This is a genomic window from Roseibium sp., assembly GCF_965216085.1.
GTDB lineage: Bacteria > Pseudomonadota > Alphaproteobacteria > Rhizobiales > Stappiaceae > Roseibium.
Map to the genome: position 1 here is coordinate 5,384,887 of NZ_OZ244138.1, position 107,614 is coordinate 5,492,500.

General features: G+C 55.4%; 85 protein-coding genes, 1 tRNA gene and 2 rRNA genes (2 of these 88 running past the window's edge). 36 read left to right on the forward strand and 52 right to left on the reverse strand.

Annotation, left to right across the window (positions count from 1 at the left end; translation table 11 throughout):
• The 5 genes from ACOOFE_RS25210 to ACOOFE_RS25230 form a co-directional block, all read right to left on the reverse strand.
• Positions 1-721: the 5' portion of a polysaccharide deacetylase family protein gene (locus tag ACOOFE_RS25210; protein ID WP_420412571.1), read on the reverse strand. 68 nt of this gene lie to the left of the window's left edge; the window shows 721 of its 789 coding nt (coding positions 1-721); the start codon lies at positions 719-721; its stop codon lies beyond the left edge, outside the window.
• Between the two features lie 36 nt (positions 722-757).
• A complete protein-coding gene (locus tag ACOOFE_RS25215; protein ID WP_420412572.1) occupies positions 758-2,068 on the reverse strand; it encodes an O-antigen ligase family protein in 1,311 nt (436 codons plus the stop codon).
• A 52-nt stretch (positions 2,069-2,120) separates the two neighbouring features.
• A complete protein-coding gene (locus ACOOFE_RS25220; RefSeq protein ID WP_420412573.1) occupies positions 2,121-3,983 on the reverse strand; it encodes a GumC family protein in 1,863 nt (620 codons plus the stop codon).
• Positions 3,984-4,448: 465 nt separating this feature from the next.
• Entirely contained in the window at positions 4,449-5,675 is a 1,227-nt protein-coding gene (locus tag ACOOFE_RS25225; protein ID WP_420412574.1) for a hypothetical protein, read from the reverse strand.
• Complete coding sequence (locus ACOOFE_RS25230) at positions 5,672-6,967, reverse strand: lipopolysaccharide biosynthesis protein (protein ID WP_420412575.1); 1,296 nt, start codon at positions 6,965-6,967, stop codon at positions 5,672-5,674. The genes ACOOFE_RS25225 and ACOOFE_RS25230 overlap by 4 nt, the downstream gene beginning before the upstream one ends.
• A gap of 256 nt (positions 6,968-7,223) precedes the next feature.
• Here ACOOFE_RS25230 and ACOOFE_RS25235 point away from each other — a divergent pair, with 256 nt between their 5' ends.
• The 3 genes from ACOOFE_RS25235 (at position 7,224) to ACOOFE_RS25245 (ending at position 10,535) form a co-directional block, all read left to right on the forward strand.
• Entirely contained in the window at positions 7,224-7,898 is a 675-nt protein-coding gene (locus ACOOFE_RS25235) for a N5-glutamine methyltransferase family protein (protein ID WP_420412576.1), read from the forward strand.
• Positions 7,895-9,010: a hypothetical protein gene (locus ACOOFE_RS25240; protein ID WP_420412577.1), complete on the forward strand. Its 1,116-nt coding sequence runs from the start codon at positions 7,895-7,897 to the stop codon at positions 9,008-9,010. Before ACOOFE_RS25235 ends, ACOOFE_RS25240 begins: the two co-directional genes overlap by 4 nt.
• A gap of 508 nt (positions 9,011-9,518) precedes the next feature.
• On the forward strand, positions 9,519-10,535 hold the full coding sequence (locus tag ACOOFE_RS25245; RefSeq protein ID WP_420412578.1) for a hypothetical protein: 1,017 nt from the start codon (positions 9,519-9,521) through the stop codon (positions 10,533-10,535).
• 145 nt (positions 10,536-10,680) lie between these two features.
• Here ACOOFE_RS25245 and ACOOFE_RS25250 read toward each other — a convergent pair whose 3' ends face one another.
• From ACOOFE_RS25250 to ACOOFE_RS25280, 7 genes are all read right to left on the reverse strand, one after another.
• Positions 10,681-11,523, reverse strand: a complete 843-nt coding sequence (locus ACOOFE_RS25250) for a fumarylacetoacetate hydrolase family protein (protein WP_420412579.1) — start codon at positions 11,521-11,523, stop codon at positions 10,681-10,683.
• Between the two features lie 172 nt (positions 11,524-11,695).
• On the reverse strand, positions 11,696-12,328 hold the full coding sequence (locus ACOOFE_RS25255) for a glutathione S-transferase family protein (protein ID WP_420412580.1): 633 nt from the start codon (positions 12,326-12,328) through the stop codon (positions 11,696-11,698).
• A gap of 169 nt (positions 12,329-12,497) precedes the next feature.
• Complete coding sequence (locus ACOOFE_RS25260; protein WP_420412581.1) at positions 12,498-13,727, reverse strand: M24 family metallopeptidase; 1,230 nt, start codon at positions 13,725-13,727, stop codon at positions 12,498-12,500.
• Between the two features lie 259 nt (positions 13,728-13,986).
• Positions 13,987-14,841, reverse strand: a complete 855-nt coding sequence (locus ACOOFE_RS25265; protein ID WP_420412582.1) for an ABC transporter permease — start codon at positions 14,839-14,841, stop codon at positions 13,987-13,989.
• A gap of 6 nt (positions 14,842-14,847) precedes the next feature.
• Positions 14,848-16,113: an ABC transporter permease subunit gene (locus ACOOFE_RS25270; RefSeq protein ID WP_420412583.1), complete on the reverse strand. Its 1,266-nt coding sequence runs from the start codon at positions 16,111-16,113 to the stop codon at positions 14,848-14,850.
• Between the two features lie 70 nt (positions 16,114-16,183).
• Complete coding sequence (locus tag ACOOFE_RS25275) at positions 16,184-17,284, reverse strand: extracellular solute-binding protein (protein WP_420412584.1); 1,101 nt, start codon at positions 17,282-17,284, stop codon at positions 16,184-16,186.
• Positions 17,285-17,367: 83 nt separating this feature from the next.
• Entirely contained in the window at positions 17,368-18,462 is a 1,095-nt protein-coding gene (locus ACOOFE_RS25280) for an ABC transporter ATP-binding protein (protein ID WP_141183976.1), read from the reverse strand.
• A 691-nt stretch (positions 18,463-19,153) separates the two neighbouring features.
• On the opposite strand from ACOOFE_RS25280, the gene ACOOFE_RS25285 reads away from it, so the two are divergent.
• From ACOOFE_RS25285 to ACOOFE_RS25295, 3 genes are all read left to right on the forward strand, one after another.
• On the forward strand, positions 19,154-20,032 hold the full coding sequence (locus ACOOFE_RS25285; RefSeq protein ID WP_420412585.1) for a substrate-binding domain-containing protein: 879 nt from the start codon (positions 19,154-19,156) through the stop codon (positions 20,030-20,032).
• Positions 20,033-20,051: 19 nt separating this feature from the next.
• Positions 20,052-20,519, forward strand: a complete 468-nt coding sequence (tsaA, locus tag ACOOFE_RS25290) for a tRNA (N6-threonylcarbamoyladenosine(37)-N6)-methyltransferase TrmO (protein WP_420412586.1) — start codon at positions 20,052-20,054, stop codon at positions 20,517-20,519.
• An 86-nt stretch (positions 20,520-20,605) separates the two neighbouring features.
• Positions 20,606-22,717: a 3-hydroxyacyl-CoA dehydrogenase NAD-binding domain-containing protein gene (locus ACOOFE_RS25295; RefSeq protein ID WP_420412587.1), complete on the forward strand. Its 2,112-nt coding sequence runs from the start codon at positions 20,606-20,608 to the stop codon at positions 22,715-22,717.
• A 196-nt stretch (positions 22,718-22,913) separates the two neighbouring features.
• Here the strand turns inward: ACOOFE_RS25295 and ACOOFE_RS25300 are convergent, their stop codons facing one another.
• The 9 genes from ACOOFE_RS25300 to gcvA form a co-directional block, all read right to left on the reverse strand.
• Positions 22,914-23,702, reverse strand: a complete 789-nt coding sequence (locus ACOOFE_RS25300) for an SDR family NAD(P)-dependent oxidoreductase (protein ID WP_420412588.1) — start codon at positions 23,700-23,702, stop codon at positions 22,914-22,916.
• Positions 23,695-24,720: a phosphotransferase family protein gene (locus tag ACOOFE_RS25305; RefSeq protein ID WP_420412589.1), complete on the reverse strand. Its 1,026-nt coding sequence runs from the start codon at positions 24,718-24,720 to the stop codon at positions 23,695-23,697. The genes ACOOFE_RS25300 and ACOOFE_RS25305 overlap by 8 nt, the downstream gene beginning before the upstream one ends.
• A gap of 10 nt (positions 24,721-24,730) precedes the next feature.
• The gene (locus ACOOFE_RS25310; protein WP_420412590.1) at positions 24,731-25,963 is read right to left on the reverse strand and encodes an acyl-CoA dehydrogenase family protein; all 1,233 of its coding nucleotides are present in this window, start codon (positions 25,961-25,963) and stop codon (positions 24,731-24,733) included.
• A 10-nt stretch (positions 25,964-25,973) separates the two neighbouring features.
• The gene (locus ACOOFE_RS25315; RefSeq protein ID WP_420412591.1) at positions 25,974-26,960 is read right to left on the reverse strand and encodes an NAD(P)H-dependent flavin oxidoreductase; all 987 of its coding nucleotides are present in this window, start codon (positions 26,958-26,960) and stop codon (positions 25,974-25,976) included.
• A gap of 35 nt (positions 26,961-26,995) precedes the next feature.
• Complete coding sequence (locus ACOOFE_RS25320) at positions 26,996-27,484, reverse strand: MaoC family dehydratase (protein ID WP_420412592.1); 489 nt, start codon at positions 27,482-27,484, stop codon at positions 26,996-26,998.
• Positions 27,481-28,302 (reverse strand): SDR family NAD(P)-dependent oxidoreductase, encoded by an 822-nt coding sequence (locus ACOOFE_RS25325; RefSeq protein WP_420412593.1) that lies wholly within the window; start codon positions 28,300-28,302, stop codon positions 27,481-27,483. Before ACOOFE_RS25325 ends, ACOOFE_RS25320 begins: the two co-directional genes overlap by 4 nt.
• Positions 28,299-29,921, reverse strand: coding sequence for a long-chain fatty acid--CoA ligase (locus ACOOFE_RS25330; protein ID WP_420412594.1), 1,623 nt, complete (start codon positions 29,919-29,921; stop codon positions 28,299-28,301). Before ACOOFE_RS25330 ends, ACOOFE_RS25325 begins: the two co-directional genes overlap by 4 nt.
• A gap of 329 nt (positions 29,922-30,250) precedes the next feature.
• On the reverse strand, positions 30,251-31,159 hold the full coding sequence (gene yegS, locus ACOOFE_RS25335) for a lipid kinase YegS (protein WP_420412595.1): 909 nt from the start codon (positions 31,157-31,159) through the stop codon (positions 30,251-30,253).
• A 25-nt stretch (positions 31,160-31,184) separates the two neighbouring features.
• A complete protein-coding gene (gcvA, locus tag ACOOFE_RS25340; protein WP_420412596.1) occupies positions 31,185-32,108 on the reverse strand; it encodes a transcriptional regulator GcvA in 924 nt (307 codons plus the stop codon).
• A 165-nt stretch (positions 32,109-32,273) separates the two neighbouring features.
• Between gcvA and ACOOFE_RS25345 the strand changes: the two genes are divergently transcribed.
• The 3 genes from ACOOFE_RS25345 to ACOOFE_RS25355 all read left to right on the forward strand — a co-directional run bounded on the left by ACOOFE_RS25345 (position 32,274) and on the right by ACOOFE_RS25355 (position 35,913).
• A complete protein-coding gene (locus ACOOFE_RS25345) occupies positions 32,274-33,491 on the forward strand; it encodes an acyl-CoA dehydrogenase (protein ID WP_141183990.1) in 1,218 nt (405 codons plus the stop codon).
• A 58-nt stretch (positions 33,492-33,549) separates the two neighbouring features.
• The gene (locus ACOOFE_RS25350; protein ID WP_420412597.1) at positions 33,550-34,731 is read left to right on the forward strand and encodes an NAD(P)/FAD-dependent oxidoreductase; all 1,182 of its coding nucleotides are present in this window, start codon (positions 33,550-33,552) and stop codon (positions 34,729-34,731) included.
• 336 nt (positions 34,732-35,067) lie between these two features.
• Positions 35,068-35,913: a hypothetical protein gene (locus ACOOFE_RS25355; protein WP_420412598.1), complete on the forward strand. Its 846-nt coding sequence runs from the start codon at positions 35,068-35,070 to the stop codon at positions 35,911-35,913.
• Positions 35,914-35,943: 30 nt separating this feature from the next.
• On the opposite strand, the gene ACOOFE_RS25360 is transcribed toward ACOOFE_RS25355, so the two are convergent.
• Positions 35,944-36,924, reverse strand: a complete 981-nt coding sequence (locus ACOOFE_RS25360; RefSeq protein ID WP_420412599.1) for an N-formylglutamate amidohydrolase — start codon at positions 36,922-36,924, stop codon at positions 35,944-35,946.
• A gap of 370 nt (positions 36,925-37,294) precedes the next feature.
• On the opposite strand from ACOOFE_RS25360, the gene ACOOFE_RS25365 reads away from it, so the two are divergent.
• Positions 37,295-38,473 (forward strand): pyridoxal-phosphate-dependent aminotransferase family protein, encoded by a 1,179-nt coding sequence (locus ACOOFE_RS25365; RefSeq protein WP_420412600.1) that lies wholly within the window; start codon positions 37,295-37,297, stop codon positions 38,471-38,473.
• A gap of 19 nt (positions 38,474-38,492) precedes the next feature.
• Here the strand turns inward: ACOOFE_RS25365 and pap are convergent, their stop codons facing one another.
• On the reverse strand, positions 38,493-39,959 hold the full coding sequence (gene pap, locus ACOOFE_RS25370) for a polyphosphate:AMP phosphotransferase (RefSeq protein ID WP_168206240.1): 1,467 nt from the start codon (positions 39,957-39,959) through the stop codon (positions 38,493-38,495).
• A 221-nt stretch (positions 39,960-40,180) separates the two neighbouring features.
• Here pap and ACOOFE_RS25375 point away from each other — a divergent pair, with 221 nt between their 5' ends.
• The 6 genes from ACOOFE_RS25375 (at position 40,181) to ACOOFE_RS25400 (ending at position 47,883) form a co-directional block, all read left to right on the forward strand.
• Positions 40,181-42,214: a VTT domain-containing protein gene (locus tag ACOOFE_RS25375; RefSeq protein WP_420412601.1), complete on the forward strand. Its 2,034-nt coding sequence runs from the start codon at positions 40,181-40,183 to the stop codon at positions 42,212-42,214.
• 229 nt (positions 42,215-42,443) lie between these two features.
• Positions 42,444-42,872 (forward strand): YeeE/YedE family protein, encoded by a 429-nt coding sequence (locus ACOOFE_RS25380; RefSeq protein WP_420412602.1) that lies wholly within the window; start codon positions 42,444-42,446, stop codon positions 42,870-42,872.
• Positions 42,873-42,874: 2 nt separating this feature from the next.
• Positions 42,875-43,315 carry a DUF6691 family protein gene (locus ACOOFE_RS25385; protein ID WP_420412603.1) on the forward strand — a complete coding sequence of 147 codons (441 nt, stop codon included), beginning with the start codon at positions 42,875-42,877 and terminating at the stop codon, positions 43,313-43,315.
• A gap of 37 nt (positions 43,316-43,352) precedes the next feature.
• Entirely contained in the window at positions 43,353-44,246 is an 894-nt protein-coding gene (locus ACOOFE_RS25390; RefSeq protein WP_420412604.1) for an MBL fold metallo-hydrolase, read from the forward strand.
• 27 nt (positions 44,247-44,273) lie between these two features.
• Positions 44,274-45,950 carry a TIGR01244 family sulfur transferase gene (locus ACOOFE_RS25395; protein ID WP_420412605.1) on the forward strand — a complete coding sequence of 559 codons (1,677 nt, stop codon included), beginning with the start codon at positions 44,274-44,276 and terminating at the stop codon, positions 45,948-45,950.
• Positions 45,951-46,098: 148 nt separating this feature from the next.
• Positions 46,099-47,883: a SulP family inorganic anion transporter gene (locus ACOOFE_RS25400; protein WP_420412606.1), complete on the forward strand. Its 1,785-nt coding sequence runs from the start codon at positions 46,099-46,101 to the stop codon at positions 47,881-47,883.
• Between the two features lie 18 nt (positions 47,884-47,901).
• On the opposite strand, the gene ACOOFE_RS25405 is transcribed toward ACOOFE_RS25400, so the two are convergent.
• Positions 47,902-48,390, reverse strand: coding sequence for a hypothetical protein (locus ACOOFE_RS25405; RefSeq protein WP_420412607.1), 489 nt, complete (start codon positions 48,388-48,390; stop codon positions 47,902-47,904).
• A gap of 136 nt (positions 48,391-48,526) precedes the next feature.
• Between ACOOFE_RS25405 and ACOOFE_RS25410 the strand changes: the two genes are divergently transcribed.
• Positions 48,527-49,036, forward strand: coding sequence for an MmcB family DNA repair protein (locus tag ACOOFE_RS25410; protein ID WP_420412608.1), 510 nt, complete (start codon positions 48,527-48,529; stop codon positions 49,034-49,036).
• A 176-nt stretch (positions 49,037-49,212) separates the two neighbouring features.
• On the opposite strand, the gene xylA is transcribed toward ACOOFE_RS25410, so the two are convergent.
• The 5 genes from xylA to xylF all read right to left on the reverse strand — a co-directional run bounded on the left by xylA (position 49,213) and on the right by xylF (position 55,344).
• Positions 49,213-50,532: a xylose isomerase gene (xylA, locus tag ACOOFE_RS25415; protein WP_420412609.1), complete on the reverse strand. Its 1,320-nt coding sequence runs from the start codon at positions 50,530-50,532 to the stop codon at positions 49,213-49,215.
• An 11-nt stretch (positions 50,533-50,543) separates the two neighbouring features.
• Positions 50,544-51,995, reverse strand: a complete 1,452-nt coding sequence (gene xylB / locus ACOOFE_RS25420; RefSeq protein ID WP_420412610.1) for a xylulokinase — start codon at positions 51,993-51,995, stop codon at positions 50,544-50,546.
• 107 nt (positions 51,996-52,102) lie between these two features.
• Positions 52,103-52,891, reverse strand: a complete 789-nt coding sequence (locus ACOOFE_RS25425) for an ATP-binding cassette domain-containing protein (RefSeq protein WP_141184005.1) — start codon at positions 52,889-52,891, stop codon at positions 52,103-52,105.
• Between the two features lie 2 nt (positions 52,892-52,893).
• Positions 52,894-54,183: a sugar ABC transporter permease gene (locus tag ACOOFE_RS25430; RefSeq protein WP_420412611.1), complete on the reverse strand. Its 1,290-nt coding sequence runs from the start codon at positions 54,181-54,183 to the stop codon at positions 52,894-52,896.
• A gap of 129 nt (positions 54,184-54,312) precedes the next feature.
• Positions 54,313-55,344 (reverse strand): D-xylose ABC transporter substrate-binding protein, encoded by a 1,032-nt coding sequence (xylF, locus tag ACOOFE_RS25435; protein WP_141184007.1) that lies wholly within the window; start codon positions 55,342-55,344, stop codon positions 54,313-54,315.
• 270 nt (positions 55,345-55,614) lie between these two features.
• On the opposite strand from xylF, the gene ACOOFE_RS25440 reads away from it, so the two are divergent.
• Genes ACOOFE_RS25440 through ACOOFE_RS25450 form a run of 3 tightly spaced genes read left to right on the forward strand, consistent with a single transcriptional unit; the run spans position 55,615 to position 59,932 of the window.
• On the forward strand, positions 55,615-56,856 hold the full coding sequence (locus ACOOFE_RS25440) for an ROK family protein (protein ID WP_420412612.1): 1,242 nt from the start codon (positions 55,615-55,617) through the stop codon (positions 56,854-56,856).
• Entirely contained in the window at positions 56,853-58,280 is a 1,428-nt protein-coding gene (locus ACOOFE_RS25445) for a di-heme oxidoredictase family protein (RefSeq protein WP_420412613.1), read from the forward strand. Before ACOOFE_RS25440 ends, ACOOFE_RS25445 begins: the two co-directional genes overlap by 4 nt.
• Positions 58,277-59,932, forward strand: a complete 1,656-nt coding sequence (locus ACOOFE_RS25450) for a CRTAC1 family protein (RefSeq protein ID WP_420412614.1) — start codon at positions 58,277-58,279, stop codon at positions 59,930-59,932. The genes ACOOFE_RS25445 and ACOOFE_RS25450 overlap by 4 nt, the downstream gene beginning before the upstream one ends.
• Positions 59,933-59,943: 11 nt before the next feature.
• Here the strand turns inward: ACOOFE_RS25450 and ACOOFE_RS25455 are convergent, their stop codons facing one another.
• Complete coding sequence (locus ACOOFE_RS25455; RefSeq protein WP_420415637.1) at positions 59,944-60,447, reverse strand: GNAT family N-acetyltransferase; 504 nt, start codon at positions 60,445-60,447, stop codon at positions 59,944-59,946.
• A 350-nt stretch (positions 60,448-60,797) separates the two neighbouring features.
• On the opposite strand from ACOOFE_RS25455, the gene ACOOFE_RS25460 reads away from it, so the two are divergent.
• Together ACOOFE_RS25460 and preA are read left to right on the forward strand one after the other, a co-directional pair.
• Complete coding sequence (locus ACOOFE_RS25460) at positions 60,798-62,144, forward strand: NAD(P)-dependent oxidoreductase (RefSeq protein WP_420412615.1); 1,347 nt, start codon at positions 60,798-60,800, stop codon at positions 62,142-62,144.
• Positions 62,145-62,166: 22 nt separating this feature from the next.
• The gene (gene preA, locus ACOOFE_RS25465; protein WP_420412616.1) at positions 62,167-63,480 is read left to right on the forward strand and encodes an NAD-dependent dihydropyrimidine dehydrogenase subunit PreA; all 1,314 of its coding nucleotides are present in this window, start codon (positions 62,167-62,169) and stop codon (positions 63,478-63,480) included.
• A 61-nt stretch (positions 63,481-63,541) separates the two neighbouring features.
• Here the strand turns inward: preA and ACOOFE_RS25470 are convergent, their stop codons facing one another.
• The 3 genes from ACOOFE_RS25470 to ACOOFE_RS25480 are packed head-to-tail and all read right to left on the reverse strand — an operon-like array spanning position 63,542 to position 67,964.
• Complete coding sequence (locus ACOOFE_RS25470; protein ID WP_420412617.1) at positions 63,542-64,417, reverse strand: dimethyl sulfoxide reductase anchor subunit family protein; 876 nt, start codon at positions 64,415-64,417, stop codon at positions 63,542-63,544.
• Positions 64,417-65,163 (reverse strand): 4Fe-4S dicluster domain-containing protein, encoded by a 747-nt coding sequence (locus ACOOFE_RS25475; RefSeq protein ID WP_420412618.1) that lies wholly within the window; start codon positions 65,161-65,163, stop codon positions 64,417-64,419. The genes ACOOFE_RS25470 and ACOOFE_RS25475 overlap by 1 nt, the downstream gene beginning before the upstream one ends.
• Complete coding sequence (locus tag ACOOFE_RS25480; protein WP_420415638.1) at positions 65,160-67,964, reverse strand: molybdopterin oxidoreductase family protein; 2,805 nt, start codon at positions 67,962-67,964, stop codon at positions 65,160-65,162. Before ACOOFE_RS25480 ends, ACOOFE_RS25475 begins: the two co-directional genes overlap by 4 nt.
• 286 nt (positions 67,965-68,250) lie before the next feature.
• Here ACOOFE_RS25480 and ACOOFE_RS25485 point away from each other — a divergent pair, with 286 nt between their 5' ends.
• Positions 68,251-69,762 carry a BCCT family transporter gene (locus ACOOFE_RS25485; RefSeq protein ID WP_420412619.1) on the forward strand — a complete coding sequence of 504 codons (1,512 nt, stop codon included), beginning with the start codon at positions 68,251-68,253 and terminating at the stop codon, positions 69,760-69,762.
• 106 nt (positions 69,763-69,868) lie between these two features.
• On the opposite strand, the gene ACOOFE_RS25490 is transcribed toward ACOOFE_RS25485, so the two are convergent.
• Positions 69,869-72,127 carry a putative bifunctional diguanylate cyclase/phosphodiesterase gene (locus ACOOFE_RS25490; protein ID WP_420412620.1) on the reverse strand — a complete coding sequence of 753 codons (2,259 nt, stop codon included), beginning with the start codon at positions 72,125-72,127 and terminating at the stop codon, positions 69,869-69,871.
• 142 nt (positions 72,128-72,269) lie between these two features.
• A complete protein-coding gene (locus ACOOFE_RS25495) occupies positions 72,270-73,259 on the reverse strand; it encodes an ABC transporter substrate-binding protein (protein ID WP_420412621.1) in 990 nt (329 codons plus the stop codon).
• Positions 73,260-73,695: 436 nt separating this feature from the next.
• On the opposite strand from ACOOFE_RS25495, the gene ACOOFE_RS25500 reads away from it, so the two are divergent.
• The gene (locus ACOOFE_RS25500) at positions 73,696-74,397 is read left to right on the forward strand and encodes a nitroreductase family protein (RefSeq protein ID WP_420412622.1); all 702 of its coding nucleotides are present in this window, start codon (positions 73,696-73,698) and stop codon (positions 74,395-74,397) included.
• Between the two features lie 32 nt (positions 74,398-74,429).
• Here ACOOFE_RS25500 and ACOOFE_RS25505 read toward each other — a convergent pair whose 3' ends face one another.
• Genes ACOOFE_RS25505 through ACOOFE_RS25535 form a run of 7 tightly spaced genes read right to left on the reverse strand, consistent with a single transcriptional unit; the run spans position 74,430 to position 81,960 of the window.
• A complete protein-coding gene (locus ACOOFE_RS25505) occupies positions 74,430-76,265 on the reverse strand; it encodes a V-type ATP synthase subunit A (RefSeq protein WP_420412623.1) in 1,836 nt (611 codons plus the stop codon).
• The gene (locus tag ACOOFE_RS25510) at positions 76,262-77,008 is read right to left on the reverse strand and encodes a hypothetical protein (RefSeq protein WP_420412624.1); all 747 of its coding nucleotides are present in this window, start codon (positions 77,006-77,008) and stop codon (positions 76,262-76,264) included. The genes ACOOFE_RS25505 and ACOOFE_RS25510 overlap by 4 nt, the downstream gene beginning before the upstream one ends.
• 2 nt (positions 77,009-77,010) lie before the next feature.
• Positions 77,011-77,712, reverse strand: a complete 702-nt coding sequence (locus tag ACOOFE_RS25515; RefSeq protein ID WP_420412625.1) for a hypothetical protein — start codon at positions 77,710-77,712, stop codon at positions 77,011-77,013.
• A 9-nt stretch (positions 77,713-77,721) separates the two neighbouring features.
• Positions 77,722-78,171, reverse strand: coding sequence for an ATP synthase subunit C (locus ACOOFE_RS25520; protein WP_141184022.1), 450 nt, complete (start codon positions 78,169-78,171; stop codon positions 77,722-77,724).
• Positions 78,168-79,961 carry a V-type ATP synthase subunit I gene (locus ACOOFE_RS25525; RefSeq protein ID WP_420412626.1) on the reverse strand — a complete coding sequence of 598 codons (1,794 nt, stop codon included), beginning with the start codon at positions 79,959-79,961 and terminating at the stop codon, positions 78,168-78,170. The genes ACOOFE_RS25520 and ACOOFE_RS25525 overlap by 4 nt, the downstream gene beginning before the upstream one ends.
• Positions 79,958-80,581, reverse strand: a complete 624-nt coding sequence (locus ACOOFE_RS25530; RefSeq protein ID WP_420412627.1) for a V-type ATP synthase subunit D — start codon at positions 80,579-80,581, stop codon at positions 79,958-79,960. Before ACOOFE_RS25530 ends, ACOOFE_RS25525 begins: the two co-directional genes overlap by 4 nt.
• Positions 80,581-81,960: a V-type ATP synthase subunit B gene (locus ACOOFE_RS25535; RefSeq protein WP_420412628.1), complete on the reverse strand. Its 1,380-nt coding sequence runs from the start codon at positions 81,958-81,960 to the stop codon at positions 80,581-80,583. The genes ACOOFE_RS25530 and ACOOFE_RS25535 overlap by 1 nt, the downstream gene beginning before the upstream one ends.
• 391 nt (positions 81,961-82,351) lie before the next feature.
• On the opposite strand from ACOOFE_RS25535, the gene ACOOFE_RS25540 reads away from it, so the two are divergent.
• Positions 82,352-83,179, forward strand: coding sequence for an ABC transporter ATP-binding protein (locus tag ACOOFE_RS25540; protein WP_420412629.1), 828 nt, complete (start codon positions 82,352-82,354; stop codon positions 83,177-83,179).
• Positions 83,180-83,188: 9 nt separating this feature from the next.
• Here ACOOFE_RS25540 and ACOOFE_RS25545 read toward each other — a convergent pair whose 3' ends face one another.
• The 6 genes from ACOOFE_RS25545 to ACOOFE_RS25570 all read right to left on the reverse strand — a co-directional run bounded on the left by ACOOFE_RS25545 (position 83,189) and on the right by ACOOFE_RS25570 (position 89,393).
• The gene (locus tag ACOOFE_RS25545; RefSeq protein ID WP_420412630.1) at positions 83,189-83,686 is read right to left on the reverse strand and encodes a MaoC family dehydratase; all 498 of its coding nucleotides are present in this window, start codon (positions 83,684-83,686) and stop codon (positions 83,189-83,191) included.
• 33 nt (positions 83,687-83,719) lie between these two features.
• Positions 83,720-84,979 (reverse strand): MFS transporter, encoded by a 1,260-nt coding sequence (locus ACOOFE_RS25550; protein ID WP_420412631.1) that lies wholly within the window; start codon positions 84,977-84,979, stop codon positions 83,720-83,722.
• A gap of 20 nt (positions 84,980-84,999) precedes the next feature.
• Entirely contained in the window at positions 85,000-86,409 is a 1,410-nt protein-coding gene (locus ACOOFE_RS25555; RefSeq protein ID WP_420412632.1) for a TRAP transporter large permease, read from the reverse strand.
• Positions 86,406-87,005, reverse strand: a complete 600-nt coding sequence (locus ACOOFE_RS25560) for a TRAP transporter small permease (RefSeq protein ID WP_420412633.1) — start codon at positions 87,003-87,005, stop codon at positions 86,406-86,408. Before ACOOFE_RS25560 ends, ACOOFE_RS25555 begins: the two co-directional genes overlap by 4 nt.
• Before the next feature lie 133 nt (positions 87,006-87,138).
• The gene (gene dctP / locus ACOOFE_RS25565; RefSeq protein ID WP_420412634.1) at positions 87,139-88,176 is read right to left on the reverse strand and encodes a TRAP transporter substrate-binding protein DctP; all 1,038 of its coding nucleotides are present in this window, start codon (positions 88,174-88,176) and stop codon (positions 87,139-87,141) included.
• Between the two features lie 446 nt (positions 88,177-88,622).
• On the reverse strand, positions 88,623-89,393 hold the full coding sequence (locus ACOOFE_RS25570) for an IclR family transcriptional regulator (RefSeq protein WP_420412635.1): 771 nt from the start codon (positions 89,391-89,393) through the stop codon (positions 88,623-88,625).
• Positions 89,394-89,594: 201 nt separating this feature from the next.
• Here ACOOFE_RS25570 and ACOOFE_RS25575 point away from each other — a divergent pair, with 201 nt between their 5' ends.
• The 7 genes from ACOOFE_RS25575 (at position 89,595) to ACOOFE_RS25605 (ending at position 99,912) form a co-directional block, all read left to right on the forward strand.
• The gene (locus tag ACOOFE_RS25575) at positions 89,595-90,812 is read left to right on the forward strand and encodes a CaiB/BaiF CoA transferase family protein (protein WP_420412636.1); all 1,218 of its coding nucleotides are present in this window, start codon (positions 89,595-89,597) and stop codon (positions 90,810-90,812) included.
• A gap of 8 nt (positions 90,813-90,820) precedes the next feature.
• Complete coding sequence (locus ACOOFE_RS25580; RefSeq protein WP_420412637.1) at positions 90,821-91,987, forward strand: acyl-CoA dehydrogenase family protein; 1,167 nt, start codon at positions 90,821-90,823, stop codon at positions 91,985-91,987.
• Between the two features lie 40 nt (positions 91,988-92,027).
• Positions 92,028-93,818: an acyl-CoA dehydrogenase family protein gene (locus ACOOFE_RS25585; RefSeq protein ID WP_420412638.1), complete on the forward strand. Its 1,791-nt coding sequence runs from the start codon at positions 92,028-92,030 to the stop codon at positions 93,816-93,818.
• 62 nt (positions 93,819-93,880) lie between these two features.
• Positions 93,881-95,668 carry an acyl-CoA dehydrogenase family protein gene (locus tag ACOOFE_RS25590; protein WP_420412639.1) on the forward strand — a complete coding sequence of 596 codons (1,788 nt, stop codon included), beginning with the start codon at positions 93,881-93,883 and terminating at the stop codon, positions 95,666-95,668.
• A gap of 273 nt (positions 95,669-95,941) precedes the next feature.
• Positions 95,942-97,135 (forward strand): CaiB/BaiF CoA transferase family protein, encoded by a 1,194-nt coding sequence (locus tag ACOOFE_RS25595; protein ID WP_420412640.1) that lies wholly within the window; start codon positions 95,942-95,944, stop codon positions 97,133-97,135.
• Positions 97,128-98,675 carry an acyl-CoA synthetase gene (locus ACOOFE_RS25600; RefSeq protein WP_420412641.1) on the forward strand — a complete coding sequence of 516 codons (1,548 nt, stop codon included), beginning with the start codon at positions 97,128-97,130 and terminating at the stop codon, positions 98,673-98,675. Before ACOOFE_RS25595 ends, ACOOFE_RS25600 begins: the two co-directional genes overlap by 8 nt.
• A 73-nt stretch (positions 98,676-98,748) precedes the next feature.
• Positions 98,749-99,912: an acyl-CoA dehydrogenase family protein gene (locus ACOOFE_RS25605; protein ID WP_420412642.1), complete on the forward strand. Its 1,164-nt coding sequence runs from the start codon at positions 98,749-98,751 to the stop codon at positions 99,910-99,912.
• A gap of 171 nt (positions 99,913-100,083) precedes the next feature.
• Here ACOOFE_RS25605 and ACOOFE_RS25610 read toward each other — a convergent pair whose 3' ends face one another.
• The gene (locus ACOOFE_RS25610; protein ID WP_420412643.1) at positions 100,084-101,025 is read right to left on the reverse strand and encodes a LysR family transcriptional regulator; all 942 of its coding nucleotides are present in this window, start codon (positions 101,023-101,025) and stop codon (positions 100,084-100,086) included.
• Positions 101,026-101,094: 69 nt separating this feature from the next.
• On the opposite strand from ACOOFE_RS25610, the gene ACOOFE_RS25615 reads away from it, so the two are divergent.
• The 4 genes from ACOOFE_RS25615 to ACOOFE_RS25630 are packed head-to-tail and all read left to right on the forward strand — an operon-like array spanning position 101,095 to position 105,634.
• Positions 101,095-102,039, forward strand: coding sequence for a tripartite tricarboxylate transporter substrate binding protein (locus ACOOFE_RS25615; protein ID WP_420412644.1), 945 nt, complete (start codon positions 101,095-101,097; stop codon positions 102,037-102,039).
• Positions 102,036-102,554 (forward strand): tripartite tricarboxylate transporter TctB family protein, encoded by a 519-nt coding sequence (locus ACOOFE_RS25620; RefSeq protein WP_420412645.1) that lies wholly within the window; start codon positions 102,036-102,038, stop codon positions 102,552-102,554. The genes ACOOFE_RS25615 and ACOOFE_RS25620 overlap by 4 nt, the downstream gene beginning before the upstream one ends.
• Positions 102,547-104,061: a tripartite tricarboxylate transporter permease gene (locus ACOOFE_RS25625; RefSeq protein WP_420412646.1), complete on the forward strand. Its 1,515-nt coding sequence runs from the start codon at positions 102,547-102,549 to the stop codon at positions 104,059-104,061. Before ACOOFE_RS25620 ends, ACOOFE_RS25625 begins: the two co-directional genes overlap by 8 nt.
• Positions 104,033-105,634, forward strand: a complete 1,602-nt coding sequence (locus tag ACOOFE_RS25630) for a gamma-glutamyltransferase family protein (RefSeq protein WP_420412647.1) — start codon at positions 104,033-104,035, stop codon at positions 105,632-105,634. Before ACOOFE_RS25625 ends, ACOOFE_RS25630 begins: the two co-directional genes overlap by 29 nt.
• Positions 105,635-106,016: 382 nt before the next feature.
• On the opposite strand, the gene ACOOFE_RS25635 is transcribed toward ACOOFE_RS25630, so the two are convergent.
• From ACOOFE_RS25635 to ACOOFE_RS25645, 3 genes are all read right to left on the reverse strand, one after another.
• Positions 106,017-106,093, reverse strand: a tRNA-Met gene (locus ACOOFE_RS25635).
• Between the two features lie 54 nt (positions 106,094-106,147).
• Positions 106,148-106,262 (reverse strand): 5S ribosomal RNA (gene rrf, locus ACOOFE_RS25640).
• A 179-nt stretch (positions 106,263-106,441) separates the two neighbouring features.
• Positions 106,442-107,614: ribosomal RNA gene (locus ACOOFE_RS25645) — 23S ribosomal RNA — on the reverse strand; it runs 1,553 nt beyond the window's last position.

The window sequence follows — 107,614 nt, forward strand, 5'->3', positions numbered from 1 at the left end:
AAACCAATTCACGAAGAACTGCTGTACTACACCCATATGGTGACGGATTATCCTGGACGTCGTGAGAAAAGAAAATCAGCCACCCTTTTGAGCTGACAACACGATCTATCCAGGGATTCAGATGGATTTTGATATCGCGATTCGCATGGATTTCGACGGCCTTCAGCATCATCGGATCGATCAAATCTGTATTCACATTTTCACCCGCCGCCCTGCATGTCGCAAAGTGTCGGCGAAGAAGAGACCGGGAGCCGGGCCATGCAGCATTGTAGGGATAAGCGAAATTCACCTCCTTTGAGGTTACTCCAACGTCCTTTAAAAATTTCCGATTTGCGTTCAACTCACCTTCAAGCTCACGTTTACCGAGCCGCCTGAGTTTTTGATGAGAAAAGGTATGACAGCCAAGTTCATGCCCCCGTTTGACCAGTTCTTTGCAGTTTTCTGCGGAGGCCATCTTTAGACCGTCGTGCATTCCACCCGCTTTGCTTCCAGATACATAAAAGGTTCCGCGTACACCGGCCTCCTCTAGAACACCTGCACCATTTGTGGCGGCGGTTTCGGGAAAATCGTCGAAAGTAAAACTCACGACAGGGAACGGAAGTCGCATGCGGAGATTGGGTTTGGCAAACTTCCAGATTAATCGATTGCCGATCGCATCTGTTTTGGCTGAAAGCCAGTCGCGGTATTTAGAATGTATTGGTATTGCAGTGCTTTGTTGCATGAATGAAATCTCTACTAAAACACGCGCAACCGTCAGTCAGCATTCGCTTGTTGAATTTACGCTTTCTGAACTACTCACCATATGGGCGTTGGCTTGGAAATACAGGCCGAACATGGCGACCATACACATGAACCATGATGGGTTTCCACCTTCAAAGAAAAATGTTTCGAGGCCCGCTGTAAACATAGTAAATAGCCAAATCCGCAAATATAGGCGGGTTAGCGGTGTACTTTTTTGGCTATCTGGTATTTTGGAGTAACTGTGAAGCGGCCAGATTAAGATCCATAATACAGCAAAAACCAATCCGACCAGGCCAGTAGCCAATGTAATGTCAATGAAGGAGTTGTGTCCATTTGCGGCTGCGACTGCCCATGTCTCCAGGTCCCCGCCACCAAAAACTAAGTCGTCTTTTTGCCAAAAAGCGCGCAGTCCTTGCCCAGTGATTGGGCTCTCAACAATCTTATCGATAGCAAAACGCCAAATGTCTGCCCGATTGGTAAAAGTCGCATCGATCCCCATGCTCACAACTAATTCTCTAACGGGCCTAATGACCGCTGCCCCGATAACTAAAAAGTTAAATGCTGCTACACCGAACAAAATAATTGGCGTTCGGCTGAAGCGGATTTTTTCAAAAATACAAGCAATAAGCAGAGAAAATGGCAGCAACATGCTTGCTGTTTTCCCTCCAGTATTAAAAAGAAATACTGCTGACATCAGAAATAGTAATAGTCCAAAAGTTTTCGACCACACTCTTGATACAAACAACGCAAAAAAGCATGCAAATGTCATAGCTGTCGCGGCAGTGTTTTTATGAGGGAAATGTCCCCGCCAAAACCCTGCGTTCATGGGTTCGAGAAGTTCAGAAGCCTGATGAATTGAAAGTGTCGGGATGAAAATGATCCCAAAATACGACACGAATAATACAATAAAAATTCCAACGCCTAACCATTTCGCAAATTGTAACTCCGACTGAGGAAGTAACAAAAAAACTGCTGCATTCATCATCATTAGCGTCGATAGAATAACTCCTTTTATCCCATCTATAGGGTACTCTGATATTAATGATGTAAAGAAAAACCATCCCGTAAAAATTGTGATCAACACTCGAGGCTGAACCAACAAACTACGAAGCGGATGTGTCACGCCAAACAGGATCATTAATCCCGACAGAGTAAGCGCTATTAATTGATTGAGCTTATTTGAATTATTCTCTGCAATCTCCGTCGGAAGGTCACCCGTCAGATCGACGAATGGGTTTATCGAAATCCACATGAACAAAAATAGGGCCCAGAACAAAAGCGTTCTGAACACCGTGTTTTCCAAAAACACAGGATTTGCGGAGTTCACGTCTGCATTCCCGGAAACCATGGATTAAGGGTTCCTAATTAGGGCACCACAGTCAAATTGACGGTCTCTGGCGTAAAAACCGCCACCCTCCATACATGGCTGCGACAGTCACACCCACAGCGGTTCCGACCATAGCTCCGAAAATCAATAGCAGTACGGTCCTTGGCGGCCAACTCCTAGACTTTGGAGGATACGCAGACGAGATCACTCGAATGTTTGTAGTGTCAACCTGCTGCTGTTCAGTGATTTGCTGAACACGTGCCAAATAAGCTTCGTAGACACTGGCTTTAGCCTCGGCATCTCGCTCCAATTCACGCAAACCAACACTGGCGTCTTTCTGGGAATAGACACGTGTCCGCTCTGAGGACAACTCCTTGCGTAATTCTTCTACTGTGGCCTGAGATTGGCTCATCTCAGAACGTGCAGCGTCGACAAGGCGCCTGGCTTCGCTATCGATCGCCCGTTGAATTGTCCGTCGTTGAGCGTTCAAAATAGTCAACTGTGGATGCTTAGGACCAAGTTCTTGGGAACTCGAGCTGAGCTCCAGGTCGATCGTGTTGGCTTCCGCCCTGAGATTTATCAGTTCCTCAGACTGGAAAACGGAGGACTGGATTACGGATCCGTTGTTTTGTGCCGCAACCATTGCTTCATATAAAGACTTCGCCCTAAGGAACACGGCTTGAGCTTCAACAAGTTGATTGTTCAGTTCTGCAACTCGCTGCGCTTCGACACCTTCTTCTCGGCTCGAAGCCAAGCCATTTTGACGTAGATAGGAAGATACGCGCTCCTCTGCATCCGAAACGTTTTTGCGAAGTTCATCAAGCCGATCTGCAATCGCTGTAGCAACTTTCCCTGCGCTAGCGGACGCTGTGTTGAATTGCTCGACTTGAAACATCTCCACTGTTGCGTTGGCAATCTCGACCGCTTTGTTTGGATCTTCGCTCCAAACAGCAAGGGTAACGACAAAGGAACGCGCAGCGCGATCCACTTCAACGCGCTCGCTCAGCGCTCTCAGCGCAACCAGTTCCTTATCACCTTCTCCCCGACCTGAACTCGACAAAAAGGAAAGCCAAGAGGGTTTCCCAACAAACTCGACGTCACTCGTCAGATTAAGTTTGCGAATGACCGCAAGTAATACATTCCGCGAGACAAGGACCCGCATTTTGCTTTCAACTTCAAGAAGCTGTGCATCCCCTATCGGATTCGCGGGTATAAGATCATCCCGAATGACCTGCAAATTTATCGGAGCGATCAAAATATCCGTATAGACGGTATATCGCGGCGGGGTAGCCAATGCGAATGTGAGAGCCGCAAGAATTCCAAGAACGGCGAATAGGATAACGATCCATTTGCCGGACCATACCCACCAAAAAACATCGCTGGCTCGAATTTCTCCCATACGTTGAATACTGCGGGAAAAAAAATCAGAGCTTATGCTTTGAGTGCGAACAGCAGTGGCGCCGGGTTGCTGCTGACTCCGATCACGCAATCCGTTGGCAGACTTATTGCTGCGCGAACCGCTGCGGTCTTCTCTATACCTGCCTACAATGTAAGACCGTTTTGACTGATTTCCTCTTGAGTGCCGACTAGAGCCTCTATCAGCTTTCTCATCCGCGACCTTATCAGCCAGCGAATACAGCCGCTCAACGCCGCTTACGTTTTCGTTCTCCCGGAATGAACCTTCCGAGTGCGTGCTTGCCCGTGTGTATTTTCTTTTGACAGAGGTCCGTTCCTGCCGGTTGATCATCCACGGGTCATCGAAAGACTCGTACTCAACATCGGCTGCGAAATCGTCCTCTACTTCGTCATGGAATTCGTGTTTTCGGCTTGAGAACCAGCGACGCTTATTGGCGGACTCGGTCTTGGCCTTTTTCCCGGCGGTTGACGAACGCCTGTCATCTTTCGGCCTATACATTTATGATTTTTACCTCAACCACTGTCCCGAGAGCTAATGACGGCGCTTGGCTCAGACTTTTTCATAATAAGGTTAATTGCAGGCAAAGACCGATCTCTATAAGCCAAAGTCACCTTACCTCAAGCGATGCGCTGAGCCCTGAAAAGCTTCCAGCAATACTAAGATTTTTGGCGCTTCCGCTCGTTTGATTCATATATAGTAATCAATTCATGAAGCAGAAGCAGATCAACAGGGTTGGAGGGTCAACAGTTTAGCCGCAATCAAATCATTGCACGAATTGGTCTGGCTGTGTCTCGGCGCCTTTTAAAGTCCGAGATATTGCGGATTTGCCCCCGGATACACTGGCAACTCTAGTGCTAAAGGGCCCGCAATTTGGTGTTTATTCTATAGTTTTCTTGCGTTTTTCTCGACATTTCGATCTTATTTCAAAAGGGAGACTCAAATACAACACCTATGGATACCGCTTCAATAGTCGGTGGTGAGCTGACTCCAGGTCTCAGATGCTAAACCACCAAAAACCACGTCACCTTTTTGAATAGCGTCTAAAACAGCCTCATTTTGAGTTGAAACACAAAAATAGCTGTTGGCCTTGAAAAACAAACGTGTCTGCTCGGTTAGAGCCATAAATGCGCGCTGCTCCATAACACCAATTGCTGTGCAAAAGCCTTTCTGATCGTATAAGTCGAAAAACGCACGATATACCCTTTGCAGTTCCGCATCAGGCGCGAAAAGATGCATGAGCCGAACGGTCCTCTGAGCTTTCTCATAGACCATGAAAGCTCCGATAGTCGTCCCGTTTTCAGACGACACCAAATACGTTTTCAATTTCCCGAGAGTGTGGTTCCGGCTGGCCATCAAATAGAGCCATTCAAATTCCTGTTTCGACCATTCAGGCCGCAATCGAACACTTTTTATCAGTGCCAATGCAGTTGCTCTAAATTGATCGCTCGAGCAAATCTCTATTTTCGTTGTCGACTTCGGCCTGAAAGACTCTGCGACACTGAAGCTTGGGAACCAACGGCGAATCAGAACATCCAATGGGCGGGATAAGAAGCAGAGCGTTGAAACAAGTGAAGCCGGAAGCCGCTTCTGCCAGCGCAGAATAAATGCTGATATTGGTCGATATGGCCGCTCCCAGACAAGGCTCTGCTGTGGCAAGACTTTTGCACCGCCCGCTCGCCCGTGACCAGCGCTACGAGGCGACGCATTGTCAGAAAAACAGAATTCTGCGGGATCTTGAGGACGAGCGGATGTCGAAACGCTGGCTGCAGCGCGAATACTGCCCTTGCCGGACGCCATAAAGGCACAGAGCATCCGCCCTCTAATTTGCTCGCCATCGATCAGATAGCCGACCGGAATTCCCAGAACCGCGCTGGTAATGTTTCCACTTTCATCAGAGAACACAACCCCGCCTTGAGACGTTGATGAAATCGGATTGCCAAATGAAAGGTCTTTAAAATATTCGATCAAGTCCTGGTCAACTTTCTGCCCTGGGGCGCCGAAAACCTTTACGAACAGCTCCGCGACTTGCGGGATGTCTTCGATGACAAGTTGGCGCGTTCCAATGCTCTTGTTTACACCTTGCTTGAGGCCTCCTTCAGCGAGTTCGTTGGTAGTCATTTGCAACGCTTCGACCGATTGCTTTCCATAGGCAGCAGATCTGGCACCCTCAAGGTTCTGTTTGGCTTTCATGTTACCTCAGGGCTCCTCGCACGCGACAACTTCATCACATAAAAATAGAGCCCCCACGCAACCAGCGCCGTCAGGATTTCAACATTATAGTAGGCAACAATGGTTCCTGTTGGGGGGTAAAACCAAGTCCCCAAGGCAATGAATATAGCACCAAAAATACTTCCGCCGCCCAAGATCCAGGCTCGGTACTTCTGATTACCAGAAGCCCCTAATGCTTCAATTGCAACAACCCAAACAGCCATTGGGATGATTACCCAACACAAAACTCGCGTGAAATCGACGAGAGAAGTATACCCTTTTCCGAAAATGACTGGGAGAAGCGGCGCAAGCAGAAACACCACTAGAGCGGCGGAAAAAGCGATTGCTATCGTTATCCAGAAAACTTTCTGCACTCTTCCCCAAGCGTAGTGAAGGCCATTAACCGCGACCTTGGCAGTACCCGGATAGACAAGCCGGTTTAATGCATCGATTGACAGATAGCTGCTTTCGACAATCCGGCGCGCAACACTGTAGCTGGCGACAATTTCAGCTGTAGAAACAATGTTAAGCACCATAACATCAACGTTTTGACGCGTAGCCCGTAAGATGAAAGGAATGCTGAAGTAAAGACCTTGTCTGACTTCCTCAGGCACGATGCTGAACTCCGGCCGGCCATAGGGCCTAATGGCATATATTGCGCCGAGGGCAACAAAGACATGCGCGGCAAACTGCCAGAAGATGAAACTGGCAACGGTCGTAACACCAAAAACGATACAAGCCATCACTGCAGCGATTGTACGAGCGATGGCAAACGACAGAACGGTTGCATTCGCTCCTGCGAATTTCTCATGTGCAATGAATATTTGCTCAACGAGTACAATGACACGAACCAAAAAAATGTTTGTTGTCATCATCAAGGTGATGAGAAAGAAATTTGCGATTGGGTCATCGGACACCTTGAAGTAATGCGGCAAAACCAGACTTCCAATGACGATAATCGCGAAGGCACTTGGAAGGGTTAGCAGAATGTTGTGACCCAACAGCTTTGGGTACATCGATGGATCTTGGGCGGTTCGCCGCAAAAGACTTTCCATAGCCCCCAGACCACAGAGGTGTACCGCGATGTTGGCAACCGCCATCAAGGTGACGAAGAGACTAAACTGGTCAACGCCAAACCACCTGGCCAGGATTGCGAACGTGAGTAGCTGTGCGCCAGCGCTCAACACGAGGCTTCCACCGGAGGCGACATAGGTTCTCGCCATCTTGAAGGACGCCAGTTGCTGAAAGCGCATTTTCATAGGTGCAATACTCATCAAAAAAGATTCACTAAGGTGATATTCAATGATTGATCAACCGGTATTGGCTGATGAATATCCCAATAGCGTTGACGATCAATTTACAGAAAACTGCCTAGGGGCCTGACCACATAACGAACACAAACCAACGGAGCGTTTACTCTGTAAAGGTGCGTGGTTTAGAACATCGATAGCTGGACATCTAAAGCGGCCGAAATAAAACCATCACTGCGGCAATAGCCGCTCCAATTTCATTCCTAAGGCGACTTCTCACATGTCAGGATCTGACGCTTCACCCATCACACAACCGTTTCTGGGGATCGAAATTCAGCTTGCAGGTAGCGTACTGGTCCCGCGCGCAGAAACTGAATTGCTTGGCGAAACCGCTATCCGCCTTGTTAAAGAATTGGATGGCCCCTTAGAGGTCATCGACATGTGCTGCGGTTCCGGCAATCTGGCACTTGCCATTGCGCACCATCTGCCAAATGCAAAGGTGCAGGCCTGTGATTTGACCGAAGACTGTATCGCAACCACTGAGGAAAACGCACGTCTGCTTGGGCTACATGATCGCGTCTCAACGCTCAGGGGTGATCTGTTTTCTGCTTTGCCTCACGCTGGTTCCGGCGAAGAGGCGGATTTGATTGTTTGCAATCCGCCATATATCTCTTCGGGTCGTCTGGAAAATGAGAGCGCTCATCTTCTGGAAAACGAACCGCGGGCAGCATTTGACGGTGGGCCATACGGCATATCCATACTCCAGCGCCTAGTTCGCGACGCCGCGGCCCATCTCAAAGAAGGAGGATGGCTCGCCTTTGAATTTGGAGAAGGTCAGCACAAGCAAGCACTGCATCTTCTCAAAAGAGCCAAATGCTATGCCGATATTCAGCTCATTGACAACAATGATGGTGTTCCAAGAGTTGCTATTGCCCGCAAAGGGCACGGTCAATGAGTAACATCAGAACCGCAGTCACAAGTGACGCGGATGCTGTTACCCGGCTGTTTTGTGATGTCTTTCGAAACGGTTCCTCAGCCGATGGGGATCAACTGCGTGCCTATCTGGAAAGGTTATATCTTCATCCGGAAAACAATGGCGGTGTTGGGTCTCTCGTGCATGAAACAACTTCGGGCGACATTTCGGGTTTTTTAGGCGGATATGCCGCGCCGATGATATACGAAAACAACCCTTTACTTGCGGCTATCTGCGGATCCTTCATGGTTAAAGATCCAAAGGCCGAACCGTTGACCGCGCCCCGGTTGATGAAGGCCTTTCTAAACGGGCCACAAGACCTTTCGCTGAGTGAAACAGCGAGCGAAGTGTCGCATACAATGTGGACCAAACTGGGCGGAATTACCCTTCCAGATTATAGCTGGACCTGGCACCGCTCATTACGTCCTGCAGATTTTTTGCTAACGACATTGGCCGCGAGATCTCCAATGCTCAGGCACGCTCAATCGATCTTCAAGCCAATCACCAGACTAGTTGACCGGTCCGTCTTAAAACGCAAGAAAGACGACGGGAAAAGCTGGCTGGCTTTCGGGAAAGGCGAAAACCGGTCTTTCACAAGTGTTGAGTCGATCAGCCAGGAAGAGTTCGTTGAACTCTTCGAAAAATGTACTCACGTTTTCTCGCCGCGGCCCGCATTCGAAAAATCTCAGCTGTTGGATATTTTGGAAGACGCTGGCCAAAAGGCCGAACTTGGCCCAATGACCCTTGGCAAAGTTTGTGGCAAAGGAGATCGGTCATTAGGCGCAATCGTCTGCCACAGCGGCCAGGATGGCATATTGAGAATTCTGCAAATGCTTGCCATTCCAAAGGCGGAAGCACAGGTTCTAGATGCGGTTTTAACCTACGCCAATGAGCTTGGCGCAGTTTCTGTTTCTGGCAGGGTTCAACCAAACTTCCTACCGGAGATGTTGGGCCGCCGGATTTTCCTTTCTAACCACAACGCAACAGTCGTTCACTCACGCAATTCTGATATTGTTAATGCTTTCAAACAGGGCAACGGCTTTGCAAATGGACTGGTTGGCGAGTACTGGAATAGGCTCAATGGAGATATCTAAAGAGTAATGGTCTAGTTAAGCTAGCTGCTACATACATTATCTTGAATAGACTAACAGATGCCTTCTTCTCCGAATTTTAAGAATGGACGGTACCCTGCTTCCCTGATTGTCCTCGTTTATTATGGGCTCTGTTTGCAGTGAGACGCGTTGCGGACTGAGGTGGGCATTTGTGTAGCGAAAGCCACCTGCCCCTGGCCGAATCGAAACCTGCGTGACACTAGCTTTTATTTTGACGGCCCTCACAGCTTTCTGATCAAATGAACAAACTTGCGGTAACAAAATCCTGAAGCCTTAATATACCTTACATGATTCACATCACTTGAAATTTTCCCAGAATTAACAAAGGCTATTACTCCAAGTAACACAGTCGTGAAATTCTATTCATCATCCCGAAAGATGAATGTGATGTAAAATACATTTTCCAATTAAATATTCGAACATCTTCTCTTCAAACAAATATTGATCGACGAGTTTAATCACTCGGCTTTTTGCTATAGGAGATGTTGTTATGCCTATTGACTGGTCGGATAAATGGCTTGGGCTTCTTGGCGGTGGCGGAAGCCTGTTTGCCGGAATCCATGGCAGGGGCTGCTATCAAATCAATCTTTGGAACCAGTCTCACGGTGATGTACCGATCCGCGCTTTGATCATCAGTTCTAGATGGGGCCTTGGCGCAAATATCGATTACGGTCACGTTGTTTGCCTGCTCACCGGTGTACGAAGCCGGGATGATTTTCAAACCCTGACATCGTCCGGCGTCGATTGGGGCGTCAGCCTGCCGGTCGGCAAAGTAGATACGATATCGACAACCGGCAACGTTCTTTTGCGCTGCGCCCGTTCGGCAACATCTGTCGGCGCGCGAAGTATGGCCCGCTGGGCCAAGAGCGAGACTTCAAAACGCGCATCCCAGTACATCATGAACGATCTGGAGTTGGACGCCGGCCTGCGAGCGTTCTACTTGTTGCCAACGCCGCTTGCGACTGGTCTCGGCATCTGGGGCGGCTATGACACCCAGACAATGTACAGCGTCGGGACTAATCTTGCTTGGCAGTACTGCCAGCCAGAATGGTTTATCGACAGCGACACCCGCGGCGCCGTGCTGCGGTTCCGGGGGATTCCAGAAGATGACGGCTCAGTGATTTTCGCCTTTATTCGAGAAGAAGGCTGGACAGATTGGGCTAATTGGGTATTCCAAAACGTAAACGGTTCCTTGACTCGCCGGTGCGGCATTGAGGGCCGGGTTTACAACGGTCAGCTCTATGAGCCGGGCGCCGGGCCGGATGGACAGGACGGTATTCCGTTAAGAAACCTTGTGCCTGTGCGTCGGCAATGGCGGGGACTAGTGATGTCCGGCGACATCGACAGTGATATAACCACAAATGGGACCGTAACAATTTCGCCAAGCTTGTACCGCTCACGGAACGGCTCGCCGGACACGCATTGGACTGCCGATGGAACAACTCGTGTCAACACGGGACCAAATGGTCAAATCATGTCCGGGATGGCGACAGACTGGCAGGAATGAGCGCTATGACGCATCTTGAGAGCACTGACTGGCTCCCCCGACGCTATTCCGGTTCTCTCAAGAGCAAGACCATATCGGCAAAAGCAGGCTCCGCTGTCCGAGAGGCGCCCGAATAGAATAGTCCAGAATCTGCGGCTCAATCCCGTTAATCCGCGATCACTTCCTGGCGTTGGGATCCAAGGCCATCGATGCCGAGTTCAACGACATCTCCGGCTTTCAGATAACGGGGCGGTTTCATGCCCATGCCGACACCCGGAGGCGTCCCGGTGGAGATAACATCTCCGGGATGGAGCGTCATAAACTGGCTCAGATAGGAGATGAGGTGCTTGACGGAATAGACCATGGTCCGCGTTGAGCCGTCCTGAACCATTTCGCCGTTCACCGACAGCCAGAGTTTCAAATCCTGAGGATCGGCAACTTCATCGCGTGTGACCAGCCATGGGCCGAGCGGGCCAAAACTGTCACAGGATTTCCCCTTGGTCCATTGACCGGCACGCTCGGCTTGATAGGCGCGCTCGGACACATCATTGGCGACAGCATACCCAGCAATGTGAGCCAACGCGTCGTCTTCAGTGACGTATTTAGCCGTTTTACCGATGACTACTGCCAGCTCAACTTCCCAATCGGTTTTCTCGCTGCCACGCGGCAGCAAGGTCGGATCGTTGGGGCCGCAGATGGCGCTGGTGGCCTTCATGAAGATGATCGGCTCCCGTGGCACATCCATGCCCGCTTCTTCTGCGTGATCCGCATAGTTGAGGCCAATGCAAATGAACTTGCCAGTCCCGGCAACAGCCGGTCCAAGGCGGGTGCCTGGAGTGACCTCCGGCAGGTTTTGCGTGTCGATGCCGCGCAATGCGGACAGGCCAACATCCGACAGAACCGCGCCGCTGATATCCGGCACGATGCCAGTCAGATCCCGGATCTTGCCATCACCGTCCAGAAGACCTGGTTTTTCAGCGCCTGGCGCTCCATGCCGCAGCAGTTTCATGTCTTGGTCCCCCAGTCGGCCAGCATCACTTGCACTGGCAATGTGATCGCATGTTCGAAGCCGAACGGAAACCACAGTTATTGAAAAAATTACGGAGAAATCGCCAAGACTACTCAGAATAAAAAAGGCTCCGGTAAATCCCGGAGCCTCCAGCCGATAGTTTCAGGATCTGTTATGCGCCCGGGACTTTCATCGCTGAGAAATCAATCATGATGTTTTCACGATAGGCCGGGCGCAGGCACAGATTGTCGTAATAGGCCTTCAGTCCAGGCAGATCCGCCCGGTCGAAATCGAGTTCAAAATAGCGGTAGAGCAGGCCACCGATTTGGAAATCGACCAGATTCAACTCCTCACCACCAAAATATGGGCCTTTGACATTCGCTTCAAAGATCGCCATAGCCTGCTTCAAGGCGGCTTCCGCCTGGGCAACGGCAGCATTGTTGCGGTCTTCGACCGTCACCCGGATTTTCTGCAGGAAAATTGTCGGGATCAAGGGAACATATATGTGCTGGCGGGACATGTCCGCCCATCGCTCGATTTGGGCCGCTGCCATCGGATCGGCAGGATGATTGCCGAACTTACGCATCAAATAACGAAGAATCGTGGCAGCTTCCGCAATCGACTGGCCATCCTCTTCAAGAACGGGAACCAGTCCCAGCGGGTTCATCGCGCGGAACTCCGGTGTATCGGTCCCGCCAAAAGGCCCGCCAACATCCAGGCGCTCATAGTCAACACCCAGTTCTTCCAGACACCAGATGACTGGCTGCACATTGGCGGAGGTGATGCGTCCATGAATTTTGATCATTGAGAAAGGCTCCCGAATTCTGGCAAGGAAAAATCAGTCGCCGGGATAATGGCGTTTCAAGTCCGATCCGCCAATATCCCAGAATTCGGATTGCTGCACAATTCGTCCGATCAACCTGTTGGCGGAGGATAAAAGCTTCTCCTCCGCCAACAGGACGGCGGCTAAAGCCTTACCGCTTTGGAATAATGTTGTGCTCTGGACCGAAAGGAAAGCCGGTGATGTTCTCCGCTCCTTCGTCCCCAACGATCAGGATGTCATGTTCGCGATAGCCACCTGCACCCGGTGTGCCTTCCGGGATCATGATCATCGGCTCCATGGAGACGACCATGCCTGGCTCCAGAACCGTTTCAACGTCTTCACGCAGTTCTACCGAGGCTTCCCGTCCATAATAGTGGCTGAGCACGCCAAAGGAGTGGCCATAACCGAAGCTCCGGTATTGTAGCAGGTCGTGACTGCGGTAGATGTCGTTGAGCTCTGCTGCGATCTCTGAGCATTTAGCGCCGGGCTTGATCAGCTTCAAGCCTTCTCTGTGGACATGACAGTTGACCTCCCAAAGGCGCAAATGTTCATCCGACGCATGTTCACAAAACAGGGTGCGTTCAAGGGCAGTGTAATAACCGAAGATCATCGGGAAACAGTTGAGGCTGAGGATTTCACCGGCTTCGACCACCTTGTTGGTGACCGGATTGTGCGCCCCATCGGTGTTGATGCCGGACTGGAACCAGGTCCAAGTGTCCATCAGTTCAACAAATGGGAAGGACTTGGCGATTTCCCGGATCATTGCATTGGTGGAGGCGATCGCCACTTCATGTTCTGTTACGCCTGCCTGCACCGCATCCACCAAGGCTGCGCCGCCCAAATCACCAATACGCGTGCTTTCTCGGATGAGTTTGTGTTCTTCCGCGCTTTTGATTGTTCGCTGCGCCATAGAATCGGCCGCAACATCAACGAGCTCAACGCCCGGCAATGCGGCTTCGAGAAGTTTGAGGAGATCCAGGGAGACGTGGTCGAACTCGATGCCAATGCGCCGGACATTGGCGTTCGGCAGGCCGAGCAACTGCTGGATGGCGTAGAAATAGTTGTCCCGGCGCCAGTCGGTGTAGATCAGCGTATCGCCATGGGTGCGGCGCCAAGGCTGTCCGCCGTCGATCCCGGCAGCAATGGTGGTTGCCTTGTCCTGGGTGACGAGAAAACCGTATTTCCGGCCGAAATAGCAATACAGGAAGCCGGAGTAGTAACAAATGTTGTGATAGGAGGTGAACAGGCAAGCGTCGATATCACGATCGGCCATCAGCTTTCTAAGCTTTGCCTGGCGGCTGTCCATCTCCGCAGGCGAGAACGGCGAAAAAGCTTTTTCGCCATTGTTCATTTCATAAATGCGGATCATGTCGTCGCTCATGGCGGTCTCCTTTTGTGCGCCAGTTTCTCAATTGAGCCTGGAAACAAAAAAAGCGGGCCGGCTTCTTGTCAGAAGCCGGCCCGCCAGGCCCAATATTCAATTGTCGTGCTGCCGGAACGGTGATCCGTCCACCCGGTGACTGGCGTTCCGCCACCGGTCTTTAAGAAACAGCTGAACTGATCCATACCTTATGTTTCTTACAAAGGCACGCTCAATTCCGTCATTCTTTGAGCAATTCCGGACGAATTGCTCCATAAGATTAGCCCGGTGACAGACCTCTCAAACGTTCCGACCGTCGCCGCAGCAGTTCAAGAACTGTCAATAGCGCGATCGAGATGGCCACCATAAGGGAGGCAACGGCCAAAATGGTTGGCGAGATCTGTTCGCGCAAGCCGGTGAACATCTGCCATGGCAAGGTCTTTTGACCAGCTGAGCCGAGGAAGAGCACCACGACGACCTCATCGAACGAGGTGATGAAAGCAAATAGAGCGCCGGACACAACACCTGGAACGATCAGCGGCATCTGCACCTTGAAGAAGGTGGTCACCGGATTTGCGCCCATGGAAGCCGCTGCCCGGACGAGGCTGCGGTCAAAGCCGACCAGCGTTGCCGTCACCGTAATGATGACAAACGGTGTACCAAGAGCCGCATGGGCCAGAACCACACCCCAGTACGTGCCCTGAAGGCCGATGCGGGAGTAGAAGAAGTACATGCCGGCCGCAGAAATGATCAGCGGAACGATCATCGGCGAGATAAGAACCGCCATGATCGCCGGCTTGTAGGGCACATGGCTTTGTGACAGGCCGATCGCTGCCAGTGTGCCGAAGCCTGTCGCCAGGATGGTCGCCACCGGTGCAATCAGCACCGAGTTTGTCAGCGCCTGCTGCCAGTCCGGATTGGTGAAGAAGTCATTGTAGTGTTTGAAGGAATACCCGTCAGGGCTGAGCGCCAGCATTTCCTTTGTAAATGTGAAGAAATCCTGGGCGTTGAAGCTCAAGGGCAAGATCACCAGGATCGGAAAGATCAGAAAAAAGAAGATCAGTCCGCAGATGATCCGGAAGGTATAGAACCACGTCCGTTGCAGGGGGGACGCATAGGGAGGAAGTGCACTCATATCGTCCTATCCCAGTTTAACGTTGTCGATGCCGACGATGCGATCGTAGACGACGAAGAGAACAAGAACCGCAACGAGCAGCAAGGTTCCAAGCGCGGCCGCCAATCCCCAGTTCAACGACGAGGAGATGTGGTACGCGATCCGGTTGGAAATAAAGATGCCCGAGGTACCGCCCACCAATTCCGGCGTGATGTAGTAGCCAATCGACAGGATGAAGACGAGAACAGCCCCCGCGCCGATACCTGGCACAGACTGCGGGAAGTAAACCCGCCAGAAGGCGATCCAGTCATTGGCACCAAGGCTCTTAGCCGCCCGCACATAGGTCGGTGAGATGGTTTTCATCACCGAGAACAGCGGCAGGATCATAAACGGCAGCAGTATGTGCGTCATCGCGATGATCGTACCGGTCTGGTTGTTGATCATCACCAGCCGGTTAGCATCGCCGACGATCCCGATCCAGACAAGGAAATCATTAATCACCCCCTGTTGCTGGAGCAGCACCTTCCAGGCAGAGGTCCGCACAAGCAGTGATGTCCAGAAGGGTAGAAGCACCAGGATCATCAAGAGGTTGGATGTTCTTAGCGGCAAAGATGCCAACAGGAAGGCAATCGGATATCCGAGCAGAAGACACGATATCGTAATCATGATGGACAGAAACAGCGTCCGCCCAAACAGGAACATGTAAATGCGTTCATCCGCCGGTTTAAGCTCTATGCCCTCAGCGGTGCGGTGCGCATCAACGGAATTCAGAAAATAGCCATCGGTGTACCGTGGCGAAAACTGCTTCAAGACCTGCCAGGTTTCCACCTGACCCCATTTTTTGTCTGCCTTGACGAACTGCTCCATGAACGGACCAGCTTCATCCATCCGTTTGATCCGGCGGCCGGTTTTACGGAACAAGCTGGAGATACCGCTCTGTTCATAGTTCAGACGGGATCCTAAACGGGTATGGGTCTTTTCTTCAACGGCAACAACCATGTCGCCATAAAGCGCGGCAAAGACAGCTTCATCGGGCACGTTGCCGCTTTCAGGATCCCAATCCTGCAAGGCAATCACGGTCCGCGGCAGCGTGTCCGCCATGATGCCGTTTTCCACTGAGCGGAACAGCATGTCGGCGATTGGCGCGACGAAGGTGATAAGAACAAAAATCAGCAAAGGCGCAATCAGTGCAAGGGACCGCATCTTTTCGCGGCGCAACGCAGTCGCGAGCGCGGCCTTTAGCGGTTTGCCGTCTTGCGTTGTGAGAACTTCACCGGCAGTGGTATCGCTCATGAAACATGTCTTCCGAACTCGAAGGTAAGTTCCAGGCAGAAGACCCGCCTGGAACAAGGGCTAACCAATATTACTGGGCAAGCCACGCCTGGAATTTCGCGTCGATGTCGTCGCGATAATCCGCCCACCACTCATAGTTATAGAGGAAGGTGTTTTTGGCGTTGTTCGGGTCTGTCGGCATGTGCGGAGCCATGTCGATGCCGAGGGATGCGTGCTTACCGACGAGCGGAGCAGAGGACTTACGTGCCGGGCCGTAGGAGATGTACTTGGCCTGGTCAGCAAGACGCTGCGTGTCGGTTGCGAACTTCACATAGTCCTTAACAGCGGCAAGGCGCTCATCGGACAGACCGGCCGGGATGATCCAACCATCAAGGTCGAACACCTGAGCGTCCCAGAGCATTTTAACCGGCTGCTTCTGCTCTTCGATCAGAGCAAACAAACGGCCGTTGTAGGTAGAACCGATCACGACTTCTTTGTCAGCCAAAAGCTGCGGAGTTTCCGCACCAGCAGACCACCAGATGACGTCGTCTTTGATGGTGCCGAGTTTGGCAAGCGCGCGGTCCAGACCTTCTTCAGTTTCCAGAACGCTGTAGACGTCTTCTTTCGGCACGCCGTCACACAAGAGTGCCCACTCAACGTTGTTGATCGGACGCTTTTCCAGGGACCGCTTGCCCGGGAAAGTGGCTGTGTCGAAGATCGCACAAATATCGCTAGGCTCTTTACCGCCCCACTCTGCTACGTCAGACCGGTAGCCGAAGGTGGTGGAGTAAACGATCTGCGGAATGAAGCACTCGGAGACAAGCAGGTCGCCGAAGTCGTCAGCAGCAGATGTTCCATCCGGTGCAGCGGCCAGATCAGTTGCCGGGTCGATTTCCAGAGCCAGGCCTTCGTCACAAAGACGGATAGCATCAGACGCTACAACGTCAACCAGGTCCCAGGTGATGTTGCCGGCTTCGTTCATGGCGCGCAGCTTGGCGACAGCTTCAGCGGACGATTCATCATTGATGATGTTCACGTCCGGATTCTTTTCCATGTACGGCTTGTGATACGCATTATTCTGCGATGCAGAATATGCGCCACCCCAAGATACGATCGTCATATCTGCCGCAAGTGCCGCAGTGCCGGCAAAGGCCATAGCGGTACCGGCAAGAACCAAAGTCTTGAGCTTCATTTTGAATAGCTCCCTCTTTTAGGAATTAACGGATTTATCTCCGTTGATTTCGCTGACGGCCGAAGTCCGGCCGCCTTGCGACTTTAGACAACAGCGTCGAGCGCTTTACAGTCATTCAACGCCCAGCCCACAGGGACTGTGTCGCCGACATGCAGCTTGCGCTTCTCTCCGCGGTTGCGAACTTTTACGATGAACTCATCATTTCCAGCGACGTTCATGCGAACGCGAATATGATCGCCGAGGTAGATCAGTTCTTCGATCCGGCCATTGACCAGGTTGTCCATTTCGTCGTGGGTATCGAACTCCACGCGTTCTGGACGCAAAGACAAGGTGGTTTTGTCACCGACAGCTGAAACGTTGACCTTGTCGGCCTTCAGCTGTGTCCCATCATCCAGCTCGACCAGGCACTCCTCGCCCTGGATTTCTTTTACCTTGCCGTTTAGCTTGTTGTTTTCACCGATAAACTGGGCGACGAAAGAATTCTGCGGATCTTCGTAAAGATCATCTGGCGTCGACAATTGTTGAATAACGCCATCGTTAAAGACCGCGACCCGGTCCGACATAGTCAGGGCTTCAGTCTGATCGTGGGTCACATAAACGACAGTCACGCCCAGATTTTCGTGGATGTGTTTGATCTCATACTGCATCTGCTCGCGCAGCTGCTTGTCGAGTGCGCCGAGCGGCTCATCCATCAGAACCAGCTCCGGATCGAACACCAGCGCACGGGCCACTGCGACACGTTGCTGCTGACCACCAGACAACTGGGCTGGACGGCGGTTGCCGAATGTGCCGAGCTCGACCATGTCCAAAGCCCGCTGCACTTTTTCCTGCTGCTCAGCCTTGCCTACATTCCGCACTTGAAGCGGGAACGCCAGGTTTTCAGCCACCGTCATATGCGGAAACAGCGCATAGTTCTGGAACACCATGCCAATGCCCCGCTTGTGCGGCGGAACATTGTTGATCGGGCGATCATTCAGGTAAATCTCACCATGTGTGGCAGGCTCAAAGCCCGCCAGCATCATCAAGCAGGTGGTTTTGCCGGAACCGGACGGACCGAGCATGGTCAAAAATTCGCCCGGTGGAATATCCAGATTGAGATTCTTTACGACAAGGCTTTCGCCGTCATAGCTTTTTTGAACGCTGTCATACTTAACAGCAGCGCCCCGAGTATCCGCCATTGTGTCCCCAAATCTGGTTTGTTCGTTTTTATATCCACTTTGACAATATCCATCCCACAAGCCCCCTCACCGGATGTTATCGTTTCAGCAGTTCGCGTAGAAAAACAAAATTCCTATCCCTTTGAAAGGGGTCGAGGAAAAAAAATGGATATTTTTTAATCACATGCCGATTTAATATTTTGCAGTGCGGCATACTGAGGGAAAGAATACTGGTCAATTTGTTCCTGATCGAAAAATATATTCGCCCCTGCATTAGGCCCTTTTAATCCCTGAACTGGCCTCACTTAGCGGCAAGATGTGATGTTTTTCTCGGATAAGTTGCTGCGCGTGATTTCAGCCCCCAGCCATCCCGCAACGCAAAACACTCTTCGGCGCCGCAAACAGAGCTTGTACCGTATTAGCGAACTGCAAATCCACAAAACGCGCCGACCGGCGATAAAACACTCGTTCCGGATACCCCAGCCGATCCTTTTTTACGTGCCCGGCCCCAAAAGATGATCCGAGCCTAGAATACATGACGGCATCTTGATTGGGGTTAGCGGCGTGGCAGGTGGTTTGTGCAAACGCCTTGAGTACCTCTTCCTCAAAGACCGAGCCAATGCCTCTAAGACAATCAGGTAGAGCGGCGCTCTGTCCCCTGTGCAAGTCTTTGATGATCCGGTAAGTTCCGCTTCGATCTATGGGGACACATGTGGCACACACTGACGGACAGCAGCCGGATTATCTAACGACACGCGAGGTCGCCGACCTCCTGCGAGTCAAAGAGCGCAAAGTTTATGATCTTGCGGCTGCAGATGAAATCCCGCATCGGCGGATCACTGGAAAACTGTTGTTCCCCGCATCAGAAATCCGTGCCTGGATTGAAGGGTCCGGTTCACTGGTACCAGAGGATCGCCCGGCAGTTGTCACAGGATCCCACGACCCCCTGCTTGACTGGGCCATTCGGGATTCGGCCTGCGGCCTGGCCACCCTGTTCAACGGCAGCCGCGATGGCCTGGATTGTTTTGCCGAAAACGGCGCCGCCCTTTCCGGGCTACACATCCCGGAAGACGATGGCTGGAACAAAAAATCGGTTGCCGGGCTTGGCATAAGCAATTGTGTTCTAATCGGCTGGGCCGTGCGCAAACGCGGCCTGTTGTTGTCTGACGCAGCACAGGAATCTGTAAGCTCCATTGCGGATTTGAAGGGAAAACGTGTGGTCCGCCGCCAACCCGGTGCGGGTGCCGCCGCGCTCTTTGTAAAGCTTCTTCAAGATGCCGGGCTGGACGAAACCGATCCTCTACCATCCGGCGGTTATGCACATACAGAGGGCGAAGCGGCTGCGTCGGTTGCGAGCGGGGATGCGGACGCCGCCTTGGGCGTCGAGGCCATGGCGCGGCAATATAAACTCGGATTTGTGCCACTGATGGACGAAACGTTCGATCTGCTGATCGATAGAAAATCTTACTTCACCGATCCCGTGCAGCGCCTCTTGAGTTTTGCCCAGACAGAGCAGTTCCAAAGCAAGGCCGAGACTATGGGCGGTTATGATCTCAGCCCTCTCGGCCGCGTCCGCTGGCTCTCTCCGTAACGACTGAAACCCGGTACCCATGACAGATATCCGTCCACACGAAGTTTTTGTCCCCACAACACCACCAGACGATGCCCAATTGCGGTTTATCGGTAAGATCCACACACCGTGGAACGACCGCAAGGAGTGCCCGCGCCGCGGCGATCCGGATGAGGGACCTCTTTGCAAAATCGAGGTGTTTGAGCCTTGGGTGCCCGCACTCAAAGGCGTGGAAACCTTCGACAGCATGGAAGTGTTATACTGGCTGGATCAGGCACGGCGGGATCTGGTGATCCAAAATCCGGCGCATTCCGGCGACGTGCGCGGCACTTTTGCCCTGCGCTCGCCGAACCGGCCAAACCCGATCGCAACGTCAATGGTCAAACTGATTTCGGTTGAGGGTCCGATACTCACAGTCCGCGGCTTGGATTGCCTGAACGGGACATCCTTGGTCGATTTGAAACCCGACCGCTGCGCCTTTACCGACAAACCACGGTCCAACGGCTGATCTACGGACAAACACCTTTTTGGTGGCTTGACAGACGCTCCGTAAGATTGCCAATCCTTGGGCCACAATCAATTGGGAGGGTTCTTATGGGAACGGCACCGCAGGCTCCGGTCAGCACAGTGAATGACGTGGTTTCCGTCGAAAACCGGGGCGCTATTGCGCTGATTGCACTTAATAATCCGCCGGTGAATGCGGCATCTCATGCCCTGCGCCAGGGCATTCAGCAGGCCGTCGAAGCTCTCCAAAAAGATCCAGATGTCGAAGCTATCGGCCTCTATGGCGAGGGTCGAACTTTCATTGCCGGCGCAGATATTCGTGAGTTCGGCAAACCACCCCAGGACCCTTGGCTGCCGGACCTCTGCAACTTCCTGGAAAACTCGGAAACACCAATCGTCTGCGTCATCCACGGCACCGCGCTTGGCGGTGGGCTGGAAGTCGCGATGAGCTGCCATGCCCGCATTGCGCTGCCGGGAACCAAAGTTGGCCTTCCGGAAGTTACGCTTGGCATTTTGCCGGGCGCCGGCGGCACCCAGCGCGCACCGCGCCTTGCCGGTGTTGCGGCATCGCTTGACATGATCACCAGCGGCAAACCGATTTCAGCCGACAAAGCGCTTGAGATCGGGCTAATCGACAGAATTGAAGATGGATCGCCGCGCGACATTGCGCTCCAAGCCACTCAAGAGCTGGCGGCAGCCACCTTGATCCATTGCCGGACGGGAAATCTGGAAACAAACCCGGATCCGGAAGCCATTGCAGCCATTCGGCAAAAACTTCAGAAAACCCAGCCGCTGCTGTTTTCGCCGCACAAATGTGTCGATGCAGTCGAAGCCAGCACGCTGCCGCTTGCTGAAGGTTTGAAGAAGGAACGGAGTTTCTTCCAGGAATGTATGGAAAGCCCACAGCGGGCTGGCCTTATCCATGCATTTTTCGCCGAACGCGCCGTTGCGAAAATCCCCGAAGCCAAAGAGACACCGCGCGAGATTGGCAGTATCGGCGTAATTGGTGGCGGCACCATGGGCTCCGGAATTGCAACGGCCTGTTTGCTGGCCGGTTATGACGTCACTTTGACGGAACGCGATCAGGCCGGACTCGACCGCGGCCTGGCAACGATCACCAAGAACCTTGAGGGGGCGGTTAAACGTGGCAAGCTGGCCGCCGACAAAAAAGACCTGATCCTGTCTGGAAAACTGTCGTCGGCCGTAGACCTCAGCGCCCTATCCCAAGCAGACCTGATTATCGAGGCCGTCTTTGAAGAAATGGACGTGAAGCGCAGCATCTTCACCGAACTCGACAAAGTGGCGAAAGACGGTGCGGTGCTGGCGTCCAACACCTCCTATCTCGACATTGACGAGATCGCCTCCGTCACCAACCGGCCGCAAGATGTGATCGGGTTGCACTTCTTCTCACCGGCCCATGTCATGCGTCTCTTGGAGGTCGTCGCCGCCAACAAAACCGCTCCTGATGTGGTCGCGACCGGCTTTGCCTTGGCAAAGAAATTGAAGAAAGTTGCCGTCCGCGCAGGTGTTTGTGACGGTTTCATCGGCAACCGCATTCTGTCTTTCTACAAGAAGGCCGCGGATTACATGATGATGGACGGCGCTTCGCCGGAAGAAATCGACACGGCCATAACCGACTTCGGTTTCGCGATGGGGCCTTATCAGGTCTATGACCTTGCCGGGCTCGACATCAGCTGGGCGACCAACAAACGCCGCGCGGCGACCCGCCCCGCAATTGAACGCTACATTCCGATCCTCGACCGGATTTGCGAAGAGGGCTGGTTCGGCCGCAAAACCGGACGCGGTTTCTACATCTATGATGACGACGGCATCCGCCCGAATCCGGACGCGCTCAAGATCATCGATGAAGAACGGGCAAAAGCCGGTATCACGCCGAAGAAATTCACACCGGAGGAAATCGTCAGCCGGTTCATGACGGCAATGATTTCTGAAGCGATCCGGGTGCTGGAAGACGGCATCGCGCTGAGGCCAATCGACATCGATGCGGTCTATCTCTTTGGCTATGGCTTCCCGCGCTTCCGCGGCGGCCCGATGCACACAGCCGACCAGATTGGTGCGGCGGAACTGGTCAAACGGATCGAAAAATTCGCCCGCGAAGACGGGTATTATTGGCAGGTTCCAGGTCTTCTCCGTCACATGGCGGAAACCGGCGGAAGCTTTGCTGAAAAGAACGACGTCTGACGATTATTAGTCTGACAACTGCTTGAAGTGGCTGTCACCAATGAGGTTTGTCATCCCGGGCGCAGCGATAGCGGAGACCCGGGATCTACTCGCTCGCAGAGCCGCCGAAAGATACTCAAAAACTTCGGCCAGCAGAAACGAGAATGGATCCCGGATCAAGTCCGGGATGACAGTTTTGGACAGGCTGGTCGCAAAATCAAACCGCAGTCAGGCCGCCATCGACCGAGATGGCCTGACCGTGGACCGCTGTGTTGTCGGGGTCCGCAAGCCAGAGCACTGCCGAGATAACCTCTTCTGACCGAATGACCCGGCCCATGGGGCTGCGTTTTGTGAAAGCCGCATCAATCTCGCCGACCGGTCTGTTCTGGCTTTCCGCCATGGCTTCTGAAAAATTCTGATACATCGCGGTTTGTGCAAAAGACGGACACACCGCATTGATACGCACACCGGTTCGCCCGGTCTCATCTGCAGCAGATCGGGTCAGGCCGATGACCGCGTGTTTTGAGGCCGCATAGGCTGACAACATGCCAGCACCGACCAGGCCGCCCGCAGAGGCCATGTTGATGATGGCGCCCCGGCCTGCTTTCTGCATCACCGGGATCTGATACTTCATACCCAGAAACACGCCGCGCACATTGACCGCAAACATCCGGTCGAGATCTTCGACAGGCAGGCTGGTCAACGGTTTGAGATCATGACAAATCCCGGCGTTGTTGAAGGCAACATCGAGCGATCCGAACCGGTCCATGATCTGCCCGATGTGCGCTTTGATCTGCGTCTCATCACCGACGTCATAGGCTTCAATCCAGACATCCGCTCCGGTCTCCTGAAGCTCCGCCTTGATCCGCTCAAGACCCGCTTCGTCCCGGTCCGACAAAGCCAGCCGGGCGCCGGATTCAGCGAATTTCCGCGCAGCTTCTGCCCCGAACCCACCAGCGGCACCGGTGATCATCACTGTTTGACCGGAAAATCTCTGTTCAGCCATGTTGGATTGCCTCCAGGCCGCCCGCTGCAAACATTGGAACGGCCTTCCCCAATCTCAAGCCTTGTTCTGGATTGGAAGCATTGCCGTCGAGCGCGCGTTTTTTGACGCCCTGCAGAATGGCGCCCATACGGAAGAAACAGAATGCCAGATAGAAGCCAAAATCTGGAATGCCGGACAGCCTCATCCGGGCGCAGTAGGCTTCGACAAACTCTTGATCTTCCGGGATGCCCAGCGCTTTCCGGTCAACCCCGGCAAGACCGCGCCCCTCTTTGCCGGTCGGGCACTGCCACTGCATGATCAAAGCCGCCAAATCGGCAAAGGGATGGCCGATGGTCGAGAGTTCCCAATCCAGCACCGCAACACATTTGGAGCTGTTTTCGGCAAACAGCATGTTGTCGATCCGATAGTCGCCATGAACCAGGGTTCTGCGGCCGTCGTCCTCAGGAATGTTCTTATCCAGCCAGGCGATCAGCTCATCCATTTCCGGAATGGTCCCGGTTTCGCTCGCCCGGTACTGTTTGGTCCAGCGGTCGATCTGGCGGCGATAGTAGTTCCCCGCCGGGCCATAATCGGCCAAGCCAGCCGCCTCCAGATCCACCGAGTGAATTGCAGCAAGCACCCGGTTCATTTCGTCGTAGATTGCCGACCGGGTAGTAGTATCAACGTCCTGGATCCGGGGATCATCAAAGTTCCGCCCTTCGACCAGATCCATGATGTAAAAGGCCGAGCCAATCACATCATCGTCCTCACATAGAACATGCATCCGGGCGACCGGAACATCCGTTGCTGCGAGGGCCTTTTGAACCCGGAACTCCCGGTCAACGGCGTGGGCGGATTTCAAAAGCACACCCGGCGGCTTACGCCGCAAAACATAGGCACCTGAGGGCGCGGAGAGCCGGAACGTCGGGTTTGACTGCCCCCGGTTGAATTTTTCTGCCGTCAACGGCCCTTTGAACCCCGGCAGGTTTTGCTCCAGCCAGGATGCCAGTCCCTCAATATCCAGTGCCGCAGTGGTCATCAAACGAACCTCACCCGGCGTTGGAGTATTTGCGCAGTTCGACACGGGCAACCTGCCGGCGGTGCACCGCATCCGGGCCATCGGCAAACCGCAGGGTCCTCAGGTTCGTCCACATGGAAGCCAGCGGGAAGTCCTGGCTGATTCCGGCAGCGCCATGCACCTGCATCGCTTCATCGACAACCTTGAGCGCCATCAGAGGCGCTACAACCTTGATCTTGCTGATCCAGGGCTGTGCTGCCCGAGTACCTTGGGTGTCCATCATCCAGGCGGCTTTCAGACAGAGCAGCCGGGCCATTTCGATTTCCATACGCGCATTGGCGATGATGTCGTGGTTGGCTCCAAGATCTGCCAGTTTCTTGCCAAAGGCTTCGCGACTGAGCGCCCGTTTGCACAAAAGCTCCAACGCCCGTTCCGCCTGGCCGATGGCGCGCATGCAGTGATGAATGCGGCCCGGACCAAGGCGCCCCTGCGCCACCTCAAAGCCGCGTCCCCTGCCCAGCACCAGATCAGCCTCCGGCACACGGACGTTGGTGAAGCGGATGTGCATATGACCGTGTGGGGCATCATCGGTGTTGAAGACATGCATCGGCCGCAGGACTTCCAGCCCCTCCGTTTCCGCTGACAGCAGGAACATGGAGTGGCGGCTGTGCTTGTGCGCGTCTGGATCTGTGCAGGCCATGACGATATAGAGCTGGCAGCGGCTGTCGCCGGCGCCACTCGCCCACCATTTGTCGCCATTCAGAATCCAATTATCACCATCTTTGACTGCCGAAAGCGCGATGTTGGTGGCGTCGGAAGACGCTTCATCCGGCTCTGTCATCAGGTAGGCCGAGCGGATGTCACCGTTCAAGAGCGGTTTCAGCCAACGCTCCTTGTGGGCCTCGGTGCCGTACCGCTCCAGCACCTCCATGTTGCCGGTGTCCGGTGCGTTGCAGTTAAAGACCTCTGCCGCAATCCCGACTTTACCCATCTCCTCGGCGAGATAGGCGTATTCCACAGTTGTTAAGCCATAGCCGCGCTCGCTGTCGGTCAGCCAGAAATTCCAAAGCCCGCGTTCCTTGGCCTTGGCTTTCAAGCTTTCTAGGATTTCGATCTGCCGGTCTGTGTGCAAGAATCGGTCCCCAGAGGGATGACGGCCGATTTCTTCATGATATTCGGTATCGAGTGGGGCAATTTCGGTTTCCACCATCCGGCGGACTTGCTCAATCAGCGGACGCACCCGGTCCGTTACTCCAAGATCCATGTTCTTTCCCTCAACAGATTTCGGCGCGCATCCGGGCGATGGCGGCCTCGTATTCTTGTTCCAACCGGTCGACCAGTTTTCCGGCTGGTTCCACAGCCTTGATGGCAGCGATGCCCTGACCTGAACCCCAAATGTCCCGCCAGGCTTTGGGTTGGCTCCCCCCGTCCGGCATCACAGACGGCTGCCACTCGGCTGGTAGGTTGTTTGGGTCCAGGCCGTGCTGACTGATGGACGCTTTCAGATAGCTCGCAGGGTGGCCGGTAAAGAGCGAAGTAAGGAAAACATCTTCCGACGTCCCCTCCACCATCATCTGCTTGTAATTATCGCTGGCATCGGCTTCTTCCGTAGCCACAAATGGCGATCCGATATAGCCGAGGTCCGCCCCGAGAACCCGAGCTGCCAACAAGGCTTCGCCCGTTGAAATCGACCCCGCAAGCAACAACGGTCCGTCAAACCATTCCCGAATTTCCCGAACGAAAGCAAAGGGTGACAGAGGTCCGGCATGCCCGCCAGCTCCCGAACAGACGGCAATCAGACCGTCCGCCCCTTTGTCGATGGCCTTTCGGGCATAGGTGTTGTTGACCACATCGTGCAGAGCGATGCCGCCGCAGGAATGGGCCGCCTCATTGACGTCGACACGAGCCCCCATGGAAGTGATCCAGATCGGCACTTTCCAGCGCGCACAGATCTCAACATCACGTTCCAGCCGCTCATTGGATCGATGTACAATCTGGTTCACTGCAAAAGGTGCGGCCGGCTTGTCTGGATTGGCCTGATTGTAGCGGTCCAACTCCTCGGTGATTTCCTTCAACCACGCCTCGAGTACCACGGGCCCGCCTGGTTCGTCCCGTGCATTTAGCGCAGGAAAACTACCGATCACACCAGCCTTGCACTGAGCAATCACCAGCTTGGGGCAGGAGACGATGAAGAGCGGCGCAGCGACGGCCGGCAGCCTCAAGTTTTGCAGAGCTTTGGGCAGCTCCCGTTTTTGCAGCATTGGTCCTCCCACCAACGAAATCCGTTTTCTTGGCCTTAAGTCGAGCCGTCTTTCAGATAAAAGCGGTTGAGCCAGTCCGCGGACAGGGCCGGCCGGTTTTCGCCTTCAATCTCAACAGTCACAGCCCAGGTAAGATCGAGTTCCCCCGGCTTCAGAGATTTGAGGTTTTGCAAGATGAAGCGGCCGCGGATGCGCACGCCCGCCTTGACCGGACTTAAGAACCGCACACGGTCAAAACCGTAGTTGATGCCCATGACAGCACCGGCAATCTTTGGCTGTGCTTCCAGCCCCATTGCAGACAACAGCGAAAGCGTTAAAAACCCATGCGCGATTGTGCCGCCAAACGATGTTTTGGCGGCTGCATCAGGATCGACATGAATAAACTGATGATCCTTCGTCACATCTGCAAATCCATCGATCATAGGCTGATCAATAAGATGCCAGGACGAGACGCCCACTTCCTGGCCGACGAGGCTCTCGAGAGCCTCAACCGGCAAGGCGTTTTCTTGCACGTCCGGGATCACCCATAGGCCTCCTGGAAGAGATCGGGGCCGGTCTCGACATTGATACCGCCGCTGACCGGGATGATCGCGCCTGTGACATAGCCGCCGCCAGCCCCGCACAGGTACTGCAGTGCGGCCGCAATATCTTCCGGGCAGCCGACACGGCCGAGTGGAACCTGGGCACCAACTTTGCCACGGACATTTTCATCCGCAGTCGCAAAGGCAGTCATCTTGCTGACGAAAGGTCCGGGAGCCAGGGCATTGACCGTAACCCGCCGCCCGGCAAGCTCCTTTGCCAGAATTTTCGTGAGGTGATGGACCGCCGCTTTGGAGGCTGCATAGCTGTAGGCCCGGTCACCATGGGGTGTTTCGCCCATCACAGAGCCGACATTGACCACCCGCGCTGGATTGTCATCTGACGCGGCTGCATCGAGCATCGGCAGAAGACTTTGGGTCAGATGGAAAAGCCCGGTGACATTGAGACGCATCACCCGGTCCCAAGCTTCATAGGGGAATTGGCCAAGCGGCATGCCCCAGCTGGTGCCGGCGTTGTTCATCAAGATGTCCAACCGATCAGCGCGCTTGCCAATTTCTGCAGTGAGTGCAGCTATCCCTTCTTCGGTTGCCACATCGCCACTGAATCCTTCCGCCTTGCCCGAATAGCCGAGCGCGTTCAGGTCCTCTGCCGCCCGCAAACAGGCCTCTACTTTGCGGCTGGCGATGAAGACCCGGGCACCAGCGGCAACCAGACCTTCGGCCGCCATACGGCCAATACCGGTTGCTCCGCCGGTGACCAGGGCAGTCTTGCCGGCAAGGCCAAACAGTTTTTCAGGTGTCATGCAGTCCCCTCAGCGAATTCTTTGCGAAGGGTCAGTTTCGACACCTTGCCGGTTGCGGTCAGTGGCAAGGCATCGACGTAAACAACGTTATCGGGCAGCTGCCATTTGGCAAAATGTTCTGCCAGCATATCGATGAGCTCGTCCTTATTGGGTTGTGCCCCATCCCGGCCTTGCACAATGAGAAGCGGGCGCTCGTCCCATTTTGGATGCGGAACCGCAATTACTGCGCAACTCGCCACTTCCGGATGGGACATGACGATGTTTTCCAAATCCAGCGAACTGATCCATTCACCACCCGACTTGATCAGATCTTTCGAGCGGTCAGTGATCACCAAAAAGCCGTCATCGGTGATGGCAGCGATGTCGCCGGTGCAGAACCAGCCCTCAGCATCAAACACCTGCTCAGAAGCTTCTGCGTTCTCAAAATAACCGGAGGTGATCGTGTTGCCGCGCACATAAAGATGACCCGGCGTCTTGCCGTCATGCGGCAAGCGGTTGCCGGCATCATCAACAATCTTCAAGTCCACACCGAAGACCCGCCGGCCCTGGGACTGTTTGCGGTCAATACGGTCGCTCAAGCTCCAGTCATCCATGCTCGGCGGTAGGTTGCCCTGAGTTCCCAACGGGCTCATCTCCGTCATGCCCCAAGCATGGCAGACATTCACATCTCGGCTTTCAAAACCTTCGATCAGCGAGCGTGGTGCGGCGGATCCGCCAACGACAATGTCTCCCAGACCTTCCGGCAAGCGGCCCCGCTGATTGATCTCATTCATGAGCCCCAACCAAACTGTCGGTACACCCCAAGCTGAGAAAACTTTTTCGCGGTCCAAAAGATCAAACAAGCTCTTACCGTCCAGTGCACCACCCGGGAAAATCATGCTGGCACCAGACAAAGGTGCGGAATAGGGCAAGCCCCAGGCATTCACATGGAAGAGCGGCACGACCGGCAGTATTTTGCTGCCTTCTTGAAGCACTTTTGGAAGGGTTACACAAAGACTGTAAGCATGCAGAACTGTGGAGCGGTGCGTATAGAGCGTGCCCTTGGGGTTTCCGGTGGTGCCGGAGGTGTAACACAGGCCCGCCGCCGTATCTTCAGGGAAGTCCGGCCAGTCCATCGATTGGGGCTGGCCATCCAGGATTTCCTCATAACAAAGAACACCATCCAGAGAGGTCTCCGGCATATGTGCCCGGTCTGTCATAATGACGACCCTGAGGTCCGCTGGCAGATGCTCACGCAGCTTTTCGATGATCGGCACAAACGTCAGATCGGTGAACAGCAGCCGGTCCTTTGCATGATTGATGATGTAAATAATCTGCTCGGCCGACAGACGCGGGTTGATCGTGTGGCAGACGCCACCGATCCCGGAGATGCCATAATAGAGTTCAAAATGCCGGTAGCCGTTCCAGGCCAGGGTTGCGACCCGGTCGCCAAGCCCGATCCCCAAGCCCTGAAGCCCATGCGCCAGTTGCGCGATCCGTCCGGCCGTTTCCTTGTAGGTTGTCCGGTGGATGTCGCCTTCGGTCCGGACAGAAACAATTTCGCTGTCTGGAAACGTGTCGGCTGCAAATGTGATGAGGTCCGCAATCTTCAGCGGACGATGCATCATCTGTCCCTTCATGTGTTTCCTCCCAAAAACACCAAAGTAATTATCACGCGATCATAGGCAGGTTTTTCAAGGTGAGACAAACGTCTCCTTGAGAAAAATGCCCTTCCGCAACTGCACCTTGCTCCCTGCCCCAACGTCGGCCTGACTTGCCGGGCCATCGCTGGGCACACATTCTAAGGTTACGAACCCGTTCGCAAGCGAATCAATCGCTGAGTTGGCCACACTTGGAAAGGTGAGGTGCCACCAGCAGACACATTACGGCCAATCTCAAGTGCCTGATAATTCTACTAAGGATCGAGTTGAAATGCAGTTCAACTGCACTAGCGGCGGTTGAAGCCGGCTTAGCGAATGAGATTGATGCGGGCCGGATGAGTTTCGATTGCAAGACGGGTTTCATGGAACGGCTCACCGTCAAGGTTCATCTGGATCTCGTCGCGCGTTTCAATCGTCACCGACCGCACCCGGCGCATGATCGCGATGTCTTGAAGGCGTGCTGGATCGCCCTCGAACAAGACCGCCAGCAATTCCGAGACTTTTCCCCGGTCGGGCATCGGCAAGATGGTCAGGTCCAGCAACCCATCGTCCAATTTGGCTTTGGGGCACAAGCGGATCGCGCCTCCCGCGCGGCGGCCATTGCCGATCGCAAGCGCCAGAAACGCGCCTTCCCATTGAAACCCTTCGGCTTCAATGCGCCCAGCGGAGGCGGCGAGCTCAGAAAACCGGTGCAGCCCTGTGAAGAGATAAGCTGCTCCGCCGAACATTTTTTTTAGTTTGGGATCGGTTTGTGAGGTCACCTTAGTGCCAAAGCCGCCGGTTGCCATATTTACAAACACCCGGCCATTCACAGTGCCGATATCGGTCGGCTTTGGCGTCGCCCGGGCGGCGAACCGCAAACACGATATGATGTCGGCCGGGTCTAACCGGATGTGGCGGGCAAAGTCGTTGGCCGTTCCGAGCGGCAAAACTGCAAAAGCAAAAGGTGGAACCTCATTGCCAGGCAGCTTCCCAAGAACGCCATCGACCACTTCATGGATCGTGCCGTCTCCGCCCGCGCTCACCAGGACATCGATTTTTGCCTCTTGATGCTCCCGCAATGCCTCTGCTGCAAACCTTTCTGTGTCTCCGGCCTCATACGTCACCCTGACAGACACTTCATGGCCCATGGCCCGAACCGCTTGGACCGCAGAGCGGACATCAACCCGGCCTGCGGATTTGCCGTTGAGGATGAGGCGCAGGTGACGTTTGTTCAAACTGATCTCCTAAGGTTCAAGGATGTTATCCGGGCAACATGGATTCGCGGTCCGTTCGGGCCGATCTCGCCTCTTCCGCCAGCCATTTGCGGAAGGCGGCCACAACCGGTCGCATGGTCCGGCCTTCCGGATAGACAAAGAAATAGGCTGTCTCATGGCCGGGTGCGATATCGAACAGGCGCACCAATCGGCCGGACGCCATCTCCTGTTCAATGAAAAACCGCGGGATCAGGGCAGCACCGGCATGGTGGATCGCCGCTTCCGTGATCATGACGAATTGTTCGAACCGGGCACCTTGAAAGGCTGTGTCCGTTTCCACGCCAGCGCTGTCGAACCATTGCCGCCAGGCCAAAGGCCGGGTTGCCAGCTGCAGGCGCGGCACACGCGTTAAGTCTTTTGGTGTACGGATATTGTGCCGGTCTCGGAACGCCCGGGAAGCCACAGGAATGACTTCCTCATCAAACAGCTTTTCTGCGATTGCGCCGGCCCAGACCGGATCACCATGGTGAATAGCCCCATCGAAGGGTTCTTCGTCAAAATCAAATGGCTGCAAGCGCACACTGAGATTTAATCCAGCATCCGGATATCGCCGGGCAAAATCCGCAATCCTTGGCGCCAGCCAACGCGTACCGAAGGTCGGCAAAACCGCAAGATTGAGCACATCTGCGCTGCCGGCATAAGACATGACTTGGCGCGTCGCCGCGGTCATTTGCTCCAAAGCACCCCGAATATCATGAAGATAAAGACGTCCCGCATCGGTCAAGACAATGCGCTGACGCACCCTGCGAAACAACTCGACCCCAAGACGGTCTTCCAGATGGCGCACCTGTTTTGAGACTGCGCCTTGCGTCAGATGCAGTTCTTCTGCCGCACGGGTAAAACTCAAGTGCCTGGCCGCACATTCAAATGCGATCAGCGTATCGGCCGGCGGCACAAAAGCCCGCTTCATCTCTCTTTCCTTCACTTCATTCCATTTCGTCATGAATGATGGAGAAGGTTTCGCTTTTCTGCAAATGAATTTTGGGTATTTTTGCCGGAAATAGAATGACCTGCCCAACTAAGGGTGCCCTTCGAACGATAGCGGCCGGTATATTCGCGGCCCGGGAGATCCATTATGAATGCACCGGCAAATGTAAAATCGTCCCCCGCTGGCGGCGGCACCTTCAATTGGCAGGACCCGTTCCGCCTGCGCGATCAGCTGAAGGAAGACGAGCAGCTGATCATGGACACTGCGCACGCCTATGCGCAGGACAAGCTTCTGCCACGTGTCATTGAAGCTTACCGCGAAGAAAAGACCGACCGGGAAATCTTCAACGAAATGGGCGAACTGGGCTTGCTCGGCGTTACCCTTCCCGAAGAATACGGCGGTGCAGGCGCGTCCTATGTTGCCTATGGCCTGGTGGCACGCGAGGTCGAGCGTGTCGACAGCGGCTACCGCTCCATGATGAGTGTCCAGTCCTCGCTGGTTATGTATCCCATCTATGCCTATGGCTCAGAAGAACAGCGCAAAAAGTACCTGCCAAAATTGGCCAGCGGCGAATTTGTCGGCTGCTTCGGCCTGACCGAACCGGACGCAGGATCTGACCCGGCTGGCATGCGGACTCGCGCAGAAAAAATCGACGGCGGCTACAAGCTGACCGGCTCGAAAATGTGGATCTCCAATTCCCCGATTGCAGATGTCTTTGTGGTCTGGGCGAAATCCGAAGCCCATGATGGCGCCATCCGCGGTTTTGTCCTTGAAAAAGGCATGAAGGGCCTCAGCGCACCAAAGGTTGGCGGCAAACTATCTTTGCGTGCCTCGATCACCGGCGAAATCGTCATGGACAACGTCGAAGTCGGCGAGGATGCTCTGCTGCCAAATGTCTCCGGCCTGAAAGGTCCATTCGGCTGCCTCAACCGCGCCCGCTACGGCATCGCCTGGGGCTCCATGGGCGCTGCAGAAGACTGCTGGACCCGGGCCCGCCAATACGGCCTCGACCGCGAGCAGTTCGGCCGCCCGCTGGCACAGACCCAGCTGTTCCAGAAAAAACTCGCCGACATGCAGACCGAAATTTCCCTTGGCCTTCAAGCAGCGCTGCGAGTTGGTCAGCTGTTCGACGCCGGCCAGATGGCCCCGGAAATGATCTCCATCATCAAACGCAACAACTGCGGCAAGGCCCTGGACATTGCCCGTCAGGCCCGAGACATGCACGGCGGCAACGGAATTTCCGAGGAATACCACGTCATGCGCCATGCTCAGAACCTGGAAACGGTCAACACATATGAGGGCACGCATGATGTTCATGCCCTGATCCTCGGTCGTGCTCAGACCGGCTTGCAGGCATTTTTCTAAGAGTTTTCTTCCTTGAGAAGCAGGTCATTTGGCCCGCTTCCACTTTCTCGGGGGCCAAATGGCAAACCAAACTGCGGATGCCGTGATTGTTGGCGGAGCCGTAATGGGTTCGTCTGTGGCGTGCCATCTCGCTCAGCGCGATGATTATTCCAGACGGATTGTCGTCGTCGAAGCTGACCCAACCTACGAGATCTGTGCTTCCGCCCGGTCTGCGGCCTCCATCCGCCAGCAGTTTTCCAGCGCGATCAACATCGAGATTTCGCTCTATGGTATCCGATTTCTGCGCGAGATCGGCGCTGCCCTGGCCGTTGATGGCGATCAGCCTGCCATCGATCTTCATGAAGGCGGTTATCTGTTTCTGGCAACACCGGACAAACTGTCTATCCTTGAGGAAAATCATAAGCTTCAGCAGGAGCTTGGCGCGGATATCGGATTTTTTGATGCGGCCGGACTATCTGAGAAATTCCCCTGGCTAAACACAAACGATCTGGCCGCCGGCTGCCACGGGATCACGGGCGAGGGCTGGTTCGATGGCTATGGCCTGATGCAGGCCTTCCGCAAAAAAGCCCGTTCTCTTGGTGTTGACTATGCGTCAGGAAAGGCAAGGGTCGAACGCGAAGTGAACGGCGGTTGGACGGTTCATTTGCCCGATGGGTCCGCCATCAGCACTCCTGTTGTGGTCAATTGTGCGGGTGCGTCTGGGGGCGCAGAAATTTGCCGTCAGGCTGGGATCGACGTGCCCATCGTGGCCAAAAAACGCTGTGTCTTCACCTTCGAATGCCGCGACCAGCTTGAGCGGGTCCCGCTCTTGATCGACCCGACTGGCACCTACGTGCGTCCCGAAGGCACGGGCTACATTTGCGGATCGGCACCACCGGAAGATCAGGATCCGGACTGTACCGACTTTGATGTCGACTACGGCCTGTTCGAAGAACACATCTGGCCGGTGCTTGCCAACAGGGTCCCGGCCTTCGAGGCGATCAAGCCCGGTGCGGCCTGGGCCGGCACCTATGACATGAACCTTTTCGACCACAACGCCTTCCTGGGTGCTGTTCCAGGTGTTGACGGGTTTTATCTGGCACTCGGATTTTCAGGGCACGGATTACAACAATCGCCCGCCGTCGGCCGCGGCCTTGCCGAACTGATCGCAACCGGCAGCTATCAGACCCTTGATCTGACGCCGTTGTCTATCGAGCGATTGGCCGCTGACCAGCCGATCATCGAGAAGAACGTGGTCTAGGCACAATTTACAATAAGGTCATTTTTGCTTCGCGCAATAGCGAAATAGATCGGCAACTGAAATCCAGGATTGTTTTGGTCTTTTTTGAAGCCAGGCTGGCCTTAAAGGTCTATTCAGATGGACGATGCTTAGCTGCTCCAGCCATATTCGCACTCTAGCCCGGTGCAGAAGGCAGAAGTAGATCTGGCGAGAGTCTTGCTCAGCGGATTTTGGGCAGCAAGCCAGTTTCCGTGATAGTATTCAGTTGAAACTGTCTCGACAGACTGGTTATCGAACCGAAATCACCTAAGAGTATTTTTGTGTTCATTGAGATTTCTCGCAATGAGGAGAGCTTGGGTGTCTTTTTGGCTAAGTACTAATTCAACATTGCGATCGCACTATTTGACTGACGCAATTTTGGGCGTCGTTGTGTTTGGAATCGCGACATCTGTACTTTTACCATCAAATGCATATTCCCAAGAAAAGAGTAAATTCACAATTGTTTATGCTGCCGATTGGCCACCCATATCATACGGAATTGGCGGAGCGGTCGATGGGATTCTGCCACGGTTAATGGGCAAAATATTTACCGGAAACAATGTCGTTGAAGTTGTTCACCATGGACTTCCGTGGGAACGGGCGCAGCATTTGTTTCACCAGGGGAAAGTCGACGGGATGGTGGCCACTCCCACCACAAAGCGTTTGTCACATTCTGCGCGAAGCGACGAAATTGCGATCCAAATTCCTTTTCAGCCAATTGTTCGTCAGGACAGCGAACTGGCAGACGTAAGCCTATTTGATGAGAATCTGAGCGCCCTGAAACACTACCGCTTTTGCGATGTCCTCGGAAATGGATGGGCCAAAGAGTTTTACGGGAAACGAGATATCGAGTATTCAGTCGCACCAACAATAGACCATTGCATTCAACAACTTAACTTGAATCGTGTCGACATTGTAATTCATGCACTTCCAGTACTAGAAGTCATCAGGGCTAAACTTGACTTGGAGATAGAATTGGAGATTCTTGATCTAATAGTAGATGGTGGCCATAGGTTTCCATTGATGGTTTCGAATAAGTTCGAAGATCAAAAACGTGTCCTAGACAGTTTTGACACCAAGGTCACAGATTGGCGGCGGACAAACCGGCTAAATGAAATTATGGAAGAATTGGTGAATATGGAGAAGCAAAAAGTAGGATCGTGAATATTCTTACTTATCTGTTTGAAATCGAATTCATTCCGCTACTTGCAGAGTCGACTTCGAGCCTTGTCCATCATCACTCTCCGCCTCTTCAGAAGCACCATCTGATACTTCATCAAAACCGTCACTTTCCGGCTCGGCGACAGTCATTTCATCGGCTGGGGACGTTTCCGTTTCTAAATCCTCACCTACCGGCGACCCATCAGCCGATCGAAGAGCCTCACCTTTCATCTCTGCCCAGTCGACAGCCCTGGAAAAACAGTCCTCAAGAAATGTGCTCAGCCGCTGGATGCGGGTTTTGTCCGGTTCAAACGGCGGAGATTCGTGCCGCAGATAGGCCCGCTGGGCAAACAGCAATGTCATTGCATGAAGACCAAGGTCCGGTCGCCCAAAGGACTGTGTCAGAAAACCGCCCTTCACCATCTCGTCGACGCCAACCGTATAGCCTTTTTGGCTTTTGAAGGAGCCGACCAGCAAATTGCGCAGGTCCGGATCGCACGAGGCACCGTCCATGCTGCCAACGCTGATCACCGGCAAACCTTTGTCAGTCACCCCTTTGATCGTTGAGCGCATCGACTGACAATCCAGCACAATGACCTTGTTGTGACGTTTGAGAAGCCTGTCGACCTGTTGGCGCAAGGCCGTCAGGTAGGGTGTTGAAAACAGCAACACACGTTGTTCGACTTCTGTTTCTCCCGGCTCCTCACCCTCTAGATAGAGCCGCTTACCGTCCAGCGTCGTGACAGGACATAATGCGGAGGCCGGATCTTCAGATACACTCAGTGGTGTTTCCGGATCGCGATCGAGATCGATGACATACCGGGACACGGTTGATCTGACGACGGTTGCATCAAGGTCCGCACTGAAACGCATCACATCTTCAAGGCGCCAGGAGACGTCCGTCTGCAGCCGCCCGGTCGCGTTTAACCGGCGTCCAACAACAGCAGGAATCTCCGTCCCGCTGTGTGGCAGGCATAAAATAAGTGGGCTCTGCCCCTTATCTACCAAAATCATGCTGCACCGCCCAATTGACGATCCCGACGTGTCATCACCTTGGATAATTTCCTTAGCGGAAACAAGACAATTTCTACTCGCTGCGCCCTTGAGACTTTCTCATGAGAAGCGTCATCGGGGATCTTCTATTAAATACAACAAATTATTCATTATCGACAAAATACGCACATATCGTCGCAACTGACAATCAGGCCAATCGATCACAAAGGCGGCAATTCTCGACGATCGGGGCAAACATCCATCGGCCTGACAAAGTTTCCTTGACCGGTGCCGATCTGCGCGCAATGTTGCACGAAACCCACCCGGCCCGTGTGGCCGCATTACTTTCAGCTTCGCAAGGGCTCGGCCCTAATCACATGAGGACACCGCCATGCCGCTTCGTTATGGCAAGGAATTTTTGATGATTCCGGGACCTACCAATGTTCCGGACGAAGTTTTGCGGGCCATGCACCGGCCAGCAATCGATATCTATGAAGGCCCCTTGCTGGAGACGACGGACTATTGTTTGTCTGGCCTCAAGAAGCTGTTTCGCACAGACGGCAAGACTTACATTTATGCAGCAAACGGCCACGGTGCCTGGGATGCGGCACTGACCAACACACTAAACAGGGGTGACAAGATCCTTGTTCTCCACTCTGGTCTGTTTGCTGCAGGGTGGGGCGAAGCATCCAAACTGTTAAATCTGAATGTCGAAGTGATGCCGGGAAGCTGGCAGGCCGCGGTCGATCCGGTAAAACTGGAAGAGCGTCTTCGGCAGGACGCCGCCCACGAAATCAAAGCTGTTCTGGTGGTCCAGGTGGACACGGCCTCCGGCGTTTGGAATGACATCGCCGCATTGCGCAAGGCGATCGACGCTGCCGGTCACCCCGCCCTTTTCATGGTCGACACCATCGCGTCTCTGGGCTGTATGCCTTTTGAGATGGATGAATGGGGCGTTGATGTCGCCCTGACAGGGTCGCAGAAGGGATTAATGTCCCCGCCAGGGCTCTCTTTTGTCGCCGCTGGCCCGAAAGCCGACAAAGCCCATGAAACGGCCGATCTTCGCACAAATTATTTCGACTGGACTTTCCGCCAAGGACCCGTGCACTACCAGAAATATTGCGGCACACCTCCAGAACATATGCTTTTTGCATTCCGGAAGGCATTGGAGATCGTATTCGAAGAAGGGCTCGAACAGGTTTGGCAGCGCCATGCTCTGCTGGCAGATGCGACCAGAGCTGCAGTCACCGAGTGGGCTAAAGGCGGAGGCCTGGAGTTCAACATCGAAGATCCACGCAACCGGTCGAACAGCGTGACCGTGGTCCGATTAACAGATAGCAAGCCGGAGCCGCTCAGAACCTTCACGCAAGAGGTTTGCGGCGTCACCATTGGTGGCACGATTGGCGAACTGGAAGATCAAGGCATCCGCATCGCCCATATGGGGCATGTCAACGCGGTGATGCTACTAGGCACACTGTCTGCCATCGAACTAGGGATGGCAAAGCTTGGCATTGCGCATGGCAAAGGCGGCGTTCAAGCCGCAATCGACTATCTCGGCGGCGCGTTGTAAAGCGTCCGCCCGCCGGATGTCAGAGCCGCTCTTCCAGCCGGTCGCAAATCGTCCTTAGCACCTTGATCCGCGCATGTTTTTTGTTTTCTGACGAAACAAGCGTCCAAGGCGCATAATGGGTTGATGTCCGGTCAACCATATCCCCGGCTGCAATGGCATATTGGTCCCATTTCAGCCGGTTGCGCCAATCTTCGTCGGTGATCTTGTGTTGCTTGTATGCAGTCTCCTCACGCGCTTTGAAACGCTTGAGCTGCTCTTCTTCGGAAATCGCCAGCCAGAATTTGCAGACGAGGTAACCGAAGTCGGTAAGTTCCTGTTCGAACTCATTGATTTCGTTGTAGGCGCGCAGCCAGTCGTCGTGTCCGGCAAAACCCTCGACCCGCTCAACCAGCACCCGCTCATACCAGGACCGGTCGAAAATCGCGAAATGGCCCTTTCGCGGTAAGCGCCGCCAAAACCGCCACAGATAAGGCCGTGCCTTTTCTTCGTCCGTGGGGGCGGAAATTGGATGAACCTTGTAGATGCGCGGATCAAGCGGCCGGATCACCCGCCGGATCGCTCCACCCTTGCCGGCGGCATCGTTTCCCTGAAACACCAAAACAACGCCCGTTTTGGACATGGATTTGCGGTCAGACAGCTCCGAGAGTTTTGCCTGATACCGATCCCGAAGCTCTTCGTATTCCTTTTTTTCCAGCGTCTCGGTCAGATCGATCGCATCAACCGCTGTTTCCCGCTTAAGCCCCCCAACGACCGGCGGGGCGGCGACAGAAGTTGGCTCCCCATCTTCGAGCTTAAGTGTCATCGACCGGGCGACCGTTTGCCCCAGCGCCGCATCCCGGTATTCCGGATCTTGCGATGGGATCACAAACCAGGGCGCAAACCCCATGCTGGTTTCCAGGATGATTTTTTCACCTGTCTCACTGGCTTTCTTGTGGTGCTTAACCGCCGCCCAATCGGCAAGCACATGCCGGGCAGCATTTTTCTTTTCAATTTTCTTCAAGCGGTCTTTTTGAACGTCTTTGGGTAGAACAAACCAAAATTTCAGGATCAACACATCTTCATTTGCCAGCATCTCTTCAAATCGACGTATCCGGACAAGTGCCTTTTCAAACGCATCCTCATCGATCTTCTTGTAGATTCTGTCGCGCAAAACCGACTGATACCAGCTGCCGAAGACAATCGCTGTATCCCCTTTTGCCGGCAGATCCCGCCAATAACGCCAGAGCGGCGGGCGCAACCGCGCTTCGTCCATGGGGTCACCGTAGGCGTTACAGACCAGATGGCGCGCATCCATCCAGCCATAAAGCCGGGCCACCGCTTCACCCTTTCCCGCACCATCGAGACCGTCGACCAAGATGAGCGTGGAAAATTGTTTCTTTTCAATGACTGGGAGTTGAGCCGCCAGCAGAGCTTCGCGAATTTCCGGTTCCAATTTCTTAAAGGACTTTTTGGTCATCTTTTGCGGCATGCGCGCTGATTCAAACATCCAGCCCTCCAATTCCGGGTAATCTGAGGACATCTTGAAACAGCATTCACGAAAAAACCACACTTCGACGCGTCCAAGAGCGTCTTATGTGGCCGGAAAAAGAAAAATCCCTGTTGGAGGATCCAAACAGCACATATATGAAATCATGCCGAAGCCAAATTCGCGGCCTCGCCCTATTCGAGCATCTATGCCATTGAGCATTTTCAGACCGATGGACTTTCGTGACAGACTTTCTTGATCCCGTCCTGACTTTCATCGCCGACAATCCGTCTTTGGCCGGACTGATTTGTTTCCTGGCGGCAATGGGCGAGGCTTTGTTCCTCATAGGCTTGTTTGTGCCGACTACCGTCGTCCTCGTCGGAGCAGGTACGCTTGTCGGCCTCGGCAAACTCGAGCTGATGCCACTGCTCATTTGGACAACGCTGGGCGCAACCGCGGGCGACGCGGTCTCTTATTGGATCGGCTGGAAGTTCAAGGACACGATAAAAAATATCTGGCCGCTCTATAAATACCGAAGCATGATCGAAAGCGGCGAAGAATTCTTCAAACGGCACGGTGGTAAGAGCGTGTTCATCGGCCGTTTCGTTCCCGGTGTAAAATCCGTGGTTCCAGGTATCGCCGGCATGGTCGGCATGAATTTCACCCGCTTTTCAGTGGTGAATGTGACGTCTGCCGTCGCCTGGAGCATCGCTCACATAGCGCCCGGAGTTATTGCCGGATCGGCACTTCATGCCATTAGCCAAATCAGCGTCAGGCTTGCGTTGGTACTGGGTGCGCTGCTGTTCATCGTCTTTCTCAGCGTCATGCTGGGCCGGTGGCTGATCCTGATCATCCTTCCCTTGTTTCCGAATGCGCATGCGGCAATCGCCCGCTGGTTCTCACGGCGGTCGGATCGGATCTCACAATGGATCGGGCATAATTTTGACCCAGCCCATCCGCGCTCAACTGGTATGCTGGCCTCCACGATCATTTTGCTGATCTCGATGCCAGCCTTTTTCTGGCTGATCGGCGAAGTGGCACCAAACGAGCCGATGGTGCGGGCCGATCTTGCGATCCTCAATCTATTCGACAGTTTGCGAACACCGCTTGGCGACAAGATCATGGTTTTCATGACAACGCTCGGGGACGGCGTCGTCGTCACCGCGGTCGCAGTTGCTGTTGCACTTTATCTGTTTGCCAAAAAAGCCTGGCGCCGGGGCATCGGATTTGTCATTGCAATTGCAGGCACCGCTATCTTCGTTCCGCTTCTCAAGCTCATGCTGCACCGCTCGCGGCCAATGGAACTCTATACTGGCGCCGATGCCTATAGCTTTCCGAGTGGGCACGCGACATTGAACGCGGTGCTTTTTGGCATCTGTGCGGTTCTAATCGCCCATGAACGGAGCCGCTGGGCTAAAGCGGCCATATTCTCGGTCACCGTCACCTATGTCATCGCGATCGGCTTTTCCCGCATCTATCTTGGCGCCCACTGGATGTCGGACGTTCTGGCCGGCCTCTTGTTCGGAACCGCAATTGTTTCCGCTTTCGCCTTTGTGTTCGGCCCCATCCACAACGAAAAGATCGGCCGGCTGACTGTTGCAGGGATCGTTTGCGCCGTGCTTGCCGGGTTCGGTGGCTGGCACGTCCATCGTTCATTTGATGCGGCCCTGGTGACCTACGCGCCCCAAGTTCATAAAGAAATCCTGCAAGCAGCAGATTGGCGTCAAACCACTTGGCAAAGCCTGCCTGCACAGCGGATAGGGTTGAACGGCGATGCTGAAGAACCGCTGGTAATCCAATATGCCGGGCCGCTTACGGACTTTGCCAGCTTTGTCGAGAAAGACGGCTGGGTGCGTCCGCCGAAATGGTCACTTTCCACCGCCGGCGGATTTGTCGAAGGCGAAACGCCACCAGACTCGTTGCCGATCCTTCCGCGCAGCCAGAACGGGCGTCAGCCGGAACTCGTACTGATCCGCAATGATCCGGAAACTGCGAAAGGCGGGCGATGGGTCTTGCGCCTCTGGCCGAGCCGGTTCGAAATCATGGAAGGTGGCACACTTGAGCCGTTGTATGTTGGAAGTGTGGTCCATGAAGACATTCTGCGGCCTATGGGCGAGTTTTCCGGGCCCAAGACAGATCGCGACCTTCCGGACGCTGACAACAATCCTGCGCGGCTTGTACCTGGCGCTGTTACCCGGCAACGGCCCGGCGGGCCCCCTGTGGTTCTGGCACGTAGGCCTGAACAACCTGGTTTGGCGTCACAGACTGGCAACTAAAACCTTTGCACATTAACAACCCGAATTTGGATGAGTGCCAAATCAGGACTGTACTTCTTTCTACTCAAGTGTCTGATTAAATTTGTCTTTGGCACTCTTCTGCGTACTGCTTAACGGTATGGCTACCTACTTTTAATACAAATTAGTTTTCTCACAGATGGGGCGCAAATCCCCCTTGCGCTTCAAGCCTTATATTCATATATTCGAAAATAACATTGTGAGGATTTCAATGACTGAATTTACGCCTGTTCTCAGTTTTGGTGGCGGCCTTCTGATCGGCCTTGCAGCTGTGGCCCTGATGATGATGCATGGCCGCATCGCTGGTATCAACGGCATCGTCGGCGGGCTGCTCAGCCTGCAGTTCAACTCCGATTGGGCCTGGCGTGCGGCATTCCTCGCCGGCATGGTGGCCAGCCCGCTGGTTCTGCTCGGGATTACCGGCCAAATGCCGCAAATCAGCATACCCTCCTCACCGGCTCTCTTGCTGGCCGGCGGTTTCCTGACCGGTGTCGGCACAACACTCGGGTCCGGCTGCACCAGTGGTCACGGCGTTTGCGGCATGTCCCGCCTGTCCACCCGGTCTATCGTCGCAACCATGACATTCATGGCGACCGGTGGGATTACCGTTTTCCTCATCCGTCACGTGTTTGGAGGCTAATTATGTTGCGATTGATATCTGCCTTCGGCATTGGCCTCGTATTTGGTGTCGGTATTTTAGTGTCCGGCATGGGCAATCCCGCCAAAGTTCTCAACTTCTTTGATATTGCAGGAACCTGGGATCCAAGCCTTGCCTTCGTTATGGGCGGCGCCCTGTCTGTTGCTGCAATTGGTTACCGGCTTGTTTTCCGGATGGGTGCCCCGGTATTCGCTGCCAAATTCTCGCTTCCTACCCGGACAGAACTGGACATGAAACTGATCGGTGGATCGGCTATCTTTGGCATTGGATGGGGCATGAGCGGATTTTGCCCGGGCGGGCTGGTTCCTGTCCTTGGCATTGGACTGAGTGAACCATTGATGACTGCAGGTGCAATCGTTGTTGGAATATTGACCGCGCGCTGGATCATCAGCATTGGTCAACGCCACACATCAGCCCCTGCCTAACTGTACATTTGGTCCTGCCAGACACAGGGAGACCCTTATGAGCTCTTCGAATTACCCGGTCGATATGGCCATTGTTCCAGTCGTCAAACCCTTTTTTGATCCAGCTACCAACACCATCAGCTATGTGGTCAAGGATCCCTCATCGGATGCCTGTGCCGTGGTCGACAGCGTCATGGACATCGACTATGCAGCCGGCCGGATCACGTACGATTCCGCCGATGAAATCATTTCCTACATCCAGGAAAACGGTTTGGAACTGGAGTGGTTGATTGAAACCCACGTTCACGCCGACCATCTATCCGCCGCGCCTTATATTCAGGAAAAACTCGGCGGCAAACTTGGCATCGGCGAAAAAATCACCGTCATTCAAGAAACCTTCGGCAAGGTCTTCAACGAAGGCACAGAGTTTCAACGCGACGGCAGCCAGTTCGACAAGCTGTTCAAGGACGGCGATACCTATCAGATCGGCGAGATGACGGCCTTTGCCATGTATACGCCGGGCCACACGCCGGCTTGTATGGTCCATGTCATGGGGGATGCCGCCTTTGCCGGAGACACCTTGTTTATGCCCGATGGCGGATCGGCACGGGCGGATTTCCCGGGCGGCGATGCCGGAACGCTTTACGATTCCATCCAAAAGGTTCTGTCTCTGCCGGACGACATGCGCCTCTTCATGTGCCACGACTATGGCCCCAACGGCCGCGACATTGCCTGGGAAACCAGTGTCGGTGACGAGAAGGCCCACAATATTCATGTGGGCGGCGGCAAGACGCGGGACGAATTTGTCCGCTTCCGCACCGAACGCGATGCGCAGCTCGACATGCCTAAACTGATCATCCCATCTTTGCAGGTCAACATGCGCGCCGGAAAGCTGCCGCCCGCCGATGAAAGCGGCAAAACCTTCTTGAAAGTGCCGGTCAACGGCCTCTGACTTGAAACGACAAGGATGGTGGCAGCGATGAAACTTGCGGCAATCGACAAGCATATCTCGGTCAGCGCCCAGATTAAGCCGGAAGACCTGCCCGACATTGCGCAACAGGGCTATCGGTCGGTGATCTGCAACCGGCCCGATGGTGAAGCCGCCGACCAGCCGACCTTTGAAGAAATCGAGACTGCAGCCAAAAAACTGGGCCTCGAAATCCGTTACCAGCCCATCACGGCCGGCAAGGTGCGCGACAAAGATGCAGACGCGTTCGGCACGCTTCTCAATGCCTTGCCAAAACCAGTTTTAGCCTATTGCCGGACCGGAACCCGGTCCGCAACGCTTTGGTCGCTGTCGCAAGCAGAAACCCTTCCGCTTGCCGGGATCCTGTCGAAAACCAAATCAGCAGGCTACGACATGGCCGGTGTTGTCCGCCGTATCGCCAACGGCGGCCGGACGCCGACTGAAAGCGCTGAAGACGCGCGATTTGATGTTGTGATTGTCGGTGGAGGGGCAGCTGGAATTTCAGTTGCCTCGAGCCTTTTGTCCCGCAAGTCAGATCTCAATATCGCGATCATTGACCCTGCGGACGTCCATTATTACCAGCCGGGCTGGACCATGGTCGGCGGCGGTATCTTCGATGCGTCTGACACGGCCAAGACCATGGGATCTCTGATCCCCTCCGGAGTCCATTGGCTGAAATCGGCGGTCGCGGCTTTTGAGCCGAAGGACAATGCGGTGGTTCTGGATGGCTGCCGGGTGGTGAAATATGACCGTTTGGTGGTTTGCCCGGGGTTGAAACTCGATTGGCACGGGGTTGAAGGTCTGGTCGACACGCTCGGCAAGAACGGTGTCACCTCCAATTACCGCTACGATCTTGCCCCCTATACCTGGAAGCTCGTACGCGAGATGACGTCCGGCAGAGCGCTCTTCACCCAGCCGCCTATGCCGATCAAATGCGCCGGGGCGCCGCAAAAGGCGATGTATTTGTCTGCAGATCATTGGACCAGGACCGGGCGGATCGGTGAGATCGATATTCAGTTCATGAATGCGGGCGGGGTTCTTTTCGGCGTCAAAGATTATGTCCCCGCGCTGATGGATTACGTGGACCGGTATGGTGCAAACCTCAACTACTTCCACAATCTCATCGCGATTGATGGACCTGCCAAGAAGGCCCGGTTCGAGATCCGGGAACCGGATAAAGATCCGCTGCATGTCGATGTCGAGTTCGACATGATCCACATAACACCGCCGCAAACGGCACCGGACTTCATTCGCGTCTCGCCGCTGGCCGATGTGGCTGGCTGGGTCGACGTAGATCAAGCAACATTGCGGCACAAGACATATGACAACATCTGGTCGCTCGGAGATGTGATGAACGCGCCCAATGCCAAAACGGCGGCGGCCGCGCGCAAACAAGCTCCAGTGGTGGCAGAAAATATTGTGTCCGATATCAAGGGGCACAGTGCGACTGCGCAGTACGACGGTTACGGCTCCTGCCCGTTGACTGTGGAGCGCGGAAAAATCGTCCTTGCAGAATTCGGCTATGGCGGAACGCTGTTGCCGAGCTTTCCACGTTGGTTGGTGGACGGGACCAAACCAACGCGGACCGCATGGCTTTTAAAAGAACGGATCCTGCCCCCCATTTATTGGCGCGCCATGTTGCGCGGCAAAGAATGGATGGCGAAACCGGAGAAAGTCACTGCAGCCTAGGGGGACTCCTTGCCCCCATAGGACCACAGATCGGCGTTCTGTGGCCCCATCACCCTTCCGAGCCGGGCAACCGGCTCGGATTCTTTTATAACTGCGCCCTTGTAACAACGCTGCAAAGCGCAGCCCCCACGACCATCAGGCAAACCTTATGAGCGGACTGAAACGTTATTTCCCCATTCTTGAATGGGGAAAAACCTATGACAAAGAAACCGCAACCAGCGATCTCGTTGCGGCTGTCATTGTAACGATCATGCTCATTCCGCAGTCGCTTGCTTATGCCTTGCTGGCGGGACTGCCCCCGGAAGTCGGCCTTTATGCGTCGATTGCACCGCTTGTGGCCTATGCGATTTTTGGCACCAGCCGGGCGTTGGCGGTTGGACCCGTTGCCGTGGTCTCTCTAATGACGGCCTCCGCCGTCGGTCAGTTCGCAGAGCAAGGAACACCAGAATATTTGGGCGCGGCCATTGCGCTCGCCTTCATCTCCGGTCTCATGCTGGTGGTGATGGGCTTTTTCCGGCTCGGGTTTCTGGCCAATCTCTTAAGCCATCCGGTGATCTCCGGCTTCATCTCAGCATCCGGCTTGCTGATTGCCTCCAGCCAGCTGAAACATATTCTCGGCGTTCCGGCGAACGGTCATACGCTTTACGAGATATTGTTATCCATCGTTTCGAATTTGAATTCGGTGAACTGGATCACTTTGGTGATTGGCGCTGGCGCGACCGGCTTTTTGTTCTGGGTGCGCAAAGGGCTGAAAAAACTGCTGCTCGGTCTGGGTTTAAAACCGTTTCTGGCCGACATCCTGACCAAGGCCGGCCCCGTGGCCGCTGTTGCCGTTACGACGCTGGCTTCGGCGGTGTTTTCACTCGGTGAGAAAGGCGTGAGGATTGTCGGCGCTATCCCCTCCGGCTTGCCCGTCCCGCAACTGCCGAGTTTCGACAGCGAGCTCTGGCTGGCCCTTGCCGGACCGGCACTGCTGATCTCCGTGATCGGTTTTGTCGAATCTGTATCCGTTGCCCAAACATTGGCGGCAAAAAAGCGCCAGCGGATTGAACCGGATCAGGAACTGATCGGCCTTGGCACCTCCAACATCGCCTCTGCGCTGTCCGGCGGCTATCCGGTCACCGGCGGGTTCGCCCGCTCCGTGGTGAATTTCGATGCTGGCGCGGCAACCCCTGCGGCCGGAGCCTATACGGCGGCCGGCATTGCGCTCGCCACCTTGTTTTTAACGCCGCTGCTGACTCACTTACCTCAGGCGACGCTCGCCGCCACGATCATCGTTGCAGTGTTGTCGCTGGTTGATTTTGGCGCTGTTAAACGGACTTTTGCCTACTCAAAAAGTGACTTTTCGGCGATGGCGGCGACCATCCTGATCACGCTCTTCTTCGGTGTTGAACAAGGAGTTGTTGCCGGTGTTGGCCTCTCCATAGCGCTATACCTCTATCGCAACAGCCGGCCGCATATGGCAATCGTTGGCGTGGTTCCGGGCACCGAACACTTCCGCAACATCGACCGGCACAAGGTGGTGACCGGTGACCGTGTCCTGACCCTGCGGGTCGATGAAAGCCTGTTTTTCGCCAACACGAGGTTCCTGGAAGATAAAATCTATGCGTTGGTTGCCGACCGGCCGGACATTGAGCATGTCGTTTTGATGTGCCCGGCGGTCAACGAGATCGACGCCAGTGCACTGGAGAGCCTGGAAGAAATCAACCACCGGCTATCGGATTCCGGCGTCTCTTTTCACTTGTCAGAAGTTAAAGGCCCAGTGATGGACCGGCTCAAGAGAACGGACTTCCTGGACCATCTGACCGGCCAGGTCTTCCTGAGCCAATATGAGGCGCTGGTGACGCTGGATCCGCTGACAGCCCATATATCGGAATCGCACACGCCGAAGAAACCGGCCCGGTCCGATATCTGGGCAGGCCCTGAAATTTAGAGGGAAACCTTTTTCGTCTTAGTTCTGGGTATTTTGCGCGGATTGCAGAACCGGCTGGATCGCTTCACAAAAACGGAAATGCACAGGCGGACGTTCGCCTTCCTGCACCATCAGACCGTTCGTCCCGCGCGGCTGCACTGTGACCAATTCAATTGCCTCACCACCATCGTTCAACAGGCAATTGATCGCCGCACGCTGGGTTCTCAGCTTATCTTTCTCTGCACCATAGACCTGGCAAATCCGGCCTGGCGTTTCCAAAAGGCCGCGATAGATCGCAATCGCTGATCCGGGTGCATTGCGGTCAATGCGGGGAGCCGGACAGTTGCTTAAATCCCTGACCCAAATGCCTTGGGCAAACTCTGCGAACCGCAAATCCAGCGTCTTGCCCTTTAGCAGCGGCGCCGATCGGGGAACCGACAGTTTCCGGTCACCCTTTCCCGCGACCGCTGGTGCTGAGAACGCCGCCGTGAGCGCAAGAATAACCACACCCAAGATGCACCGGTTCATAGAAATTCCCCTCCAGTGGGACCGCCCATGTTCCTCACGCGTCCCGCAAACCCAAATGGAGACAATTTCTCGGCGGACGTCAACTTCTGCGATATGCCAGCTTGCATTTTTCGAACAAAAATGGAACAAAAAAGGAATGAAAACCGATAATCATTCGGCAGGCGGGCGAATTGAGCTGAATGACCCGCTTGCAGATGGACGCCAATCGGAGACCGCGATCAAGGTCTGGCGCGGGGCGGCCCGGCTCATGCGCCAGCGCCAATTCGCCTGTGCGGCCGAAGTTACACTCGCATCAGCCCGGCGCGCCGACCTTCTGGCGCTTGGTCCAAAACACGAGCTTTGGATCATCGAGGTCAAATCCTCGGTGGCTGATTTTCGGGCCGACCATAAATGGCCAGACTACCGGCAGCATTGTGACCGGTTTTATTTTGCCACCCATCCAGATGTGCCTTTGGACATTTTTCCAGAGGAGGCAGGCCTGATCGTCTCAGACGGGTTTGGCGCTGAAATTCTGCGGGAAGCACCCGAGCACAAAGTCGCGGCCGCCACACGAAAGGCTGTCACCCTTCGCTTTGCTCAAGCCACAGCCAACCGGCTGCATGATCTTCTCGACCCTGACGGGCGCCGGTTGTTTGATGGCCTTTAAGCACCGCGATCCTATTCAAGAACGGATCAAGGAAGGTTGCAGTGAAACGGCCACACAGGGTCAACGTCGATGTTGGCCTATTTCCATAAACCCCAGAACGCCGCCCCGACCTTGAGCCGAGGCAGGGTCTATCGAGTCCCGGCTCGAGGCCGGGACTGAGAGGGTTGGTCGAAACGTCAAACAAACAGGTTTGTCAGGCTCTCCAGATATTCCTGTTTGCCTGAGACCGGCTGCGGTTCCAGATCTTTCGAGTGAACGCGTTCGGCCAAGGCTTCCAAAGAACCGCCACCGTTCAGGATTTCCTGGTTCTCCGGTTTTTGCCAACCGGCATAGCGATCATCGACAAAACCTTTCAGGCGGCCATCTTCGATCATCTCCGCCGCTGCCTTCAGGCCGCGGGCAATAGCATCTGCCGAGCCGACATGGGCTTGGATCAAATCGACCGGATCGAGCGATTGCCGGCGCAGTTTGGCATCGAAATTGGTCCCGCCCGAGGTAAAGCCGCCGGCCATCAGGATCTCGTAATAAGCCAGTGCCAGTTCCGGGACATTCATACCAAAATGATCGGTATCCCAACCGCATTGATAATCGTTGCGGTTCATGTCGACGGAGCCGAAAATGCCGAGCGAGCGGGCCATATGCAGTTCATGCTCGAACGAGTGACCGGCGAGGATCGCATGGCCCTGTTCGATGTTCATCTTGACTTCGTTCTCCAGACCATAAGCCTTTAGGAAACCGTAGACGGTCGCAACATCATAGTCATATTGGTGTTTGGATGGTTCTTGCGGCTTCGGCTCGATCAAGATGGCGCCTTTAAAGCCTATTTTATGTTTATATTCGACCACCATGTTGAGGAAGCGGCCCAGCTGATCCAGCTCCTGTTTGATGCTGGTGTTGAGCAGGGTTTCATAACCCTCGCGACCGCCCCACAGCACATAGTTGGCACCGCCCAGGCGGTAAGTGACGTCCATGGCGTTTTTCACCTGGGCCGCCGCATAGGCGAAGACATCTGGGTTCGGATTGGTGGCAGCTCCCGACATGTAACGGCGGTTTGAAAACATGTTGGCCGTGCCCCAGAGAAGCTTCACGCCGGTGTCTGCCATCTTCTTTTCAAAGATGTCGGCAATTGCATTCACATTCGCATTGCTTTCGGCCAGCGTCTTGCCTTCCGGCGCAATATCGCGGTCGTGGAACGTGAAGAACGGCATCCCGAGGATCTGGAACATTTCGAAAGCAACATCGGCTTTGAGTTTTGCTTGTTCCATCGGATCGCCGCCGGCCGCCATCCAAATGCGGTTGAAGGTCTCACCGCCAAAGGGGTCAGATCCCGGCCAGCAGAAGTTATGCCAGTAACAAACGGCAAACCGCAGATGGTCTTCCATGCGCTTGCCGAAGACCACTTCATCCTTGTTGTAGTGGCGGTAGGTCAGCGGGTCGCGGCTGTCGGGTCCGGCAAATTGGATCGGCTGCAAATCGCCGAAAAAACCAGTGCTCATGAATTTTCTCCTTAGAAACCGGCTTGCTTGAGCGCCGGATAAAGCTTGCGCCACCGCTGATAAGCATCGGCGTAGGCGGGAATGAGGCTAGGGTTCGGATCAATGGTCGTTTGGAGGGCGGGTTTGGAAAAAATCCCGTCCGTTGACCCAAGCGCCGCCGCCTGCCCCAGCCGGGCGGCACCAAGCGAGGCGCCAAAGTCACCGTCAACCGGCACCTCGATAGATACTTCCAAAAGACTGGCGATGATTTCCAGCCAGATTTGTGAACGAGACCCGCCGCCGACGGCCAGAAGTCGGTCGACTTTGGTTCCCGCGGTGCTTAAGGCAATGAGGCAATCCTTCAAAGCAAAAGCAACACCATCCAAGACCGCATGGGTTAGTTCTGCATCATCTGTCTCATGCGAAATGCCGGCAAAACCGGCGCGGATCGCAACGTCGTTGTGCGGTGTGCGTTCACCGCCAAGATACGGCAAAAACGATACGGTCGAAGGCCCGGATACAGCACCAAGAGCTGCTGTCAGATCACCAGGGGCCGCCTTCAGCCGGCCGGCAAGCCAATTCAGGCTATCGGTCGCCGACAGGATCACCCCCATCTGATGCCAAGTTTTTGGGACAGCATGGCAAAAGGCATGAACAGCGTTGTCTACATTGGGCGAGAACCGGTCATTGGTGACAAAGAGCACCCCCGAAGTGCCCAGGGACACAAAACCGGAACCGGGTTCGACAGCACCAACACCGCAAGCGGATGCCGCATTGTCACCGCCGCCGCCCGCGACAACAGGCGCGGTTTCAAACCCCCAACGGGCACAAAGGTCTGATTTGACCTGACCGGAAACTTCCGACCCCTCAACAAGTTTTGGCATGTTGCCGCGGGTCAAGCCTGTGGCGGCAAGAAGATCATCACTCCAGTCCCGCTTGGCAACATCCAGCCACAGCGTACCGGCGCTGTCGGACATATCGCCAGCATAGATGCCCGTCAGCCGAAAACGCACATAGTCCTTCGGCAGCAAGACCATTTCGGTCCGGGCGAAGACATCTGGTTCATTCTCGCGCACCCACTGCAGTTTTGGTGCTGTAAACCCTGGCATCACCCGATTGCCGCCAAGGCTTAGAAACTTCGGTTCTGCTTTTTCCAGATCCGCACATTGTTGGGCCGACCGGCCATCGTTCCAGAGAATACAGGGACGGAGCGGCTTGTCCGCCGCGTCCAGCAACGTGGCCCCATGCATATGGCCGGAGAGACCGATACCCTTAACGGCAGCAAGCTCCTTGGGCGCCTGTCCTTTGAGACTGTCCAGAACGGTTTCGCAGGCCGTCCACCAACTGTCCGGATCTTGTTCAGACCAGCCAGGATGCGGGCGTTCCACCGTCAGATCCGCAGCCGCAGAAGCAATCAATGCCTGATTTTCATCCAATAGGATCGCTTTGACCGAGCTGGTGCCGATATCAAGGCCAATGTACATGAGGTGCGTTCCTCATTTGAGTTCAAAAGAATGTGCCAGCGGTGAGCTGGCACGCATTTTTTTAGCCCCGGCCGGAGGCGGTTCACGCTCCGGCCGAAGCTCAATACTTAAGCGGCAGCAATCTCCGGATTGATCGCACCCGGCCCCGGGATGGCGCCCGGAGGGCATTTGCCGAGAATAATCATGCCAAGCAGATCATCTTCGCTGACCTTGTCGACCTCTACGATACCGACAACTTGGCCGTTTTTCATAACGGCCGCCCGGTCGCACATGGCTTTCACTTGGTGAATGTCATGGTCGATCAGGAAGATGCCGAGGCCCTGTTTTTTGAGCTCCTGGATCAGGTCAGTCACCATCTGGGTTTCATGAACGCCGAGGGCTGCTGTCGGCTCATCCATGATCAGGATCCGGGCATTGAAGTAAACCGCTCTGGCGATCGCCACCGATTGGCGCTGGCCACCCGACAGAGCCTTTACTGGCGCCTTGAACTTTTTAAAGTTCGGATTGAGCCGGCCCATGATCTTCCGGGTTTCCGCTTCCATGGCGTCGTCGTCGACAAACCCGAGCGGGGTAGTCAATTCCCGGCCAAGGAACAGGTTCGAGGCTGCATCGAGATTGTCCGCCAGAGCGAGCGTCTGGTAGATCGTCTCGATATTGAGCGCGCGGGCATCGCGCGGCGAATGGATGTTGACGGTTTTGCCGTCGATCCGGATTTCACCGCTGTCCGCTTTGTAAGCGCCGGAGAGGATTTTGATCAACGTCGACTTTCCGGCGCCGTTGTGGCCAAGCAAACCGACCACTTCGCCTGGAAACAGGTCCACCGTGGCGTGATCGACAGCATGCACCCCGCCGAAGGAAATGCAAATGTCGTTGAGTTCAACGAGAGGCGTTGTCATGTTCAGTCTCCCGTACGTTTGCGGTAGATGATGTCAACCAGGACGGCGAGTACAAGTACAACGCCAACCACGATGTTTTGCAGCGGCGCATCAACGCCGACCATGGCCATGCCCGATTGTAAGGATTGCATGATAAGTGCCCCGAGGATCGCGCCATAAATGGTGCCGACACCGCCGGCAAGTGCGGTGCCACCAATCACGGCGGCGGCGATTACTCTAAGCTCATCGAGTGTGCCGATGTCATTGGTTGAAAAACCAAGACGGGCCGAGGCCACGGCCGCAGCGAGCGCGCATAGGCCGCCCATGATGGCGAACACCTTCACGGTCAGAAACCGAGTGTTGATGCCGGATAGTTCTGCAGCGTCCGGATTGCCGCCGGTGGCGAAGATGTACCGTCCCAGCCGGGTCCGTTGTGCAACGACAGTCATGATGACGGCAATCACAATCAAGAGCAGGACTGAATAGGGAATGCCATAGCCCATGGTCAGACCTTCCGGCAGAGTTTCTCCGGAGGCTTCGAAAATCCGTTTTAAGCGGGCTTTCGGAATGTCGTAGGCGTTCAGGATCGCAACAAAGCCAAGAATGGAAACCGTTGTGATACCGGCCATAACAACCTCGGCCCACATCGGCTTCACCGGGAAGCCGTGCGCGGATTTCCTCCGGCGCGAGGCAACTTGCAGCCAAAGCACTGCGCCAACGGCGAGGACGCCGAGGATCCACGACCCGGTTTCACCCATAGTACCGCCGATGCCACCAATCATGGTGAAGGTTTCATCGAGCGGACCAATTGTCTGGCCGCTGGTGATGAACCAGGCGACATTGCGCCAAACCAGCAGTCCACCAAGGGTGACAATAAAGGCCGGGATTCCTAGATACCCGATCATCCAGCCCTGGAAGGCACCGATGATACATCCAACCACAACACCAGACAGGATCGCGAGAACCCAGATCCCCGAGTGACCAAGGCCCATGAATTGGGGCAGAACATCCGTCTGTATCACTGCCATAACAGCTGCCACGGTCGCCAGAAGCGAACCCACAGACAGATCGATATGGCGGGTGACGATGACGAAGACCATGCCGGTTGCCATGATGGCCACGGAGACGGTTTGGATCGTAAGATTGAAGATGTTGCGCGGGGTCAGAAACCGGCCATCAGTGAACACATTGAAGACCAAACACAGGACGATGAACGCCCCGATCATGCCCAGAAGGCGGGTGTCGAGTTGCAACGCGGTAAAGAAGTTTCGTGCTGCCGGGCTTTTTGAGCCGGACAGTGCCGTATCGGACATTGAGGTTACTCCTGCTTGGAGACCATTTGCTTTTACGAGCCGGGTGGCCTGCCCCCGGGGATTCAGCCGTTCCGGCGTCCCTGTCGGGCGGCCCGGAAAAGGTCCCGGGCCGCGCGTTTTTGAAGGTGTTTAGTTACAAGGAGCTGGGCCGTTTTCGACGCCCTGGCAGAGATCTTCCTTGGAAATCCAGCCCGCATCCACGACAGCCGTCAGGTTGTCTTGCGTAACCGGAAGCGGTGCCAGGAACTTTGCGGTTAGCTCTGTGCCACCTGGAGAGGTCCAGGCGTTTGCACCGTCCACGGAGGACATGTCACCGCCTTTGGCGAGCGCAACAGCGATTTCACCAGCTGCTTTGCCGAGATCGCGGGCGTCTTTCCAGACGGATACGGTCTGGGTGCCACGGGCAACGCGGTTCAACGCGGCATGATCACCGTCCTGACCGGACACAGGTGTTCCTTCCATGCCCTGGGCCGTTAGAGCGGCAACAACACCACCGGCGGTGCCGTCGTTGGAGGCCACAACAGCATCAACCTTGTTGTCGTTCGCGGTCAGGATCTGTTCCATGTTGCGCTGAGCGTTCGCTGGCAACCAGCCATCGGTGTAGGCTTCACCTACAATCTTGATATCACCGCCATCAATTGCAGCCTGCAGGATTTCCTGCTGACCGCCACGCAGGAAGTCCGCGTTCGGATCCGTTGGGGACCCTTTGATCATGACATAGTTGCCCTTCGGCTGAGCAGCCAGAACAGCGCGTGCCTGCATGCGGCCAACTTCGACGTTGTCAAAAGTCAGATAAAACGCACGATTGTCGTCGATCAAACGGTCGTAACCGACAACTGGGATGCCTTCGTCGGCAGCTGCCTGAACAGCCGGACCGATCGCTTGAGCGTCTTGAGCCAGGATGATCAGTGCGTTGGCACCCTGTGCAATCAAGGCTTCAACATCTGACAGCTGTTTTGCAGAAGAGCTTTGCGCATCGGCGGAGATGTAGGAAGCGCCCGCGGCCTCCAGAGCGCCCTTGATTGCAGCCTCATCGGTTTTCCAGCGCTCTTCCTGGAAGTTTGACCAGCTGACGCCAACAACAATGTCAGCAGCATTGGCCGCGGTCAAAGCGGTCGCGGACATAAGGGCGCCCGCCAGCAGAGTGGTGAACTTGCGCATCGTGTTACTTCCTCCCGTTGGCGAAGCCTGAGTGTCCTCAGCTCCGCCTGAAAATACAATTTTGTCTGGACCGGAACGTTTCCAGCCGTAGATGGGTAAGCCTTGTTGTTATTTTTTTTGGACCCCGAAAAAAAGTTGCTCTAAAGCGCGGCTCCTGTCAACATGGTTTTGTAAAACTTTCCGTGCGAAGAGGGGACTTCGGACGTAAAAGACAATAAAAGCCCGGAAAACGCGGCGTAAATATACAATTTGGGAGCGAGCGCTAGCAACATGACACGCAAAGCGGACAGGGATCAGATCCGGCGGCAGAACAGAAGTATTGTTCTTCAGGCCCTTCGCCGAAACGGCCCGACAGCCCGGATTGACTTGGGCAAAATCACCCGGCTCAGCCCGGCGACAGTGACGGCGATCACGTCTGATCTTCTGGATCAGAAACTGGTCGTAAGCGTTGAAAGCGAGGAGCCGAAATCGCATCAGTCCAGAGGGCGGCCGCGGACGCTTTTGCGGCTCAACCCAGGTGCGGCTTATACCGTGTGCATCCGTTTGTCGGTAAATACGATCGACCTGTCTCTGGTCGACTTTGCCGGCACAATCACCGCAAATCGCAGAACCAGTTTCGACAGCGCTTCGGCGGACACAAACACTTTTCCCCCGGCCTTGATTTCAGCCATTCAGGACTTTTTGACAGATGCAGGTGTCCGCATTGATCAACTGCAAGAGATCGGTGTTGCAGCACAGGGTGTGGTTGAAACGGAAACGGGGCTGGTTGCCTGGAGCCCAGCCTTCTCGGGCCGGAAAGTACCTATCATTGCTCCGCTTGAGCAAGCTTTTGGCGCTGACTGCTATATCTCCAATGATACCAACATGATCACCGAAGCTCTGCATTGGTCTGATCCGGAGCGTTACAGCGGCACATTCGCCGTTGTCATGCTCGATTATGGTGTTGGCATGGGGCTTTATCTCGACAATCACCTGTTTTCCGGCGCCAGTGGAACTGCAGCGGAGTTCGGTCACGCCAATCATATCCCCGGCGGGGCCTTGTGCCGGTGCGGCAAAGAGGGCTGCCTTGAAGCCTATTTGTCCGACTATGCACTGGTGCGTTCGGCGTCACAGCTTCCCGAAAACACCGACCCGGCAACCATTGAAGCCGGGGTTTCCGGATTAAAGAAACTGATCGAGCGTGCAGATGTCGGTGACGAAAATGCACGTAAGGCCTTTCATCAGGCCGGGCGTGTGCTCGGCTATGGCCTAGCCCGTGTGATTGCGCTCATCGACCCGAAGCGCATTGTTCTGACCGGTGCTGCCATGCGCGCCTACACCTTCATGGAAAAGGGGGTTTGGGAAGGGCTTAAAGACGCACTCGTGGAAGATCTGCGCAACAATTTCACGCTCGATGTCATGCCCTGGAATGAAGATTTTATCCGCACCGGCCTTGTTGCCCAGTCTATGGAAAGACTGGATAAAGACTTTTTGGGAGTACAAGTCAAAGCACCAAGGCAGGAAGCTTCATGATCCTGTCTTCTGCACTCAAACCAGGTTTCAGCGTTGCTGTTTTGCTCGCAGCGACATCTGCATTTGCCAATGAAAATCTGGCGCCGTGGACAGAACGGACCATCATAAAAGACGTTGACCTTCAAGCCTTGGCGGCTTCGGGCGATGATCCAATTGAGGTTCTTCAACCATTCGGAGAAACTCTCTTTGAAGCAAAATTCACCAGTTTGGATGGTGCGGGCCGCCCGGACGCGACCGGTGCAATCGTGCCAACCAAGGTGCGCCGGCGATCCCACCTCTCTTTCCAGCGTTTAGCGGGCCCCGACGCCAATGCCTGCGCGTCTTGCCACAATGAACCGGTCATGGGCGGCGCTGGGTCTTTTACGACCAATGTGTTTGTCTCCGAAGGTTTCGAGAGCGCAGATTTCGATACCATTGACCCGCAGTTTTCCAATGAACGCAATACCAATGCCATCCAAGGCGCCGGTCTGATTGAACTGCTTGCCCGGGAAATGACCACGGATTTACGCGGTCAGCGCAGCGCGGTCCTGAAAGACGCCCGGGCCAGCGGCAAACCGGCAACAACCGGCCTTGAAACAAAGGGGATCTCCTTCGGAAGCTTGACCGCGCATCCGGATGGAACCCTGGATGTTTCTGAACTGGATGGCATTGATGACGATTTGACCCTGCGCCCATTCGGGCAAAAGGGTGTTTTTGCATCGCTCAGACAGTTCACCGTGAATGCGATGAACGATCATCACGGCATTCAGGCCAATGAACGCTTCGGCACCCGTTGGACCGGCACTGACGATTTTGATGCCGATGGATTTTCCCGTGAATTCAGTGATGGTCAGATTTCGGCACTGGTTACCTGGCAAGCCACCTTGCCGGCTCCGGGACGCAAGACTGATCTGCCGGAAGTCTGGGAAAAAGCGGCAGCGCGCGGCGAACTCATTTTCGACGAGATCGGGTGTACCTCCTGCCATGTTCCGGCTCTTCCGCTCGACAGTCTTATCTTCCAAGACCCTGGCCCATTTGATACCGCGGGCACCCTGCGCCAGAGCGATGTCGACCGACCCTTGGCCCTCGATTTGGCAACACTGGAATGGGCCAAAACTCTGCCACGCGATGACAAAGGGCGTGTGCTGGTACCGCTCTTTGGCGATTTGAAACGGCACAAAATAGCCGACGCAGCCAACGACACACTCGGAAACGAGCTCCTAGCCCAACGTTTCGTGGCTCGGGACGTGTTCATCACCGCAGAGCTTTGGGGCATCGGCAGCACGGCGCCCTATGGGCATCGTGGCGACCTGACAACGTTAGATGAAGTCATTCTGGCACATGGTGGCGAAGCAACTGACAGCCGCAAAGCCTATTCCGGCTTGGATGAATTGGGCCGCCAATCGATCATCGCTTTCCTGCGCAGCCTGGAGATCACCGAATGAGTTTTCGCAAGATTTCCTGCTATGTCGCGCTCTTCACTACGGTAGCTATCGCACCCGCTATCGCTAACGGGGAAAAATCTCTTGCTCCGGTTCCGAGTTTCAATGAAGAAGCTTCTACAGCCGGAATCCAACACACTTATGATGGTGCCTGGGAGTATTTCGTTGGCGGTGGAATTGCCATCTTCGACTGCAATGGCGACCGGCGGCCGGACATGTTTTTGGCCGGTGGGAAAAACCCAGCCCAACTCTACCGGAACCAAAGCCTTGCCGGCGGGGTCCTGAACTTTGAGGCCATTTCTCAATACGGACTGAGCGAAAAACAGAGTGCCAAAGTCCTTGGTGCCTATCCGATCGACTTCGACAACGATGATGTCTTGGATCTTGTTCTTTTAAGGCTGGGCGAAAACCTGCTTTTGAAAGGCAAAGGCGATTGCACCTTCGACGTTGCCAACCGGGCGCTAAGCTTTGACGGCGGCCGGGAGTGGACCACAGCGTTTTCCGCGACCTATGAGGAAGGGTTAGACTTTCCGACGCTCGCCTTCGGCAACTACGTCGACAGATCTGCGCCCGGCTCGCCCTGGGGCACCTGCCACGACAATTTCCTGTTCCGGCCGGAAACAACAGCGGAAGGATCGGTCAGCTATCCGGAAGCGGCCCGTTTGTCTCCGGGATATTGCAGTCTGTCGATCCTATTTACTGATTGGAACCGCTCCGGCGAAGCCTCCTTACGCATCTCCAACGACCGGCATTATTATCGCGGCGGCCAGGAACAGCTCTGGGCCATTCCAAAGGGACGGCCACCCCGTCCCTACCGCAAAACGGATGGCTGGCAGCACCTTAAAATCTGGGGCATGGGCATCGCGTCGATCGATCTCAACGTTGACGGCTTTCCCGAATATGCGCTTACAAGCATGGGCGACACCAAGCTGCAGAAACTCGATGACGAGGCCGATGAAACAGTCCCGGTTTATCAGGATATCGCCTTTGATCTGGGTGTTACCGCACACCGGCCCTACACAGGCGATGATCTCAAACCCTCAACCGGCTGGCATTCAGAATTTCAAGACGTCAACAACGATGGGCTTTGGGATCTCTTCATTGCCAAGGGCAATGTGGAGGCCATGCCGGATTTTGCGGCATATGACCCGGACAATCTGTTGCTCGGCCAATGGACGGGCAGATTTACTGAGACGGGCAAGGACGCCGGGATTGCGCTGGACCGGCGCGGCCGGGGTGCGGGATTGGCCGATTTCAACTCAGACGGATTGCTTGATTTGGTCGTCGTCAACCGGGCAGCCCCCGTCAGCCTCTTCCGCAATATCGGCGATGGCACTGCGGATAAACCGCGGCCGCTCGGCAACTGGCTGGCGATTGATGTCCGCCAGCCCGGCAAACCCAACCGCCGCGCGGTTGGCGCAAAAATCAGCGTCAAAACCGGCAACCGGACCGTGGTCAAGGATATTCAGATAGGCGCCGGACACGCGTCCGGGCAGCTAGGCTTTGTGCACTTCGGTCTCGGTGTCGTCGAGCGCGCGAACGTGCGTATCAAATGGCCCGATGGCGACTGGAGCCACGGGTATCGGGTTTTTGCCAACTCTCACGTCATTATCGATCGGGGCGCTGAAAAAGCACGTTTCTGGTATCCGGAGTAAACCAAGAACAACTAAAATTGCTCCGGATTGTGCCGCCGATAAAGGAGGCGATCCATGTGGTCAACGTAGCGCTCTGGCTGAAACCCGACTTTCTGAAGCAGCCTGTTGGACCCTTTATTGTCCGGATGAGCAAAGGCGGACACCATTGGTAAGTGGATGGCGGTGTCAGCGACCGCAAGCGCTGCTGACGACAGCTCGGCACCATACCCTTGGCCCCAAGCTTTGGGATGAAAGAAAAATGCCAACTCCGGTCCCCAACCCGGATCGAACGGATCATCATACAAACCGCCCCACCCAATGATCTGCGGATGTCCCTTGAGTCGGACTGTCCATGGAGCAAACCCGTCCCGCCGGCGCCGCCACTCATGGATGGCAATCCGGCGCCGGCACGCCGCCAGGTTCTTATCCTTTTGCGTGTAGCGCATTGCCACTGGATCGCCCAAAAACGCAAAAAGTTCTTGCACCTCGGTCAGTCTCGGCCTTGCGAGCCGTAATCGTTCTGTTTCGATATCCATGCTCAATGACGTCAACCTCCCACCAAAAACGCGTTCCTCAACTTTCTGAAATCTTGTTTGTCAAAGTTAGAAAATTGCGGCCGACTTGGAAGGCAAGTTCAAATCTTTCCAATCCATTGCACTCTTTTTCGCATCAAATTGTCTGGTGATGCAAATTTAATCACGCTCAAAATATAAACTAACCCACTGATGTTTAAGCAATATAATTGCTGAATATTGCACTCCAGTTTTTAATCGTTCTAAAAATATTTGACTAATTGTTCAAATTTTTGCCCAATACCCCGACGAGCGACCTCAAAAAACGAAGGACGCCGTCCCTAAAATCGATCGCCAACCTTCCGGAGATCCCAATGACCCAGACCAAAGCCAGCCCGGATATTGCCGCCGGGCGCTTGCCTCAGGAAGCATATGCTGACAACTTCAGCGATCTGCATCCGCTGCTGGAACCGCACGAGGCACAGGTCGAGGCAGACCGGTGCTACTTCTGTTACGACGCACCTTGCATGCAAGCGTGCCCGACCAGCATCGATATCCCGCAATTCATCCGCCAGATCTCAACTGGCAACCCGACCGGATCTGCGAAGACCATCTTCGATCAGAACATTCTCGGCGGCATGTGCGCCCGCGTCTGCCCGACCGAAACTCTGTGCGAGCAAGTGTGTGTCCGCGAAACCGCCGAGGGCAAACCCGTCCAGATCGGACAGCTGCAGCGTTACGCCACTGACCACTACATGGCAGAAAACGACACGACACCGTTCACCCGCGGTGCTCCGACCGGCAAAAAGATTGCCGTTGTTGGTGCTGGCCCTGCGGGTCTTGCCTGTGCCCACCGCTTGTCGGTTCACGGCCATGACGTCACGCTGTTTGACGCCAAGGAAAAAGCCGGCGGCCTGAACGAATACGGCATCGCGTCCTATAAGTCGGTCGATAATTTCGCCGCACGCGAAGTTGAATTTGTTCTGTCCATCGGCGGCATTGAATTGAAGTCCGGCCAGCGGCTCGGAGACAATCTCGATCTTGCCGAACTTCGCGCCTCCTACGACGCAGTATTTCTTTCCATCGGCCTTGGCGGCGTCAACGCCCTGGGCCTAGAGAATGAAGACAAGAGCGGTTCGATCGACGCTGTCGATTACATCGCTGATCTGCGCCAGGCCGATGACCTGTCCAAACTTGCTGTGGGGCGGAATGTCGTCGTTATCGGCGGCGGCATGACGGCGGTTGATATCGCGGTTCAAACCAAACTGCTTGGTGCAGAAGACGTCACCATAGCTTACCGGCGCGGCCAGGACCGCATGAATGCGTCTGACTTTGAGCAGCAACTGGCTCAAACCAACGGTGTCAAGATCCTGACCTGGGCACAGCCCAAGTCACTGGTTGCCGAAAACGGGTCAATTTCAGCGATTGAACTGGAACGGACAGAAGATCAAAATGGGTCTCTGACGGGAACCGGCGAAGTCATCACACTGCCCGCCGACATGGTGTTCAAGGCTGTTGGCCAGACATTGGTTCAGACCGATCTCGGCGGCGCATTGACCCTCGAAAAGGGCCGCATTGTGGTCGACGCGGATCGCAAGACAAGCCTCGACGATGTGTGGGCTGGTGGCGACTGTGTTGCCGGCGGCGAAGATCTGACGGTCGCAGCCGTTGAAGACGGCAAGGTTGCCGCTGAAGCCATCAACGCCGCGCTGAGCGCCTGAGAAGTCAGAGGGAGACAGAAAAATGGCTGATCTGACGACAAATTTTATCGGCATCAAATCGCCGAACCCGTTCTGGCTGGCGTCCGCGCCGCCAACTGACAAGGAATACAACGTTGTTCGCGCCTTCAAGGCGGGCTGGGGCGGCGTTGTCTGGAAAACGCTTGGCGATGGCGACCCGGTCGTCAACGTCAATGGTCCGCGCTATGGTGCGATCCACGGCAAGGACCGCCAACTGCTCGGGCTCAACAACATCGAGCTGATCACCGACCGCCCGCTAGAGGTAAACCTGCGCGAAATCAAGCAAGTCAAACGCGACTGGCCGGACCGGGCCCTGGTTGTCTCCTTGATGGTTCCGTGTGAAGAACAGAACTGGATCGACATCCTCAAGGCGGTTGAAGATACAGAAGCTGATGGCGTGGAACTCAACTTCGGTTGCCCGCACGGTATGAGCGAGCGCGGCATGGGTTCTGCGGTCGGCCAGGTGCCGGAATACATTGAGATGGTGACCCGCTGGGTGAAAAAACACTCACGCATGCCTTGTATCGTCAAGCTGACACCGAACATCACCGACATCCGCAAACCGGCTCAGGCCGCCAAAGCGGGTGGTGCCGACGCGGTTTCCCTGATCAATACGATCAACTCTATCGTCAGTGTGGATCTCGACGAAATGTCACCGGCTCCAATGGTCGACGGCAAAGGCGCCCATGGCGGTTATTGCGGTCCGGCGGTGAAGCCGATTGCCCTCAACATGGTGGCGGAAATTGCTCGCGATCCGGAAACCCATGGTCTGCCGATCTCCGGTATCGGCGGGGTGACCACCTGGCGCGATGCGGCCGAGTTCATGGCACTTGGCGCCGGCTCCGTTCAGGTCTGTACCGCAGCCATGACCTATGGCTTCAAGGTGGTTGAAGACATGATCGAAGGCCTCAGCGACTGGATGGACCAGAAAGACTACACCTCGGTCGATCAGATCGTTGGCAAGGCTGTGCCAAATGCATCTGACTGGCAGCATCTGAACCTGAACTACATCGCCAAGGCGAAGATCAATCAGGATCTGTGCATCGAATGCGGCCGTTGCCACATTGCGTGTGAAGACACCTCGCACCAGGCGATCACCAACATGGTCGATGGCGTGCGCAAGTTCGAGGTGATCGACGAGGAATGCGTTGGCTGTAACCTTTGCGTCAACGTCTGCCCGGTCGAAAACTGCATCACCATGGAGCAGATGGCACCTGGAACAGTCGATCCGCGCACCAAAAAGGTTGTCGAAGACAAATACGCCAACTGGACGACCCATCCGAACAATCCGATGGCCGTCACGGAAGCAGCTGAATAAGTCTGACTGCTAAGAACCGAAAACAAACGCAGGCAAGGCACTCCTTGCCTGCGTTTTTTGTTTACCGCTTGCCGTAGTAAAGCCCGACAACATGCTCCGCCTCGGCAAAGAACAGCCAGCGCGACGCAAACGTTCCGATCAGGAAAGTGATTCCTGCAACGGCGACAACCGGCAGGCTGGCCGGCAAGAAAGCGATCAGCAGGATCGGCAGGACGCAGTTCAGCACAAAGGCAATAACCCGGAGTTTTTGCGCATGCTTGCGGCCGACGGTGAACACCATCTCTTTCAAGAGATAGTTGGTTCCGGTGTGTGGTGCTTCAAACAGCCGAACCGTGCCCCGATCCCCAAGCCCGGTCGCAGTCTCCATGGTATGGCCGCGTTCGGCAAAGCGCCGGTCACCAAAAATCCAGTAGAGGCTCTGAACCAGCCCAGCAACCCCGAGAAGCAAAACGGCGCCTCGGCCCTGCCCCGCAAGGATCGCGCCGCCAGCCAGCGACAATGACAAAAGATGCAAGGGTGTCAGCCAGTGGTTCCAACGTGGCACGGTGGCCAGCTGCGCGTAGATCATCGCGGTGGCATATACGGTCGCAAGGCAGAGCAAAGCACCGATCACGCCAATTGGCGCAAGGGTTATGTCGAAGAAAACCGCCGCAAAGGCGTGGATCCCCATGAAGACAAGCGCAAGCACAGAAAGCCAGGCCTCGCGCGACAGCCAGCTCGACCGCCACTGGGTAAAAGCCAGAAGACTGCGTTGCGGATTGCCGAGGTGGAAGGTTGCGGACAGCAAACCGCCGACGGTGGCCACAAAGCCAATGAGGTAAGCAAAAAAAGCGCCCCAACCGGTCACAGCTGGAAGACCAAGGCCAAGCCAGAACAAAAACCCGAAGCCGAGCCCAGATAGAACGGTAAAGATGATCACTGAGGGAGCTGGATGCATCAGATCGCCTCCAGGGCTTTGTCGAGCCACCGTAAAAAACCTGTCGGCGTTTCAGCAACCGGCTGCATGTCTTCAGGTCTTCCCGAATGTTCCATAAGCGTGTCTTTTGGGCGGGGTGGCAGATATTTGTTCACTGGTTTTGTGCCCTGCTCCGGCATTAGATCCATGCCGCCGCGCTCGGTCACCAATCGGGATACGTCGCTGTCCGGATCCCCGAGATCGCCAAAATGCCGGGCGCCCGCTGGGCAGGTTCTGACGCAGGCCGGGACCCGATCGACTTCCGGCAGATTTTCATTGTAGATCCGGTCGACACAAAGCGTGCATTTTTTCATCACGCCTTCGGCCTGATCGAGCTCCCGGGCCCCATAAGGACACGACCAGGCACACAACCCGCAGCCGATGCAAGCGTCTTCATTGACGAGCACAATGCCGTCTTCCCGGCGCTTGTAGCTTGCGCCCGTCGGGCAGACGGTGACGCAAGGTGCATCATCACAATGCAAGCAGGATTTCGGGAAATGAATTGTCTGGGCTGGACCTTTGTCTGGCTGGACTTCGAAGGAATGTATCCGGTTCAAAAAGGACCCGGCCGGGTCCTTACCGTATGCATCCATGTCGCTCAGCGGAGCACCATAATTCTCCGTGTTCCAGCCTTTACAGGCCGTCACACAGGCATGACAGCCGACACATGTATCGAGGTCGATGACAAGGCCGAGTTTCTTGTCTGTTGTTTCCGGCAACTGGGTCATGTGCGCACCTTCTGCCGAACGTTGTCAGGGCCACGCCCAACCGGGGACTTGATGGGATCAAAAACAGGTTGGCTTTCCATCGGGGCTTCGGATCGTTCGATCCTTACCCGCAGATCGAACCAGGCAGCCTGACCGGTAATGGGGTCAGAGTTTGACCACCTCAGTCCATCCCCCTTGGCAGGAAGCAATTCATGGATGAGATGATTGAGCAGAAACCCCTTGTTGGCTTCCGGAGCCGATGGATCCAAAGCCCATGCCCCTTTGCGCTTGCCGATCGCGTTCCAGGTCCAAACGGTATTTTCATTCAGCGCAGCCATATGCGCCACCGGCACGACGATCTCCCCATGCGGAGAGGTCACCTTGGCCCAATCGCCGTCTGAAAAGCCATTTTCTTCCCAGATCCGGGTTGGGACATAGAGCGGATTGCGGCCGTGGATCTGGCGCAACCAGGCATTCTGACTGCCCCAGGAGTGATACATCGCCATCGGACGCTGAGTGAGGGCATGGACCGGATAGGCATCGGTGTCTGCCGATTTGTCACCTAATGGGGGATACCAAATCGGCAGAGGATCAAAAGAGTCCCGCACCTGTTCGCGTAAATGATCCGGCGGTTGGCGGTCACCATGACCTTCTGCTGCAAGTTGGAAACGGCGCATCGGCTCTGAATAGATCTCAAAAAGATAGGGCTGGGGCTTATCGAACAAGCCAAGCTTCACCGCCCAATCCTGATAGGCTGTATTCCAAGGTTTGTAAAAAGCCCCTTCTTCAGGGACGTGCTCGACAAAGAAGCTGCCGTTTTCGATGTAGCGATCCAACTGATTGGGATTGACGTCGCCACGGCCAACTTGATCGCCATTGCCTCGAAAACCCGCCAGAGGGCCAATGCCCGGGCGGCGCTCGTGATTGACGATGTAATCGGCATAGTCGGCATATCTGGCGCTACCGTCTTCATTAACAAACCCGGGCAAGCCAAGCCGGACACCAAGGTCCACCAGGACCGACTGAAACCCTCGCACATCCCGGTCAGGCTCGATCACTGGCCAGCGGATTGCATCGGCGGCGGCATCGGCTTCACAGATCGGCCGGTCGAGCAAGCTGATACAATCGTGCCGCTCCAGATAGGTGGTATCAGGCAGAATCAGATCCGCATAAGCGACCATCTCCGATGAATAGGCATCGGAATAGATGATCCGCGGGATCACATAGTCGCCGGCGTCATCCTTGTCCGTCAGCATCTCCATGACGCCGCGCGTGTTCATGGACGAGTTCCACGACATGTTCGCCATATAAAGGAACAGCGTGTCGATCTTATAAGGATCGCCCGCGTGGGCGTTGGAAATCACCATGTGCATCAGGCCATGGGCCGACATGGGGTTGTCCCAGGAAAACGCCTTGTCGATCCGGGCCGGCGTGCCGTCATCCTTCAACGCCAGATCTTCTGGTCCGCGAACAAACCCCAAATGAGGACCATCCAACGGACAATCGGGTTTCGCCTTGCAATGGGGCGTTGGATGGGCGGTCACCGGTTTGGGGTAAGGCGGTTTAAAGCGGAAACCGCCAGGAACCTCGACAGTGCCAAGGAGGATCTGAAGGACATGAAGAGCCCGGCAGGTTTGGAACCCGTTGGAATGAGCTGACACGCCGCGCATTGCGTGGAAACTGACCGGCCGACCCGGCATGGTCTGATGGGTTTCGCCCCGGAAATCCGTCCAGGGCTGGTCGATCTCGAACGCTTCTTCAAAGGCCACTCTCGCCAGTTCTGCGGCGACCGCCCGGATCTTTTTGGCAGGCACCCCGCAGGTTTCGGCAACCGTTTCCGGAGCATAAGCATCATCCAAATACCGCTCTGCCAATACTTGGAACACGGTCCTATGGGTGTTCCCATCCATCTCGTATTTGGCGGAGAGATCCGGCCGCACACCTTTCTGGTCAAATGGCGCCGGTTTTTCGGTCTTACGATCGATGACAAGCGGTTTGCCATCATCGTTTTTGAGCAGCATTCCGTGGTCGTCAGAACCGGGATTGTTGATCACCAAACAGGGGGCATTTGTGAACTGGGCCAGATAGGAAAGATCGATATGTCCAGTTCTTAAAAGCACATGGCAGAGGGACAAAATGAACAAGCCATCGGTGCCCGGAGTGATTCCGACCCACTCGTCTGCAATGGCGTTGTAACCGGACCGGACAGGGTTCACTCCGATGACTTTACCGCCTCGAGCCTTCAGTTTTCCGAGGCCCATTTTGATTGGATTGGAGTCGTGATCCTCGGCCACGCCGAACAGCATGAAGAGTTTTGTCCGGTCCCAGTCGGGTTGGCCAAACTCCCAGAACGCCCCCCCGATTGTGTAGATGCCGCCCGCGGCCATATTCACCGAGCAAAAGCCGCCATGGGCAGCATAATTGGGAGTGCCAAAGTTCTGTGCCCAAAAGCTGGTAAAGCTCTGAGACTGGTCCCGGCCAGTGAAAAACGCCAACTTGTCCGGCGCGTCCTTACGGATCGGCTCAAGCCAGGAAACGGCTGTTTTCAGCGCTTCTTCCCAGCTGATTTCTTCAAATTCGCCCGAACCGCGCGGCCCCGTTCGTTTGAGTGGTTTTCTCAGCCGAGACGGCGCGGTCACCTGCATGATCCCCGATGCGCCCTTGGCGCACAGAACGCCTTTGTTGACCGGATGATCCCGGTTGCCCTCAATGTAAGCGACCTTGCCGTCTTTGAGATGGACATTAATCCCGCACCGGCAGGCACACATGTAACAGGTGGTTTTTCGGATTTCGTCCGAGACAGCCGGAGACGTATCCACCATCGGTTGACTTTGACTGCGCACTTCCCCTCCCAAGACGCACGTATAGAAAATCATCCTGCCAAACATCTCTGCCGAGAAATCTGAGTTCTTTTTCAGCAAAGTTGCGAGCAAGGTGTTTTATCTGACAGTCGGAAACTGGATTTCGTCAAGAGGGACCGACCGAGAAACTTCGGGACCAAACTCCGGTCCCGATTTTCAAATCCCGGCAGCTGAGTATAGGTAAACACGCCTAGGCAAGACTGAACCGATGCGCTAGCGTTCAAACGCTCATGCATTGGAGACACTCTTGGACTCGAACCGCCTACTTCTAGCCTCCTCTATCGGCCTGTGCGCCATCATAGGTTTGTGGGGTGTCATCGACCCGGAAGGTCTTCAAGTCATCGCAAAGAGCGTTGTGGATCAGTATTTCGTCAGCCGCGGCTGGTTCGTCATGCTGTCAGTTACGCTCATGCTGCTGTTCTGCCTCGGCATCACGTTCACACACTATGGGGACATCCGGCTAGGAGCAGATGATGATAGGCCGGAGTATTCCACCCCGACGTGGATCGCGATGCTGTTTGCGGCCGGTATGGGTGTTGGACTGCTGTTTTGGGCTGTCGCCGAACCACTCACCCATTTTGCCTTCCTGAAGGAGAAAACTTCGGTTCCCGAAGCCGCTGACTTTGCGCTGCTGGCGACAAACGTCAACTGGGGTATCCATGCCTGGGCGATTTATGGAACAACTGCTCTGGCAATTGCCTATTTCAGTTTCCGGCGTGGCACCCCTATGCTGGTCAGCGCCCCTATCAAGAACCTGTTTCCTGGTGAAACCTGGGCGTCGGTTATCGGCTGGTTTTCCGACTTTATGGCGATCGCCGCAATTGCGATTGGCGTCGGAGGGTCGGTGGCCATGGGCGTCTTTCAAGTCGCAGATGGCGTGTCGGTCTTAGCTGGTACGCAGACGGCCGCACCTTGGCTCGTCGGCGTCGTATTTGTTGTCATGGTGGCGTCCTATATCCCACCGCTTATGGTGGATTTAAGCACCGGCATGGCGAAGCTCTCCAACATCGCCATGAGCCTGGCGATCGGCCTTGTTGCTTATACGATCATACTGGGACCAACCGAGTTCTTGATGAATTCCGTAATCGGCGGCATCGGCATGTATATTGCCGACGTCATCCCCGCGGGCTTCCGAACCTTCACATTTTACGGTGATGAAATCGGCCGCTGGTTTCAGGACTGGACGCTCACCTATATGGTCTGGTGGATCGCTTGGGGTCCTTTTGTTGGGGTCTTTGTCGCCCGCATTTCCAGAGGGCGGACAATCCGCGAGTTTGTCCTTGGTGTTCTGATTGGGCCCACCCTGTTTTCAACCATCTGGTTCGGTGCCTTTGGAGGGGTCGGCATTTTTGAAACCCTGAATGGAAAAGGTCACCTGCTGGCCATGACGCAAACGAACGTTGAGCGCATGACATTTGCGCTTTTGGATCAGCTCCCGCTTTCAACATTCACAACACTTGGCACCATTCTCGCCGCGTTTTTGTTCATCGTCACCAGTGTCGTCAGCGCGGCCTTTGTCCTCGGGATGTTCTCAACTGGCGGTGATCAGAACCCCAGCGCAAAAATCAAGGTTATTTGGGGTGGTCTTTTGGGTATCCTCGGCGCAGCGATGATCCTGTCCGGGTCGATGTCCGCAGTCCGAACCCTGATCGCGCTTGGCGCTTTGCCGTTTGTCTTTATTACGGCACTTTTGCTCGTATGCCTGATAAGGGCACTCTTATTGGATGATCGCAAGGAGGCACGCCATGCTGATCGGTGATCTGACAGACACCCTGATGAATCTCGGCACTTTTGCCTTTATCGGTTTTCTCGCCTGGATCGCTCTTCGAAAAGCACCGGACAACAGGGACTGACCCCATTCAGAGTCAGCCGGCCCGTTTCAAGTCGATCATGGACAACGGTGCTGGCCGGTCGAACAGGTAACCCTGAAGGTACTCACATCCGGCAGATACCAGAAAATCACGCTGCTCGCCGGTCTCTACCCCTTCGCCGATGGTTTGCATACCCATCACCTTGGCGATGCTTAAAAGCGTGTGTACCAGCATGTCGTCTTCGCTGCTGATACCGATCCGCGCAACGAAACTCCGGTCGATCTTCATCGTGTTGAAGCGGTACTTGTGCAGATAACTAAGGCTGGAATAACCGGTGCCGAAGTCATCAATTGCCAGACCGACATTTAGCTCCTGCAGATCTGAAAAAATCTTCTGCGTACGCCGGTCCTCCTCCAGCATCAGATCTTCCGTGATCTCCAGAAGCAAACGGTCTGCTGGCAAGCCGTATTGCATCAATAAGTCCGCAACCTGTTCCGCAAATCCTTCTTTCTGCAGCTGACTGGAGCTGACATTCACTGAAACACCAGCGTTTTCCCAGGAGCTGGCGTCCAGGATCGCGCGCTCCAACACCCAAGACCCGATTTCGGGCATCAAGCCAGCTTCCTGAGCAACTGGCAGAAATTCCGCCGGCGAAACCAGGCCGCGCTCCGGATGCCGCCAGCGCAAAAGGGCTTCGGCATGGGTCGCCCTGCCGGTTTGAGACGCCACGATCGACTGATAGAACAATTCGAACTGGTTTTCCTCAAGCGCGGCAACCAACTCGCAACGCATCTGCCGGCGCTCGCGGCGCGCCTGGTCCATTTTGTCGTCGAAAAACCGGTAGGACCGTTTTCCTTCAGATTTACATCTTTGAAGGGCAACATCCGCCGATCGGATTACATCAAGGATTTCTCGTCCGTGGTCCGGAAAACGGGCAACACCTGCGCTGCAGGAGGCATCTATCAAGCGCCCCTCGAATTCGACTGGCTCGATCAATGTCTCAAACAACTGGCGTAAGTGTTCCGGAAAATGCTGGTTGGAAACCCGGCCTTCGACCAGGATGACAAATTCATCTCCGCCAACCCGGCCGACAAGAGCGTCCGGGCCGAGGGCTTTGCGAATCCGCAGCGCCTGCGACATGATCAACCAATCGCCGGCCATATGGCCATGGATATCATTAACTTCCTTCAGATTATCGAGATCGAGATAGATGAGGCTGGCGCCGTTTTTACGGGCCGAGTCAGACGTAATGTGCTGGCCTGCTTGCTTGTAGAAATGCGCCCGCGACGAAAAACCGGTCATGGAATCGTGGCATGCGGCCTTACGCGCTTCTTGTTCCTGCACCGCTAAATCCTGCTTGGCCTTTGTAATTCGGCGCAGTGCCGCCAGAACCAAAACCAAAATCGCACCAAGCGACAAAAACAGGACCGGGATTGATGAAACAATGATCGCGGTGGCCTGACTAATCGGGTGCCAAGCGAGATGTCCCAATGTAGTTCCGGCGGAATTCTTCAGGGGAATCCCGATCATATTATCCGGAACGTCTCGAACCAGCTCTAGCCGTTCTACCGGCAAAATAGACAAGAGTCCTTCCAAATGCTGTTTATTGAGCTCAAAAACCGAAATCAGAATATGAGGCGCCTGGCTCACCATCGGAATTCCACCGGGATCTGGAACAATGGCGAAGGCTGCAACCAAGCTGAGAGCCTCATTGACCGATAGGATGTCCATTGCTGTCAGATCCGCGAACTGCCCGGTAAAGGAAACTTGACCGGCCTCATCCGTAACCAGTCCGTTGAGGTAAGCCTTGCGAATTGTTTGGATGGAACCTTCAAAGCTCCCCTTCAAAACAGTTTCAGCCACCGGCTTACCTGATGTCCCGGCGTGATCGCTTGCAAAAATCAGTTTTTCATTTTGATCAATGACCGCCGAGTAGTCGGGCGAAAAATCACCAACCATGTCGACGCCGAAACGGTTTTCGATCCAGAGATTATCAGGGGTAGAAACAGTGTTAATGTAGGCGGCGTTCGACGCGGCATAGCGCTCCATTTCGTCGATCAAGGATTGGCGGTGGCTGTCAAAAATCCGCTCGACAGCCGTCACTTCCCGCTGCGCCGTCTCCCTTTCCGCAATCCACACTTTTGCAAAGACAGCGCCAAAAACAATTAGAACAATAGAAAACAACACAGGAACAATAACGGCAGGCGCAGCAAACATAGTATTTATGCCAATGCGTCTTTTTCCAGTGTATTTCTGGTTTTTGCCGAAATCTACTCCATCAGAAACATCGGATTTATTGTGAATATTACTCATGACTAATCCATATGCCGCAGCTTTCGCAGCAATTTATAGAAACAAATCTCTAATTTTCTCTCAATACGTGTAGCGACACACAAAAAACCGGAGTGGATGTCCACTCCGGTTTAAGCAGTTTGGTTGGAACTTGGTCCGGTAGTTAGAGTTTGTCAGTAACAGCTGTTGAGGTTGCACCTTCCGGCAACTTGGAAATCACCGGTGTTGATCCCCCCTTCAGCAAGGACTGTACTGTCCGGTCATAGGCTTTCATGTCCAACTTGCCGTCAGAGCCGTCAACCAGCTTGACGATCTCACCGACCATCCGGATCTGGTGTTTTTCAGTCTGTGCACCAGTCGCATCGTTTTCCAACACGATATCCGCGGCCTCTTCCGGGTTCTCTGCAGCATATGCCCAACCCTTCATGGACGCGCGGACAAACCGTGCCAGCTTGTCAACCATGGCGTCGTCCTTCAGGCTGTCTTCCAGCACATAAAGGCCGTCTTCCAGTGTTGCTACGCCCTGGTCTTCGTATTTGAAGACAACAAGTTCATCTTCCGGAATGCCTGCATCAATGACCTGCCAGTACTCGTTGTAGGTCATCGTAGAAATGCAATCTGCCTGTTTCTGCAGAAGCGGATCCACGTTGAAGCCCTGTTTGAGAACGGTGACCCCGTTGTCACCACCATCCGTCGGAATGCCGAGTTGGCTCATCCACGACAGGAACGGATATTCATTGCCGAAGAACCAGACGCCGAGAGTCTTGCCTTTCAGATCCGGCGGGATTGCAATGCCGGTTTCCTTGCGGCACGTCAGCATCATGCCGGACTTCTTGAACGGCTGAGCGATGTTGACGAGCGGAACACCTTTTTCGCGCGATGCTAGCGCGGACGGCATCCAGTCAATGATTACATCAGCACCACCACCGGCAATCACTTGCGGCGGAGCGATGTCCGGCCCCCCCGGTTTGATGGTGACGTCGAGGTTTTCTTCGTCATAAAAACCCTTGTCTTTGGCCACATAGTAGCCCGCAAACTGTCCTTGCGTGACCCACTTCAGCTGAAGCGTCAGTTCGTCGGCCGCCTGTGCCGCACTTGCGCACAGACCGGCGCCAAGGACGGTGGCCAGTGCCAGACTTTTGAGTGCCTTCATTGCCATTCCCCTATTGGTTACGGGCAAACCGTGATCGGTCTCGCCCTTCTCTGGAATTCAAACCTTGCCGGGAACATAGGAATGAGCATCTCCCTCACACTCTTGCACATTCCCCGCAATATGATCTGGACGGGCTGCATGGGCTTATTGCCTTCTTCGCGACCAGTCTGACCATTTGGTCAAGAAAATCTAGAAAGCTGCTGGCTCTCTGGTCAAGGCTAATTTTTAATCAAGGGGTATTTTCACCCTCCAAAGTGAAGAAACGGCCCAATTTGGGTCAGCTCCCGCCTCGCAGTTCAATCATGGATTGCCATTAGGGCCATAAATCCTGCACTATTTGCCATACGAGTTTCACTGCTCCAAAATCGGCTGCAGCTATCTGACAGCTGATCCTCCTATCCTGACGGACTTTCATATTCACGAGCAAGCAATTTCCATGATCGACAAATCGTCACTTGCCTATCAAGCGCTCCCAATGCCGGACCGACGCGACTATTCGGACGAGGACATGCATTCCCGCGCAGAGGCTTTTTACGAAGACGTCCGCACCCGCCACACCATCCGCCAGTTTTCTGACCGGCCCGTCGATCGCACTGTCATAGAAACCTGCGTCCGGGCAGCTGGGACTGCCCCGAGCGGCGCCAATCAACAGCCATGGCATTTTGTGGCAATCCGCAATCCTGGTCTAAAGCGAAAAATCAGGGAAGCAGCCGAAGAAGAAGAGCGCAAGTTTTATGACGGCGGCGCAGGTGATGCCTGGATCAAGGCTTTGGAGCCCATAGGGACCAATGCCGACAAACCGCACCTGGAAATCGCCCCGTGGTTGATTGTAATCTTTGCCCAGCGCTGGGGCAGTTACGACGACGGTAGCCGCTATAAACACTACTATGTGCCCGAGAGTGTCGGGATTGCGACCGGTGTCCTGATCACGGCTTTGCACCATGCCGGGCTCAGCACACTTACCCACACGCCCAACCCGATGAAGTTTTTAAATGACATTCTCGACCGGCCAGAAGCTGAAAAACCGGTCATGATCCTAGCGGTCGGCCATCCTGCGGAAGACGCCACGGTTCCGGCGGCAGCGAAAATCAAAAAACCGCTCGGGGAGGTTTTGAGCGTGTTTGATGTAGAGGATTAGACTGGACAAACGTCCAGCCCAATTCGCCACTATCAGGCCTTCAAGCTCTGTGGAGCGGCTTGCACGCCGGCCTCGATCTTCTTGATCAGTTGCTGGCGCTCCTGGCTGCCATCTGCCGCGTAATTGAGATTTTTAAAGAGCGATGTCTGCTCGGTGAAGAATTGCCGAGCCGCATCTTTGTCTGCAAAATCAAAATCCGTACGAGCAATCCGGTAGACCAGGTCAAATGTCTCCTGCTGGCGGGCAAGCGGCGCAGAAACGTCAACGTCGTCAAACGCATCTTGCTGCAGATAGACCATATCCAAGAACAAGGCCTTTTGCTGCAAGACGAAATCTTCGGTCGAGACACCTTCTTCACCCGTTACCTGCATCATTCGGGTGATTTCGTCGCCTCTCGACAACAGCTCAATCATCTCCTCAACACGCGGCACCCAATCCGGACCGATGTTTTTATCGTACCAATCACCAAGCTGGGTGTGATAGCGGGACCAGGACAGAAGCGGGTCAACGGCAGGATAAAAGCGTTTGTAGGCGCGTTCAGATGAGAGGCCGAGGAAGGTCTTGACCGTACCGAGAGTCGACTGGGTGACCGGTTCTTCGAAATTGCCGCCGGCGGGAGACACGGTTCCGATCATTGTCAGACTGCCGGTGTCCCCGGTCACGGTCTTAAGCACACCGGCGCGCTCATAGATCCCCTTGATCGCGGAATCGAGATAAGCAGGGAACGCTTCTTCACCCGGGATTTCCTCCAGACGGCCGGAGGTTTCGCGCATCGCCTGTGCCCAGCGCGAGGTACTGTCGGCAATCAAGAGCACGTCGTAGCCCATCTGCCGGTAGTATTCGCCAAGGGTGATCCCGGTGTAGATCGACGCTTCGCGGGCCGCGACCGGCATGGAGGAGGTGTTGCAGATGATCACCGTCCGGTCCATCAGCGTCCCGTCGCCGGACGGGTCCGGCTGATCCGGGAATTCGGTGATTGTTTCCACCACTTCCCCGGCGCGTTCCCCACACGCGACCACGATCACGATATTGACGGCAGAGAAGCGGGAAATTAGCGATTGAAGCACGGTTTTTCCGGCGCCGAAGGGTCCTGGAATACAGCCCATACCGCCGCGGGCAATCGGGAAGAAGGTATCAATGAGGCGCAAGGTGGTGATCAGTGGCTCGCTCGGATAAAGCCGCTCGCTCCGGCCGGCCTTTACCAGGCCTTCCGGGATCGCCCGGCGTACTGGCCAATGCTGCACCATGGTGAGATCCCGGGTCTGTCCCCGGTCGTCCTTCAAGGTGACAACCACCTCATCAATGGTGAAGGTGCCCTCTCGGATCCGCTCCACCGACCAGTCACCTTTAAGGCCAAACGGCACCATGATTTTGTGCTCAAAACGGCCTTCCGGCACCAGACCCAACGTGTCACCGGCTGTGACTGCGTCGCCGGATTTCACTTTCGGTTCAAACGCCCATTTCCGGGTCTGATCGAGCGCGTTGGTCAAAACCCCACGCGGAAGGAAAAACCCATGTTCTGCTGCGATATCGGCGAGCGGGTTCTGAAGTCCATCAAATACGGTGCTCAATAGACCAGGCCCCAAAGCAACGGACAACATGTCCCCACTTTGGATGACCTTGTCGCCAATCCGGACTCCGGCAGTGTTTTCAAATACCTGCGCTTCTGCAGATTTGCCGCGCACGCGTAGAACTTCAGCCTTCAGATATTCCCGCGGTTTGCCTTCCCGCTCTGGTCCATGCGGGATGATGTAGACCACCTCATTCTTGATGAGCGGCGCATCCCCAATCGGTGCCAGTGTCACAAGGTCGTCCTGAACGGCGATAATTTCCGCGGTTGGCTCGGGAAGCTGTACATGGCTGGTCATGAAGGAACTCCCTCAAGGGATGAAGAGATCTCTGTGAAGATACCGTCTGCAACGGCATCTGATGTTTCGCCGGTGTCTGGAGATAGCGCAGCAGCTACAAGCTTCTCGAGCCGGCCACGGGCGTCGCTTGCATTGTATTCAGACCAGCGTTGCACGATCACCCAGCGCAGGACGTAGATACAGACCGCTTCAAAATCGAACTCATGCACGGTCTCATAATGGGCGAGTTGGCGGAAAACCTCAGTCAGAACCAGGCGTTCCATGGCGATGTGATCTTCGGCCTGCATCAACCGGTGCGCTTCCCCAATCCAGGGCATGAAATGCCCTAGGCCAAAGGCAGGATCGGTCCAGTTGGACCTGATAGCACCATTCCAGCGGCCGTATCCCCATGCCTCGATATTGCCAGCAGTTTCCTGACCCTCCCGGCGGCGGCGCAGGGCGGCAATTAGGGTGCGCGTTTCCATGCGGCTTTGAACGAGATGCTGAAGATCCGGATACTCCTTCAGCTCGCCCACCACCTCTTTTGCGCGCTTGATGACGTCCGTATCTTCGTCGTATTTGGCAACACCAGCCCAGGCTGTCACCTCGACGACATCTTTGATCAGTTCACCGTGATCAGGCGTCAGCATGGCAAGGCGCTGGCGCAACCGGTATTGGGAAATCGGCACGTCTTTGCGCGAAAAGAGCTTGCCCAGATGCGGCAAGCTGGCCACCAGGGCAATATACTGGTGAGGATTGGACATGCTTAGCGCAACACCCCTTCCATAATGGCTCTCAGGCGCGGTTGCAGATGCCGTTTCAAAAGGGTTGCCACCGCTTCTTCCGTCAAATCGATCGAGACATCGCGGCCCGTCAGTTTAATTTTAATGCCATCAAATCCGGGTGCGGATGAAAATGTCACGCCGTCCCGCAGAACGTCTCCGGCCAGCGCAATGACAAAATGCGTCAAGGTTCCAGGTTTCACCGCTTCAGGAGACTGTTTGAGTTCCTCAAAGGTCACCACTTTTTCCGGAAGCACAATTTCCATCGGCTCGGTGTCTTCAACAGACGCGCTTTCTTTGGCGTTCGCCGCCATGGCCAGGATGAGCTTTTGCAAAAAAGCTTCATCGGCAAGCGTCGTTGCGACCAGCCGTTTGGCTTCCTGCTGGATCCGTTCGCCAAGTTCATTGCGCATGTTCAAAACGAGATCGCGCGCAGCCACTTTCAAACCGTCTTCGGTCGCTGCTTTTTCCTGCGCGGCCTCAGCACGGGCAGTTGTCAACAGCGCATTGGCTTTTTTCTCTGCGTCGACAATCAGCGCTTCGGCTTTTGCTTTAGCCTTTTCCAAAATGGTGTCCGCTTCGTACTGGCCGGCAGCAACGCCTTCGGTTTTTAACCTGTCGATGAGCGCCTGGACGCCGGCGCCAGCAGCGGTTTCCAGATCCCCGGCTGATTTTGTGTCTGACATCTCCGCCTCCTAACTCGGCATCGATCCGGCGAGCACCAGGGCAAAAACCAGCGCAAACACGGAAAAGCCTTCCAGAACAGCTGCTGGGGCCAAGGAAATACCGAAGATTTCCGGCTTGGCCTTGGACGCGTGGATCGCCGACGCCAGCACTTCTCCTTGACGAATGCCGGTGAACAGCATGGTGAAGCCCGACAAGACACCAATGCCGAACATGGCGGCGCCATTGGCCGCATCAACAGTTGCCGCCTGAAGCGAGAACATGATCACGATGCCGTAGATCACCTGGGATGACGGCATCAAGGAGACACCGATGAACCGGCCATAACCGCCATCGCTGTCGAGCATCGCTCCGATCGCCGCGCTGCCGCCAAGGGCGCAGCCCCAGGCACTGCCGATCGCGCCCAGAGCCACCGGCGCATAAAGCCCAAACCAACCGAGCGCCACAACGAATTCGTTCACAGGCGTGTCTCCTCTTTTTTGAATGGACGGAAGGGCGTGCCCTCGTCTTTCAAACCCCAATTGAAAAATTCAATGACATTCAGGCGCAGGCCATGGACACAGCCTGCGATTAAACCAAGTCCGATGTTGATGGCGTGGCCGATCACCAGCACAAAAATGGCAATTAACAGGCCAATGCCCGGAACCGAGTCATTCAGTTGGCTGGACAGATTGTTGATGGTTTCAGCCAAAGAAGCGGCAGCCAGCCCGAGCGCAAAAAGGCGCATGTAGCTGAGGACATCGGAGAAGATATTGACGACACGGAAGAGGGACGCCAGTCCGTCAAACACGCGCAATCCACCGGTAGACAGCGAGTCCACTTTCCGGTCGCTGCCGAAGAATCCGACGGTCAAAAGTCCTAAAATGACGGCTCCTGGGCCAAGAGTGGCAAAAACTGTTCCTTGACCAAGGAATGTCGCTAGCCCGCCCAGCGCCACAAGGCACCAGCCGAGCGGCTGCATACGTCCCGCCATACCCGCTTCATTGAAACTGCGCATCACATTGGCCAGCACGATGTGAACCACGCCAATGGTCAGCGTGAGTTTCATCATCGTATCGACGTCTTTGAGGTTCATGAATTTCAGCTTGGCGAGAAAGCTTCCTTCCGGAGGAACCAGCCCGAAATAACTGCCTGTTGCCACACCAAAAGCTGTGACGGATGCCATCAGCCACATGGACATGCGCAGCAAACGCCGGCTTTGGGCAGATCCTTCAAACCGTTTTCGGTAAAGGTACAAGACAGCGAGCAACAACAGACCGTAACCGGCATCGGTCATGATCATTCCGAAGAAGATCACAAAGGAGATATAGACGATGACCGACGGATCCCAATCCCGGTACCCGGGCGTCTGGTAGAACTCGACCAGATCCTCACCGGCTGCAAGACCGGGTCTATTTTCCAAAAGGGTTGGCGGTTTATCGTCTTCGGAAACTTCGTCAAAAACAGCAGCCACACCCAATTCAACAGCCAGATTTTCGATCTCAGGGACCTGATCCTCACGGGCCCAGGCCTGAAGGACAAACACACGGCCAATATCACCAGTTTCCAGACCGGCGCGCCGGCGGGCAGCCTGATCGCGGGCAGATGCCAAATTGCGTGCCAAAAGGTACCGCCACTTGGTCAAAACCTGACGGCGCAGCTGCAGGCCTTCCAGCTCGATTGCTGCTTCCTCGAGCTTGCGCTTGAGGGTGGACAACGAAACAGCGCCGACGTGTATGCGCGGCACAGGCATCGCGCTGGCATCCGGCTCTTCTTGCGCCAACAGCACCACATAAGCGCGATAAGCGTCTCGGTGCACGATCTGCAGGGTTTTATCGTTAAGGTCTATGTCACGCAGTTTTCCCGTCGGAACCACATAGAACCAGAGCCGGTTGCCTTTCAGCTCCTCAAGGTCGCTGAAACTGAATTCCCCCCACGGCTCGACGTCATGAATTCTCTTTTTGAGTTTCGCGAGCCGGTCTTCGCACGCTTTGACCGATTGCCGGTTTTGAACCGATTGCGTCACAATCTCATTGAGATCGAAGCCTTCCGGATCCGTGACTTGTAATCGCTGCACGGGAGCATCCACCAGCCAGCGCAAAGCTTCAACCGCTTCCCGGCCTGTTCCGGGCGGAACTGCCTCCAGTTCCTTTTGCGCATCGCTCAAGGGGATGAGATGAAGCGCACCGAAAGCTTGTGTGGCTTCCAGAACTTCATCCTTGTCTTCCAGAACACCAACAAGGCTGACTTTGGTGAGGGGGACAATACTCATAGGTCGGCCATCCCCTCCACCGCGCTGCGGGCTGCGGTTTTGCGTTTGGAGATTTTAGCCCGGACCACAGCATCGCGTTCCGCATCGGCGAGTGCCATCCGGATTTTTTTGATGTTTTGTTCTGCCTGTGGGATCAGCACCTTTTCAAACAGATTAACCCGGCGCGATATCACCGCCTCAGCTTCAATCAGCTTGGCGATCCGCTCTCGCGCGACGTCGCGTTCCAAATTGAGCCGCAACAACTCTTTGAGGCCGTTAACGGCTGGATCGACCCAATGTGGCCGTGCCAGACGCGAATAGGGTTTCACCTCGACATCAATGGATTCGAGCGTTGGAAGTCGGGTTCCAGAGAGATTCTGTTCGCCGCGTTCCACAGACTTCAGGGTCACCAAGCCTTCGACAGGAACCTGTGTATTGGCGAGCATCGGCAGGGACTTGGCAATTTCTTCGAAGCGGCGATCATACGCCTCGTCCAGCCGCGCTGCCGCTTCTTTTGCCTTGGCCCGCTCGGCCATGATCTGCAGACGCTTCAACTCAAGGGACGGTAAAAATCGTTTGTATTCAGAAAGATGTGCGCTCTCCCTGGCCAGGGACGATTTGTTGAGCGCCAGCTTTGCCATCAGGCCGCCTCCCCATCCGCATCATTTTTTGACGTGGCCGGAACAGCTTTTTCTCCAGGAAAATATTTGTCGATCAAGGCCTGTTTCATCAAAAGCTGTTCGGGCTGGAAGCATTCAGCCAGCGTCTGCCAGCACAAATCCAGGGCTTCTTCGAGTGGCTTGGACACCTCGATATCCATAAACCGTTCTCGGAAGAGCGCACCGAACTTCAGAAGCTGATGGTCGTAGTCGGAGAGTTCAAAGGCCATCGACTGCTTTTGTTCGGCGTCCCGGGCGCCGGAATAAAACCGGATCATGGTGTTCATGATCTGGTTGTGATCTTCACGCGTCACCTTGCCGATGACATGTTGTTTCAGGCGAGACAGAGAACCAAACGGGTCAAGTACACCGCTGTGCAGATAAAACTGACCCTCGGTGATGTAACCGGTGTTATCAGGTACTGGATGGGTGACATCGTTACCGGGCATTGTGGTGACGGTGAGGATGGTCACCGAGCCGGATCCCTTGAAATCGCAGGCTTTTTCATACCGGCGCGCCAGCTGGGAATAGAGATCTCCTGGATACCCGCGGTTTGCGGGAACCCGTTCCATGGCGATGGAAACTTCCTTCATGGCGTCCGCAAAGGCGGTCATGTCAGTCAATAGGACCAAGACCCGCTTACCTTCTTCAACCGCAAACTTTTCAGCCACGGCCAGCGCCATGTCGGGAACTTGCAAACGTTCGACAACCGGATCGGACGCCTGGTTGATGAACATCACTGTGCGCGGAAAGACGCCGGCATCCTCAAACTGTTTGCGGAAGAACGCATAGTCATCAAAGATCAGGCCCAAGCCACCAAAGACCACGATGTCTGCATCTGCCTGAATGCCAATACGGGCCAGGAACGCGTTGTAGGGTTCCCCCGAGACCGAAAAGATCGGGATCTTCTGGCTTTCCACCAAACAGTTGAAGATGTCGATCATCGGAACATCGGTGCGGATCATGCGTGACGCGAGCACCCGCTTCATCGGATTGGCCGATGGCCCGCCAATTGGCACCGTCGGGTCGGTCGACAGGTCCGGTCCCTGATCAATTGGATGACCAGCACCGTCGAAGACCCGGCCGAGAATATTGTCGGAGTAGGTAACCTTCGCTGCTTCCCCTAAAAACCGGACGGAAGCGTTGTTGGCCAATCCCTTCGTTCCGGAATTCACCTGCAACGACACCATGTCTTGGTCGATATTGATGACCTGGGCGAGGGACGCCGTGCCATCACCGGCTTCCACAATAGCCAAGTCACCAAGGCAGGGGCGGCCTTCGGCCTCACTTTTTGTGGAGGACACCCTGATGCGGATGATATCTCCAACGATGTCAACGATCCGGGTATGTGAGACAAGCATGCGTACCCTCGCGTTTTATGACCAACTGGACATTCCAGCTGTTAAACATAATCTGAACCACGCACGACACTTTTCGCAAGGTTAATTATCTATAGCGAGTTTCAACCCGCGAAAGTTGGAGTGGGGATCGATCAAATGATGTTTCAACTTCATCTCAGTTAAGAGCAGCGTCCGTTACGCTGGTATGACACTGATCAAACCGCGTTCTGTTTTTTGAAAAACGGGATGTTGGCCAGATTGCTGGCCGCTTTAGCGCCTGACCACAAGCTGGCGAAACCGTCCCAGCTCAGCAAAGCGATGAACGCAATTTTTCTAACAGCGGCAGCAGAGATGATTTAAAGAGGAGCTATAGATCCATTCAGGCTGACACCAACCAGGCAATAACCTTCCTATGGACACGGGCACTCCACACAGCGCAGCGGCATATAGTTTTCAGATGATGGCGGACCAGCCAGCTCCCATCGTGTCTTTAAAAGAGATTTCCAAGTCTTTTGAGAATGGCACCACGGCCTTGAACGATCTCTCACTCGATATCTGCAAGGGAGAATTTGTATCTCTGCTCGGTCCATCCGGGTGCGGAAAATCTACCGCTTTGAGGATCATCACCGGGCTTACAGCCCCCTCGTCGGGAAAAGTGACCTGGCCGCTTGAAGCACCACAAGAAACCGATCACGAGCTGAGTTTTGTGTTTCAGGAACCCACCCTGATGCCCTGGTCGACGGTCTTCGGTAATGTCTATTTGCCGCTGCGCCTCAAGGGACTTTCAAAAAAGGCAGCGCGCGGTGATGTGATGGACGCTTTGAAGATGGTGGGCCTAGCGGAGGCGGCCGACAGCTATCCAAGGGAACTCTCAGGCGGCATGAAGATGCGCGTTTCCATCGCGCGGGCGCTGGTGACCAAACCCAAAATTCTCTTGATGGACGAACCGTTTGCCGCGCTGGATGAAATCACCCGTTTTAAGCTCAACAACGATCTTCTTGAGCTTTGGCAGTCCTTCGGCCTGACCGTTGTGTTCGTGACGCATTCAGTGTTTGAATCGGTCTATCTCTCCAACCGGATCGTTGTCATGGCCGCACGGCCCGGTCGGATTTTTAGTGACCTCAACATCGAAGCGCCCTACCCACGCGATGAAGCGTTTCGGACTTCAACGGCCTATGCCGGGTTTTGCCGGGAGATCTCCGAAACACTGCACAGCGCAATGACTGCGTCCGAAACCTAACGTTGCCGTTTAGGCAACTGGTCGTTTGCGCAGCAAATAGCGGTGTTCGCCGGAAAGCACGGTCACACCCTCCTGATTGCGCACGGTTGCGGTCATGACGACAACACCGGTGGTGTTTTGTTCAATCAGTTCGGAAATCACCAGATCCGAATAAAGCGTGTCGCCCACGTAGACAGGTTTTAAGAACTTGCACTCCAGCCCAATGAATCCAATGAGGGCATCGGCAACCTCTTCTGGAAAGGTCCCGGCACCCGCAGCCGACTGGATCAAAACCTGCATGCCATGCGCGAGCATGTCTTTGTGGCCAATCGATTGGCAATATGGCCGGTCATAGTGGATCGGGTCATTATCGCCTGACGCGAGTTGAAAAGCTGCAAACAGGGCATCAGTCTGGGTCCTTGAGGGCAGCGCATAACGCCGGCCAACCTCAAGATCTTCAAAATAGAGCGATGGCCCTGGCCGATGGTCCGCCGGTGTCCAGTCCGATCCCGTCATTTGATCTGCCATGGCATGTTCCTTTCAATCTTTTTTGCTTTGAATTCATTGTGTTTCGCCAATCGGGTCCCGCTCCGGCCAGTGTCCTACTGACAAGGGCTTGATGAACCAGAACAGCGTGATGCCGATAAGGGACGTGGCAATTGAAAGTGCGAAGCCTGCTCCATAATCACCTGTATGATCGTAAAGCACACCAGAGAGCCAGCCGCCGAAGGCGCCTCCGAGACCAAGACCAATGGTGGTGGCGCCGTAAATGGCAGCGACATTTTCTGGATAAAGCCTTGCAACCAGAGCAGATACTGCCGGACCACGAGAGCCCATAGCGGCACCAAAGACCACAACGAACCCAACCAGGGTAACGAGGCTTCGTTCTTCTTGAAGGTGCCACAACATGGCAACGCCCAGCGCCGACAAGATGTAGCCGACGGTCACCGAATTCCGCTGGCCGAACCGGTCGCTGGCCCAGCCAAAGCTGACCAGCCCGACCACCGACATCGCACCCACAGCCCCATAAGCTGAGGCAGCCACAATTGGGCTGAATCCCACCGCAACAAAATAGGCAACGGCCTGAAGCATCACGGACCAAACCGTGACGGAAGCCAAAAACAAGGTGGCAAACAAGCCCCAGAATGCGGGATGGCGAAGAATAGCTGGACTCAAACCGAAACTGCGGGGCGTCTTGCGGCTTTGGATATGAACGGCACCTGTTCCCATGGCCCGCCAGGGCAGCAGCCAGATCACCGGAACCAGGGCAAGACTTGCATATCCCAAGACGCCATAGGCCGTGCGCCAATCCGTTGCTTCGATGAGGACTTGAGTAAGCGGGACAATGACCACCATGCCGGCTGGAATACCGGTGTAGGCGAGCGCATTGGCGAGAGTGATCCGGCGCTCAAACCAGCGGCTGACAAGGCCGGAGGCCACCGTCATGCCGGTGGCCGAAATACCGATCCCGGTCATAATGCCGAGCCCCAGGATTGCCTGCCAAAGCGCCTCCATGGAACTCGCCAGCAGAAACCCTGCCCCGAACAGACAGACGCCGGCGGTATAGACCGGCCGCGGACCGAACCGGTCGAAGATCATGCCTATTACAGGGGCGGAAAGGCCGATGGTTGCCATGTAGGCGAAATAGATCGTCCCGTAGGTGCTGCGGCTCCAGCCGAGGTCACTCGTCACGGGCAGAAGAAATACGGCAAACGTCTCGCTGACGCCCCGGGAAAAGAAATTCATCGCTGCGCAAAAAACCAGAACCGCGATCGCGGCTCTGGTCATTTCACGTGTGTGCGGTACTGACCGCTGTAACATATAGGTCCAATCTCCTCAGATCAGTTCATCATGCTGGGCAGCCACGTGATGATCTGCGGGAAGGCAATCAGGCCCGCAATGGTCAGAACATCAGCAATGAAAAACAGAAAAATGCCGCGGAAAACGTCGGACAAGGCAATGTCGGGCCGCACTCCGTTGACGACAAAACAATTGATCCCGATCGGCGGTGTAATCAGGCAGACTTCCGCCATTTTCACAACGATGATGCCGAACCAGATGCTCGCCTGGGTTCCGGTCATGCCGAAGGCGCTGTCGGCAGCACTCACATCCGGACCACCATTCAGCGCGATCACCGCTGGATAGACAACCGGCAAGGTCAGGAGCAAGAGCCCGATTGCGTCCATAAACATACCGAGCACCACATAGCCCATGAGGATAGCGGCAAGGATCAAATAGGGATCGGCATTCCAGGACAAAATCCAGTTGGCGAAGGTTTCCGGAAGACCGGAAAAGCCAAGAAAACGGCCGAAGATCAACACGCCCCAGATCAGCGAGAAGATCATCACCACCAATTTAGATGTTTCCATCAGCGCGGCTTTGAGGCTTGGCCAGCGCATGCCGTTGATCCAGGCCATGACAAGCACGATGAACGCGCCCAGCGCACCGGCCTCCGTTGGCGCAGCCCAGCCGGTGTAGATCGCGCTGATAATGATCACCACAACGGCGGCAATTGGCAGGACACCAGGCAAAGACCGAAATCGTTCCGACCAGCTTACTCCGCGCACAGGTGGTCCGGCTTCGGGCCGGAATTTGGCCCATAAAACAATGATTGCCGCATAGATCGCAGCCGAGAAGAGTCCAGGTAGAAACCCTGCGAGCAAGAGAGCCCCAACCGATTCTTCCACGATGATGGCGTAGATGACCAAGATCGCTGATGGCGGGATCAACGAGGCCAGGGTGCCACCCGCAGCCACCACACCAGCGGCCAGCTTGCGGTCATAGCCTTCTTTCAGCATTTCCGGGATTGCGACCCGGGAAAAGACTGCGGTGGTGGCGACCGACGCTCCGGAAACCGCCGCGAACCCAGCTGTAGCAAAGACAGTGGCAACGGCCAGGCCGCCCGGCAACCAACCGATCCAGGCCCTAGCCGCCGCAAAGAGTTGGGAGGTCATACCGGCGTGAAACGCCAGATAGCCGATAAGGATAAAAACCGGAATGAGCCCCAGCACAAAGCTGACCGACTTGGAATGGGGAATGGAGCCAATGCTGCCGGCTGCCGCGGTCCAGCCGATGAGTTCAACAAGGCCAATCAACCCAACGAGCCCGGCGGCGAACACCACCCGGACGCCCATTACAACAAAGACCAGCAAAAGCCCCATGCAAATCACCCCGACGAGCGCCGGATTGCTGTAGCCAATGCCAAAGAAAACAGCAGGAGCCCCGCTGGTCAGGGTTTCAAAGAAACTCATTTCCCGCCTCCCGCGCTAGAGGCTTCGTCTTCGGCATGTTCGGCCGCCGATTTGATGATCGGTACGGCCACAGGGTCCGCTTTTGGCCAAAGGAACAGCCTTAGAAATCCAATAAGCTGCAACGTCAGGCGCACAAACCAAATGGAAAAAGCGAAGGGGACCAGGAATTTAGAGGGCCAAGTCGGAATACCGTAATCATAGGTCGTATCGCCGACCTCCCAAGCGTCATAAAAGAAGTTCCAGCTGTAGCGGATCAGAACGGCAATCAGCAGCATGGCCAACAGTGTTCCGATGGCCTCAAGAAGCCAGCGCAACCGGCCATGAGTTGCCCCAATGATCATGTCCATCCGGATGTGGGCGCCATACCGCTGGGCGTAGGCCACGCCCAGAAACGCAAAAACTGCGATTGCTTGTTCGGAAGCTTCCAGAAATCCAGGAATCGGATAACCGGCAAGGCGGCAAAAGATTTGGAATGTGGTCACCAGCATCACAACGAAGATCGTCAAGGCGGCGAAGATGTTGAGCGCATCTTCCACGGCGCCCAAACCGCGATTTAGATTGAAGAGAATGGCGCCGTCGCCGTGTGGTCCGGTCATATCGGGTGTCAGTTCCGTATTTTTCTTAAATAGAAGCGCAGCTAGAAGCGGACCTGAAAGTGTCGGCTGTGTTTTTCAGAAACGAACTGCAGTTTGAAAAAGGCACCGGCTTTGCCGGTGCCTTACGAACTAATCAGCTGCCGCTGCCAGCCGACATAACGGTGTCGAACACACCTTGGGCGTCAAATTTTTCCTGATTGTCAGCCACCCACTGGCGCCAGATCGGCTCTCCGGCAACCTTCTGGAATTCCTCCCGGGTTGCCGCGTCGTAGGTGACTTCAGTCAGCGCCTCGCGGAAGATCGGCAGATATTTATCATCCGCTTTGCCATAGGCCGTGCGGTAAACGTTATCGACTTCCGGCAGGAGGGTCTGCAGAAGGTCCTTATATTGCTGCGGCAATTTTTCGTGGGCGGTTTTGTTCAAGACGATCGGGCAATCCGCCGTTCCCGGTTGGAGATTGCCGGTAAACCATTTTGCCACTTCCTGAAGCTTGTAAGCGCCGTGGGCGTAGGTGAAGGGGAAGGAAACCGCATCCGCGATGCCGCGCTGCAGGGCCGTATAAACTTCGGTTGCGGGCATGGACTGGCGCACTGCGCCTAGTTTTTCCATTGCCAAGCCAACACCGCCACCGGCACGGACACGCAGACCGTTCCAGTCATCCAGCTTCTGCGGCGGTTCACCGGTTCCCATGAACTCATATTGAGGCAGATGGGTTGAAGTGTAGGTGATCGCGTTCCAGCGCTCCAGATCCGCGACAACGGCGGGATGATCGTAGAGCGCCCCGCGAACGGCGATCGAGGTATCAAAATTCTTAATCGGCAGGAACGGCAGGCTCATCACCATCAGCGCTGGTGTTTTGGCCGGATGATAGAAGTTGCAGACGATCGCCGCTTCAAAGGCATTGACCTTCATGCCATCGAGATTTTCTTTCGCCTTGGAGAGCTGGTTTCCGTAAAAGATTTTCAGCTGGAATTTCCCGCCGGTTTCCTCCGCGAGCCGGGCGGCCAGATGTTCTGGGCCGGCGGTCAGAGCGCGCGATTTTCCCCAGACGGAAAATTTCCAAAAGACCGAAGGTCCTTCGACGTTTGCCGCTAAACCCGGTTGAGCCAACAATCCAGACAATAAACCTGCGGCGACAGCGCTGCACACGGCGTGTTTGATACGCTTCATTTTACTTCCTCCCAAGTGATGACCGCCGGTCTACCGGCACGCGGGCTCTAAGCCCTTTCCGTCTCCGTCTGCTTCATCATCCCGCTGGCTCGATCTCCAGAACCGGTGACTTCACAATCGATTTTGTTCTTATTTGTGGACTAATTGATCATATATCGAGACATATGTCCAGCGGTCACAACATTTCCTTGACGCTGTGACACATGACACCCCGACGGAAGCGCGGTTAAGCAGGCTAATTTCCAATTAGATAGCCGCGCTGAAACATCTCCCAACTGGAGGGCAAGTAGAGATTGTTTCTGAGTGGTGATGTATTGATGAAGGCGGTCATCCGGCGGTGCAATCGCCACAGTGAGCTGATGACCGAAACGGTTGGCAAGACCTTGACCGGACAACCGTGGTCGTCGTCTTGAAAAATCAGATAATAGAGGTTGCCTGAATTCAGCTCACGACGTTGCTGCAAGCTGCTCCATGGTGGCAGAAGCGCCAATAATCCCAGCTTCTTCGGTCAACCTTTGCATTGTTTCAGCTACATCGGCGCACTTGTCTTCCAGACGGAACTGGGGTCCGGCAACGACGATCGCAAAACGGCGTTCATCCGCCACCACCGGAATGGCAATCGCGGCAAGATCCGCGCTGTATTCACGAATACTCTGATACCAGCCGCGTTTCTGGGAAGCGGCAAGAACGGCTTCAACATCTTCCGCATTCATCAAAGCATTTGTACCATAGGGCTCAAAGGTGATCTTGCTCAGCAGATTAGCCCGCTCGGTCGGTGTATAGAGCGACAGCAAGGCCCGCCCGGAAGCGCCCGCATGGATCGGGATCCGCATGCCGACATGAGCTGCATAGCGAATAGGCGAGGTGGACTCGATCACATCGAGATAAACTGAAAAACGGCCCGCAGGTGCGGCGACAATGGCTGTTTCCCCGGTTTCGGCCGCTAGTCTCTCTAGAAGAGCCGACAAGCGTTCATTCAAGGGATCCGCGGACACAATCGATTCCGACACGCTGGCCAGCCGCGGTGTCGGATAATAGCCCCCACGCCGCGCCGGCTCATACATGTAGCCGCGTTCCACCAACGTGTTCAAAATATTGTAGGCACTCGAGCGTGGCCAGCCAAAATGCTGCTGGATTTCCGCCAGGCTGGCCGGCTTTTTAATGCGGGCAAAATATTCGATCAGGTCGAGAGCGTTCTGTATCTGCTTAACGGCCATGGGGCACAGTCTTTTGTTGTGAGGCCTTGATTCCGGTGCGGTTGGGCGCAGCCGGATCGCCGGTTGGAATCATCATCACATTTTCCGTTCTTCTATCGCGCTTTGCCGGGAAACGCGAGCAATCTTGCATGAGTGGCTTGACATTGTTTCAATATATGGACTTATTATTCATATTTGTGGACATAAGCCAAGGTTTTTCACATGGGCCCTTTGAAAGGCATACGTGTCGTCGACATGTCAGCAGTGCTCGCCGGACCGGTTGCCACCCAGATGCTGGGTGACTTCGGTGCGGACGTCATCAAGATAGAACCGCCTCAGGGAGATCTGTTGCGCCAAGTCGGGCCAATGCGGTCAACGGCGATGGGCCCGCTTTACATGAACGCCAACTACAACAAGCGGTCGGTATGCCTGGATCTGAAATCGGTCGACGGGCGCGAGGTTCTGATCGACTTGATCCGCTCCGCCGATATTTTTGTAACCAACAGCCGGCCCAAAGCCATGATGCGGCTTGGCCTGTCCTATGACACCGTCCAGGCCATAAAACCGAACATCATTTACACCGCCCTGCTCGGGTTCGGCGAAACCGGACGGTATGCCGGAAAACCAGCTTATGACGACCTCATTCAAGGCGCAGTCGGGCTGCCCTATCTACAGTCCAAAGCAAGTGGCGGTGTCCCTCGCTATTTTCCCAATGCAATTGCGGACCGTGCCTTCGGATTGGCAGCCGCAAACGCGATCCTCGCCGCCCTTGTTCACCGCGAACGCACCGGCGAAGGCCAGCAGATCGACATTCCAATGTTCGAGACGGTCGCGCAATTTGTCCTCGGCGATCATCTCGGTGGCCTGTCTTTCGATCCTCCCCTTGATGAAGGCGGCTATCACCGCCTGACCTCCAAGGCCCGCCGTCCCTTCCGCACAAAAGACGGCTACATCTGCCTGCTGCTCTACTCGGATGCCCAATGGAGCAAATTCCTGGAAGTCACAAACCGCCCAACACGCCTTGCCGGAGACAACCGGTTTTCCAGTTTCGCTGGACGGCAGGAGCACTTTGACGATCTGTGCCGGGCCATTGGCGACGTTATCAAGATGCGAACCAGTGCCGAATGGCTGGCCCTCCTCGATAAGGCCGACATTCCAGTGATGCCAATGCATTCGCTCGAAACACTTCTGGAGGATCCACACCTTCAAGATGTTGGTTTTTTTGAAACCTATGACCATCCGAGCGAAGGCCGCATGCGGCGGACCAAGGTGCCAGTCTCATGGTCACAAACCCCGGCAGAAAACCATCAGCCACCACCCGTCATTGGAGAACACACCGTTGAGGTTCTGAAAGAAACAGGGCTCAGCGACGACACCATCTACGAACTGCTGCAGTCGGGGGCCGCATCGGCGCCTGCGCTTGAACCAATCCCTGCGTGAGGTCAATCATGGATATCCAACTCTCGCCCGACCGCACAGCAATCCAAAGTGCCATTGCAAGCCTGTGCAGCCAGTTCGACGATGCTTATTGGTTGGAGAAGGATAAATCCGGCGGGTTTCCGGACGAGTTTTTCCAGGCACTGGCCCAAGCCGGCTGGCTCGGCATCTGCATTCCCGAAGCCTACGGCGGAACCGGTCTCGGCATCACCGAAGCCGCCATCATGATGCGTACGATTGCCGAATCCGGAGCGGGGCTTTCCGGCGCGTCCGCCGTCCATATGAACATCTTCGGCCTGTCGCCTGTGGTCGTCTTTGGCACCGATGAACAAAAAAAACGCATGCTGCCGCCTGTGGTTCAAGGGCGGGAACGAACGTGTTTTGCCGTGACTGAGCCGAATACCGGACTGAACACCACGCACCTGAAAACAGCGGCCAAACGTCAGGGGGACCGCTATCTGGTCAACGGCCAGAAGGTCTGGATTTCAACGGCTCAAGTGGCGGAAAAAATTCTGTTGCTCGCCCGCACCACACCACTGGAAGAGGTGACCAAGCCGACCCAGGGCCTCAGCCTGTTTTACACCGACTTCGACCGTGACCAGATCACGGTGCGCGAGATCGACAAGATGGGCCGAAAAACGGTCGACTGTAACGAACTCTTCTTCGAAGACTTCGAAATCCCCGCCGAGAACCTGATCGGCGAAGAAGGAGAAGGGTTCAGGGCTATCCTGCACGGGATGAACCCGGAGCGAATCCTGATCGGCTCCGAGGCTATCGGGCTTGGCCATGCGGCACTGCGCAAGGCCTGCGGTTATGCCAAGGAACGTGTCGTATTCGACCGGCCCATCGGCCAGAACCAGGGCATCCAGCATCCTTTGGCACGCAATTGGATGATGCTGGAATCGGCCTGGCTCATGGCCCTGGAAGCCGCCCGTCAATATGACATAGGTCTCCCCTGTGGCCCGGCAGCCAACGCCACCAAATATCTTGGCTCTGAGGCGGGATTTGAAGCCTGCCAGCAAGCGGTCATGACCCATGGCGGTTTTGGCTATGCCCGCGAATATCATGTCGAGCGTTACATGCGTGAAGCCATGATCCCGCGCCTCGCCCCGGTCAGCCAGCAACTCATCCTTTGCCACATCGCTGAACGGGTTCTTGGGCTGCCCAAGTCCTATTGAGCACCCGTGAATTTTGTCTCTTTTGATTGGAACTCTTCCCATGAACATTCATACCGGCCAGCCCACCCAATTGCCGCTGTCAGACCTCGCAGAACTGGTCGCGCCGGATTGCCATGGGGCAAATTTCTTTGACACCGACACTAGCCTCAAGGGACTTCTGACCCTCTACCTTCCTGATGACTTACGGGTGCATCTCTGGCCTCATTTGCAGGAGTTTGGTGCGCTGGTTGGCGATGAAATCGACACGCTCTCTAGGATTGCCGACCGGCATGTGCCGGTCCTTCACCACCGGGATCCGCGCGGGCGCTTTGAAGACTGGATCGAGTTTCACCCGGCCTACAAGCGCATGGAACAGATCACGTTCGGCGATTTCGCCATGGCCGGAATGACCGGAAAACCCGGCGTCTTCGGTTGGCCAGAACCGATGCCGCATACGGTCAAGTTCCTGTTCCAATACTTGTTGGGGCAATCGGAATTTGGTCAGCTGTGTCCGATTTCCATGACCGAAACCACCGCCGCCATGATCTGCAAATTCGGCGACGAGGCTCTCTTAGAACGGTTTTATGACCGGTTGATCAGCCAAGACCCAAAGACCCGTATGGCTGGCGGGCAATTCATGACCGAGCGCCACGGCGGATCGGACGTATCCCAGCTCGCCGTCGATGCCCGCCATGAAGACGGCACCTGGCGGCTCTACGGCGAAAAATGGTTCTGTTCGGCAGCCGATGCGGATGTGGTTCTGGTCTTGGCCCGGCCCGAAGGGGCTCCTGCCGGAAACAAGGGCCTTGCCGTTTTCGCCCTGCCCAAAAGATTGGACGACGGCAGCCGAAACTCTTACCGGATCGTGCGTCTGAAAGACAAACTCGGCACGCTCTCCATGGCGTCTGGCGAAGTCGTTTTCGAAGGCGCCATCGCCTACCCACTCGGCGATGTCGGGGCCAAGGAAAATCCCGGCCTGAAAATGATGATGAACCAGGTGTCGCTGTCACGCCTGTCTCATGGTGCCCGGGCGGCCTCCATGATGCGCCGCTGCCTCAATGAGGCAATGACCGTCGCCAAGAGCCGGACAGCTTTTCGCGAAAAAATCATCGACAAGCCACTGTTGCGCCGCCAGCTGATGAAGCTCATGATCCCGGCAGAACAAGCGCTGTCGATGACGCTTTATCTCGGTACGGTTCTGACAGCGGCTGGCAAGGGCGACAAACAGGCAGAACGGGTCGCGCGGATCCTGACCCCAGCGCACAAATACCGGACGGCACGGGACAACATCCAGGTCGCGACCGGTGCCATGGAAGTGCGGGGCGGCAACGGCTACATCGAAGATTTCGTGAACGCCCGCCTGGTACGCGACGCACACGTTGGCCTCCTCTGGGAGGGTACATCCAATATCAACGCCCTCGACATCACCACCCGTGCGATCGCGAAAGCCGAAGTCCATTTAGACCTGAAATCCGTCCTGCTGGAAATGATGGATGAGTGCGATGCGCTGCCGGAAACCTTCGGCAAGACACTTCGCGACACACTCACCCGCTCTCTTGACATGGCAGAGGCAATCGCCCGGAGCGGTGATGAAACATTGGCCCGCAAGGCCGCCGGCGCTGTCTATCACTCTGCAACCGCCGTTTTGCTTGCCTGCGAGGGCGCCAAACTAGGCGCTACTGGCGGGGATGCCCGCCGCCTGTTGATGGCCCGCATGGTGATCGACCATCGCCTGGCGCCGCAAGACCCACTGTCCATCGGTGACTGCGCCTTTGAAACAGCCGCAACCGATTGCCTTTTAAACGACGACGCCGTGCCGCTCGAACACGCCTCTGACGTTCTCAATCTCTGACGACTTGCTCCGTTTTCCGGTCTCATTCGAACCGGCCAAGATCCGATAGGAAGGATTCAAACATGAATATTCAACCACAACATCACACCTTACCGACTTCTGAACTTGCCAATCTTGTTGCCCCAGACTGCCATGGCCTCAACTTCTATGACCTCGACAAGGGCCTCCAGGACCTGTTGACGCTCTATTTGCCGGATGATCTGCGGCAACACCTGCAGCCGCACCTGGAAAAGTTCGGCGCATTGGTCGGCGATGAGGTCGACGATTGGTCGCGTATGGCCGACAAACACCAGCCGGTCCTGCATCATCGGGACCCGCGCGGCCGGTTCGAAGACTGGATCGAGTTCCACCCGGCTTACCGCAATATGGAGGATGTGGCTCTTGGCGACTACGGCCTGGCGGCGATGATCCACAAACCGGGTGTGTTCGGCTGGGACAAGCCGATGTCGCACACCGTGAAGTTCATCTTCCAATACATTTTCGGCCAGTCGGAATTCGGTCAGCTCTGCCCAATTTCGGCAACGGAAACCACCGCGACCCTGATTAAGGACTATGGAGACGAGGCTACCAAGGCCCGGTTCTATGACCGCCTGATCAGTCAGGACACGAAAACGATGCTCAAAGGTGCTCAGTTCATGACCGAGCGCACCGGCGGATCCGACGTCTCTAACATCCAGCTGGAAGCCCGCTTCGAAGATGGAAACTGGAAGCTCTATGGCGAAAAATGGTTCTGCTCTTGCACTGACGGCGATGTCGCGCTGCTGCTCGCCCGCCCGCAAGGGGCCCCAGCCGGGAACAAAGGCCTTGGCCTCTTCGCCCTGCCGCGCCGCCTTGATGATGGCAGCCGCAACGATTACCGGATCGTGCGCCTGAAAAACAAACTCGGCAGCCGGTCCATGGCCTCCGGCGAAATCGTCTTCAATGGCGCCGTGGCCTATCCGCTGGGTGAAGTCGGCCCGCACGAAAACCGCGGCCTGAAACTGATGATGGATCAGGTCTCGCTGTCGCGCCTGTCCCACGGTTGCCGGGCTGCCGCCATGATGCGCCGCTGCTTCAACGAGGCAATGGTGACGGCCAACAACCGCCATGCGTTCCAGGAAAAAATCATCGACAAGCCGCTTCTGCGCCGTCAGCTGATGAAACTGATGCTGCCGACCGAACAGGCGCTGTCGATCACGCTTTACCTCGGCAACCAGATCAGCCTGGCGGAAGCGGGCGACGAGCGGGCGAAGATGATTACCCGGATCCTGACCCCGGCGCACAAGTACCGGACCGCCCGTGACAACGTCCGGGTTGCGACCGGCGCGATGGAAGTGCGCGGCGGCAACGGCTACATCGAAGACTTTGTCAACGCCCGTCTGGTGCGTGATGCTCACCTCGGTGTCCTGTGGGAAGGCACGTCCAACATCAATTCGCTCGACATCACGACACGTGCGATTGCCAAGGTCGGCGCCCACAAGGATCTGAAAGAAGAAATGATGGACCAGATCGACGGCAGTTCCGACATGCCGGGCCAGTTCAAGGGCGAGCTGCGCAGCACCGTCCAGCAGGCAATCGACTTTGCCGAAGATGTTGCCATGAGCGGCAACCAGACCCTGGCCCGCAAGGCCTCCAGCGCGGTCTACAACTCGGCGACGGCCACGCTTCTGGCCACAGAAGGCAGCGCACTCGGCGCGGCCGGCCGCGATGCCCGGCGCCTCTTGCTGGCGCGGATGGTGATCGATCATCGCCTGCGCGCGCAGGATCCGCTGAAAGTCGGCGAATCCGGCTTCGAAAAAGCAGCCACCGACTTGCTTTTGTCCGATGCACCGGTGTCGCTCGACACCGCCACCGACGTGCTGACGCAGTAAGAGTAAATTTGGGCGCAAAGGCAAAGAAGGCACAGCGGTCATCCCCGGCAAAGCGAAGCGAAGACCGGGGATCCACTCGTTTGCAGAGCCTTACCGAAACCTACCCAATGGTGCGGCAAGCGGAACCGCGAGTAGATCCCCGCTCATGGGCGGGGATGACCTGATGGAAAAGCCTTGCAGGCATCAGACCAACCATCCCGGCTTCTTGGGTTGGCGGCAATTTGTCCGCCGGGCCTTCGAACAGAATAATAAACAACTGGAACAGCACCGCAGATGACATCAACCACACCAAAACCGCTCGACGGCGTCCGGGTCCTTGATCTGACCAGGATCATCTCTGGACCTTATTGCACGCGGCTGCTTGCCGACTGTGGTGCGGAGGTTTTGAAGATCGAACCGGCCGGCGGTGAACACATGCGCGTCAAGGAGCCGCTGCGCGCAGGAAAAAGCACCTATTTCGGTCATTTCAATGCCGGTAAGAAAAGCATCGAGATCGACTTCCGCTCCGAAGAGGATCTCAGTGCGATCCGCAAACTGGCCGCGACCTGCGACGTCGTGGTGGAGAATTTCCGCCCTGGTGTCGTGCAGGACTTGGGACTGGATTTCCCAACTCTGTCTACCGGCCGCAAGGATCTCGTCTATTGCTCGATTTCCGGTTTCGGCCAGACCGGGCCGCGCTCGCGCCATCCCGCTTATGCGCCCATCCTGCATGCCCTGTCCGGCCATGATCTGGCGGCCATGACCTACGCCGAGGATGTCGACAAACCGTTCCGCACCGGGATCTGGTACGCTGATCTGATTGGCGGGCTCTTTGCCTTCAGTGCAATCCAGACAGCCCTCATCGGCCAGCTGCGTCATGGAACCGGGCAATACATCGACGTTGCGTTGATGGACAGCATGATCAACTTGCTGGTTCTGGAAATGCAGGAAGTGCAAACACCAAGTTCCTTCGACCGCTGGCTGGCTACACCGGTCAAGGCGTCGGATGGACATGTCATTGCCGTTCCGATCACGGCCAAGATTTTTGAGCGGCTTGCCGATCTTCTGGACCACCCGGAGTGGAAGGACGATGTCCGCTTCAACACCCAATTGGAGCGGGAAAAGAACTGGCCGGTCCTGATGGCGCTGGTGGAAGACTGGACCAAGGTCCGCACAGCCGCCGAGTGCGAAACCGCACTCATGGGGGCTGGCATTCCTTGCGCCCGCTATCAAACCGTGGCCGAGGCGATCAAAGACGAACAAGTCACAGCCCGCGAATTGATGACAGACGTTGGAACTGGCCCAGAAGCCTTCAAGGTTGCCAATCTGCCGTTTCTGTTTGCCGGTGCCCCTCTACCGGTTGGCTCCCATGTGCCGGCGGTGGGCGAACACACCGGAGCGGTCCTGGACCCGGTCCGCGGCACCGCCGTTCCCGGTGTTACAGCCGCAAATGGAGCCAACGGATCACAAGAGGCCAGCCATGTCTGACACACTTTTGTTCAGTGGTGCGCGAACAAGCAAACGCTCAGAGTGCGAGGCCCGCGCGCTGAAAGCTGCGTCCGGATTGCGCGATTATGGCATTGAGCGCGGCGACCGGATAGCGCTCTTGCTGCGCAACGATTTTGCTTTCTTCGAGGCGACCCGAGCTGCGACTTTGCTCGGTGCGAGCCCGGTCGCAGTCAATTGGCACCTGGCGCCGCCGGAAGTGGCGTATGTCCTGGAGGATTCGGGCGCAAAAGTGCTGATTGCTCATTCGGATCTGTTGCAGCTTCTGGGCAACGCCATTCCCTCCGGCATTCTCGTCCTGAAAGTTGAAACACCGCCGGAATTGCTGGCGGCTTACCGGCCGGCCCCGGTTGTGCAAGATGCGGCAATCGATGCAGTCGCCTGGGATGACTTCATCGGATCACACCCGCCGCTGACCGAGCCGTGCCGGGATTTCACCGACACGATGACCTACACCTCCGGCACCACGGGCAAGCCGAAAGGCGTTTTGAAACTACCGCAAGCCCCGGATCTGGCAAAAGAATTCCTTGCCGTGCGGGATCGGCTCTATGGCATCAAACCGGGCATCCGGGCCCTAATTTGCGGTCCGCTGTATCATGGGGCCCCCAATTCCTTCGGTACGCGCACCTATGCCGTTGCCGACAAGGTTTTCCTCATGCCGCGCTTTGACGCAGAAGACTTTTTGGCGATGGTGGAACAGGAGCAGATCACAACAGTTTTCATGGTGCCGACCATGTTCGCCCGGCTCCTGAAACTGCCAGCGGACATCAGGGACCGCTATGACGTATCCTCCCTGGAGTATATCGTCACAGCGGCTGCGCACTGTCCGCCAGAGGTTAAGGCCGCCATGCAGGCCTGGTTCGGACCGGTCATCTATGAGTTTTATGCCGGCACCGAACAGAACTACGTCACCTACTGCACACCGGAAGACAGCTTGCGGAAACCGGGCACGGTTGGCCGGGCACTGGATGGTGTAACCATGCGGATCGTCGATGAGGCTCGTCAGGACCTGCCCGTTGGGACGCCCGGTGAAATCGTGTCACGGCTCGAGACCGCACCGGAGTTCACCTATGCCAACAATCCGGCGGCTCGCCAGGACCTCGATGTCGACGGCCTGATCGCCACCGGGGATATCGGTTATCTAGATGAAGACGGGTATCTGTTTTTGTGCGACCGGGCCAAGGACATGGTGATCTCTGGCGGCGTCAATGTCTATCCGGCCGAGATCGAAGCGGAGCTGCATGCCATGCCGGGCGTTGCCGATTGCGCGGTCTTCGGTGTACCCGATCCCGACTATGGCGAAGCGCTGATGGCGGTTGTCCACCCGGCAAGAGAAGGCACGCTCACCGCAGACCAGGTCATGACTTACCTAAAAGAACGGCTGGCTGGGTTCAAAGTGCCACGGCGCATTGAGTTCAGAATCGATCTGCCCCGCGATGATTCCGGCAAGATCTACAAACGCAAACTCCGCGATCCCTACTGGGCCGCGGAACAGGCCGTCCCGGCAAAAGCAGCCAGCTGACCTTTTCTATTCAACAAACGCGAAGCAGGGTCCGCCATGCTTCTGTTCATATAGACCATCGAAAGCAACACACATGGACTTTACCCTCACCGAAGAACAAACCGCCCTGCAGGAAACGGTGCGCCGCTTTGCGCAAAGCGAGTTGCCGGACATTGCCCGGCATGTCGAAGAGACCGACGAATCCCCAAGCCAGGAGGTTATGCACCGGTTCGCAGAGCTTGGCCTTCTCGGCGTCAATCTGCCGGAAACCTATGGCGGCGGCGGGATGAGCCACTTCGAGGCGGTTCTGGTTCTCGAAGAAGTTGCCAAGGTCTCCATCGGCGTGGCCTTCCCGATATTTGAATCCTGTTTCGGTCCGGCGCTGGCGATCGCCAATTTCGCGCCGGAAGCCATGCGCCAGAAAGTTCTACCGAAAGTCTGTTCCGGCGACATGATCGTGGCGGTATCCATGTCCGAGCCGGGGGCCGGCTCCGCGCTCACCGATCTGACCACAAAGGGCCGCATCGACGGAGATCGGGTAATTGTGAACGGTCAGAAACGCTGGTGTTCAGGTGCGGGGCATTCCGATGCCTATGTGGTGTATTGCCGTCTGTCCGAGGAACCGGGCGCCAAGGGTATCGGCGCTGTTCTGGTCGAAAAGGGCGCGGACGGGTTCACCTTCGGCAAGCGCGAGCACCATATGGGGTTCCGGGGTGTCCATAGCGCGGACATGTATTTTGACGACGTCAGTGTTCCGGCGGAAAATATCATCGTGCCGGCAGGTGGTTTCCGCAAACTGATGGAAGCCTTCGACCTGGAGCGCTGTGGCAACACAACCATGAGCCTCGCCTGTGCCCAGTCGGCCTTCGACTACGTTTTGGACTATGTTCAGGACCGTGAACAATTCGGCAAGCAGATCATCGACTTCCAGGCCGTCCAGTTGCAGATTGCTGAAATGAAAATGAAGTTGGATGCGGCGCGCCTCTTGCTCTACCGGGCGGTCGTCAATGCCGAAAGCGGTTTGCCGTCGGTCGGCGAAAGCTCAATCGCCAAGTGTTTTGCCAATGAAATGACCCGCGAAGTCACCGGTAAGGCCATGCAGCTCATGGGCGGCTACGGCTATTCCCGTGAGTATCCGATGGAACAGAAAATGCGCGATAGCTGGGGCTGGGGCATCGCGGGCGGGTCCATTGACATTCAAAAAACCAACATTGCCAGCGCGCTTGTCGGCCGTCGGTTCAATCAACGGACAAAATAGGGTTTTGGGCGGAGTTTTTTGTCAAAAAACTCCGTTCTTTTTGGCCCGGTCTGTTTCAAGCTATTTTATTGGCGTCGCATTCTCACGCGTACCATCTGCCAAAGCGCTTCTGGCTGTATCCGGCTGGCGACAAGTTTTCCGATTATCCTACTCGCCAATCCAGAGACCGCGTCAACCTTCACCGGGTTCAACATTCCCCGTGGAACTCAAATACTCCGAGAGTTTCTCCAAGACTTTCGCGCGGCGGGAGTTCGGGGACTGCACGATGCCCAAGCCACGACGGATTGGCGTCGGCCCGAAAGGGAACCAATCGAGTGCCTCGGTTTGGAGCCCACGTAGAGCAGCGTAGGGCACGATCGCGAATCCCAGACCTGCCTGCACGCAACCAACCACGGCCGACATAGTATTTACTGATACTATCTGCCGAACTGTCAGTCCAAGACGCGCAATTTCGGTGTCGATCTGGCGCGCCAGAGGCACCCTAATTCCATATCGGATAAAGGGTAGATCCCGCACCAAAACTTCAAAACTTTTGTCCGGCACACTTGAAGGTTTGAGCACCACCAAGGGTTCCGTAAAAACCAACGTCCATTGAAGTCCCGGCGGCACGGCTACATGGTCCGCGACCAGCGCGGCATCCAATTGCCCCGAAATCACGTCCGCCATCAGGTCCTCTGACAGGCCTATTGTAAGTCTAAATCTCAATTCGGGATAGTTGTTACTGAGCTGCGCCAGGGCATTGGGCAGGATGTGTGTCCCGCACGTTCTCAGTGCCCCGAGAGCCAGCGTTCCGCCGACATCTTCTCCTTCGATCGCCGCTTTGGTGTCAGCGACGATACGCAATATTGACCGCGCCGCGGCCTGCACTTCACGCCCCTTTACCGTCAAAGCCGGAGGGCGGCGGGACCGGTCAAACAAGGCAGTGCCAAGATCGGTTTCCAATGCTGAAATCTGCTGGCTTACCGCCGATGCACTGAGATTGACTTCCTTCGCGGCGGCCGCAAACCCACCACGTTGAATTATCGCGAGAAATGTCTCGAGTTGCCGTGTATCCATATTCATAAAATAAGAAAAACTGAATTTAAAAGCAATAATTATGCTCTTTGAATGCAAAAAACTTATGATACGGTTTTGGGCATATAAAAAAATTCAGAATTGCCGACCAACTCAGGGAACCAAATCATGAAAATCATTAAGGGGCTCGCTGTCCTCTTTACCGCCGCCATGTTGGCGGCCCCCGCCCTTGCTGAAGACTATCCCACGCGCGCCGTGGAGTTTATTGTGCCCTGGTCGCCGGGTGGTGGATCCGACACATTGATGCGTCTGGTTTCTGCCAACATAGAACCGCACCTTGGGGTGGAATTGCCAATCATCAACATGCCGGGCGTTGGGGGAACCGTAGGACTGCGTGAAGCGTCACGGCGCGATGCGGACGGCTACACAGTTTCGCAAGTTCACGAAGGTCTTCTAATGGCGACCTTGACCGGCCTGACGGAATTGACTTGGGAAGATTTCGAACCAATCGCCCTGATGACGGCATCGCCGCAGTTTCTGATCACAAAAACGACCGACAACTACTCGAACTTCGACGAATTCGTCGCCTATGCCAAGGAACGTCCGAACGAACTGACAATGGGCGTCACACTGGGCGGACTGCCACATCTCTTCGCGGCGATGATCGAGCAAGCCTACGGTTTGAAATTCAAATACGTGGGATATGAGGGCACAGGCGAGCGTGTGCGTGCCGCTGTCGGTGGCAACCTGGACTTGATCATTGGCGATGTCGCTTCTTCCCTTGAGTTTGCCAAAAACGGCGACCTGAAATTCTTGGCAGCCGGATCGGCCGAACGTCATCCGGCAGTGCCTGAAGTGCCGACATTCCGCGAAAAGGGCGAAGATATGCTTCTGACTGTCACCCGCGGGATCGTGATGCCCAAAGGCACTCCGGCGGAAGTTCGCGATGTCATGGAAGCTGCGTTGCAAAAGCTGGCTCAGGATGAGACCTACATTAAGCAAACCAACAATGTAGGGTCTCAGGTCACGTTCATGGGTCAGGAAGACTACCGTGCCTACCTGGCAAATCTTGATGCCACAGTGAAATCTCTAGCTTCGGTTATCGTTCAGTGAGCGAAGTCGGCAAACAACACAGCTTGGAAGCGGGCGAAATCGCCCGCTTCTTGAGTTATATCGTTTTGCTCGTCGCGTCGGTTGCCCTTTTCATTGCCGCTGGGCAAATACCAAGCTCGATGTTCGAAACCTTAGGAGCAGGAGCGTTTCCCAGATTTGTGTTCGCGGCGATCTTCCTGGTAGCGCTGGTTGCGGTTATTGATAGCCTTCGCAAAATTCCACGCACGGCCTGGGGGCGATTAGGTGGCGAGCTTCGGCGTTGCATCATATCGCGTTATCTGGTCGTCACCTGCTTCGCTTCATTTGTTGCGTATCTCCTGCTTTTGCCGGTTCTTGGCTTCTCCATTGCCAGTTTCGCATTTGTGTTTGCAATGCAATTCATCCTCATGCCGCGCTCTCCGGTCACGCTGGTGATTGCTCTACTGATTGCGCTGGTATTTTCATTTGGACTGAACCTGCTATTTGCAGACGTCTTCAACGTCTTCCTGCCACGCGGTGAATTCTTCCATGGATGATATCCTGACTGCGCTTGAGCAGATATTCGCGCTCAGTACGCTGATTTTCATGTTGGTTGGGACGGTCGCCGGAATTATCGCAGCGGCAATTCCCGGCTTCACAGTGACGATGGCAATTGTGTTGACGCTACCATTAACCTTCAACATGGATCCCTTGCAGGGCGTTGCCGTCATGCTGTCGGTTTATGTCGGAGGCCTGACAGGCGGTTTGATCTCAGCCGCTTTGCTAGGTATTCCGGGAACGCCCTCATCAGTTGCGACAACATTTGACGCGTTTCCCATGGCCCGAAAAGGTGATCCAGGGCGCGCGTTGTCGCTGGGTGTCTGGGCATCCTTTTTCGGCACATTGATCTCAACCATGATTTTGGTGATTGCAGCACCACCACTGGCAGTGTTTGCGGTGAAGCTGGGGCCCTGGGAGTATTTCTCTCTGATCGTGTTTGCCTTGACGATCGTAGCGAGCCTGGTGGGAGATTCCGTGCTTCGCGGATTACTGGCGGGTTTGATCGGACTGGCCATTTCCACGATCGGGGCAGATCCTATACTTGGCCGCCCAAGGTTCGACTTCGGTATCGAAATGCTAGAAACCGGTCTGCCCTTCCTGGTGGTATTGATCGGCATTTTCGCAATTTCACAGCTACTCAGCGAAGTTGAGGACGCCCGGACTGTACGATCCGGCGCATCGCTGGTCACCGGGGCGATCGATTTCAAGACTTTGAAGGTCATGAAAGAAGTCCTCATGAGCCCCGTCAACCTGTTTCGGTCATCTGTGATTGGAGTGCTGATTGGGGCGTTGCCGGGCGCCGGAGGGTCCATTTCAAATCTGGTGGCCTATGATCAGGCCAAAAGGGCTTCAAAGAACCCTGAGCAATTCGGGACAGGCACTCCTGACGGAGTCATCGCTTCGGAATCGGGCAACTCCGCCACTGCAGGCGGCGGGCTCATCCCGCTGATCGGACTGGGTATCCCCGGTTCCGCGGTCGACGCTATCTTGATGGCATCACTGATGGTGCACGGAATTTCAGTTGGGCCAAGGCTGGTTCTCGATCACAGCGATCTCGTCTATGGGATGTTCATCGCCATGACAGTGGCTTCCTTTATGATGTTGATCGTATCTGTGCTTTCGATGCGGCTGTTCATCCGCGTCGCAGCCGTGCCGAAATGGCTGATCGTGCCTACAGTGCTGGTATGCTGCGTGGTCGGGTCTTTTGCGCTGAACAACAGGGTAACGGACTTGTATCTGCTGGGTGTGATTGGACTGGTCGGATATGTGCTCCGCTCACTGGGGTATTCTCTGGCTCCTCTGGTGCTCGGGGTCATCCTGGGGCCGATTGCGGAAACCAATCTGCGCCGCGCATTGATGACCGATGGCGACCCCACCTTGTTTCTGACCCGGCCAATCAGCCTGATTTTTCTGATCGCCGCGGTCTTGGCCGTTATCTGGGCTGTTAGAAGCCATCTCAAAACTATGAAAATGAATGGAGCCAGCGCTGAAGATGCGTCATGATCCAGTATACCCATCCCGGCGTTCGCCTATCCTTGCGGACAATGTCGTAGCGACATCCCAGCCTTTGGCAGCTCAGGCCGGACTAAGTATTCTCCAGCAAGGGGGCAACGCGGTTGACGCCGCAATTGCTACAGCCGCTGCTCTGACGGTGGTTGAGCCGTCGGGCAACGGGCTTGGCTCGGATGCCTTTTGCATTCTTTGGGATGGCAAGGCGTTGCACGGCCTAAATGCGTCGGGCCGCTCGCCGGCTGCCTGGGACTTCAATCGTTTCCAAGACGGAATGCCAAACCTCGGAGTGGACAGTGTCACAGTTCCCGGAGCGGTGAGTGCCTGGGTCAGCTTATCGGAGCGCTTCGGAAAGCTGGATTTGTCAACAACGTTGGCTCCAGCTGCGCGCTACGCAGAAGAAGGGTTTATCGTCTCGCCGGTGATCGCGAAACTTTGGGCAATTGCAGCTGAATTGCTCGCCGATCAGCCTGGTTTTGCACAAACGTTTCTGCCTGGAGGGCACGCCCCGAAGGCTGGTCAACGGTTCCATAATCCGGGCGCAGCCGAGACGCTCCGGGAAATCGGGAGAACCAAAGGCGCGTCGTTCTACAAAGGCGCACTGGCAGAAAAAATCGTCAAGTTTCTGAAAGACCATGGCGGGGCAATGACGCTTGAGGATATGGCCTCTCACCAACCCGATTGGTGCGGGACGCTTAAAACCAGCTTTGATGATGTCGACTTGCACGAAATCCCGCCAAACGGCCAAGGCATCGCTGCCTTGATGGCGCTGGGTATATTGGATCACACCGGAATACGTGAACACGGACCAGATGACGTGATGGCTGTGCACTTGCAGATAGAAGCCATTAAATTGGCCTATCGCGATCTGCACGCCTATGTGGCTGATCGTGATGACATGACAGAAATTGATGAGCGCGCCTTGCTCGACCCCGATTACCTTAAGGCCCGGGCCGCGCTGATCGACCCGGCGCGCGCAATCGATCATGGCGTTGGAGCGCCGAAAAGAGGTGGAACTGTCCTGCTGAATACCGGTGATGCATCGGGCATGATGGTGAGTTTCATACAATCGAACTATGCTGGTTTCGGCTCTGGTGTTGTGGTGCCGGGAACCGGGATTTCCTTGCAAAACCGGGGAGCGGGATTCGATACGGTCCGGGGGCATCCCAACTGCGTAGCAGGTAGAAAGCGGCCCATGCACACGATCATTCCCGGATTTGCCATGAAGAACGGCGAGCCGTTGATGGCTTTCGGCATGATGGGAGGACCGATCCAGGCCCAAGGTCATGTGCAGCTCTTGCTGCGTACGGAAGTATGGGGACAAGATGTTCAGACAGCTGCCTGCGCGCCGCGTTGGCGAATGATTGATGGAGTACAGGTCGCCTGTGAACCAACCATGTCAAAACAATTGCGGGACGGCTTAAGCGCATTGGGTCATCAGATTTCGGTCGAAAGTCCCGATAACGCCTTTGGTTTCGGTGGCGCCCAGCTTGTTCAGCGCTTGCCCGAAGGTGGGTATGTCGCCGGATCCGACCCGCGTAAAGATGGACAAGCGGTTGGTTTTTGACGAACGATGACTTTGTGTCGGTCCAAAGCGGTATATGGGCGATTAATCTGTCCCGTTTGTCAGCGAATGTCCTTTGGATTCCCAGAGGGCGTTCGGTATCCGTGCTGACACGCGCCAATACATCATGGAATTGGTGTATTGTGCTGTTTGGGGCGTCGGTTCCCAAGAGCAGCTGAAACAAGGCCAATTGACCTGCCTGGAATATCGTTTTCCTCGCCAGTTCTCGGATTTATTGACGCTGCGGGGGGCGGGAATATACATGCGCTTGGTTTTGAGTTGTGCTTATGAGGGCGCTGGTGCGGCACGAGAGTTCCTGATCTGGGCTGTTTCAAGCGGCAAATAGCCCCGCTTTTATGCGCGGTTTTGTTTATTTTGGGGGATTTGGTTGCGGGAGTAGGATTTGAACCTACGACCTTCAGGTTATGAGCCTGACGAGCTACCGGACTGCTCCATCCCGCGTCATAGGTATTTTGTCTTGTTTCAATTGAAGAGGTATTTATCTGCGCTTTGCAGGCCTGGCAGCGACCTACTCTCCCACACCTTAAGATGCAGTACCATTAGCGCTGGGGAGTTTCACGGCCGAGTTCGGGATGGGATCGGGTGGGGGCTCCCCGCTAGAGCCACCAGGCCGGCGAAGGGCAGATAAATTGTAAAACTGGTCTTTTTTGTTTTTTTAGATGATTTCAAACGCACTCAAGTAGGCCGAAGGCCGGTAGTGCACTTAAAATGATCTGGAATAGTCCGGATAGGTCGAACCGAAGGTTCGACATTATGCGGACCAATTCAAGATGAACATTGACTAATGAGAGGATCAAGCCGAACGAGCTATTAGTAAAGCTAAGCTTCATGCATTGCTGCACTTCCACACGCTTCCTATCGACGTGGTGGTCTTCCACGGCTCTTCAGGGAGAACTGGTTTTGAGGTGGGTTTCCCGCTTAGATGCTTTCAGCGGTTATCCCTTCCGTACATAGCTACCCTGCAATGCGGCTGGCGCCACAACAGGTCCACCAGAGGTACGTCCATCCCGGTCCTCTCGTACTAGGGACAGATCCTCTCAATTCTCCTACACCCACGGCAGATAGGGACCGAACTGTCTCGCGACGTTCTGAACCCAACTCACGTACCACTTTAATTGGCGAACAGCCAAACCCTTGGGACCTGCTCCAGCCCCAGGATGTGATGAGTCGACATCGAGGTGCCAAACAATGCCGTCGATATGGACTCTTGGGCATCATCAGCCTGTTATCCCCGGCGTACCTTTTATCCGTTGAGCGATGGCCCTTCCACGAGGGACCACCGGATCACTATGGCCGACTTTCGTCTCTGCTCGACTTGTCAGTCTCGCAGTCAGGCAGGCTTATGCCATTGCACTCAACGAGCGATTTCCGACCGCTCTGAGCCCACCTTCGCGCGCCTCCGTTACCATTTGGGAGGCGACCGCCCCAGTCAAACTACCCGCCACACACGGTCCCGGACGTTGTTGCGCCGCGGTTAGATATCCATAAGGACAAGGGTGGTATTTCAAGGGTGACTCCACATCTGCTGGCGCAAATGCTTCAACGTCTACCACCTATCCTACACATGTCATTACGAATACCAGTGTGAAGCTGTAGTAAAGGTGCACGGGGTCTTTCCGTCTGACCGCAGGAACCCCGCATCTTCACGGGGAATTCAATTTCACTGAGTCTATGCTGGAGACAGCGGGGAAGTCGTTACGCCATTCGTGCAGGTCGGAACTTACCCGACAAGGAATTTCGCTACCTTAGGACCGTTATAGTTACGGCCGCCGTTTACTGGGGCTTCAATTCGGTGCTTGCACACCTCCTCTTAACCTTCCAGCACCGGGCAGGCGTCAGACCCTATACGTCGTCTTGCGACTTCGCAGAGCCCTGTGTTTTTGATAAACAGTCGCCACCCCCTGGTCTGTGCCACCCCTAACCGGTTGCCCGATCAGAGGTCTCCCTTCTCGCGAACTTACG

Bases quoted from the DNA above. Each gene is read 5' to 3' on its own strand.
- ACOOFE_RS25220 (WP_420412573.1), bottom strand. From the start codon at position 3,983: ATGTATAGGCCGAAAGATGACAGGCGTTCGTCAACCGCCGGGAAAAAG.
- ACOOFE_RS25225 (WP_420412574.1), bottom strand. From the start codon at position 5,675: ATGAAAGCCAAACAGAACCTTGAGGGTGCCAGATCTGCTGCCTATGGA.
- ACOOFE_RS25230 (WP_420412575.1), bottom strand. From the start codon at position 6,967: ATGAGTATTGCACCTATGAAAATGCGCTTTCAGCAACTGGCGTCCTTC.
- ACOOFE_RS25235 (WP_420412576.1), top strand. From the start codon at position 7,224: ATGTCAGGATCTGACGCTTCACCCATCACACAACCGTTTCTGGGGATC.
- ACOOFE_RS25240 (WP_420412577.1), top strand. From the start codon at position 7,895: ATGAGTAACATCAGAACCGCAGTCACAAGTGACGCGGATGCTGTTACC.
- ACOOFE_RS25245 (WP_420412578.1), top strand. From the start codon at position 9,519: ATGCCTATTGACTGGTCGGATAAATGGCTTGGGCTTCTTGGCGGTGGC.
- ACOOFE_RS25250 (WP_420412579.1), bottom strand. From the start codon at position 11,523: ATGAAACTGCTGCGGCATGGAGCGCCAGGCGCTGAAAAACCAGGTCTT.
- ACOOFE_RS25255 (WP_420412580.1), bottom strand. From the start codon at position 12,328: ATGATCAAAATTCATGGACGCATCACCTCCGCCAATGTGCAGCCAGTC.
- ACOOFE_RS25260 (WP_420412581.1), bottom strand. From the start codon at position 13,727: ATGAGCGACGACATGATCCGCATTTATGAAATGAACAATGGCGAAAAA.
- ACOOFE_RS25265 (WP_420412582.1), bottom strand. From the start codon at position 14,841: ATGAGTGCACTTCCTCCCTATGCGTCCCCCCTGCAACGGACGTGGTTC.
- ACOOFE_RS25270 (WP_420412583.1), bottom strand. From the start codon at position 16,113: ATGAGCGATACCACTGCCGGTGAAGTTCTCACAACGCAAGACGGCAAA.
- ACOOFE_RS25275 (WP_420412584.1), bottom strand. From the start codon at position 17,284: ATGAAGCTCAAGACTTTGGTTCTTGCCGGTACCGCTATGGCCTTTGCC.
- ACOOFE_RS25280 (WP_141183976.1), bottom strand. From the start codon at position 18,462: ATGGCGGATACTCGGGGCGCTGCTGTTAAGTATGACAGCGTTCAAAAA.
- tsaA (WP_420412586.1), top strand. From the start codon at position 20,052: ATGACAGATATCCGTCCACACGAAGTTTTTGTCCCCACAACACCACCA.
- ACOOFE_RS25295 (WP_420412587.1), top strand. From the start codon at position 20,606: ATGGGAACGGCACCGCAGGCTCCGGTCAGCACAGTGAATGACGTGGTT.
- ACOOFE_RS25300 (WP_420412588.1), bottom strand. From the start codon at position 23,702: ATGGCTGAACAGAGATTTTCCGGTCAAACAGTGATGATCACCGGTGCC.
- ACOOFE_RS25305 (WP_420412589.1), bottom strand. From the start codon at position 24,720: ATGACCACTGCGGCACTGGATATTGAGGGACTGGCATCCTGGCTGGAG.
- ACOOFE_RS25310 (WP_420412590.1), bottom strand. From the start codon at position 25,963: ATGGATCTTGGAGTAACGGACCGGGTGCGTCCGCTGATTGAGCAAGTC.
- ACOOFE_RS25315 (WP_420412591.1), bottom strand. From the start codon at position 26,960: ATGCTGCAAAAACGGGAGCTGCCCAAAGCTCTGCAAAACTTGAGGCTG.
- ACOOFE_RS25325 (WP_420412593.1), bottom strand. From the start codon at position 28,302: ATGACACCTGAAAAACTGTTTGGCCTTGCCGGCAAGACTGCCCTGGTC.
- ACOOFE_RS25330 (WP_420412594.1), bottom strand. From the start codon at position 29,921: ATGAAGGGACAGATGATGCATCGTCCGCTGAAGATTGCGGACCTCATC.
- gcvA (WP_420412596.1), bottom strand. From the start codon at position 32,108: ATGAAGCGGGCTTTTGTGCCGCCGGCCGATACGCTGATCGCATTTGAA.
- ACOOFE_RS25345 (WP_141183990.1), top strand. From the start codon at position 32,274: ATGAATGCACCGGCAAATGTAAAATCGTCCCCCGCTGGCGGCGGCACC.
- ACOOFE_RS25350 (WP_420412597.1), top strand. From the start codon at position 33,550: ATGGCAAACCAAACTGCGGATGCCGTGATTGTTGGCGGAGCCGTAATG.
- ACOOFE_RS25360 (WP_420412599.1), bottom strand. From the start codon at position 36,924: ATGATTTTGGTAGATAAGGGGCAGAGCCCACTTATTTTATGCCTGCCA.
- ACOOFE_RS25365 (WP_420412600.1), top strand. From the start codon at position 37,295: ATGCCGCTTCGTTATGGCAAGGAATTTTTGATGATTCCGGGACCTACC.
- pap (WP_168206240.1), bottom strand. From the start codon at position 39,959: ATGTTTGAATCAGCGCGCATGCCGCAAAAGATGACCAAAAAGTCCTTT.
- ACOOFE_RS25380 (WP_420412602.1), top strand. From the start codon at position 42,444: ATGACTGAATTTACGCCTGTTCTCAGTTTTGGTGGCGGCCTTCTGATC.
- ACOOFE_RS25385 (WP_420412603.1), top strand. From the start codon at position 42,875: ATGTTGCGATTGATATCTGCCTTCGGCATTGGCCTCGTATTTGGTGTC.
- ACOOFE_RS25390 (WP_420412604.1), top strand. From the start codon at position 43,353: ATGAGCTCTTCGAATTACCCGGTCGATATGGCCATTGTTCCAGTCGTC.
- ACOOFE_RS25395 (WP_420412605.1), top strand. From the start codon at position 44,274: ATGAAACTTGCGGCAATCGACAAGCATATCTCGGTCAGCGCCCAGATT.
- ACOOFE_RS25400 (WP_420412606.1), top strand. From the start codon at position 46,099: ATGAGCGGACTGAAACGTTATTTCCCCATTCTTGAATGGGGAAAAACC.
- ACOOFE_RS25405 (WP_420412607.1), bottom strand. From the start codon at position 48,390: ATGAACCGGTGCATCTTGGGTGTGGTTATTCTTGCGCTCACGGCGGCG.
- ACOOFE_RS25410 (WP_420412608.1), top strand. From the start codon at position 48,527: ATGAAAACCGATAATCATTCGGCAGGCGGGCGAATTGAGCTGAATGAC.
- xylA (WP_420412609.1), bottom strand. From the start codon at position 50,532: ATGAGCACTGGTTTTTTCGGCGATTTGCAGCCGATCCAATTTGCCGGA.
- xylB (WP_420412610.1), bottom strand. From the start codon at position 51,995: ATGTACATTGGCCTTGATATCGGCACCAGCTCGGTCAAAGCGATCCTA.
- ACOOFE_RS25425 (WP_141184005.1), bottom strand. From the start codon at position 52,891: ATGACAACGCCTCTCGTTGAACTCAACGACATTTGCATTTCCTTCGGC.
- ACOOFE_RS25430 (WP_420412611.1), bottom strand. From the start codon at position 54,183: ATGTCCGATACGGCACTGTCCGGCTCAAAAAGCCCGGCAGCACGAAAC.
- xylF (WP_141184007.1), bottom strand. From the start codon at position 55,344: ATGCGCAAGTTCACCACTCTGCTGGCGGGCGCCCTTATGTCCGCGACC.
- ACOOFE_RS25440 (WP_420412612.1), top strand. From the start codon at position 55,615: ATGACACGCAAAGCGGACAGGGATCAGATCCGGCGGCAGAACAGAAGT.
- ACOOFE_RS25445 (WP_420412613.1), top strand. From the start codon at position 56,853: ATGATCCTGTCTTCTGCACTCAAACCAGGTTTCAGCGTTGCTGTTTTG.
- ACOOFE_RS25450 (WP_420412614.1), top strand. From the start codon at position 58,277: ATGAGTTTTCGCAAGATTTCCTGCTATGTCGCGCTCTTCACTACGGTA.
- ACOOFE_RS25455 (WP_420415637.1), bottom strand. From the start codon at position 60,447: ATGGATATCGAAACAGAACGATTACGGCTCGCAAGGCCGAGACTGACC.
- ACOOFE_RS25460 (WP_420412615.1), top strand. From the start codon at position 60,798: ATGACCCAGACCAAAGCCAGCCCGGATATTGCCGCCGGGCGCTTGCCT.
- preA (WP_420412616.1), top strand. From the start codon at position 62,167: ATGGCTGATCTGACGACAAATTTTATCGGCATCAAATCGCCGAACCCG.
- ACOOFE_RS25470 (WP_420412617.1), bottom strand. From the start codon at position 64,417: ATGCATCCAGCTCCCTCAGTGATCATCTTTACCGTTCTATCTGGGCTC.
- ACOOFE_RS25475 (WP_420412618.1), bottom strand. From the start codon at position 65,163: ATGACCCAGTTGCCGGAAACAACAGACAAGAAACTCGGCCTTGTCATC.
- ACOOFE_RS25480 (WP_420415638.1), bottom strand. From the start codon at position 67,964: ATGGTGGATACGTCTCCGGCTGTCTCGGACGAAATCCGAAAAACCACC.
- ACOOFE_RS25490 (WP_420412620.1), bottom strand. From the start codon at position 72,127: ATGAGTAATATTCACAATAAATCCGATGTTTCTGATGGAGTAGATTTC.
- ACOOFE_RS25495 (WP_420412621.1), bottom strand. From the start codon at position 73,259: ATGAAGGCACTCAAAAGTCTGGCACTGGCCACCGTCCTTGGCGCCGGT.
- ACOOFE_RS25500 (WP_420412622.1), top strand. From the start codon at position 73,696: ATGATCGACAAATCGTCACTTGCCTATCAAGCGCTCCCAATGCCGGAC.
- ACOOFE_RS25505 (WP_420412623.1), bottom strand. From the start codon at position 76,265: ATGACCAGCCATGTACAGCTTCCCGAGCCAACCGCGGAAATTATCGCC.
- ACOOFE_RS25510 (WP_420412624.1), bottom strand. From the start codon at position 77,008: ATGTCCAATCCTCACCAGTATATTGCCCTGGTGGCCAGCTTGCCGCAT.
- ACOOFE_RS25515 (WP_420412625.1), bottom strand. From the start codon at position 77,712: ATGTCAGACACAAAATCAGCCGGGGATCTGGAAACCGCTGCTGGCGCC.
- ACOOFE_RS25525 (WP_420412626.1), bottom strand. From the start codon at position 79,961: ATGAGTATTGTCCCCCTCACCAAAGTCAGCCTTGTTGGTGTTCTGGAA.
- ACOOFE_RS25530 (WP_420412627.1), bottom strand. From the start codon at position 80,581: ATGGCAAAGCTGGCGCTCAACAAATCGTCCCTGGCCAGGGAGAGCGCA.
- ACOOFE_RS25535 (WP_420412628.1), bottom strand. From the start codon at position 81,960: ATGCTTGTCTCACATACCCGGATCGTTGACATCGTTGGAGATATCATC.
- ACOOFE_RS25540 (WP_420412629.1), top strand. From the start codon at position 82,352: ATGGACACGGGCACTCCACACAGCGCAGCGGCATATAGTTTTCAGATG.
- ACOOFE_RS25545 (WP_420412630.1), bottom strand. From the start codon at position 83,686: ATGGCAGATCAAATGACGGGATCGGACTGGACACCGGCGGACCATCGG.
- ACOOFE_RS25550 (WP_420412631.1), bottom strand. From the start codon at position 84,979: ATGTTACAGCGGTCAGTACCGCACACACGTGAAATGACCAGAGCCGCG.
- ACOOFE_RS25555 (WP_420412632.1), bottom strand. From the start codon at position 86,409: ATGAGTTTCTTTGAAACCCTGACCAGCGGGGCTCCTGCTGTTTTCTTT.
- ACOOFE_RS25560 (WP_420412633.1), bottom strand. From the start codon at position 87,005: ATGACCGGACCACACGGCGACGGCGCCATTCTCTTCAATCTAAATCGC.
- dctP (WP_420412634.1), bottom strand. From the start codon at position 88,176: ATGAAGCGTATCAAACACGCCGTGTGCAGCGCTGTCGCCGCAGGTTTA.
- ACOOFE_RS25570 (WP_420412635.1), bottom strand. From the start codon at position 89,393: ATGGCCGTTAAGCAGATACAGAACGCTCTCGACCTGATCGAATATTTT.
- ACOOFE_RS25575 (WP_420412636.1), top strand. From the start codon at position 89,595: ATGGGCCCTTTGAAAGGCATACGTGTCGTCGACATGTCAGCAGTGCTC.
- ACOOFE_RS25580 (WP_420412637.1), top strand. From the start codon at position 90,821: ATGGATATCCAACTCTCGCCCGACCGCACAGCAATCCAAAGTGCCATT.
- ACOOFE_RS25585 (WP_420412638.1), top strand. From the start codon at position 92,028: ATGAACATTCATACCGGCCAGCCCACCCAATTGCCGCTGTCAGACCTC.
- ACOOFE_RS25590 (WP_420412639.1), top strand. From the start codon at position 93,881: ATGAATATTCAACCACAACATCACACCTTACCGACTTCTGAACTTGCC.
- ACOOFE_RS25595 (WP_420412640.1), top strand. From the start codon at position 95,942: ATGACATCAACCACACCAAAACCGCTCGACGGCGTCCGGGTCCTTGAT.
- ACOOFE_RS25600 (WP_420412641.1), top strand. From the start codon at position 97,128: ATGTCTGACACACTTTTGTTCAGTGGTGCGCGAACAAGCAAACGCTCA.
- ACOOFE_RS25605 (WP_420412642.1), top strand. From the start codon at position 98,749: ATGGACTTTACCCTCACCGAAGAACAAACCGCCCTGCAGGAAACGGTG.
- ACOOFE_RS25615 (WP_420412644.1), top strand. From the start codon at position 101,095: ATGAAAATCATTAAGGGGCTCGCTGTCCTCTTTACCGCCGCCATGTTG.
- ACOOFE_RS25625 (WP_420412646.1), top strand. From the start codon at position 102,547: ATGGATGATATCCTGACTGCGCTTGAGCAGATATTCGCGCTCAGTACG.
- ACOOFE_RS25630 (WP_420412647.1), top strand. From the start codon at position 104,033: ATGGAGCCAGCGCTGAAGATGCGTCATGATCCAGTATACCCATCCCGG.